We start from the raw sequence: 80,954 nt of genomic DNA on the forward strand, positions 1-80,954 counted from the left end.
CCAGTACGGTCCGAACATCGTGTTCGGCACGTTGTTGTAGCCGAAGCTGTTGATCGAGTTCTGCGATCCAGCCGACCCCGTGCCGATGAACCAGGGACCGCCGGCCGCTCCGCCGGAGACGAGGGCGACGCTCAGAGCAAGCGCGCCGACGACCGCGCAGGCAAATTTCCTTGATGTCATGATTCGACTCCATTCTTTGTGAGATTGGGTTCTTCGACAGATCGGACCGCTGCTCGTTCTGCGGCCGTACGCTCCCAGTGTCGGGGTCAGCCTCCGGCCGCAACCCGCTTCTGTGGTTGTCAAGAGCAATGCTGTGCATTCCACAAATCTGGGATCGAGCTCGCTAACAGTCTTATGTTCGCGAGCGACCCTAGGCTTGATCCGTGCACCCACTGGACTCGGACGATCCTCTCTCCGCCTACCGCGATCGATTCGTCGAGTCCCCCGGCGTGGTGGCCTACCTCGACGGCAACTCGCTCGGGCGGCCGCTTACCGCATCCGCTGACCGTATCGCGCGGTTCGCGACCGACGAGTGGGCGTCACAGCTCATCAGAGGCTGGGATGCCGGCTGGCTTGACCTGCCCCTCACCATCGGTGATGAGCTCGGACAGGTCGCGCTCGGCGCCGCGGCCGGGCAGGCCACCATCGGCGACTCCACCACAGTGCTGGTCTACAAGCTGGTACGCGCTGCTGTGAGCGCGGCGGGAGACCGGCACGAGCTCGTGATCGACCGCGACAACTTCCCCACTGACCGCTACGTGCTCGAGGGCATCGCGGCGGAGTGCGGGCTCACGCTCCGCTGGATCGGGGCGGGGGATGTTTCCCCGGGCCAGGTCGCGGAGATCGTGGGCCCGAAGACAGCGCTCGTGGTGCTGTCGACGGTCTCCTATCGCTCGGGATTCCTCGCCGATGTGCCAGCGATCACGAAGGTCGTGCACGACGCGGGCGCTCTTATCCTCTGGGATCTCTGCCACTCGGCGGGGGTCGTGCCGACCGCGCTAGACGACTGGGATGTCGACCTTGCGGTTGGCTGCAGCTACAAATACCTGAACGGTGGGCCGGGCGCGCCCGCCTTCGCCTATGTGCGCCGTGACCTTCAGTCGACCCTGCGGCAACCGATCCAGGGCTGGCTCGGATCGCGCGCGCCCTTCGAGATGGGGCAGGGCTACGAGCCAGCCGAGGGTATCCGCGGCTTCCTCAGTGGCACGCCGCCCATTATCGGCATGCTGGCCCTTCAGCCGGCGATCGCCCTGATCGATGAGGTGGGACTTCCGGCCATCCGGGCCAAGTCGGTCGCGCTCACCGAGTACGCGATCGCGCTCGCCGACGACAGACTGCCGCACGTCTCTCTCTCGTCGCCGCGGAATGCCGACCGCCGCGGCAGCCACATCACCCTCGACCATCCGCGCTTCGAATCACTCCTGCCCGGGCTGTGGGAGACCGGCGTGATCCCGGACTTCCGACGCCCGACCGGAATCCGACTCGGGCTGTCTCCCCTGTCAACGAGTTTCGCCGAAGTCGAGCTCGGCGTGAACTCGATCGCGGAGGCACTGGCGCGGTGACCGCTCTCGTGCTGGTGTCATGAACTCGGCTCCGAGCATCCGGCTCCGCGCCTCCGGCTGTGCTCCGAGCGGTGCGGTCGCGGGAGTGCGTATGGCGCGTGTGGCACCAACACGCACCGCTACGAGTATCGTCGTCACTCTAGGCCGATCGGCCAGGGGGGCCACCTGATGAACTACTTTCCCGCGTCGACCGCAACTCCCTTGCGGGGCGGGCCGACTCTCCGCTGGGGAGTGCTCGCGCCCGGTCGGATAGCCGCCGATTTCGTTCAGACACTCCACGCAAACTCCGACCAGCGGATGCACGCGGTCGGATCGCGTTCCCTCGATCGTTCCACGGCTTTCGCCGCGCGCTTCGGCATCGAGCGCGCCTACGACAGTTATGAGCGACTGGTGGCAGATCCCGGCGTCGATATCGTCTACGTCGCCGCCCCCCACAGCGAGCATCGGGTCCTTGCGCTCCTCGCGATCGCCGCCGGCAAGCACGTGCTCATCGAGAAGCCGATCGCCCTCACCGCTTCCGAGGCCCGGGAGATCGCGGATGCGGCGCGGGCCGCCGGCGTCTTCGCCATGGAGGCAATGTGGGCGCGTTTCCTGCCCCAAACAACGGTGATCACCGCTCTACTCGCTGACGGCATGCTGGGAGACATCGGCCTCGTTGCCGCCGACTACGGTTCGATCTTCGACTTCGATGCCACCAGTCGCGCCTTCGACCCGGCACTGGGCGGAGGGGCGTTGCTCGATCTCGGCGTCTACCCGATCTGGTTCGCGCACTGTGTGCTGGGCAGACCGAGCCGGATCGTCGCGAGTGGCTCGATAACATCGACCGGGGTGGATGGCCAGGCCGCTCTCCTGTTCAGCACGGCGAGCGGCGCCGAGGCCCAGCTGAGCACGAGCATGATCGTGTCAACGCCGGTGAGGGCCACCGTGAGCGGCTCTCTCGCCAGCCTCGACATCGACGCACCCTTTGTGGCACCGGGAGGTTTCACGGTGTACCGGGATGGCACGGACGAGCCGCTGCGCTGGGATGACCCCACCGAGCTGCGCTGGCGTGACGGCCTGGTCTGGCAGGCAACCGCGGTGGCGCAGCATGTCGCCGACGGGCTGACCGAGTCCCCGCTGCATCCGCTCGACACCTCGGTCGCAGTGCTCGAGACCATTGACGAGGCACGGCGGCAGCTGGGGTTGCCCGCGTAGGTTCGCGAACCGGCGGGTTTGCGCGCCGGCGGGGTGGGGTGTATCGATAGTGAGATGACATCCAAAGAACCAGAGCTGCGGGACAGAGGGTTCTTCGGGCAACCGCGCGCCCTCGCGACCCTCTTCGGAGTTGAGACCTGGGAGCGGTTCTCCTTCTACGGGATGCAGGGAATCCTGCTCATCTACCTGTACTACTCGGCGACGAAGGGTGGTCTCGGACTCAGCCAGACGCTCGCGGCCGGAATCGTCGGCGCGTACGGCGGAGGGGTATACCTGGCGACCGTGCTCGGAGCATGGATCGCCGACCGGATTCTCTCCAGCGAACGGACGCTCTTCATCAGCGCCGCTGTGGTGATGACCGGCCACATCGCGCTCGCCCTGATTCCCGGACTCGTGGGCGTTGGTGTCGGTCTCATCCTCATCGCGGTGGGCAGCGGCGGCCTCAAAGCGACGGCGACCTCCATCGTCGGCACGCTGTACTCCACCGATGACACCCGGCGGGATGCCGGCTTCTCGCTGTATTACCTCGGCGTCAACCTTGGTGCATTTTTCGGGCCGCTCCTGACGGGGCTACTGCAGTCCACGATCGGCTTCCACTTTGGGTTCGGCCTCGCCGCGATCGGCATGGCGGCAGGACTCATCCAATATTCGTCGGGTCGCAAGCGGCTTCCGGATGCGGCTCGCGAAATTCCGAATCCACTGCCAAGGCGGATGTTTCCCCTCGTCGGGGGGATCGCGGTCGCCGGAGTCATCGTCGTCGTGCTGCTCGTGGTCTTCGAGGTGATCACGGCCGCAAATCTCGCGATCATCGTGATCGGGGTGACCGCGCTCGCCGCTGTGGCCTACTTCGTCGTCATCCTGACCAGCCGCTCCATCACGAGCGATGAGCGCAGCCGGGTGGTGGCCTTCATCCCACTATTTATCGCCAGTGCCGCGTTCTGGTCGATCTACCAGCAGCAGTTCACCGTGGTCACGATCTACTCCGACCAGCGTCTCGACCGCAACATTCTCGGCTGGGAGTTCCCGGTCTCCTGGGTCCAGTCGATCAACCCGATTTTCATCATCGTTTTGTCCGGGGTATTCGCGGCCCTGTGGACGCGCCTCGGTCGACGGCAACCGACCACCCCGGTGAAGTTCGGGCTGGGTACGCTTGGCGTTGGCGCCGGTTTCCTCCTCTTCCTGCCCTTCGTGGCCACGGGACGAAATGGCACGCCAGTGCTCGCCCTTGTGCTCATCCTGCTGGTGTTCACCATTGCCGAGTTGTTGCTCTCACCGATCGGCTTGTCCGTTTCGACGAAACTGGCCCCGGCACGCTTCCGCACACAGATGGTCGCGCTGTTTTTCCTCTCCGTGGCGATTGGCTCTGCGGTTTCCGGCCAGCTCGCGGCGCTGTATGACCCGCGGAATGAGGCTCCGTATTTCAGCGTTCTCGGCGGCACTGCGATCGTGATCGGCGTGATCCTCGTGCTCGTTGCAAAACCGGTGCTCGCCCTGATGCGTGGGGTGCGCTGAAGCCCGCGGCACTCCGGTGAGGGTGTCGCGAGCGTGAGCGGAGGTACTGGTCAGCCCGCGATCGGCGACTTACGCGGGCCGGCTTTCGGCGGAGCGGCCTTCGGCGGGGTCTTCGGCGTGACGGACGGCCTGGTTGTGGCCTTGGCGGGCGGCCGCGGGGCGGTCGCGGCGGGGAGGCTCAGTGCCCGGGGTGCGAGGCGTTCGAGTTGGGTGACGTGGGCGGGTGTCAGTTCGGCGAGGGAGGTGACTCCGAGCAGGCGCATGGTGCGGGTGATCTGCTCGCCGAGGATCTCGATCATGCGGTCGACTCCCTCGCGCCCACCGGACATGAGTCCGTAGAGGTACGCGCGTCCCACGAGGGTGAAGTCTGCGCCGAGGGCGATCGCGGCGACGATGTCGGCGCCCGACATGATGCCAGTGTCGAGGTGCACCTCGAGGTCTGTGCCGACTTCGCGGGCGACATCCGGAAGCAGGTGGAACGGGATGGGTGCGCGGTCGAGTTGGCGGCCGCCGTGATTGGAGAGGATGATCCCGTCGACTCCCATCATCGCCAGCCGCCGGGCGTCGTCGAGGCTCTGCACTCCCTTCACCATGACCTTGCCCGGCCACTGGTCCGTGATCCAGGCGAGGTCCTCGAAGGTGACGGTCGGATCGAACATCGTGTCGAGGAGCTCACCGACCGTGCCCGACCAGCGGTCGAGGGAGGCGAAGGCGAGCGGCTCGGTGGTGAGGAAGTTGATCCACCATTCCGGTCGCGGCAGGGCGTTGATGACGGTGCCGAGAGTGAGCTGCGGCGGGATGGAGAATCCGTTGCGTTTGTCGCGCAGCCTTGCGCCGGCTACTGGCACATCCACGGTCACCAGAAGGGTATCGAATCCGGCCTTCGCGGCCCGGTCGACAAGCGCCATCGAGCGGTCGCGATCTTTCCACATGTACAACTGGAACCAGTTGCGCCCGGTCGGGTTCGCGGCCTTCACGTCCTCGATGGCGGTCGTGCCCATGGTGGACAGCGAGAAGGGGATACCGGCCGCCCCGGCCGCCCCGGCCCCGGCGATCTCCCCCTCCGACTGCATCATGCGGGTGAAGCCGGTCGGGGCGATGCCGAACGGCAGTGCGGTCGGGCCGCCGAGCACCGTCGAAGAAGTGTCGACCACCGAGACGTCCCGCAGGATCGCTGGATTGAACTGGATGTCCTCGAAGGCCTGGCGCGCACGGGCCAGCGAGATCTCTGCCTCGGCGGCTCCCTCGGTGTAGTCGAAGGCGGCCTTCGGGGTGCGCTTTTGTGCGATCGCTCGAAGGTCGTGGATCGTCAGCGCCTTTTCGAGCCGACGCTTCTTCGCGTTGAACTCCGGGGTGGCGAAGTGCATGAGGGGCGCGAGATCGCGTACCCGGGGGAAGTGGCGCTGCAGTTTCATGATGATGTCCTTGTGTCGACGACGATATTCAGGGGGGAGAGGCCGCTCTGCAGCCGGGAGATCTGGAGGCGCACGAGTGGATCGATGCGAGAGGCCATGCTCGCGACCTGGCCGCCGAGGTGCGGGGTGATGATCACGCCGGGCAGGGTCCAGAGCGGATGATCGGGTGGGAGCGGTTCGGGCTCCACGACATCCAGGGCGACGCGGATCGCTCCGCTCGCGACGCTCGCCGTGAGTGCCGCCGTGTCGACGATCGCGCCGCGGGACACGTTCACGAGCAGGGCGCCGGCTTTCATCTGGCCGAGGAACGCCGCGTCGACCACGCCGGCGGTCTCGGGAGTGAGGGGGATGCCAAGCACGACGATGTCCGCCTTGCCGAGCAGGGTCGGCAGGTCCCTGAGGGAATGGATGACCCCGCGCCGGTCTTCGCGGGCGGTACGCGCCACCCGGCTGAGGGCGACGCCGAAAGGCTCGAGTCGCGCGGCGATCGCGTCACCGACTCCCCCTACCCCGACGATGAGCACCGAGCGCCCGAGAAGGCCGGGGTACCAGTCGCGCTGCCAGCCGCCGGAGGGCTGCGCGCGGGCAATGACGTCGAGACCGCGTTGGCTCTCGAGAATCAGGGCGACGGCGAGTTCCGCGGTCGGTCCCTCATGAACACCGACCGCATTGCAGTAGGCGAGCCCGGCGGGGAGCAGCTGTTCCACGGCGTCGAACCCGAGCGTCTGGCTCTGGATCACCGAGACCGGGGAGTGCGCGAAGGCGGGGAGTGTGGCGGCGGAGACCGAGTACGGCAGCACGACCAGGTCGACGGGATGGTCGAGGGGCGGGTCATCCGTCGTCCACACCTCGAGTACGACGTCGTGCCCGATAGCAGAGAGGCGGTCGAGCATTGCGGCGTCGGGCACCGCGACGGTGATGGTCATGCGGGTGATGGTCATGCGGGTGATGGTCATACCGGCGGCTCGCTGTCGTATTTCTGCAGGAGCCGGTCGCGGGCGCCCTCGATGTGTGCGCGAGTGAGACGAGCGGCGAGGGGAGCGTCTGCGGCCGCCACGGCGTCGAGGATGCCCTGGTGCTGGTGCGCGACATCCGCCGGACGGAGGAGTTGGTGCGACTGCACCTGGCCAATGCAGAGCTCGATTTCTCCCATCAGCAGGCCGTGCATCCTCGCGAGGCGCTGGCTGTGCTGGGCAAGCACGAGTTGGCGGTGGAAGTCGAGATCGGTGCGCGCGAGGGCGGCACGATCATTGGTGCGCACGTGCTCGAGTAGCTCGCGATGCACGGCGAGAGCGGCGACCGGGACCACGGCGTCGGTCGCGAGGTTCCGCAGTGCGGCCTCTTCGAGAATCACGCGATTGGAGTAGAGATCCTGGATGTCGTCGCGACTGAGCTCCGGAACCTGCGCGGCGTGATGCGCGCGTCGCGACAGCAGCCCCTCACTCACCAGCCGTTCGAGAGCGGCCTTCGCGGTGGGTCGAGCCACGCCGTAGCGCCCGGCCACGGCCGACTCGGTGAGAAGCGCTCCCGGACGATCGACCATGGTGACGATGCTCTCGCGCAGGGCGTCGTAGACAGCCTCGGGGAGAGAGGTTGTCTTGAGCGCGGTGTCCCGGGTCGACCGGGCTGATGGCGACAACATTGTTAGACAAGTATACGAGGCAATGGACCGGTGCCGCCAGGTCACTTTCTGCGGTAGTCCGATGGGGATGATCGCGGCGTCTAACCCCTGTGCTCTGCAGGACTATCGGCCCGGCGGATGCGAGCGCGCGGCCTGTCACACAGCCCAGGAGTCCTGCACTGTAGGACAGACCGCGCGCTCCTCTATTCCGGGTGGCACTCGTTACGAGATCAGCGGAGTTGGCTGGTCACGAAGGAGCCATCGGCAGCCGTGACGGGGCGGGAGTTGCTCACGTAGCGGCCTCGCACCTGCTCGCCGGCGGCAACGCGTGACGTTGTCACGTAGGTTCCGACGACCGGCACAAACGCGGCGTTCGTTGTGACATAGGTTCCGACCGTCTGCGGGGCGAGTGGCTGAATGGCCACATCGTTCTCGCTTGGCAGGGCGAAGATGCTGGAGATGTCGATTTCATGGGTCATGGTCATGATGTATTCCTTTGGTTAGGCATTGGTTGCGCGCTAATTGGTTGCGCGGTGGATGGGTGGACGGCGGGCCCGATCCGTCGACGATAAAGACGACCGGCGGGCCGAGAAACGCAGCTGCTCGGCGCATTGGACGCTGGCTGCTGAGGATGGAGCGCTATTGCTCCGGACTTACTGGTCTGCTGAGCCTTCGAGTACGAGCTGCTTCTGGCAGGGTTCGCAGAGTCCGGTGAATGTGACCTCGGCCGCGTACACCGTGAAGCCCGAGGTGTCAGACGGAGTCAGGCACGGGGCTGCGCCGATCACGCAATCGACGTCTTTCAGGTCTCCGCAGCGAACGCAGAGGATGTGATGGTGATTGTCACCGACTCGGCACTCGAACAGCGCCGGTGAACTCGCCGGATCGATGCGACGCACAAGGCCCGCAAATGTGAACGCGGCCAGAACTCCGTACACGGCTTGAACCGAGGTTCCCGGCAACTCATTCCGCACACCGGCGAAGACTTCTTCGGCGCTGGAGTGTGGGGCATGCTGCAGCATTCCGAGAACCGCGAGCCGCGGAGCGGTCACCTTGAGCCCGGCGGCCCGCACAGAGTCGGCCAAGCCGGCCGATTCGAGGGGATCTAACTGCGTCATAACGACAACAATACCTGTTGTTTTGAATAAGTCAAATCTAGACCGAGGCTTTTTCTGAACGCCCCCCAGATGTCGCTCGACGACCGCCGGCGGTTAGGACGCGGTCACGTGCAGGCGACCACGAAGGAATGGAAGCCACGGAGCAGAGTAGGTGACAGCGGAGGGCCCGGTTCCGTCGAGGGCGATCTCGGCTTCACCGAATCGCCACAGCCGGTTGAACAGGAAGACCCCCACCATCGTTGTGCCCCTAGTGGCGACCATCCACGTGCCGGTGCCCCACTGAGCCGGATTGCCTCTCCCGTCGAACACGACAGTCGGCTTTGGCGTCCAGCCAAACCAGGGCTTTCGCAGCGTCAGCTCAAAGCGGCGGGAATCCGAGCCGGCGTGACCGGCGGTTTTCGACGCGAGCAGCTCATCCATGTCGCCAGCCCTTCATATCGTCAGCATAGGCGGCGCGAAGTGCAGGCTCGCGCGGTGGGGTTAGACAAAGAGCTGACGCTGGCGCCCGAGGCCATCGATCTCGATCTCACACACGTCACCCGCGCGAAGGTAGGGGAACCGGCCAGAAAGAGCGACTCCCTCCGGGGTTCCGGTGAGCACAAGATCTCCCGGTTCGAGGGTGAGAAACTGACTGAGGTGCCAGATGATGTAGTCGACGTCGAAGATCAGGTCGGCCGTGGAGGAATCCTGGCGCGGTTCGCCATTCACCCAGCTGCGCAGCCGAAGCGCGCGGTAGTCGACCTCGTCGGGAGTAACGAGCCAGGGGCCTGTCGGGTTGAATCCCGGAGCGGACTTGCCCTTCGACCACTGACCGCCCGACAGCTCCAGCTGGAATTCGCGCTCGGAGAGATCATTTGCCACGACAAAGCCCGCGATGTGATCGATGCTGTCTGCGGGCGAGTCAAGGTAGGACGCACGCTTCGAGATCACAACCCCGAGCTCGACCTCCCAATCTGTCTTGGTGCTCGCGCGCGGGATCGCGACATCGTCATCCGGGCCGACCACGGTGTTCGGCGTCTTCAGGAACATGATCGGGATTGTGGGCGGAAGCGACCCGCTCTCTGCAGCATGGGCGGCGTAGTTCATGCCGATGCAGATGACGGCGCTCGGGCGCACGATGGGCGACCCGATACGCTCTCCGCCGGTCGTGGTCACCGGCAGACTGCCCGCCGCGAGGGCCTCGCGCACGCGGCCGACACCATCCGACTCAAGGAACTGCCCGGTGATATCGGCGGTGATGCTGCTGATGTCATAACTGGAGTGGCCTACAAGCACGACCGGTCGCTCTTGGCCGACCGCTCCGATCCGGACGAATTTCATAGACAACCTTCTTCGAGAGTCAACACTGGCAGGGCGAACATCCGAACTCTATGTGGTCATTGGCAATCGGACCGGGTGATCACGGGATGCGCGGGTCGAAGCGGCGGGGCGAGAACGACGTTGCAACAAGTACGCGCATTGCCTCGAGTGACCCGCTGGCGAGACCCTGCGCTCGCGCCTGAACCAGCACGTTTCCGATGGCGGTCGCCTCCACCGGTCCGGCAAGCACCGGGAGGCCGCTGCGGTCGGCAGTCAGCTGGCAGAGCAACCCATTCTGGGAACCGCCCCCGACGATGTGGATGACCGAGACCGGTTTGCCGGAAAGTGCGCTGGCTGTTGCCACGGCCTCCGTGAAGGCGACTGCAAGACTCTCGATGATCGCGCGAACGAATTGGGCCGGAGTGCGTGGGGCCGGAAGCCCGCGCTCTGAGTACCAGCCCGCGATCCGACCCGGCATGTCGCCGGGAGCGAGGAACCTCGGGTCTTCGGCATCGAACGGCCCGGCATCGAACGGCCCGGCGGAGAACGGCCCGGCGGAGATGACGGTGGCCGCGGCGATCAGCGCGGGCAGATCAATCGCCTGGCCCTCGTGCTCCCAGGTGCGCACTGACTCGCTGAGCAGCCAGAGGCCCATCACGTTGTGCAGGAAACGCACGCGCCCATCCACTCCGCCCTCGTTGGTGAAGTTGGCGAGCCTGCTCGCATCCGTGAGCACCGGACTCTCCAGCTCGACCCCCACCAGCCCCCAGGTTCCGCAGGAAATGTAGGCGAAGTCATCGCGAGTCGAGGGGACGGCGACGACGGCGGATGCGGTGTCGTGCGATCCCACCGTGAGCACCTGCACCCCACCAAATCTCGTTGCGGATCCCAAGAGTGTTCCCGGCTCGATGAGATCAGGGAGGATGCTCCGCGGCAGGGAGAGTCGCTGGATCAGCGCGTCATCCCACCTGCGTGTGGTGACGCTGAGTAGGCCGGTCGTCGACGCGTTAGTCAGCTCGGCACCCTTCACACCGGTGAGCCAGAAGCCGAGCAGGTCCGGGATGAGCAGGATCCCATCTGCCTCGTCCAGAGTGCCGGCCAGACGGTCAGCGGTGAGTTGGAAGAGAGTGTTAAACGGGAGGTGCTGCAGGCCGTTGGCTCGGTAGAGCTCTGCAGCACCCACGAGTTCGTGCACCGCTGCAACGGCCGGCACGGTGCGCTCGTCGCGGTAGTGGAACGGCTCGGCGAGCATCCGATCGCCGGAAAGGAGGGCGTAATCCACAGCCCAGGAGTCGATGCCGATACTCTGCACGTTCGTCTCTTCGCGGATCGCTGCGTCGAGCCCCGAGAGCACGTGGCGATAGAGCTCGGTGAGATTCCAGCGAAGCCCATCGGCGGTCGCCACCGGGCCGTTGGGAAAGCGCGCAACCGGCCGCAGGCTCAGCTCGTTGTGCCCGACATATCCGAGCATCACCCGACCGCTGGTCGCGCCGAGGTCGACTGCGGCGACAGCCTCGGTCACCGATCGACCTCCGTGCAATTTCGAACGACGCGCGCCTGCACCCGAGTGTTTCCCGTGCGCCGCTGAACACTCTCCGTGCGCCCGCGAATGCTCCCCATGCGCTCCGCAATGCTCCCCATGCGCCCCGCAATGCTCCCCATGCGCCCGCGAGTGACACGCGCGCCCGAACGTTCGGGCGCGAGTGTCACTCGCGGGCGCGGAGGCGAAGAAGTCGTCATCGTAGGAAGGCGGCGGCGACGCCAGCGTCGACGGGGATGTGGAGCCCCGTGGTGTGGCTGAGGTCGCTAGTGCAGAGCACGAACACGGCGCTGGCCACGTTCTCGGGCAGAACCTCGCGCCCCAGCAGGGTTCGCTTGGCGTAATACTTGCCGAGGTCCTCCTCCGGCACGCCGTACACGGCGGCGCGCTTGGCGCCCCACCCGCCGGCGAAGATGCCTGACCCGCGCACTACCCCGTCCGGGTTGATTCCGTTGACCTTCACACCGTATTCGCCGAGCTCGGCCGCAAGCAGCCGCACCTGGTGGGCCTGGTCGGCTTTCGTCGCGGAGTACGCGATGTTGTTGGGGCCAGCGAACACGGAGTTTTTCGACGAGATGTAGATGATATCGCCGCCGAGTTTCTGCTCGATCAGCACCTTCGCCGCCGCCCGGCTCACGAGGAACGAGCCTTTCGCCATGACGTCGTGCTGCAGGTCCCAGTCAGCAACGGTGGTTTCAAGGAGGCTCTTCGAGAGCGAGAGACCGGCGTTGTTGACGACGAGGTCGAGCCCGCCGAACGCGAGCACTGTGGCATCCACTGCGGCCTGCACCTGCAGTTCGTCGGTGACGTTTGCCTGCACGCCGATCGCAACGTCCGTTCCCCCGATTTCGGATGCGGCGGCCTGTGCCTTCTCGAGGTCGAGGTCGGCGATCACAACGCACGCTCCTTCGGCGGCGAGGCGCATGGCGATTGCTTTGCCGATTCCGGATGCCGCGCCGGTGACGAGTGCGACGCGCGTTGCGAGGGGCTTGGGGCGAGGCATCCGCTGCAGCTTCGCCTCCTCGAGTGCCCAGTATTCGATGCGAAACTTCTCGGTCTCATCGATGGGCGCGTAGGTGGAGATCGCCTCTGCGCCTCGCATCACGTTGATCGCATTGATGTAGAACTCGCTTGCGACTCGGGCAGTCTGCTTGTTGGCCCCGTAGCTGAACATGCCGATGCCGGGAATGAGCACGATGAGGGGATCGGCGCCGCGGATCGCTGGCACGCTGGAGCTGTGAGGATCGCGCAGCGATCCTGCGACGCCAGTGCCGAGTGAGCCTGCGAGCTCGGATTCCAGTAGCGGCTTATTGCGGTCGTAATACGCCTGGTAATCGGCGCGATATTCCTCGTGAAGTTCATGCAGTCGCGCGAGCTGGTCCTCGAGGGACGCTGTCGGCGGCAGGTCGAGCAGCATCGGCTTCACCTTGGTGCGCAGGAAGTGGTCAGGGCAGCTGGTGCCGAGGGCGGCGAGACGGGGGTGCTCTGAGGACTGCAGGAAGTCGAGAACGACCTCGGCATCGGTGAAGTGACCCACCTGGGCCCGGTCTGTGGAGACAAGCCCGCGCAGGGTGGGGGCGAGCACGGCGGCCCGGGAAGCCCGGGATTCCGGTGTCAGCGGGCTGTAACCATCCAAGACGGTTCCGAATGGATCGAGGCGTCCGTTGGTTTCGATGAATTTCTCGGCGGTCTCGATGATCCAGAGTGAGTTGGCTTCTGCCGCAGCAGAGGTGTCGCCCCAGGCGGTGATCCCGTGGCCGCCGAGAATGCAGCCGATCGCGGCCGGGTTGGCCTCCTTGATCGCCGCGATATCGAGGCCGAGCTGCCAGCCCGGACGCCGCCACGGCACCCAGACGACCTTCTCACCGAACGCCGTCACCGTGAGGGCTTCCCCATCGACGGACGTCGCGAAAGCGATGCCAGAGTCCGGATGAAGGTGGTCGACGTGGGCGGCATCCACAAGTCCGTGCATCGCGGTGTCGATCGAGGGGGCAGCACCGCCCTTGCCGTGAAGCGTGTAGTCGAAGGCCGCGACCATCTCGTCCTCCCGGTCGACCCCGGGGTAGACATTCTTCAGCGCACGCAGTCGGTCGAGGCGCAGCACCGCGAGACCCGACTCGGTGAGGGAGCCGAGGTCGCCGCCGGAGCCCTTCACCCAGAGCAGCTCGATCGGCCCACCCGTCACCGGGTCGACATCCGTTCCCTTGGCGGAGGTGTTACCCCCCGCGTAGTTCGTGACCCGCGGGTCAGAGCCGAGGCGATTACTCCTGGCGATGAGCTCGGTGGCCGCTGGGTTGGTCATGTGGTGATCCTTCGGTCTGTGGCGACTTGTGGTGACTGTGTCGGTGGCGAATTTGTGGTGGCGGGGGATACGCGCTCTCGCGGAGTCGGTATGTCGTCGCGGCGGGGGGTGTAACTCCCGCCGCGGGGTCGTGTGTCCGCCGCGGGTGAGCGCAGGGCTTAGGCGCCCCAGCCGGCTTGCACTCCGCCGACCCGGTCGGTCGCGATCCGAGCCTGGTAGCCGGATGCCGCGTAGGCGGCCATCGGATCGCCGGGAAGGCCGCGCGTTTCGCGCCAGGCGGCGAGGGCCGGGCGCACGTCGGTGTAGAAGGCGTCCATCAGGATACCGTTCGCCCCGAGCACGTCGCCGGTGTTTTGTGCTGCGTCCAGTGCTGCGGTGTCGACGAGGAGCGCGCGTGCGGTCATTTCTTGCACGTTAAGGACGGAGCGGATTTGGCCGGGGATTTTGTCTTCGACGTTGTGGCATTGGTCGAGCATGAAGGCGACGGGTGAGCCTTCGCCGTATCCGCCGCCGCGGATGACTTCGTGGAGGATGCGGAACAGTTGGAATGGGTCGGCGGCTCCGACGATCAAGTCGTCGTCGGCGTAGAAGCGGGAGTTGAAGTCGAAGGAGCCGAGTTTGCCGAGGCGGAGCAGTTGCATGACGATGAACTCGATGTTGGTGCCGGGGGCGTGGTGTCCGGTGTCTAAACAGACCATCGCCCGCTCGCCGAGGGCGGTCACTTGGGCGTAGGAGGTACCCCAGTCGGGGACATCGGTGTGATAAAACGCAGGCTCGAAGAATTTGTATTCCAGCACCAGGCGTTGGGTATCACCGATGCGGGCGTAAATGTGGGCGAGGGAGTCGGCGAGTCGGTCTTGCCGGGCGCGCAAGTTCTGCTGGCCGGGGTAGTTGGTGCCGTCGGCGAGCCAAATTTTCAGGTCGCGGGAGCCGGTGGCATCCATGATGTCGATGCATTCGTAGTGGTGGTCGATGGCTTTCTGCCGGATCACCGGGTCGGCGTGGGTGAGGGAGCCGAATTTGTAGTCGTCGTCCTGGAAGGTGTTGGAGTTGATGGTGCCGAGGGCCACCCCGTGGTCGTTGGCGAAGACGCCGAGCGCGGCATAGTTGTCGACTTTGTCCCAGGGGATGTGCAGGGCCACGGTGGGGGCGAGGCCGGTGTGTTTGTTCACTTGGGCGGCGTCAGCAATTTTCTCCTCCGGGGTGCGGGGGGTGCCTGGGGTGCTGAAGACTTTGAACCGGGTGCCCGAGTTACCGAACGCCCACGACGGCAGCTCGATCGCCTGCTCAGCAAGCAACGAAGTGATTGAAGCGAAGGTAGTCATGAGGGGATCCCGTTCTGGTTGACGCTGTTGAGCTGGTCGTCGAGGTTGAAGACCTCGTCGAGGTAGAGAAACGCTTGGTCGGCCGGAACATCGAGGTCGACGAAGTGCTCGGCCATCGCTGCCTGCCATCGTGCGTTCACGGGAGCGGCTGCCATGCCGTCAAGGTTGGCCTGCAAGTCTCTGGTCTCGAAGTAACCGATGACGAGGCCATCCGGGCGAAGAAAGATCGAGTAGTTGTGCCATCCGGTGTCATGGAGGGCTGAAAGCATGTCGGCCCACACCGTGGCGTGAGCCTTACGATAGGCGTCAATGTGACCGGGCTTCACCTGCAGCTGGAAGCAGACACGCCTCACGAGCGCCACCTCGGCAGTGACGCCATGTCGACATGCCGATGCTCGATGCCGAGCAGCGAGGCGGCGGCGCGGATGTCTCCGGCCCGATGCCCGACGCAGAGCGCCCAGTGGTGCCCGATCCCGGTCTGCGACCACTCGTCGACCCATTCGCCGGGATCCCCACCGAAGTCAACGCGGGAGGTCGTGTTTCCGATCGCGAGTAACGGCCCGGGTACGACCATTCCCTCACTGGTGATGAAGGTGAAGCTGCCGTCGCGATCCTGTCCGATGCCGAAGGTCGTGACCGGGCCTTGTTTCACGTCGAACTCGACTGAGACGCCGAAGCCGCGCTTTCCGTGATGGACCCCGAGGCCGCGCAGCAGCGGGTCGCGTTCGGAGACGGCGAGGTGGGCCGGTCCGTCGTGGCCCATTTCGACGACGTTGTCGAAGAAGTTGAGGGCCTGGATCTCAGTGAACGATCCACCGGCGCCGATGCTGTGGGCCGCGAGCATCGCGAGCGAGGTACGCAGTTCGTACTCGCCGACGAAGGGGATGCCGCGGGCGGTCAGGAGTGATGCTCCGAGGATCATGCCTGCCCCGAGCCGCTCGTGCTGTTCGCCCTGCAGGCCACGGTGATAGTAGGCGGCGGAGTCGAGGTCGAAGTCCTCGACGAGTCGATCGAGGCCCACCGAGACCTTCGCGCCCCAGGCGAAGTCGTCCTCTTTGACGGAGGGGTCGAGCGTGAACAGCGACTTCGCGAGCTCCATACGATCCCGTACCTGGTCATCCGTCACCTCCGCAACCCGCACGCGAAGGTCGTCGAACTCAAGCACCTCCACATGGGAGCCGAACTGGGTCGAGACGAGGGTGAGGTCAGTGGAGACGTCGAGCATGCCGGGGTAGAGGTGGCCCATCAGGCCGTGGCGGGCGGTGCGCAGGGTCGCGCGAACTCCGGCCGCATGCACCCACTGGTCGATGCGCGCCCAGGCGGACTCCTGCTTCAGGTGACCGGAGACGGACCGGAACGGGATACCGGCGCGGCGGAAGACATTCGCCACCTCTGGCACGGGGCACTGGCCGCAGTAGGCGAGCCACTTGCCGGTGTCGAAGTTGGCGTGGTCCATCGCTTCGGTCGGCTGCAGGTCGATCACGAGCACGGGTGTCCTGGCGCGCTGCGCGATCGGCAACACCATGGACGAGGTGAGATAGGTGGTGAGGAAGATGACGATGAGGTCGCAGTCGGCGACGCGCAGCTTCTCGGCAGCAACGTTGGCCTCCGGGGCATCCGAGATAAAGCCGACATCGATCACCTCGGCGTCGAGGTCGTCGAAGCGGGATGTCACATAGGCCGAGGATTGCTGCAACTGCGGGAGGAGATCCGGAAACTGTGGCCAGTACGCGGCGAGACCGCCGGCGACGAGACCGATCCGGGTCTGGCGGCGCTTCTTCGGGGCGAGAGCGTCAGCGGCGGTGAGGCGGGAAGTCATCAGGTCTCCGCGAGTGTGAAGTGATGCTCTCGCGAGCCGGGCGGCCCGGACCGGCCCGGGAGAGCGGAGGGCTTGACAGTTTTGGTAGACGACATTGTTGGTGTCGAACTCCGTCGGGGCCCGACGATAACGGTTTTGTCAGCTCCGGCTCCCGTCGACGGTGAAGCGGCCAGAGTCCGGCTGGCACGAACTGGCAATGTTTTTGACCAGGGTGGACTTACCGGCGCCGTTCTCTCCGACGAAGGCATGGACCGAGCGCATCTCGACCCGAAGGTCCGCGGACGCCGGGGCCGCCACGACGCCGAAGGACGTGGCGAGGTTGCGCGGCTCGAGGATGGTGTGGGTTTCCCTATTTGGCTCATCCTCATTGCCGGCGGGTCCTCCACGTCGAGGTAAATTGAATCGTTTTAGAATAGCGAACGAATTGCACTCTATGCCGTGTTGTTACCTCTCGTCAAGGCGATTTGTGAATCGTTCTAAGCTGCTACCCGCACCGGCGCGACAATACTGGCATCATGCAATGAGCGGCGCATCGCGCGCAGCTGGAGGAGTGAGGAAATACATGGCGGCCAGTGTGAAGGATGTTGCGGCTCTCGCCGGCGTCTCGGTCGGAACGGTCTCGAACGTGATGAACCGTCCCGAGAAGGTTTCGGCTGCCGTCGCATCCCGCGTCCAGTCCGCAATCGCCGAGCTCGGTTTCGTGCGTAATGATGCGGCTCGTCAGTTGCGCGCCGGCCGCAGCAGCAGCATCGGGCTGGTCGTGCTCGACGTACGCAACCCCTTCTTCACCGACCTCGCGCGGGGAGCGGAAGACCGCGCCGCTGCCGATGGCTTCTCGGTGATCCTCGGCAACAGCGATGAAAAGGCCGATCGCGAGGCTACCTACCTCGACCTGTTCGAGGTGCAGCGGATGCACGGCGTGCTCATCTCGCCGTTTGGTGACATCACTCCGAGGCTCCGACAGCTGCGAGATCGGGGTATACCGGCGATACTCGTAGACCGCACGAGCGCAGACACCTCCTTCAGCTCGGTCTCGGTAGACGACGTCGCGGGTGGCGCGCTCGCCGTCGGCCATCTGCTCGCGAAAGGCCGCTGCCGCATCGCGTTCATCGGCGGACCGCTCGAGATCCAACAGGTGACCGACCGGCTCGCTGGCGCGCGAATCGCAGTAGCGGCGCATCCGGATGCCTCCCTCGAGGTCATCCCGATCGACGGGCTCACCGTCATCGCGGGACGCACCGCCGGCACCGATCTCGTCGGTCGAGCCCCGACGGACCGGCCTGACGCGGTATTCGCCGCGAACGACCTCGTCGCGATGGGCGTGCTCCAGGCGCTCATGATGCAGGGAGCGGATGTGCGCGTGCCAGAGCAGATCGCCCTGATCGGCTACGACGACATCGACTTCGCAAGTGCCGCCGTCGTGCCCCTCTCGTCCATCCGCCAGCCGAGCGCGCTCATCGGCCGGACCGCCGTGGAGATTCTCCTCGAAGAGGCTGCCGACTCCACGCTCGCACCGCGGCAGGTCGTTTTCCAGCCTGAACTGGTGGTGCGAGAGAGTACGTTGTAGGGATCATGGCGCCGCTAATCCCCGTCGATGCTCCCGCGCTCATCGTGCCGGAGTTCGGCCGCGTTGAACTTGGCCGGAGGCCGGTGACCCATCCCGGACCGGGAAAGGTGCTCATCCGCACCGACTTCACCGGAGTGAGTGTCGGCACCGAGATGCTGGCCGCGACCGGCGTGCGGCCATCATGGGGTCCAGTGCCCTTCACCCCCGGCTATCAGGGCGTCGGCCACATCGTCGAGTTCGGCGAGGGAGAGGAGCGCCACGGTCTCATGCTTGGGGAGGCTGTCGCGTGTTTCGCGGACAGGACCCATGGGGCGTACTTCATCGCCGACCTCGAGCTGACCTACCCGATCGAAGAGACCGATTCCTACCACATGGCCGCGCTGTTCGTGCCGGCGGCGGTCGGACTCAACGCGATCGATAAGGCCGGAATCGCCAGCGGCGACACCGTACTCGTGCTCGGCCAGGGACTCATCGGCCAGGCCACGGCGATGCTCGCGCGGGACCGCGGCGCTTACGTGGTGGTCTCTGAGGTCTCCCCCGAACGCCGGGCCATCTCCGGGGCGCACTGCGCCGACCGAGTAATCGATGGTTCGGCTGGATCGCCCTGGTCCCAGCTTCAGCCCGACTTCCCCGACGGGTTCGACATGGTGATCGAATCCACCGGGGTCGCTGCGCTCATCGACAGCGCGCTCGAGTGCCTGCGCTTCGAAGGCACGATGGTCTTCGAAGGCGTGTACCCCGACCAGGTCTCCTTCACCTATGAACTCGCCCACGAACGCCAGATCAACGCGGTGTTCCCATGGTTTATCGGCACCTCTGAGGTGCGACGCACCGTGCTGCGGCGCATCGTCTCCGGCGAGCTCGATTTCGATCCGCTCATCACAAACCAAGTCAACTGGACCGAAGCGGATGCCACCTACCGACGCCTCTTCACCCCGGAGCGCGACCATCTCAACGGAATCGTCATCGACTGGCGGGGAGCGGAGTAGCGATGCCTCTCGAAGGTGAATATGCACCGAGCACGGTGGACTGGGCCCGCACGCAGGCCGAACTGTTTGAAGCGACCGACGGCGCGAAGGGTGCTGATCTGCGAGGTATGCCCATCATTGTGCTGACCTCCGTTGGCGCGAAGTCCGGTCAGTTGCGTAAGACAGCGCTCATGCGGGTCGAATACGAGGGCGAGTACGCGGTGGTTGCCTCGCTCGGCGGGGCGCCCAAGAATCCGGTCTGGTATTTCAATCTCGTGAAGAATCCCGATGTCGAACTGCAGGATGGCGCCGTGAAGGCGGACTATCGCGCTCGTGAAGTCACGGGCGATGAAAAGTACGTGTGGTGGGGGCGAGCCGTCGCGGCTTATCCGCCGTATGCCGACTACCAGGCGGGGACCGACCGTCAGATACCGGTGTTCGTGTTGACCCGAGCGGAAGGCTGAGCTGTCGATGAGTGACACTATCGCGAACCGGCGTCCGCTCCTCATCTGGGACATTGCGGTCTCGATCGCTGTGCTCCTGATCGGCGGTGGATTCCTCGTTGTTGCTGCCGTGATCGACCTGTTCTCGGCTGCTCTCGTGGGCCGCTGCCCGGTGGCCACCTGTTCGGCAGGCGCGGCGGTGGCCTCGCTCGGCATCTCATGGTTTGTAATGTTCCTGTTGCTGATTATGGGGAACGTGCTCACGATCGTCAGCCTCGTGAGGCGCCGCCAGGCGTGGTGGATAGCCCTCATCACTCTCGTGCTGGTCGTCGCGGTCTGGATCACCGGATTCGTGCTCTACTCCCAGGCGGTGAGCCACGACCGCGTGGCGATCGACGGTGTTGTCACGTGGGGAACATCCCTACTGGACTGACCGCGCGGGCTATCGGTCGGGGACGCGACTACACCGACGTCGCGCCGCTTGGCAGTGTCTACGCTGGCTTGTTCACCGCGGTGCTGTTCGTGAAAAGGGAGATCACCCGCGAAAGCTCACCAGTCGCTTGGGTGGCACAATAATGATGAGGCCTGGGGGAGCGCCGTGCTAGCACGTATAAATGCAGTGTCATTGGTAAGCGGCCTTCGCGCACGCACGCGGTTCTCGGTCATCGCCGGCCTTCTAGCGCTCACCTATGTGCTCGGCCTGGCGGCGGTCGTGCTCACACCTCCCGGTTCCCAGACGGCGGCGTGGTGGCCAGCGGCGGGCGCCAGCGTCGTTGCAGCGCTCTGCGCGCGGAAGCGGCGGTGGGGTGTGGCGCTTCTCGTGGGACTGGTCACGGTCGGGTCGAACTATGCTGCCGGCCGACCCCTCCTCGTCTCTATCGGATTCGGGATAGCCAACTTCAGCGAGACCTGGCTCGTCAGCGCGATCCTCTCCCGGGGCATCGGGGGTGCGGGACTTCGGCGGATGTCCGATGTCGCCCGCCTGCTGATTGCTATCCTTACGGGTTCGATGGTAATCGGCCTGCTTGCTGCAGCGGTCGTCGGGATGCTCCAAGGCGGTCGATTCATCGAGACCCTATTCGCGGTGATGGCGTCCCACGCCGCTGCGGTCATCGTGGTGGTACCGCCGGTGCTTGTCGTTTACGGCGGTGATGTATCGCGCAATCGGCTGGAGTTCGTGGCGCAGATCGTCGTCACTTTCGCCGTAGTCGGGTTTGTGTTCTCGCCGACCAATGCCCTGCCCCTGGTCTTCCTCTCGCTCCCGGTACTGTCCTGGGCGGCTTTCAACTTCAGCTACGGCTTTACCATCATCGAGCTGCTCGTGACCGCGGTGCTCACGGTGGAATTGACGGCGGCCGGTGGCGGGCCATTCGCCGCTTCGGAGGTCGCGGGGGTGAGCGTCACAAACCAGATGCTCCAGCTGTTCCTTATCGCCCAGGCCGGAACGATCATCTTCCTCGGCGCCGGGCGCCTCGAACGGGAGCGTCTCGCCGAGCAGGTGCAGTCGCGGAGCCAACTGCTGCGAGGTGGCCTCGTCGGTGCGCAGGTGGGGTTGCTCATCCTTCAGCCGATTCGCTTTCCTGAGGTGCGCGTGCTTCTCGGAAACGATGCCGCCAGCGAGATGCTCGAGTGGCCCGCACTCGCCGGCGAAGTCGAGGATCTTGGCCCAGGGGGCGTCGTGCGGCTCTCTCGCCGTGACCCCGCAGTGCAGATTTTCGACGCCTATTGCCGGAGTGGAGTATCGGAGCAGCGCGGTGAACTAACGACCCGTGCCGGTCGGCGTGTGCAGTATTTCCTCAGTACCCGCAACTCCGAATTCGACCAGGGCGTCATCGCCGCACAGTTTGTGGACATCACGGATCGATACGAGGCACAGGTCGCCAACCAGAAGGCCCTCGAGCACGAGCAGGACCTCGTCGACCAGCTCCGTGATCTCAACCGCCAAAAGGACGACTTCGTCTCGTCGGTGAGCCATGAACTCCGCACTCCGATCACCAGCATCCTGGGCTTCGCGGAGGTGATGGAAGACGCGGTGACGGAGCCGGAGATTCGAGAGTACATCGACGTAATCCAGCGCAACGCTCGCCGATTGGCTGACCTGGTCGAAGACCTGCTCGAGCTCGGAAGCACGAGTGCGAGTTCGCCGACGAAGACCACGAAGGCTGTCGACCTTCACCGGCTCATCCGGGAGTGCGTGCAGGAGCAGTCCACCATGGCAAAGTCGCGCGGGGTGATCGTGTCGATGTCGTTCGACCCGCAATCGCCGTTTGTGACGTCCGTCTCGCACGACCTCACCCGGATCGTCTCAAACATCCTGTCCAATGCGATCAAGTTCTCACTTCCGGAAGGCGAGGTGGACATCATCACCTCCTGCACCGACGATGAGGTGCAACTCGTGATCACCGACACCGGCCCCGGCATCCCCGCTGAAGACGTCGAGAAGGTGTTTGAACGTTTTTACCGGTCTCCCGCGGAGGCCCTTCGAGTGATCCAAGGCACCGGCCTCGGCCTGCCGATCGTCAAGTCTCTTGTCGAGCGGCACGGTGGTCGCATCGCTCTGAAGAGCGATTATCTGGCAGGCGGAACTACCGTCACTGTAACGATGCCGAGAGCGAAGACAGTCTCCTAGGGAGTCGCGCGTCAGCCCTTCTGCGAGATGACCGAATCGGTCACGATCTCCTCGGCCGCGAGCTCGCGCCCGTCGTGGGTCACGCTCAGCCGCCGGTCGATGTAATGCACGCGGAGGTTGTGGTACTTCACCAGCCAGAACAGGCCGACGAGCGCTGCCAAAACTCCGGATGCAGCGCCCACTCCGAGCGCCCAGCGCGGCCCGAATTCATTCGCGACCCAGCCGACGAAGGGTGCCCCGATGGGGGTGCCGCCCATGAAGATCGCCATGTAGATGGCCATCACTCGACCGCGCACCGGAGCGGGGGTGGAGAGCTGCACGGCACCGTTCGCCGTCGTCATCATAGTTTGGGAGGCCAGACCGACCACGGCAAGGGCAATCGCGAATTCCCAGTAGCTCGGCATGACCGCGGCCGTGATGCAGCCAATGCCGAAGACGGCTGATGACACAAAGAGGAACCGAAGCCGCGGCTTCTCGCGTCGGGCCGATAGCAACGCGCCGACGACTGATCCAATGGCCATGACAGAGGAGAGCACGCCGAACGCCGCGGCACCCTGGTGGAAGACGGACGTGGACATTGTCGAGATGAAAATCGGAAAATTGAGACCGAACGTGCCAATGAGGAAGACCATTACCAGAATCACCATGATGTCAGGTCGGGACCGTACGTACCGGAAACCCTCCGCGAGGTTGCCTTTCTTCGGCTTCGCCCGGGCGGAGCGCTGGAGGTCCGCCACCCGAAGGAACGCGAGGGAGACCAGCACCGCGCCGAACGAGCCCGCGTTGATGAGGAACACCCAGCCGGCGCCGACCGCGGCGGTGAGCAGTCCCGCGGCGGCTGGTCCGATCAGCCGTGCCGCACTGAAGGAGGCCGAGTTGAGGGCGACCGCGTTGGAAAGGTTGGCACCACCGACGAGCTGGGAGACAAAGGTCTGGCGAGCCGGCGCGTCGAAGGCGGCGACGCAGCCGAGAAGGGCCGCGAACACGTAGACGTGCCAGAGCTGCACCATGCCAGTGACGGTGAGGATGCCGAGAGCCAGCCCGAGAGTTCCCATCGCGGCCTGCGTGGCCATGAGCACTTTGCGCTGGTCAAGACGGTCGGCGACCAGTCCGCTGAGGGGAAGTAGCAGCAGTTGCGGACCGAACTGCAGAGCCATCACAAACCCGACCGCGGCAGCATCGTGGTGGGTCAACTGGGTGAGCACGATCCAGTCCTGCGCGGTGCGTTGCATCCAGGTGCCGACATTGGAGACCAGCGCTCCGGCCGCCCACACCCGATAGTTGAACCCGCTCAGCGAGCGGAACATCGCGGTCAACTGTCGGCCAGGTCGCGCAGGATCGGAGTGACTTCACGCAGCAGCCGACGCTGCTCGGCAGGCAACGCGTCGAGCCGGGTCGTGAACCACGCGTCTCGCCGACGTTGGGTCTCGCGGGTGAAATCGCAGCCGGCCGGGGAGAGATCGAGGCTCACTTTACGAGCATCATCGGTCGCAGTCTTCCGCGTCACCAGGCCAAGGTCTACCAGCGCGTTGATCGTACGGTTCATGCTCGGAGGTGTCACCCGCTCGTGTTCGCTGAGCGATCCCAGCGTCTGCGGCCCATTCTTCGACAGGGCAAATAGCACGGCGCGCTGACCTTCGGTGACGTCATCATCGGCCTGCATCGAACGGATGCGGCGGGCTAGTCGCTGAATGGCTAACCTGATGTCTTGGTCATCGTGCGGTGATTCATCGCTTGCCATATATCCTTAGCATAGCTTATTAGCGGTGCTAATTATAATTTCTATACGCTACTGCCCCAGCTCGCCCCGGTGCAGCACCCGCGGACTGGCGAAGAGCCGACGCACCTCGTCGGCGTCGTTCTCCTGGCTGAGAAACGTCGTCCAGGTCATGAACCAGGCCCACTGGCGCTGGCTCTCGAGAATCTCCGGGGTGGGCAAAACGCCGACCTCACCCAGGGCGATCGGCCGGCCATCGGCGAGCCCGACGAGCTCGTCGTGGTGCGACTGGCGATAGTCGTTCGCGTAGACGTCCGCGGCCAGGATGTCGACGACATCGTGCCCGGGATAAAAACCCGCGTAGGCGGCGGCATCAGCGCGGGGAGCGTTAGCGTTCCACACCCAGATGAGATTGTCCAAGTGGTGCACCGACACGAACCGCTCATACAACTGCCGGTAGAGCGCCACGTACCCCCGGGCACCCTCTCGACCGCCCCACCAGAACCAACTTCCATTCATCTCGTGATACGGGCGCCACAGCACCGGGATGTCGGCATCGCGCAACTGCGTCAGCAGCGCGGCGATTACATCGACCTGACGAATCCAGCGGGCGTGGATGTCGGTGCCCTCGGTAAGGAGGTCGTCCCACTCCGCCTGCGGAAGCATCCCATTGCAGATACTGTCGAGGAAGGTCACCGGTTCGTCCTCGGTTGGGCGCACCGCATGCCACATGAGCGTGATTTTCGAGCCGGCAGCGTGCTGCTTCATCGCTTCATCGATCACGTCCTGGCGGAAGTTAATCCCATCCATGTCGCCATTTTCAGAGAATCCGAAATCTTGCCCCCAGAGCGCCGGGTAGGAGTCGGTGATCCGCGCTGCCTCATCGCTGTACAACGAGAGTTCCCGTGGCGTGTTGTGTTGGCCGGACAGGATGTGCTCACCCGAGACCGTAGAGACGAGGTCCAGGAGCGCACGCGCTTCGCCCGTTGCGTGTGAATTCACCGCGGGGTACGTGCTCAGGAGAGTGCCTGTCGTCCGCGCGCGAGGCCGGTCGCGGCCGATCCCCAACCGGCGAGACGCGTCGCGATCGCGGGGTGGCGCTCGCCGCGAACCGCCTCGGCATAGGCCTCTTCGAGGAGAGCGTCGATCACAACGCGCTGACCGGTTTCGGCCGAACGGACAGCGCTCGCGACCATGGCCAGACTGAGGATGTTCGAGTGCACTTCGCCGGAGGGGACCTGGCCGGTGCGCAGAGCGGCGATGAACTCGGCCAGGCTTCCGGCGATGGTCTCCCCGGCACTGGATTCTGTGGAGCGTTCATCCCCGTCGAGAATCGGAGCGCCCTCGGCGTTGTCGATCCGTGGCCTCGATTCGCCGTCCCAGAGGGCCGTACCCGTAGAGCCGCTCACCCGCCACGAGCCATTCCATGAGGTCTCGAATCCCGGGCTGCACCAGCTGCCGACGTAGCTGTAGCGAATGCCACCTTCGAACTCGAAGATCGCGGTCGCGGCGGAGTCTCCCCGATACCAACTCCAGCTCGGATTGAAGCTGTCGCAGTAGACGGAGACCGGATCGGCATCCAAAAGGTAGCGCGCGACATCAAAGGCGTGGATTGACATGTCCAGCAGGAGGGGGCTGTCCATCTCGTCACGGAATCCGCCGAACCGCGGAGCCATGGAATACTCCGTCGCCGCCATTCCGATCGTTCCGAGCGACCCGAGTTGCTGCTTCAATTCGGCGAGCACCGGGTAATAGCGGCGGGACTGGCTCGTCATCAATAGCTGGCCGGATGCCTCGGATGCGGCGGCGAGCGAGAGCGCCTGGCTCAGCGTCGGCGCGATCGGCTTCTCGCACAGCACCGGCAGCCCCGCGAACAGCGCTTCGATATTCACCGGATGGTGGGCGGCGGGAACCGTCACGTTGATGACCGCTTCGGCTCCGGTCGAGACGGCGATCTCGTTCAGGCTGGCCGCCACCGCGACATCCGATAGTCCTACTTCCTCCAGGGCGCTGCGTGCGGCTTCGACATCGAGATCGACGAGGCCGACGAGTTGCACGGTGGAGCTGTCGGCGAGCAATTGCAACCAGACCCGACCCATGCCTCCGGCCCCCACCTGGATCACGCGCACCGGGGAGGCGGAATCGGCGAGCAGCGCGAACGCGCTCATCTGGCGACCGTCCCCTTGATCGCATTGCCGCCGGAATCGAACTCGGGGAAGAATTCCCCCAAATAGACCCGGCTCAGCTGCGGCGAAGTGCGCTCCGGCCGACTGGTAACAGCCCACTCGACCGCATTAGCGATCACTCGACGGATTGTGGGCTGGAAATAGACCGGGTACTCCTGGTCTCCCGGGCTGAAGAAGAAGATGCGTCCGTGACCGCGCTTCCAGGTGCACCCGCTGCGAAACACCTCTCCGCCGCCGAACGAGCTGATGAAGACCAGTTCATCGGGTGCCGGGATATCGAAGAATTCGCCGTACATCTCCTGGCTGTCGATGATGAGGGGATGCGGAATTCCCTGGCTGATCGGATGCGTGGGATCGATCGTCCAGATCAGTTCGCGATCGGTCTCACCGCGCCAACGCAGCGAACATGAGGTGCCCATGAGCTTCTTGAAGATCTTGGAGAAGTGCCCGGAATGCAGCACGATCAGACCGAGCCCGGCGAGCACATGCCGGTGCACCCGATCCACCACCTCATCGTCGACCTGTTCGTGCGCGGCATGCCCCCACCAGAGAAGCACATCGGTCGACGCGAGTAACTCCTCGGTCAGCCCGTGCTCCGGGTCATCGAGCGTGACTGTAGAGACGGATGCCCCGGCACCGAGGTACTCCTCGATCCCCTGCTTGATCGCCCCGTGCATGCCATCCGGGTATCGAGCGGCGATACTCGAATCGGTCTGCTCGTGGCGGTTCTCTCCCCAGACGACGACGTTGATGGACTTTCGGACGGCGGTTTGCGGCACGGAATTTCCCTTGTGGCTCGGCGAATCAGTTCAGTGAGGCTGAAGCGGGATGGGCTATCTCACCCGAGCCACGCCGGATCAATCGAGTGGGTATTTCGATTTGCCGTGGCGGCGCGAGGGGGTCGTCCAGGCGTTCCACAACCAGGCGGGCGGCCTGTTTGCCGAGTTCGGCAGGGTCGTAGGCGACGACCGTGATGCCCGCTGCATCAGCGAGTTCAAAATCGTCGAAACCGATGAAGGCGACGGCGTCGAACCGGTTTCCGAGGGCCCGGACCACGCCGGAGCTCGCCCGGTTATTTCCCGCGACGATCGCGGTCGGTGGCTGGGGCAGGGAAAGCAGATCACGAACGGAGTCCTCGGCACTCGGGCCATCGACCTCTTCGAGCCGTTCCCATTGCGCGGCGTCGGTGATTCCTGCCTCGCGCAACGCATGACGGTATCCGCGCAGGCGTTCCTGGTGGGTATACAGCGAGGCCGGACTGCAGACGAAGGCGATGCGGCGATGGCCGGCGCTGATCAACTGCCGCACGGCGTTCGCGGTACCTTCGAAATTGGCCAACACGACGGCATCGGCGATGAGGTTATTCGCGGGCCGGTCGATGCACACCACCGGGGTTCCGAGTTGACGCTCCCCCTCGAGATACCCCTGGTCGCTGGCGATCGGGGTCATCAGCAGGGCTCGAACCCGCTGCTTGAGCAGCGTCTCGACCACCCGTTCCTCGGTCGCGGGATCGTCGTCAGTGGAGGCGAGGATCATCATGAGCCCGTGGCGCGCGAGTTCGCGTTCGATCCCGGCGGCCACCAAAAAATAGAAGGGGTTCTTCAGGTCACCGATGACGAATGCGACAATGTTGGTCACGCTGCCGTGTCGGAGATTGCGGGCGAGGTGATTCGGGCGGAATCGCAGGGAACGGGCCGCGGTGAGTACCCGGTCTCTCGTGTCGTCGGCAACATTGGCGCTGCCGAGAATCACCCGGGAAACCGTCTTTGGGCTGACGCCGGCGAGGCGGCCGACATCGGCGAGAGTGGCACGGGATTGCGGCTGCAGCACGGTCGACGTCGCTGGCCACGCGCTGTCGTTGATCGAATCCGAGCGGTCACCGATGCCCGCTTCTGTGGTCCCCGCCGGCTCGGTCATGCAGCAACAGTAGCACCGTAACGGATCCGTATGGCGTGATGACAGCGTGGACATCGAGGGGGCGCAAGCGTGCCGCTCTGTGAACGTCCAAATACCAAGCTCGACGATAAATACAATGTTTGACTCACTTGTCGTAAAAAAACAAAACAAGATGAGCTCCATAACGATGGGATGTCAGCGCTGACATGCGAGCTTGACCTTTCACCGTTTCTCGCCTAGCGTCAACCGAACAGCGCACGATTCCTAGTCAGCAACTCAGCACTTCGGCGACGGCGCTGCCTCGTCAAGGGCGACATAGATCTGGAGACCAAGAGATGGCAAAGAAGCACATCGCGATCGCAGCAGTGGCGGTATCCGCCCTGTTGCTCGCCGGATGTTCGAGCACAGGCGGGGGATCGACCGGCGGCACTCCGTCCGGCGACATCACCGTTCTCACCAACCGTACCGATTTGATCAAAAACAAGGTCTACGCCGGCTATGTCGCGGCCTTCAATAAGGCCTACCCGAAAGTTACCGTGAAGCTCCAGGGCATCACGGACTACGAGGGCGAAGTCACGACGCGGCTCAGCACCAAGAACTACGGTGACGTGCTCGGGATTCCGGCATCAGTCACCCCCAATCAGCTCCCGCAGTTCTTTGAACCGCTCGGTGACACAGCGAAGTTGAAGGAAACCTACCGTTTTCTCAACGACAAGTCGTTCAAGGGCAAGCAGTACGGCCTCCCCACCTTCGGCAATGCCAATGGCATCGTGTACAACAAGCGCGTCTGGAAAGAAGCCGGAGTCACATCCATTCCCAAGACACCCGCCGAGTTCATTTCCGACCTCAAACTGATCAAGGCCAAGACCGCTGCGATTCCGTACTACACGAACTACAAGGACGGCTGGCCGCTCGGCAGCTGGCAGGGACAGCAGGGCTTCTCGGCGAATACGAATGTCGTCGCGGATCGGGACGGCAACAACGCGCCGTGGACGTCCGGAACCGAGCAGTACACCACTGACGCCCTGCTGTTCGACGTCGTCAAGAACGGGCTAAGCGAGCCCGACCCGCTGACTACCTCGTGGGAGGGGTCGAAGGGCATGCTCGCGACCGGCAAGGTCGCCTCTGCTGTGCTCGGATCCTGGGCGATCGTACAGTTCCAGGATGCGGCGAAGACGGCTGGCGCAGACCCGGCCGACATCGGATTCATGCCGTTCCCCGAGCAGAAGGATGGCAAGTTCCATTCGGCCGTTGGCGGCGACGTGAACATCGGTGTCAACGTCAATTCGAAGAACAAGCTGGCCGCTCGCGCCTGGGTCGACTGGTTCCTCAACAAGTCGACCTTCGCCGCAGATGCCGGTGCGCTTCCCCCGCAGGTCAATGGAAAGAACCCGACGACGCTCCAGGACTTCACCGACAATAAGGTGCAGTACGTCGAGCTCAGTGCCGCGAAGAAGCCGGCTCTTGATTCAGATATCTACAACAAGGCCGAGATCGACCTGTTCGGCAAGGTCTATCGCCAGAAGCTGGTCGACATTGCTCGCGGGGCAGCAGAGGGCGACATGAAGTCGTACTTTGCAGACCTGAACAAGCGCTGGGCCGCTGCCCGCAGCTCCGTTGCATCCTAGGTAGTCCGCAGAACCTGCTCGACCACGAGTAACGCTGTGGGGGGTTCCCCCGGAAAGACAGGCACGATGTCTCAAGTGACCGGTGTAACCGGGGGAATCCTCCCCACCGCCGTCCCGCCCGCGCAGGGGGGAAGGAAAGCAACTCCACGGTCAGGAAAGGTGCGGCAACGAAAAATAACGCCGTACCTCTTCCTGCTCGCGCCCCTCGCCCTCCTCATCACGTTCTCCTACGTTCCGGCTGCGAACCTCATCTGGTACAGCTTCACCAGCTGGGACGGGATCGACCAGACCAAGAAGCTGGTCGGCATCCAGAATTACATCGACATTTTTACCCGGCCGGAGATCTTCCGGGTGTTCTTCGTCAGCCTGTACTACATCGCTGCCTCCTTCCTTCAGATGGCATTCGCGCTGTATTTCGCCACGATTCTCAGTTTCAGTACGAGGTTTCGCAATCTGTTCAAGGGCATCCTGTTCTTCCCGACGCTCATCAACGGGGTGGCGATCGGCCTGATGTTCCTCTACTTCTTCCAGCCGCACGGCACCATGGACAGCCTGATGAAGGCGGTCGGTGCCCAGCAGTTCACGACCCAATGGCTCGGCAATCCGGATGCGGTCAACGTGTCGTTGGCCTCGACTTCGGTCTGGCGATACACCGGTCTCAACTTCGTTCTGTTTCTCGGTGCTATCCAGTCGATTCCGTCCCAGCTCTATGAGGCAGCGGATCTCGACGGTGCGAGCAAGTTCCAGCAGTTCCGCTACATCATCGCTCCCGGGATCAAGCGCATCATCAGCCTGTCGTTCATCCTTGCTCTGTCCGGGAGCCTCGCGGTATTTGAAATTCCTTACATCATGACCGGTGGTGCGAACGGTAGTTCGACCTTCGTCATCGAAACCATCCAGCGAGCATTCACCTTCCGGCAGGTGGGCCTGGCCTCCGCGATGGCGGTGGTGCTGCTGATCATCGTGCTGGTGGTCACATTCATCCAAAGACGGTTAGTTCCCGACGAGGAAGTGACGCTCTCATGACCACAACCATTTCGCGCACAAGCCGATCGGACAGCAGCATCAGCGCACGGGATGGCCAGGGGTCTCACCTGACTAAGCGTCGGTGGGCCGTGTTGGTTAAATACGCCTCGCTGATCGTCGCCTGCGCCGTCACCCTGCTGCCGCTCGTGGTGCTTGTCATCACCGCTTTCAAAACGAAGAAGGAACTGGCGACCACCGGCCCCCTCGATCTCCCGGCGAATTGGCTCAATTTCAGTAACTTTGTCACCGCGTTCACCGATGGCAACATGGCGGTCGGTTTCGCGAACACCACCTTTGTGCTGGTGATCTCGCTCGTCGGAACGATCCTGATCGGATCAATGACCGCCTATGCGATTGATCGCTTCGAGTTTCGCTTCAAGAAGGTCGTCGTGGCGCTCTTTCTGGTCGCCACCCTCGTGCCGGGAGTGACCACGCAGGTGGCCACTTTCCAGATCGTCAGTGGCCTCGGCCTCTACGACAGCCTGTGGGCGCTGATCGCTCTCAATCTCGGCACCGACATCATTTCGATCTACATCTTTGTGCAATTCATGCAGTCGATTCCCAAGGATGTCGACGAGGCCGCGATGCTGGATGGTGCCAATAAGTTCGTCATTTACTGGAGAGTCATCCTGCCTCTGCTCAAACCGGCGATCGCGACGGTAATCATCATCAAGGGAATCGCGATCTACAACGAGTTCTACCAGGCGTTTCTCTACGCTCCGTCTGACGAGAACGCGATGATCTCGACCGCGCTCTTCAGATTTAAGGGACCGTTCGGCTCGCAATGGGAAATCATCTCTGCCGGCGCGCTGATCGTCATCATTCCTACTCTCATCATCTTTCTCATACTCCAGCGTTTCATCTACAACGGATTCACCCAGGGGGCAACCAAATGACCAGTACCACCACCGTGACCATCGCCACATCGAAGTCCACGCGACGCATCCATGACGGCTGGACAGTGCAGGTCGTCGATGGTCCCGCTCCGTCGCAGGTCACTGGCCGTGCCATCGCCGCGAGCGTGCCAGGCAGCATCCATACCGACCTCTTGGCCGCGGGGTTGATTGCCGACCCTTACCTCGACGACAACGAACACCTTCAGGCGTGGATCGGGGCCTGCGACTGGAAGTACAGCACTTCCTTCCGCTGGAGCGATGCCGGATACGACGCCACCGAGCTGGTTTTCGAGGGACTCGACACTGTCGCACGCGTGGAGCTCAACGGTACGGTGATCGCCGAGACCCGTAATATGCACCGCACCTACCGCGCCGATGTGCGGTCGCTGCTTCTCGTCGGTGACAACGAATTGAGCGTCACCTTCGCCTCACCGGTGCGGTACGCAGACCGGGAGAGCCTCGAGCAGGGCTACCGTCCGCACGTCAACCATCATCCGTACAATGCCATTCGAAAGATGGCCTGTAACTTCGGCTGGGACTGGGGACCGGATGTCGCCACTGTCGGTCTCTGGCGGCCGGTCTCCCTTCAGAGCTGGTCGGGGGTTCGGCTGGACTCCGTGCAGCCGACGGTCACGATGGAGGGTGACCGAGGCATCGCGACCGTGCGCATCGAGATCGCCGCCGCCGAATCATCCCCCGGATCATCTGCTGCGACTGCTCGAGTGAGCGTGGGGACCGAGACCGCCACCATCGAGTTCGAGCCGGGACAGACTGTCGCCGAGGCGCGCATCGTTGTCGACAATGCCAAGCGCTGGTGGCCGATCGGGCATGGCGAGCACCCACTCTATGATCTGGATGTGGTGTTGGAAAGCGAGGGACTCCTTCGCGACTCCTGGCGCGGTCGCATTGGCTTCCGCACGGTGCGGGTCGACACCACACCGGACGAATCGGGAACCCCCTTCACGATTTTGGTCAACGAGCGACCGATGTTCATCAAGGGGGCCAACTGGATCCCCGATGACGTCTTCGTGCACCGGGTCGACCGGGCACGCTACGAGGAACGAATCCTCCAGGCCGCAAGCGCGAACATCAACCTGCTCCGGGTCTGGGGCGGCGGCATTTACGAAAGCGATGACTTTTATGACGTCTGCGATGAGCGAGGTATGCTCACCTGGCAGGACTTCCTGTTCGCCTGTGCGGCGTACTCCGAAGATGAGCCGATGCGCTCCGAGGTCGAAGCCGAGGTGCGCGACAACGTCGTGCGGCTACTTCCGCACCCGAGCCTCGTCATCTGGAACGGCAGCAACGAGAACATCTGGGGCCACCAGGAATGGGGCTGGGCGAACCGGCTCGGAGACAGGAACTGGGGGCTCGGTTACTACCTCGACCTCCTGCCTCGCATTCTCGCCGAACTCGATCCGACCCGGCCGTACACGCCGAGCAGCCCGTTCTCCCCGACCGATGAGCACTATCCGAACGATCCGGCCCATGGTTCGGTGCACCTCTGGGATCTCTGGAATCGCCGCGATTATCCGGACTATCGCACCTACTCGCCTCGCTTTGTCGGTGAATTCGGCTGGCAGGGGCCGCCGACCTGGTCCACCATGACCCGGTCCATTTCGGATGCCCCGCTGACCCCCGAATCCCCGGGAATGCTCGTGCATCAGAAAGCCCAGGACGGCAACGTCAAGCTCATCGACGGTCTGATAGCCCACCTGCCGCTGCCCGACGATATCGAAGACTGGCACTGGGCGATGTCGCTGAACCAGGCCATCGCGGTGCAAACGGGTATCGAGCACTTCCGCTCGCTGGCCCCGCACTGCATGGGATCGATCGTCTGGCAGCTCAATGATTGCTGGCCGGTGACCTCGTGGGCCGCGGTGGACGGCGATGGCCGCCCGAAGCCGCTGCTGTACTCGATCGCGCACGCCTACGTCGATCGGCTGGTGACCATCCAACCGCGTGGAGACGGGTATGTCGTCGCCGTCTCCAACGATACGGATGCGGACTGGTCGGGCGACCTCGTGATCAAGCGACTGTCTTTCGCAGGCGACCAACTCGCGGCGACGTCTGTACCCGCTGACATCCGGGCACGCGCGACGGTGACCATCGAGGTTCCGTCCGAGCTCGGCGCCGCAGGCGACACGGCTGCTGAGCTTCTGGTCGCGACACTCGGCGACATTCGCGGTCTGTGGTTCTTCGCTGAATATCGCGACTCACGGCTCGACTCCCCCCGGCTCGAGGTGGCAGCGACCCGCGTGGCAGATGGCTACGCCGTTATGGTCACCGCGTCGAACCTGGTGCGGGATCTCGCCCTTCTCGTCGACAAGCTCGACACCGGCGCACGGGTCGACGATCAACTGGTGACCCTGCTTCCCGGAGAGAGCGTCACGTTCGCGGTGAAATCCGCCGCGGTGATTGACGATGCGGCGTGGGGAGCATCCACTGTGCTTCGCAGCGCGAACCAGCTAGTCGTGGGTCAGTGATCGGCTGGACGGAGGGTGCGCTGAAAGAGGAGCAGTTCTGTGGCATGACCTGGGGGTGGACGGGCGTCCGCGGCACCTGGGCGACCCCGGAGGCCGCGCAGTCCCTGTCGAATCTCGTCGACCTCAACGTCAACTGGGTCGGGATCGCCTTCGGCGCTCTCCAGGCGACGGCGCAGTCAACGGACATCCGGTTCGGTGAGGAGCCGACGGTGACCGACGAAGAGGTGCGCTGGGCCATCCGCCAGTCGAAAGCGCAGGGGTTCAAGGTCTGCCTCAAGCCCGTGGTGAATGTCGCAGACGGCACCTGGCGTGCCTTCATCGGGTTTTTCGATGAGGAAGTGCCTGGCGAGCCGAGCTGGGCCGACTGGTTTGCCTCCTATGCCCGCTTCATCGTGCACTACGCCCGTATCGCTGAGGAAGAAGGGTGCGAGATGCTCTGCGTCGGCTGCGAGATGGTGCAGTCCGATAAAAGAAGTGTCGAATGGCGCGCTCTCATCGCCGAGGTGCGCGCGGTCTACACCGGACTTGTGACCTATAACTGCGACAAGTACCAGGAGGATCGGGTCACCTGGTGGGATGCCGTCGACATCATCTCGTCGAGCGGGTACTACCCGATGGGCCACTGGGATGCCCAGCTCGACCGGATCGAGGACGTGGTGAGACGCGAAAACAAGCCGTTCCTCTTCATGGAGTCGGGCTGTCCGAGCCGCACGGGATCATCCGCCCGCCCGAACGACTGGGCGCTGAAGGGAGCACCCTCCGAGCACGAGCAGGCCGAGTGGTATCGCGATGCGTTCGACACCTGTGCGAAACGCCCCTGGGTTCAGGGGTTCATGCTCTGGGACTGGCCAGCCCGGCTCTACGCGCTCGCTGATGCGGCAAACGACGACGACTATTGCATCTATGGCAAAGCGGCGGAAGGCGTCGTTCGGCAGCACTATGGCGCGCGGCGGCACGACGGGGCACGCTCATAATGATCGGGTTCTCGGTGTGACTGAGCGGCGCACGTTCGGGGCGGATGCCACCCGCCCCGGGCGCACCCTGCTCGGGTGGTTGCGACCCTTTCGGTCCCGCATCCTGCTCTCGATGCTGGTCTTCGGTATCAAAGACAGCCCCCAGTGGGTGCTCCCGGTCATCACCGCATCGGTGATCGACATCGTGGTCTCCCACGGCCAGCCTCAGCAACTCTTCTGGCTTCTTGGGGTGGCCCTGGTCATCCTCCTGCAGAACTTTCCCACCAATATCGTCTTTGTGACGCTATACATGGGCAGCGTTCGGCAGCTCGCGGTCGACATCCGCAACCGCATCACCCACCAGCTGCAGGAGCTCACGATCGGGTACCACTCGCGAGCGAGTTCTTCGATCATCCAGACCAAAATCATCCGGGACGTCGAAAACATCGAACTGATGATGCAACAGTCTGCGCAGACCGGCTTTTCGGCCTTCTTCGTGCTCGCCGGTGCGATCGTGGTGACGGCCCTGCGGGTTCCCGCGTTCGTTCCCGTCTTCTTCATCGCAGTGCCGGTCGCAGCCCTTCTGGTGCGAGGGCTTCGCCGTCGGTCGAATGCTCGCAATGAACAGTTTCGTCATACCGTCGAACACCTGTCAGCGCGGGTGGGAGAGATGTCGACGCTGATGCCCATTACTCGAGCCCATGGACTGGAATCGGATGCGGCCGATCGCGTCGGACGAAGTGCCGAGGGGGTGCGCGAAGCCGGCCTCAAACTTGACCGGCTGAACGGATCCTTCGGTGCCCTGAGCTGGATCTCCTACCAGTCGCTCGGAGTGCTCTGCCTCACCGGGGCGGCGCTCGCTTCCCTCACCGGATTCATTCCGATCACCCCCGGCGAGGTTGTCTTACTGAGCACCTATTTCACGATTCTCACCGGGAGCATCGTGGCGCTGTTGTCGCTTGCGCCGATCATCACCCGAGGCATCGAATCGGTGAAATCGATCTGCGAAGTTCTCGAAGAGCCGGATATCGAAGCGAACAATGGCAAGGCGGTAGTCTCCAGCCTCGACGGCGACCTGCGGCTGGAGAATGTGGGATTTGAGCATGCGGACGGCACGCGTCCCGTGCTCACCGGCATCGACCTGCACATCCGCCGGGGGGAGACGATCGCGTTCGTCGGTCCGTCGGGGTCGGGCAAGTCCACACTTCTGAACCTGGTGCTCGGATTTCTCCGCCCAACGGAAGGCCGCATCCTCTTCGACGGCCGCGACATGGCCGAGCTCGACATGCGCACCCTGCGGGCATTCGTCGCGGTGGTGCCGCAGGAGTCGGTGTTGTTCGAGGGCACCGTGCGCGACAACATCACCCACGGACTGGTGGGAGCCCGCGATGAGGAGGTGCGCCAGGCCCTCTCCGACGCCAACGCGACCGAGATCGTGGCCGATATGGCGCTCGGCTGGGACACGATCGTCGGTGAGCGCGGATCACGACTGTCGGGTGGTCAGCGCCAGCGATTTGCGATCGCCCGTGCGCTGATCCGCGATCCGCGCATCCTGCTCCTGGATGAGGCGACCTCCGCACTCGACGGCGAGTCGGAGCGCCTCGTGCAGCAGGCGCTCCAGCGACTGATCGGGGGCCGGACGACCCTCATCGTCGCGCACCGGCTCTCGACCATCCGGTCGGCGGATCGAATCGTGGTGCTCGATCACGGCAGCATCGCGGAGGTGGGTTCTCACGACGAACTCCTCGCCCTCGATGGCCGGTATCGGCAACTCGTCGAGGCGCAAAGCCCGTGAGCCTGATCGAGTGGGCCGGATCAGGGGGCCGGATCCGTGTGGGCCGGATCCGTGTGGGCCGGATCCCAGTGGGCCGGATCAGTGGGCCGGATCAGGGGAACACTGTGACCGCCATCGACGGTGCCGAGTCCGACACTGCGCAGTGAACCGGTAGCCGATGTCGCCCCTTGCCGGTGTGAGGTCCGTGAGGTGGCCACACGGGGGCGCACTCGTCCGTACCGAGGGGCACTCCCGGCTGCGCTGAGAGGCTCCGGCGTGCCGCGGTCTCCGGCTCGCCGCATTCTCCGGTCCTCCGGCGACCCCATCGCATGCTCCGCGCCCGCGAGTGACACGTGTGCCCGCGGTCTCCGGTCCTCCGGCGACCCGTCGCACGCTCCGCGCCCGCGAGTGACACGTGTGCCCGCATATTCGGGCGCACGTGTCACTCGCGGGCGCGCAGCCGGGAGCGCGTGTCACTTTTTAGCGCGGAGACACTGCGCACACCACCCCACAACACTCGGGGTGTGTCACACCAGCCTGAGAGAGAGGACACGCGTGTCACATCGGGCGCACGTGTCACTCGCGGGCGCGGAGTTGGGCGCACGCGCATGGACCGAGGTGCACGAAGAAACCGCAGGGCTGCGGGCCTGTGCTGGCGCCGGGGTTGCGCCTGACAGTCGCTCCCGCATACTCGGCACCGGCCGCCCCGGCTTTACACTGGAGCACCCGCGAATACGCTCGTCTCCAGGAGGCCCGATGGTCCAGTTCACCGCCGCTCGACAGGAGCGCACCTTCGTCGATTCTGACGGCGTGACGATCCACTTCTTCCACTGGAAAGCCGGCAGGCCGATCGGCGTCGTCCAGATCGCGCACGGCCTCGGTGAGTATGCCGCACGCAACGAAGACCTCGCCCAGCGGCTCGTCACCGCCGGGTACTCGGTCTACGCCGACGACCACCGTGGACACGGCCAGACCGGCCTCGAGCAATGGGGAGGAGACCATTCCCAGCTCGGCAAACTCGGACCGGGCGGCATCCGTTCCACCATTCGTTCGGTGCGGGAGCTGCTGCCGATTATCCGTGATGAGAATGCCGGGCTACCGCTCGCGCTTCTCGGTCACAGCTGGGGCTCGCTCATCGCGCAGTCGATCATCAATCAGCACGCGGATGACTACGAGGCGCTGATCCTCACCGGAACCGCCTATCGCACCCTGCGCCACATGAACGGCGGCGATCTCGCGAAGAAGCACGCGCACCTCGGCTCGACGGGATACGAGTGGCTGAGCCGTGACCAGTCGGTCGGGCAGGCATTCCTCGATGATCCACTCACCTTCAAGGCCAACGGCATGAAGCTGTTTGGTGTCGTGGATAGCCTGCGCCTGCTCGGGCGGCCGGCAAAGGACTTGGCCCACGACATCCCGGTGCTCATCCAGATCGGCAGCGAGGACTCTCTGGGAGGGGTGCACAGCGCCGAGTTATTGGCCCAGGGGTATCTCACCCGGTCGAAGCTCAGCGACGTGAAACTGATTATTTACACGGATGCCCGTCACGAGGTCTTCAATGAGACGAATCGCGAGGAGGTCTTCGCCGACACGATCGCGTGGCTTTCGTCTCGCCTTGCGAGCGATCCGGTGGTCGAGTAGCGGCGCACACCGTGCCCTCGACCACCGGGCAACGCTACTTCGAGAGGAACGCCAGCAGCACGGCGTTGACCTCGGCGTGGTGCGTCCAGAGCATGCCGTGTGGGGCGCCTTCGATCTCCACGTACTCCGCTGACGGGAGCGACTTCGCGAAGACGCGGCCGGTCGAGTCGATTGGCAGGATCCGGTCGGCGGTGCCGTGCACGATCAACGCAGGGACATCGATCTTGGGGATGTCGCCCCGGAAGTCCGTGAGCCAGGTTGGCTGGTCGGCGACCGAGGAGTAGAAGGACGAACCCGCGGCGATCGACTGGCTAACGTCGACGACCTCCTGGCTGACCCGACTGCCGAGGTTCTCATCGAGATTGTAGAAGTTCTGGTAGAAACCGGTGAAGAAGGCGAAACGGTCGGCAGACACGGCCTTCAGAAGCCCATCGAAAACCTCCTGGGGCACACCGGTCGGGTTGTCGTCGGTCTGCAACAGGAATGGCTGGAGCGATCCGAGGAAGACAGCCTTCGCGACGCGAGCGGAGCCGTAATTACCGATGTACCGGGCGACCTCACCGGTGCCCATGGAGAATCCGACCAGGACGGCGTCGGTGAGATCGAGGGTGTCGAGTACGACCTTGAGGTCAGCGGCGAAGGTGTCGTAGTCGTAGCCGACGGTGGGCTGACTGGACTTGCCGGATCCGCGACGATCGTAGGTGATGACCCGGTAGCCGGCCTCGAGGAGCACGCGAGTCTGCTTTTCGAATGACGATCCGTCGAGCGGATAGCCGTGGATCAGCACGACGGGTTGGCCCGATCCATGATCTTCGTAGTACAGCTCGATGGCGGTGCTGTTCTCAGTACCCACGGTGATTGTCGACATGACAAGTTCCTTTCATAGCGAGAGAACGATCGTTCTCATTAGCTCAACCATAGAGAACGAACGTTCTCAAAGCAAGTAGACTGGATGAATGATGGATGAACGGGTGAGAGAGCGGGTGCTCAACGCGGCGGACCGTCTGTATTACGGCCGGGGCATCCAGTCGGTGGGTATGGATGAGTTGCGAAGAGCGTCCGGCGTCTCGCTGAAGGGTCTCTACGGGGTCTTCCCCTCGAAGGCAGCGATCGTGCTCGAAGTGCTCGACCGCCGCCATGCGCTCTGGAACACGGGAGTCACCGAACGCGTCGCGAGAGCGGAGACTCCGCGAGCCAAGCTGCTCGCGATCTACGACTACCTGTCCGACTGGTTCAGCGACGACACCTTCCGTGGATGCGGATTCATCAATGCCTTTGCCGAGCTCGGCTCGATCTCGCCCGAAGTCGCAGAACGCGCCCGGGAGCACAAGGCGGGATTTCAGTCCTTTGTGGCGGGTCTCGTCGCCGACGCCGGAGCCGACCCCGACCTTGCTCCGCAGCTCTCGATTCTCGCCGAGGGCGCCCAGACTACAGCGGCAATCGCAGGCACCGGAGAGGCGGCGGTGCATGCCAGTCATGCCGCCGAGATCCTCATCGATGCGGCGATGCTCTCGGGGGCGACATCCGCATCAGAGTGCCCATCGGCCAAGGCCTAGGCTGAAACCGACCCGACGAAAGGCCCTTCAATGCACGGTGAGTACAAGGTTCCCGGCGGCAAGCTCGTGGTCGTCGACCTAGACGTGATAGACCGTCGCATCGCGAATTTCCGCCTCTCCGGTGATTTTTTCCTCGAGCCGGACACCGCCCTCACCCTCATCGACGAGGCGGTCAACGGATTGTCGGAAAACAGCGATGCCTCCACGATTTCGTTTGCGGTGCAGAGCGCGCTGCCAGAGGACGCCATCCTGCTCGGGTTCTCACCGGATGCCGTCGCAGTGGCCGTGCGCCGCTCGCTCGCCCTGGCCACGACCTGGACCGACTACGACTGGCAGATCATCCACGGAGCCGCCTATCCACCCGTCGTGCAAATGGCACTCGACCAGGTGCTCTCCGAGGAGGTCGGCGCGGGCCGGCGGCAGCCGACCCTTCGTATCTGGGAGTGGAACGAACCGGGAGTCGTCATCGGCAGTTTCCAGTCGGTGAAGAACGAAGTTGACCTCGAGAGCGCCGCGAAATACGGCTTCCAGGTGGTGCGCCGGGTGAGTGGTGGCGGTGCCATGTTCATGGAAGCCGGCTCTGTGATCACCTATTCGATCTACGCGCCCACCGATCTCGTGCACGGCATGACCTTCGCCGATTCCTACGCGTTCCTCGACGAATGGGTGATCACGGCCCTCAAGTCGCTGGGCATCGACGCCTCGTACCAGCCACTCAACGACATCACGAGTCCGAGCGGCAAAATCGGCGGCGCGGCCCAGAAGCGGCTCGGAACCGGGGCAGTGCTGCATCACGTGACCATGAGCTACGACATGGATGGTGACCGCATGGTGGAGGTGCTGCGCATCGGCCGCGAGAAGATGAGCGATAAGGGCACGAAAAGCGCGAACAAGCGAGTGGATCCGCTGCGCAGTCAGACCGGGCTCAGCCGGGCGGCGATCATCGAGCGTATGGAGCAGACCTTCACGCGCCTGTACGGCGCGACTCCCGACGACGTGACCCCTGCCGAGCTCGCCCGGGCGCAGCAACTCGTTGTGGAGAAGTTCGCGACCGAGGAATGGCTCTACCGGGTGCCCTGAGCCCAGCCGATCCCGACCGCCGATCTACGCCGCTGGGATGACCTCATTGTCGGACTCGTCGCGTAGCCTTCAAGGGTGAACTGGTGGATTTTCGGGGGTGTGGTCGTCGGCTGTGCGCTGTTCGGCATCCTCGGGCAGCGTTTCGGTCTCATCGACATCGTCGGAAAGAGCAAGTCCCGCAGCGCCGGTAACGGAGCCGGGCTGATCGGAATCGGAGACGAGGTCTTCGCCCCGGCCCGCCACGAAGCGGCGATGGAACTGGACCGCCAGACGATCCTGCCTGCCCCGGCACCGCTCGCCGGAGATCCTGTCCGTCCCTCACAGGAGACGGGTGTCTACCACGGGCGCGTGACGATCGATCTCGCGAACGGCTCCAAAAAAAGCTGATCAGACTCGCTGTTCGAGTTCCTGGTATTCGGGATGATGCCGCAGCCAGGCCACAACGAAGGGGCACTCCGCCACTACCCGGTAGTCGGTGTCGTCGTGGATTGTATCCAGCACCGCCTGCACCATCTCGGCGCCGAGACCGGTCCCGCGCAGTGCCGGGTCGATCTCAGTGTGGGTGAGGTGGATCTCTCGATCGACGAGTTGATAGTCGGTGAATCCAACCTCGACGCCATCGTTCGTGAAGATGTAGCGGTTCTGGCCGCGGAGGTGCTGCACGACACTTGACATCACACGAGACTACGGTCGGTGACCGGGCAGCGCAAAGGGATTGGCCAGCGGTTGGTTGGGGAAGTACGGCAGATGCCCGCCGCCTGGACGCCCGATTCGCTGATGCCTGGCGATTGCTCGCCGACGACGGCACGCTCTGCCTGCACCTCGACTATCGCGAGGCCTACTACGCCAAGGTGCTACTCGACGCACTGTTCGGTCGCGCGAGTTTCCTCAACGAGATCATCTGGCCTTACGACTACGGTGCGAAGTCGAAGAATCGCTGGCCAACGAACCACGACAGGATCCTGGTCTAGGTGAAAAACCCCAAGTCCTACTACTTCGATTCCACGACCGTCGATCGCGAGCCGTACATGGCCCCGGGCTCGTCACGCCGGAGAAGGTGGCGCGCTCCCGACGGATACCTGGTGGCGCACCATCGTGTCACCGACCGGGCGGGAGAAGACCGGGTACCCCACCCGGAAGCCGGAGGGAATCCTGCGCCGAATCATCCAGGCCTCTGCGCGCGAGGGGGACTGGATGCTCGACGATTTCGCGGGATCCGGGCGCGACTCACGAAGGCGGGCATAGCGTTTGACTAGTGCCGGACCCTCAGTCGATGCTCACCCACACCAGCGGTCGCGGGTCGTCCTGGCCCGCCCACGTGCCTGCGAGTGAGTGCTGAGCGCCCGCAGCCGGCGTGACGGCCGGATCGAGGACACGGGCCACGACGATCCGAAGACTGCCGGACTCGACCTCGGTGGTGCCGATTCCGTGCCGTGGGCTGATCGCTCCGACGACCTCGGGAACGGCGGCCCCGACGTACCCGCTGCCGTGCACGCGAGCCGAGGATTGACGCAGGACCCTCTCGCCGTCCACCTCGAAAAACTCTTCGGCCTGGTCGCCGCCGGTGAATGCCGCCGCGGCCACTGCTGCAAGGTAGACGGGATCTCCGGTGGCGTCGTACACCCAGCGGCGACCGAGCACCGAGTGATCCATCGTGCCGATGAGCGATTCAGCCGCAATGTCGAGGGGCGCTCCACGATAGGTGAGAGGCACCTGTACCAGCGGCCCGGTTCCGACCCTCACGATGATCGTCTCGATTCCGACCTCGCCATCCGGGTCATCGAACCGGAACGACGCGATGTTCGTGAGAGGCGCCGTCGCGTCGCCGACGAACCACGGTTGGGTCGGTGCCCAGGCGGAGATGAGCTCGATCTTGGATGGGCGCAGTTCGGCGCGGTGAAGGAGGGCCATGGTCTCGATTGTAGGCAGCCCGAGCCAATGCCATCGGGTGCGAGGGTCCGGTCATCCTCCGATCGAATCCAGCTCCTCGACCGCGTCGGCCGGCAACTCCAGCGTGGCCCCGGCCACGTTCTCGTACAGGTGCGCAAGCGATGAGGTGCCGGAAATCAGCAGGATGTTGGGCGAACGCTGCAGCAGCCAAGCCAGTGCCACCGCCATCGGGGATGCCTCGAGGCGCAGGGCTACCGCGTCGAGCACGTGCGACTGCAGTGGAGTGAATCCGCCCAGCGGGAAGTAGGGCACGTAGGAGACGCCCTTCGCGGCGAGGGAGTCGATGAGTGCGTCATCCTGGTGATTCGTTATGTGGAGGTTCTGTACGGTGACGACCGGCTCGATGGACTGGGCTTCGGCCAACGGCTCGGCGATGGATCCGGGGGTCGGCCCCTCCACCGCTCCGACGCGGAGGTTGACCACGTCGAGCACATCGAGTCCGAGGCGGGAGAGATTGTCGTGCACTGCCTGCCGCAGCTGGTCCCGCGAACGCGCCTGGGGTCAGTTGCCCTCGGCGTCGCGAAGCGAGCCTGCCTTCGTGACGATGTGAAGTTCGGGTGGGTAAGGAGACAACGCTTCCCGGATGATCTCGTTGGTCACGTAGGGGCCGTAGAAGTCCGAGGTGTCGATGTGGGTGATTCCGAGTTCGACAACGGCACGCAGTACAGCGACGGCCGCGGGGCGATCGGAAGGCGGTCCGAAGACGTGCGGGCCGGCGAGTTGCATCGCCCCGTAGCCCACGCGGGTGAGGTCGTCGGCGAGGGAGAAGGTTCCCCCGGGTCGCGGGCCTTCGCCGCGAGGAGGTCGCGATGCCTGCGGGGGTGAGCGCCGCCTATTACCTTCGCCTCGAGCAGGGGCGCGATCGGCATCCCTCACTTCAACTGCTCGAGGTGCTGGAGCATCCCGCCTTCGTGAATTCTTCCTGGATGACCGCGAGAAGCAGGGCGAATTCAGGCGGTCGTTGCAACATTGGGTTCTTCTGGGTCGAATTGCAGTCGTTGCCTGGCCAGCGATCCGTTCCGACGCTTATGGGCGCGCCACGACATCCATGTGCGGGCGGGAGGTGAGGCGGTCGTCCGCCATCCGGAGCTCGGGGAACTCAGCCTGCGCCGGGAGAAGTTGACGATCGGGGGGTACCCATGGCCAACTCCTCGCCAGCTATCACGCCGAGCGCGGCTCCGAGAAGGCGGGTCTGCTCGCGCTGACTTTCGCGATCCCGGCCGGGTCGCGAGTGTCTCCGCGGGGGCCGTGGGCGGGTCAGTGGTGCACGGGCAACCCTGCAGCCTCTCCCATGCTCGCACCCCACTCGCGTGCCCGGGCGAGTTCGCCATCTTCGAGCACGGTCTCTTTCGTGACCAGGAAGCTCGCGGCGGGCAGCACCGCCCGCGAACCTCGCTTCGTCAGCTCGTGCTCGATGTGGCCGGAGGCGGCACCGGAGAGGATCCGCGCGATGTCCATGCGGGTGTCGAACGCGGCGCACAGGGCCGGCATCGCGCCGAGTCCGTCGATCCACTCGCGGACCCCGGTTCCCGGAGCAGTCGGTTCAAGAGTCACAGTCTTCGCGGGGTCGTTCACCCAGTTACGAGCCTCCTCGCGCGAGGCCGGCCGGCTCATTCCATGCACGTGAGTGGGACCACCGACGACGAGCAGGTCCGCGGACTCCGCGGCGTCCTTCGCGCCCGCATCGTTGACGGTGAAGCTGGCCACGGTGCCAGAGGGCGCGAGCCCCTCGGCGATGGCGGCCGTGACCTGGCGAGTATGGCCGAACATGGACTCGAAGACGACGACGATGTTCATGATGATTCCTTCTGTTCGATGAGGGTCTGGTTCTTCAACTCTCACCATTTCGCCCCACTGATCACGGGTCGAAAGTCCCCACGACACCGGCGTCGCGCAGGAGGAGAATCGACACTGACCAAGGAGGGGTTCCGCCATGAACGAGCAGCCCGACCCCGATGTGCTGGTCATCGGTGCCGGCCCGACCGGTTTACTCCTCGCCATCGTGCTTTCGAGGCTCGGAGTTCGAGTCCAAATCGTGGACCGCAAGGCCCACCCGACCCGGGAGTCACGAGCAGTCGTGCTGCAGGCGCGCACACTCGAGATCTACGACCAACTCGGGCTGGCGGAGCGGATGACCGCGGCCAGCACCGCGGCCCGGCTGGTGGCGCCAGGTTATGGTCGCCGACGGTTCGGCGTGCTGCCGATCGGAGAGCTGGGCAGCGGCATCACGCCATTCCCTCGCCTCACGGTGCTTGAGCAGAGCAAGACCGAATCGATTCTCGGCGAATATCTCGCCGAGCTCTCTGTGCCCGTGCAGTGGAACACCGAGGTCGAACCGGCGCACGACGTCGCCGACTCCGGCTCGGTCACCGTCCGGTCACCGGAGGGGAGCCGGGTCATCCGGGCGCGCTATGTTGTGGGCGCCGACGGAAGCAACTCCCTTGTGCGGCGTTCCCTCGGCATTTCTTTCGATGGGTCAACCAATGCCCACAGCTTCTTCGTATGCGATACCGACAACACGCGTGGACTGACCGCGAATGCCGTCAACGTGCGACTGGGGGATGTGGAGTTCCTACTGTCCTTCCCGCTCGGCGGCGACGATTCGGGAGGGCACCACCGCATCATCGGCCTGTTGCCTTCGGGAGGCTCTGAGATCGACGAAGAGGCGACGCGCGCAACCGTCGAGGAGGTCTTCGGGGTGAGTTGGAGCGAGTCGCACTGGTTCTCCACCTATCGGGTGCAGCACCGGGTGGCATCCACTTTCCGCCGTGGTCGTGTCTTCTTCGCCGGGGATGCCGCCCACGTGCACTCTCCGGTGGGAGCACAGGGCATGAATACCGGGTTGCAGGATGCCCACAACCTGGCCATCAAGATCGCCGAGGTGATCTCGGGCACCGCCCCGGACGAGTACCTCAATCGCTACGAAGCGGAACGCCGGCCGGTCGCGGTGCGTCTCATCGCCACGACGGATCGGGTGTTCGGGCTCGCGACCTCGAGCACGCGGCGTGCCCGGCTGGTGCGCCGGAGGCTGGCGCCGCTGCTCGCGCCCCTCGTCATCCGGGTGATCCCGCGCGTGAGGGGCACCTCCCGGTTCTTCGGCTACCTGTCGCAGACGCGCATCCACTACTGGATGGATGCCGGCGAGAAGCAGCGATCCCGCGGCCGCCGCGACCCAGTGGTCGGTCGCCGCCTGCCTTGGGTCGCCGGTGCGAACGGTGGCAACTACGCGGTGCTTCGCGCGTTCGAGTGGCAGGTTCACGGTTACGGGGGAGCGGATGTCGCCCCGATCGGTGCCGCGCTGGGGATCGCGTCTCACCGATTCCCGTCGCCGGGCACGACCGGGCTCGGCTCCTCGTTGGTCTACCTGGTGCGCCCGGATGGATTCGTCGCCGCGGCCGCGCCGCACGCCGGAGCGGCCCGGGTCTTCGCGGCCGCGATGCCGACCCCGCGCTGAGCTCAGTCGCGCGAGTCGTAGGCGGCCCGCGCCGGTTCGAGCAGGTTTCGTCCGAGAGCGGTGAGGGTCTATTCGACACGAGGAGGCACCCCGGCGAAGACGTAACCCGTGAATGCCCTGCTGCTGTTGCTGGCGCTCGCCGGAGTGATCCTGGGGTTCGCCCCAATGACGCCGAGCGGGATCGGCCGTCCCCCGGCCCGCACGGTCCCCGTTCAGAAATCCATGCTCGCCTGGGAAAGGTACGGCGTTTCGACGTCGCAGCCCGGTGTGTTGCCGAGCGTGCATGGAGTTTTCGAAGGGAGAGCTTGTCTGGAGCGGCCAGCCTGGCGGCCACCTGGGGTCGGACGTGCTGGGCCCGGAGGCTGCGCGAGCGACCACTACGCGCTATCGCGCTCCACAATGTGCGTTTCCATGATGCACTGGTGCTCCACGGGTTCGCCCCGCAGCAGGCTCAGCATCATCTGCGCCATCTTGGCGCCCATGGCCTCGGAAGGCTGGTGGACGGTGGTCAGCTGGATGTCGCCACTCGAGGCCGCCGGGGAGTCGTCGAACCCCACCACCGCGACATCCCCCGGTACGCTGCGGCCGCGCTCGCGCAGCACGGAGACGGCGCCGGTGGCCATGAGGTCGCTCGCCACGAACACCGAATCGAGATCGGGGAAGCGGTCGAGGAGTTCGCGCATGGCGCGAGCTCCGCTCACCTGCGAGAAGTCACCGTATGCCACACGTTCGATGCTGCGACCCGCCGTCGAGAGCGCGCGGAGGGATCCCTCGGCCCGGTCGGTACCCGCGGGCATGTCGGGCGGCCCGGCGATGATGCCGATGCGTTCCCGGCCGCGATCGATGAGGTATTGCGTGCCGCGGGCGGCGGCGGCGGCGTTGTCGACATCCACGAAGTAGGCCGATTGAGTGGGTGCTCGCACAGTGTCGAAACGCATCGGCCGACCGTTGTACACCACCGGCATGGTCTCCTGAAGCGTCTCGAGAAACGCGTTGTCGGAGTGGTGGGACACCACGAGCGCGCCATCGACGTTGCCGCCGGTGAGATAGCGGATGGTCTTCTCGCTCGGCCGGGACTGCGCCAGCTGCAGGGTGAGCACATAGTCGCTGTTGTCGAGCTCACGGGTGATGCCCTGCACGATCGCCGCGAAGTACGGGTCGCCGAAGAACCGGCTTGCCTCCTCCGGGATCACTAGCGCGATCACGAGAGTGCGATTATTGGCGAGGGACCGCGCGGCTCGGTTGGGACTGTAGTTGAGGGCGCGGATCGCGCCTTGCACGGCCGCGAGCACCTCGGGACTCACCTGGCTCGATCCGTTGACCACCCGGGAGACGGTAGAACGGGACACGCCAGCGGCCGCCGCAACGGCCTCGAGGGTCGGAGCGACGCGTCGTGCCGACGGCGTGATTGTCATCTGCCCGAAGTCTAGCCAGTAGCCGAAGTGTTGCCAGTGCTGCCGGGTGGTCCGAATGCGCCTAGAGGGCGCGTTCGCCGATGATGCGACGGTACTCGATGGCACTGGCCTTCGGGGTGCGCGCCTGGGTCTCGTAGTCCACCCGTACGATGCCGAATCTCTTGTCATAGCCCCAGGCCCACTCGAAGTTGTCGAGCAGCGACCAGTAGAAGTACCCCTTCACTGGCACTCCGCCATCGACGGCATCCAGAATGGCGTCGAGGTGAGCGGTGAGGAAGTCCCGGCGGTCGACATCGTCGACCGAACCATCCGCGTTGGCCACATCGTCATAGGCCGCACCGTTTTCGGTCACCGAGAGGGCGACTCCAAGTGGGCCGCTGTATTCGTCGTATACCCGGCGCAGGAGGCGGGTGAGTCCCTCCGGCTGCACCTCCCAGTCCATCGCGGTGAGCGGCAGTCCGCGTGAGCGCCAGTGCACACCGTCCGCAGCGGGGAACGGCGAGCGCTTGGGTCGTTCGGATGGCGCGGCGGTGGATGTCTCGTCCGCGCCGGGCCGCATGCTCACGAAGTCACCGTGGTAGTAGTTGACGCCGAGGGCATCGATCGGAGTCGAAATGATCCCGAGGTCTCCGGGGTGCACGACGGCCTCGAATCCGTTGCCTGCAACATCCTGGAGCACATCGTGCGGGTACTCGCCCCGGAAGATCGGATCGAGAAAGAACCGGTTGAACTGGCCGTCGATACGTCGTGCGGCATCACGGTCCCCGGCATCGGACGGATCGACCGGGTCGGCCACCGTGAGGTTGAGCGTGATACCCAGTTGCAGGCTGGGGTCGCGTTTGCGGAGCTCCTGTACGACGAGTCCGTGACCGAGCAGCAGGTGATGCGCGGCGGCGAGCCCGGCGGGCACGTCCTGGCGACCCGGCGCATGTTCTCCGCCGATATAGCTGAGAAAGGATGCACACCACGGCTCATTGAGAGTGGTCCAGGACTCCACGCGGTCACCGAGCACATCGTGCACGGTCGCGGCGTATTCAGCGAAACGGTAGGCGGTGTCCCGGTTGGCCCAGCCGCCCTTCTCCTCGAGCGCTTGCGGGAGGTCCCAGTGATAGAGCGTGAGCCACGGTGTGATGTTCTTTTCGAGCAGCTGATCCACCAGCTTCGAGTAGAAGGAGAGACCCTGCTTGTTGACGTGCCCACCGTCCGGACGCACCCGCGACCAGGAGGTGGAAAACCTGTAGGCCTGCAACCCGAGGTCGGCCATTAGCGCCACATCATCCGCAAAGCGGTGGTAGTGGTCGCAGGCGACCTCGCCGTTGTCGCCGCGCACGACCGCGCCGGGAACGCGGCAGAAGACATCCCAGATCGAATCGGTGCGGCCGTCTTCGTGGGCCGCTCCCTCGATCTGGTAGGCGGCCGTCGCGGCTCCGAAGAGGAAGTCCGGCGGAAACGCGCGGGCGCTTCTGGTTGTCGTGGCCAGTGCTGCGGTGTCGATGGTCATGAGGGCCATCCCTTCAGTGCTTGTGATCCGAGTGCTTGTCATCCGAGTGCTTGTCATCCTTTTACGGCTCCCTGCATTATCCCTGCCACCAGCTGCCGTCCCGCGAGCACGAACAGCGCGATGAGCGGGAGGGTGGCGAGCAGCACTCCCGCAAGAACGATGGAGTAGTCGATGAAATAGTTGGCCTGCAGCGTCGCGAGCGACACCGGCAGGGTGGGGTTGCTCGCATTCAGCACGATGAACGGCCAGAAGAAGTTGGTCCAGATGGTGATGAAGGTGAACAGTGCAAGCATCGCCGCCGCCGGCCGGGCGGACGGCAGCCCGATGTACCAGAAGGTCTGGAACATGTTGGCGCCGTCGATACGGCCGGCCTCCACCAGCTCGTCGGGCAGCGCCTGGCTGATGTACTGGGTCATCCAGAAGACCCCGAAGGCGCTCACGAGCGCTGGCACGATTACCGCGCCGAGCGTGCCGGTCCAGCCGAACGCCGACATCGCGATGAAGAGGGGCACAACTCCGAGCTGTGTTGGTACGGCGGTGGTGGCGATAACGAACACCAGCAGGCCCCTTTTGGCACGAAAGCGCAACTTGGCGAATGCGTAGCCGGCGAGGGTGGAGAAGAAGACGACCGATGCGGAGACGACGGTAGAGACGATGACGCTGTTGCCGAGCGACTTCCAAAAGTTGACACTCTCGTTGTTGATGACGGATGCCGCGTTGGCGATGAAGTTACCTCCCGGCCACCACGACATGTTCGGGTCGTTGATCGTCGAGGAGTCCCCGCTGCCGATGAGAAACGACCAGTAAAGCGGAAACACCGACGCGAACATCACGACCGCGAGGAATGCGTAGACGATCGGGCTCGGTCGGCCGATCGTGAGGAAGCGCCCGCGTGGTCGAAGAGGGGAGGAGACGGTCATGACTTTCGTCCTTCGTTGCTGGCGATCCGGCGGGTGATGCCGAGATTCACGAGTCCGATCAGCACGATCACCAGGAACAGGAGCCAGGCGACCGCGGCGGCACGGCCGAAGTTGAGCTGGCCCCAGCCGAGGTTGTAGAGGTAGATGGTGAGAGTGAGCCACTGGCTGTTAGCGCCGCCGGTGCCGTACTGGTCGAACAGGCGTGGTTCGTCGAAGATCTGGAGGCCGCCGATCGTGGCGGTGATGATCACGAAGATGAGCGTTGGCCGTAACTGCGGCACGGTGATCGAGAAGAAGCGACGCAGCGCTCCAGCCCCATCGATGGTCGCCGCTTCGTAATAGTCCCGAGGGATGGCCTGCATGCCTGCCAGAAGAATAAGAGCGTTGTATCCGGTCCACCGAAAGTTGACCATGGTGGCGATGGCGAACTGGCTCGCAAGAGGATTCGAGTGCCACTGGATGCCCGGAATTCCGACGTACCCGAGCAGCGTGTTGACGAGGCCGTACTTGTCGCCGTACATGTTGCTGAAGATGAGGGAGACCGCCACGGGCATCACGATGTACGGCAGCAGTACTCCCATGCGCCAGAACGTCTTGCCTCGCAGGTTGGTGTCGAGCACCGCCGCAATCACGAGGGCGATGATGATCTGCGGCACCGATGAGAGCAGGAAGATGCTGAAGGTGTTGCGAAGGGCAATCCAGAATTTCTGCTGCTGAAGAACCCAGAAGAAGTTGTCACCGCCGATGAAGGCGCCCTGGCCGCCGATGAGGTCCCAGGCGTGGAGTGATACCCAGCCGGTGTAGAGCAGCGGGAACAGGCCGACGACGGCGAAGAGCAGGAAGAACGGCGAGATGTAGAGATAGGGCGAGAAGCGGATGTCCCAGCGACCAAGCTTCTGGCTGAAGGCGATCCTGCGAGGTGTGCGTTGCGCCACCCGGAGCGTGGAGGTTGTCATGGTGCGAGTCCTAGAGGTACGAAATACTGCTGCCTACGAGGGCCGGGTCGCCCGCGGAATCGGGCGACCCGGGTGGTGCTCGACGACCTAGCCGAGCGCCTTGATGTCGGTGACTACCTGGGTCCAGGAGTCCGAGACGGACTGCGTTCCGGTCTCCACTCGCGTGAGACCGTTCTGCACGGCAGTCATGATGGATCCGTACTGGGTGCCTTTGAAGGGGGTCACCTTCACCGCATTGGCGCGATCGATGTAGATCTTTCCGATCGCCGCATTGTTGAAGAAGGCGTTCGTCGCGCCCGTGAGGGTGGGGTCGGTGTATGCCGCGACCTGGCTCGGGAAAGTGCCAGCGACCTTGAACGCCTTGATCTGCTGGGCCGGCGCAGTGATCCAGTCGACGAGAGCCTTGGCTTCAGCGGTGTGCTTGCCCTGGGTGGGAACGAGCAAGAATGAGCCTCCCCAGTTCCCTCCGCCGTTCGGGAACACGTTGGCGATCTTCCAGTCGGTCGCCTTGGGGGTATCGCCCTGGATCACTCCGAGCATCCATGCCGGGCACAGCATCGTCGCATAGGCACCGTTGGCCATGCCGGCCGACCAGTCGTTGCTCCACTGGGTGAGGTGCGAGGACTGGGTCGAGCTCGCCTTCAAGACGGACTCAAACGCCGCCTTCACATCGGGGTTGGTTGCAGCGACGACCGTGCCGTCACTCTTCTCGAAGAAGTTCTTGTATTGGTTGGCGAGCCCCTGGAAGGTGGCTCCGGCCGAGTCGAACCAGGCGGCACCGGTCTTCGCATCGGCGAAGGTCTTGCCGGCGGCGTAGTAGGTGTTCCAGTCGCCGGTGAGGAGCTTGGAGACGGCGTCGGGGTCGGTCGGCAAACCTGCCTTCGCGAAGAGGTCTGAGCGGTAGCAGATGGCCTCCGGGCCAATGTCGGTTCCGAGGCCGATCTGCTTTCCGTCCGCGGTGCCGCCAGCGGTCTTCCAGCTGGAGTAGCGGCCCTTGTTGTCGGCGGAGGCGAGGTCGACGAACTTATTCCCGTACTTGCGTACCTTGGGCATCCAGTCGCCGTCGACGGCCTCGACATCGCCGAGACCCGAACCGGCCGCGAGTTTGGTGAAGAGATTCATCTGCGCCGCATCCGAGGTCGCTGCCTTGTTCTGCACGACAGTGATGTTGGGGTGGAGCTTGTGGTACTCGGCAAGCAGAGCGTCGTCATAGCCGAAGTTATTGAAGGTGGCGAGGGTCAGCGTGATCGGCTTGGTGGTCTCGGCCGCCGAGGTGCCACCACCGGCCGAGCATCCGGTGGCGATGAGGGCAAACGCTGCTGCACCGGCAATGGCGGCAACGGCGGTCGTGCGTCGTGAAAGTTTCACGGTCACTCCTTTGTGTGCGTGGGAAGGGAAATGCGGGAGACTCATGGGAGCGCTCCCATCTTCGAGCATGGGAGCGCTCCCATACAGTCGCGCTAACCATACGCATTCGTGATGCACTCTGTCAACAAGAAAAAAGACGGTCCACCAGAAATACTGGTGAACCGTCTTTTGAGCGAGGTAAGGTGCGTTAGGGCTTCGGCGAAGCGCCGACTCGATTGTCGGCGGATCCGTCTCCGGGCCGCACACTGTCGGTGTCACGCTCACTCGTATCGGGCTCGAGTGGTGCGCCCATCATTTCGGCCGCCTGCGTGGCCAGGATCGCGGCGTCCTGGTCGGCGACCTCCTGAATGGCCGACTTCTGGCGAAGCGGAGTGGCCTTGAGGAAGAAGCTCAGAATGAAGGCGACGAGCACGACGATCAGGCTCACCCAGAAGCCGCGTACCATCGCGTCGGAGAAGCCGTTGAGGAACGGCGCAGCGAGTGCATGGTTGGCATTGTTGAGGAACGAGGTGTTGCCATCGAGCGACGTGGTGGCGCCGCCTCCACCAGTGCTGCCGGGAGTAATCCTGGCGAGCACACTGTCGACGACCTGGCGGCGTGCTCCTGCGTTTGACAGGTCTACCTGGGCCGGAAGGTTCTGCTTGATCGGGTCCACGATGGCGTTGTAAATTTTCGTCATGATGCCCCGGTTGTTGGGGGCACTCGCAACGGCCGGGTTGAGGGCGGCGTCGAGCGCGGCGCGCAGGGTGCCCCTGTTGCTGAAGTTGGACTTGATGTTGCCGCCGACCACGCTGAAGACCACGGAGAAGATCACGGCGACCCCGAGCGTTCCACCGACCTGTCGGAAGAATGTTGACGACGAGGTCGCAACACCGATATCGCGCGGCCCGACCGAATTCTGGCTCGCGATGGTGAGGGTCTGCATGAGCTGGCCGAGCCCGAGGCCGACCAGAAGCATCGCGCTGGCGAGTACGAGGTAGTTGGAGTCTGCTGTGATCGTGGTGAAGATCAGGAAGCCGGCCACCATGAATCCGGTACCGAGAATCGGGAAGATCTTGTAGCGACCGGTGCGGGAGATCAGCTGGCCACTCACGATCGAGGAGATCATGAGTCCAAGGATCATCGGGAGCAACTGGAATCCGCTCTCGGTCGGGGTGGAGCCCTTCACCAATTGCAAGTAGAGCGGCACGGTGGAAATGGCGCCGAACATACCGAACCCGACAAGAACGCCGAGGATGGTCGCGACCGAGAAGGTGGGCGATTTAAACAGTTTGAGTGGGATCAGTGCGTCATCACCCATGAGCCGTTCGGAGACGATGAAGGCGATGATTCCCAGCACTCCGACGATGTAGCAGGCGACGGATCCCGCAGAATCCCAGCCCCAGTCGCGACCCTGCTCGGCGACGAGCAGGAGGGGCGCAACCGCCATGATGACGGTGGTCGCCCCCCACCAGTCGATACGCACCCTGCGATTGATACTGCGCTTCGGCAGGTGCAGGAATCGCAACACCATTGCGAGAGCGATGATGCCGATCGGGATGTTGATCAGGAAGACCCAGCGCCAGCCGTTGATGAACAGGATGTAGGGAGCGCCGGCGAACAGCCCGCCGATGAGCGGACCGATGACGCTCGAGATGCCGAAGACGGCGAGAAAGTAGCCCTGGTATTTGGCTCGTTCGCGCGGTGCGAGCATGTCTCCCATGATCGCGAGGGGGAGGGCCATGAGGCCACCGGCACCGATGCCCTGGATCGCGCGGAATCCGGCGAGTTCGAGGATCGAGGTGGAGAAGCCCGACGCGACGGAGCCGATGATGAATATCGAGATCGCGAAAATGAACAGCGGTCGGCGGCCGAAGATGTCGGAGAGCTTGCCGTAGATCGGTGTCGCGATGGTGGAGACGATCAGGTAGGCGGTGGTGACCCAGGCCTGCTGGCTGAGGCCGTTCAAGTCATCCGCAATGGTGCGGATGGAGGTGCCGACCACGGTCTGGTCAAGGGCGGAGAGGAACATGCCGGCCATCAGGCCGTAGAGCACAAAGAGAATCTGGCGGTGGGTCATGATCCCCCCGGACTCGTGGACCTCTTTGGCCCGGGTTGCTGCGTCGACGCGTGACATGGATCCTCGATTTGTGTGGCGAAGGGTGACTTAACTGAAATCACCACTGAAGAACGAGCGTTCTTCAGTGGCGCAAAATCTTGCGTGCTGTGCAAAGTTACACGCAGGGCAAGCATTTCGCAAGTCGGTTTCGGCGCAAATTCGACGAAATCCTATGGAGAAGGCAAACTGTCAGCTTGACAAGCGGGCTGCATCAGCTCCGGACGGTGACGAGGGTGCTGACCGGTGCCCAGTCGAAAATAGTGGCGATCACGGCAACTGGTACGTGGACGCAGCCGTGGGAGCCCTGGGTCGTGTAGAGCGGACTACCGTAGGGGAAGGTCTGCCATGACGAGTCGTGGAATCCGATACCGCCGTCGAAGGGCATCCAATATTCGACCGGATCGTTCCATGGGCCGTTGACGTCCTTGCCAGCGAGCACGGTGTTGCGCTTCTTGCCGGTGATGTGCGAGGTGCCGAGGGGGGTCGTGTACCGCGCGTTCGTTATCGCTGATGCGCCGGTCGTGATGGCACTGTCGATGAGCAGTGCGTCACCGGTGCACGCCCACAGGTGCTGCTCACCGATACTCACATAAATGTGTTTGACTCCGGCTGGCGTTCCGGCGCAGGGCGACGCGATCGGAGTCGCGGGCTGCGCGGGCGCGGCAACGGTTTTCGCGACCGGAGCCGGTGCGGCTGCCACTGGCGCCGCGCTGGAGGTTGCAGCGGGGGTTGCAGAGGGAGTCGCGGTGGGCTTCGGTGCGGATGTCACGGTGAGCGCCGAAGCGTCGCGCATACCGGCGCTGCATCCCGCAAGTACGACAAGAAGCGCCGTCGCTCCGGCGATTGCAACGGCCCGTCGCAAATTGGCTATACGTTCCATCGGTCGTCCCCACACTCAATCAAATCTCTTAGCAGACCATAACCTTAGATGTCCGAGCCAGGCGGCACCGCATCCGCCGAGTCTTTTCGTGCGACTTGCCAGCCGGGCTCCCTGCTCGCACCCCCGGGGGAAGATCAGTCAACCTCCGAGCGCCGCGTCCACGATGGCCTTGGCTTCGTGCTGCACCTGTACGAGGTGCTCTGGGCCGAGGAAGGACTCCGCGTAGATCTTGTACACGTCTTCGGTGCCGCTCGGCCGGGCCGCAAACCACGCATGCTCGGTGACCACCTTCACTCCGCCGACGGCGGCACCGTTACCCGGGGCCTCACTCAGTTTCGCAAGTATCGGTTCTCCTGCGAGGGTGGTGGCGGTGATCGAGGAACCGGTGAGAGTTCCGAGTGCTGCCTTCTGCGCCTTCGAAGCTGCGGCATCCACCCGCTCGTACACCGGCGAGCCGAACTTCGCGGTGAGCTCGGCATAGAGCTGGCTGGGGGACTTGCCGGTGACCGCGATGATCTCGCTCGCGAGCAGGGCGAGCAGGATGCCGTCCTTGTCGGTGGTCCATACTGTCCCGTCCTTACGGAGGAAACTCGCCCCCGCAGATTCCTCGCCGCCGAACGCGACGGAGCCGTCGACGAGCCCGGGCACGAACCACTTGAAGCCCACCGGAACCTCCCAGAGGCGGCGGCCGATCGATTCGGCAACGAGGTCGATCATGGAACTCGAGACGAGCGTCTTGCCGATCGCGGCATCCGCGCTCCACTGCGGGCGATGGCTATAGAGGTACTGGATGGCGACAGCCAGGTAGTGGTTCGGGTTCATGAGCCCGCCATCCGAGGTAACGATGCCGTGCCGGTCGGCGTCGGCGTCATTGCCGGTCACCACGTCGTAGTCGTCCTTATGCACCAGCACGCTGGCCATGACGGATGCCGATGACGGGTCCATGCGGATCTTGCCGTCCCAGTCGAGCGTCATGAATCCCCACTGCGGATCCACCCCGGGATTGACCACGGTGAGGTCGAGTCCATAGCGCTCGGCAATCGCGCTCCAGTAGTGAACACTCGCGCCGCCGAGGGGATCGGCGCCGATGTGGACGCCCGCCTTTTTGATGGCCTCCACGTCGATGATGTTCTCGAGGTCATTCACGTAGTTACCGCGGAAGTCGTAGGTGCCGACGCCCGAGGGCTCGGCCCGCTTCACGGCATGGCTACCCTCGGCGATGATCTCGTTCGCTCGGTTCGCGATCCAGTTGGTGGCGTCGCTGTCGGCCGGTCCACCGTGTGGCGGGTTGTATTTGAAGCCGCCATCGCGAGGCGGGTTGTGGCTCGGGGTCACGACGATTCCGTCGGCCTGCGGCTCGCCGGGGGCGATCGAAGCGTTGTACCTGATGATTGCGTGGCTGATTGCCGGTGTGGGCACGAAGTCGCCAAACTCGTCGACCAGGGCCTCCACCCCGTTGGCGATCAGTACCTCGAGTGCGGTGGTCTCGGCCGGACGGCTCAGGGCATGGGTGTCGCCGCCGATGAAGAGTGGACCGGTGATGCCCTTCCCCGCGCGGTACTCCACAATGGCCTGTGTAATTGCCGCGATGTGGGTCTCATTGAAGGCACTGTCCAGGCTGGAACCGCGGTGGCCGGAGGTGCCGAACACCACTTTCTGCTCGGCGATACTCACGTCGGGCACACGCTCGTAGTAGGCAGCGAGCAGCGCGTGCACGTCGACGAGATCAGAGGTCTGGGCTGGCTGTCCTGCGCGAGCGTTCATACACCAAGTCTTGCACCCGCGGGACGTCGGCCTGCAGGAGTTAGACGTCGTTCCTTCCCCGCGGCGAGCCAATAAACTCGGCGCTATGCCGAATCTGACTCACGCCGAAGATACTTATTCTTACCTTGGTCCGGCCGGCACCTTCACGGAGGCCGCGCTCGCCCAGGTGACGGATGCCGTCGGCAAGACCTGGCAGCCGGTCAACAACATCGGACAGGCCCTCGACGATGTCGTGTCGGGGCGCAGTATCGCGGCCATGATCGCGATCGAGAACTCGATCGAGGGCGGCGTTACTGCGAGCCAGGATGCGCTCGCCAACATCCCGAACCTCCGCATCATCGGCGAGTACCTCGTGCCGGTGAACTTCGTGCTCGTGGCACGGCCGGGCACCCGGCTATCGGATGTGCGGGTCGTCAACGCGCATCCGGTTGCCTACGCGCAGTGTCACCTCTGGCTCGACGCGACCCTGCCCGCGCATGGCCACCTGCCGGCCACCTCCAACGTTGCGGCGGCGGCATCGCTGCTGGCTGACGACACGGCGGATGCCGCAATCGCGCCCCCCGGAATCACCGGCCACTATCCGCTCGAGGTGCTTAGCGTTGAGATCGGCGACAATCCGAATGCGGTCACCCGCTTCGTGCTCGTCAGCCGCACGACTCGCCTGCCCGCGCCGACCGGGTCGGACAAGACCAGCGTGATCGTGGAGCTTCCGGATGACACGGCCGGCCGCCTGCTTGAGATGCTTGAGCAGTTCGCCACCCGCGGGGTCAACATGAGCCTGCTCGCCTCCCGTCCGATCGGAGACGCCCTCGGCCGCTACCGTTTCGTTATCGATCTCGACGGCCACCTTCACGACGAGCGGGTCGCTGAGGCCCTCCTCGGTCTCAAGCGTTTTAGCCCCAAGGTGATCTTCCTCGGGTCGTATCCCCGCGCCGACAAGCTCGCCATCACGGTGAGCCCGCGGTACGACAACGCGGCCTTCACCGATGCCCGAGGCTGGCTCGACGGGCTGATCGGTCCCGGCTTGGTGTAGTGACTATCGCTCGAGAATCGACGAGGATGTCGGTATGGAGAGCGAATCGCCGTCGATCGACCCACGCTATCGGCCGGAGTTCCAGCGTGGGTACCGCGGGGTTGCCGGGCCGATGCCGCTCACGCAGACGAGCCGCGCGGGTGCGCCGATCCGAGTAGGGCTGCCTCCGGTCGGCGTACCGGTAGCCGATGTACCGGTAGCCGATGTACTGCCAGTAGAGGACGAGCCTGTTCGTCGGCGACGCAATCCCTACATCGTCATCATCGTCATCACGGGCATCATGTTCATCGGTCTCGGTACCTGGCTCACCGTCCGGTACACCCTGATCGGTATGTCTTCCGAGGGGTTAATGCCCGATTCCGTGTCCTTCCGGTTCGCCCAGGCACTCACCTTTACCTTCGCCGCTCCGCTCGTCACCATCGGCTTCCTGGCCCTTGTCGGCGTCGGCTTTTTCCTCGCGGCGCGGAGGCGCTAATGAAGGGTGTGGAGCGCGCACTCATCGTCACGACCGCGGTGCTCCTCGGAGCCGCGATCGTGATGTGTTGGAACACGTCGACAACTGTCCAGAGCTTCACGGACGTCGAACACGCCACGCCCTGGCCATTGGTGCTCGCGCAGACCATGTCGTGGATTGCTGACATTCTCGCCCTCGTAGGCCTCGCCTCTGGGGTCGGCCTGCTCTTCCTTCGCGCGGCCCGCTGGCCAGGGACGCCAGCGGAAGACGAGGAACTTACGCCGCAACCTTCACCGTAAGTGCGCCGGGGTCCACCCAGGCGTGAACGGATTTGGCCTCGCCGAACTCGTCGCCGTCGAGCTGGAACTCCTGCGGATGCTCCACCGTCATCCGCAGGTCGGTGCCGGTGGAGTAGAGCACGTCTTTCACATCGGTGGTGAGGTCGATGATCGACCGGCCCAGCGCGCTTTTACGCAGTACACCGTTCTCCCAGGTCACCTTGTTCCACACCTTGAGCCAGCCAAAAGGTCCGCTGGGTTTGAGCGCGGCGATGTCCAGCACGCCATCGTCCGGTTTCGCATCGGGGAGGAGCAGGATGCCACCGGGCAGGGAGCCGCAGTTGCCGACGATGATCGTGTGCACGCTCGTCGTTCGCTCGGGCGCTCCATCGATGCTGAAGCGCAGCTTTATCGGCTTGAGGTTGGGGATGGCGCGCACTCCGGCATCGATGTAGGCGAGCCATCCGACCGCTTTCTTCAGCTTTGGATTGGTGAGGGCGATCATCTTTGCGTCGAGGCCGAGGCCGGCCATCACCACGAAGGTGTGCTGTTCTCTGCTGCCATCGGCGCGCTCGATTTCGGCGATGCCGAGGTCGATCCGGCGATCGGAGCCGGTGAAGGCCGTGCGAATGGAACCGAGCGGGTCGGTGAGAGGGAGTTCGAGATTGCGCGCGAGCAGGTTGCCCGTGCCGGACGGGATCAGTGCGATCGGCACACCTGACTCGCGCAGCGCCTCCGCCACGGCGCGGACGGTGCCGTCGCCGCCGGCCGCGATCACGACAGCCGCTCCCTGCTCGACCGCGGTCCTCGTGACGCTCTGCCCGGCGTCCTCTAGCGAGGTGGAGTGCCATTGGGTCGCCCCCCATCCGGCCGCGGTCTCCGCCTCGGCGACCCGGGCTTCGAGTCGGGGTAGGTCGACCTTGATGGGGTTGTACACGACGGCGGCGTGGCGGTCCGTGGGCGGTGGCGAGGCTGACACGTGACCAACGGTACGGTATTGCTCAATAGACTGGAGGGGTGATTGATTCGCAGCTGCTCCGTGACAATCCCGAAGTTTTCAAGGCATCGCAGCGCGCGCGAGGTGAGTCCGACGGGCTCGTCGACGTGGCGGTCGACGCCGATCTGAAACGCCGCTCAGCGATCTCCGAGTCGGAGACCCTGCGGGCGACGCAGAAGGCGCTCGGTAAACAGGTCGCGCAGTCCACGGGGGAAGCGAAGGTCAGCCTGCTCGGTGAGGCCCAGGGTCTCGCCGCGCGCGTGAAAGACCTCGCCCAGGTTGCGGCCGATGCCGAGGCGGAATTCACCCGCTCGGCGCGAAGTATCGCTAACCCCATCATCGACGGCGTTCCGGCCGGCGGCGAAGAGAACTTCGTCACGCTTCGGGAGGTCGGCGATAAGCCCGTCTTCGAATTCGAACCGCGCGATCATCTCGAGCTCGGTGAGAAGCTGCGCGCCATCGACATGACCCGCGGCGCAAAAGTCTCGGGTAGCCGGTTCTACTTCCTGCGCGGAATCGGCGCCCGGCTCGAGATCGCACTCATGAACATGGCCCTCGACAAGGCGCTCTCCGAGGGCTTCGAACCCCTCATCACACCGACGCTTGTGCGCCCCGAGATCATGGACGGCACCGGATACCTCGGCGCCCACGCCGACGAGATTTACTATCTGCCCGCCGACGACCTCTATCTCACCGGCACGAGCGAAGTGGCGCTCGCCGGGTTCCACTCCGACGAGATCCTCGACCTCTCGGCTGGCCCGCTGCGCTACGCCGGGTGGTCTACCTGCTATCGCCGAGAGGCTGGATCCGGCGGAAAAGACACCCGCGGCATCCTGCGTGTGCACCAGTTCAACAAGCTCGAGATGTTCAGTTATGTTCTGCCGGAGGATGCCGAGGCCGAGCACGACAGGCTCGTCGCCTTCCAGGAATCGATGCTGCAGGCCTGTGGCCTCAGCTATCGCGTGATCGATGTCGCCGCCGGGGATCTCGGATCGAGCGCGGCGCGCAAGTTCGACATCGAGGCGTGGGTGCCCACCCAGGGCGAATACCGCGAGCTCACATCGACGAGCAACTGCACGACCTATCAGGCTCGGCGACTCGACATCCGCTACCGCCTCGAATCGGGCAAAACGACACCGGTCGCGACCCTCAACGGCACGCTTGCGACGACGCGCTGGTTGGTCGCGATTCTCGAAACGCACCAGCAGGCGGATGGCTCGGTGCGGGTGCCGTCGGAGTTGCAGCCATACCTCGGTGGGCTGGAAGTAATGGAGCCGGTCGCGTGATCGATCCCTGGTTGGTCGCGCTCGACATCGACGGAACGTTGATGCACGAAGACGGGGTCGTCTCGCCGCGGGTGATCGCCGAGGTTCAGCGGGTGCGGGATGCCGGTCACGAGGTCATGCTCGCCACCGGTCGTTCCGTGTCGATGACCCTTCCGGTACTCGAGCGATTCCAGCTCACACCGCGCTATGTCGTCTGCTCCAACGGTGCCATCACCCTCGGACGCGACGAGGACGCGCTGACCGGCTACTCGCGCGTCGCCGTCGATTCGTTCGACCCGTCGGGGGTACTCGCAACCATTCGAGAGAGCCTCCGCGACGCCAGCTACGCCGTCGAAGACGAGGAGGGTTTTTTTCGTTACACGGGCTTCTTTCCCGATTCGGCCCTCGGCGCGCTGAGCGAGAAAGTGCCATTCGAGCAGTTGGGCGAGCATCAGGCCACCCGCGTCGTCGTGATCTCCCCCGAGCATGCGATCGAGGAGTTCCTGTCGATCGTAGAAAAGATGGGCCTGCACAAGGTCACCTACAACGTGGGCTGGACGGCCTGGCTCGACATTGCCCCGGATGGAGTGAACAAGGCGACGGCGCTCGAACGGGTGCGCGACTGGCTTGACATTCCCCGATCGCGAGTGATCGCCGTTGGCGACGGACGCAATGACATCGACATGCTCCGGTGGGCCTCCGAGAGTGGGCGAGGGGTCGCCATGGGACAGGCTCCGGATGAGGTGCTCGCCGTTGCCAACGAGGTCACCCTCACCGACCTCGAGGACGGTGTCGCGGAGCTGTTCCGTACGTTCTGAGCACGTGCTGGTCGACCCGGCCGAGATCCCGCTTCCCTCAATCGACTTGGTAGTTGTTGTGACTTGCGGGCTTCCAAAGTCGCAACAACTACCAAGTCGATTGCTTGAGGGACGGAGTTTCGACTTCGGGGGCTTCGGCTAAGCTCGGCTTGTATTCTGGAGGGCTGTCCGAGCGGCCGATGGAGCCAGTCTTGAAAACTGGTGGGCAGAAATGTCTCGTGGGTTCGAATCCCACGCCCTCCGCCATCGTTTCAGTGGCGCCACTCGCTATTCGCCGACGAAAACGCGCTGCCCCGTTGGATGCGAATCGCGCTGGCCGTGTCTCCCCCGCGAGGAGGTCTCCCTTGCCGAACGTGACGGGCTTGCTGGACGCCACACGAAGCGCCGTGGCGTTCGTGTGATGCATGTCCAAGAGCCGACCTCTCGCTGGGGGGAAGGTCGAGCACGGCTCGTCGCACGGCTTGATGCCGCGGCGCAGCGAATCTGTGGGTAAGCACGCCAGATCCTGACACTTCCTTCCCGTCAGGCCCGCGGATATCAGGCGCCGGGCCGACGTTAGGTATTCGTTAGGTTTTCGCGCCTGGCCGTAAGGACTTCGTGAGCAAACCGATACGGGGTGAGGGGAGGGTGTCTACTCATGTGCTGTGCCTCTCTGGCATTGGGCCCAATCCAGGGCTCTGCGAACGAAATCGAATGGAGCTATCCGTGCTCGACATTGTGTACGTCCTCGTCACGATCGCCGTTTTTGCGGTGGTCGGCGTCGTCGCCCGGGGGGTAGAGAAGCTGTGATCGTTTTCACCCTTGTCGCGGCGATTCTTGCCGTCGCATCGCTCGTCTACCTCGTGTTCGCCCTCGTGAAACCGGAGCGATTCTGATGGTCGTACTCTTTGGGATCCTCCAGATCCTGACTCTCGTGGTCCTTCTCGCGCTTGTCTATCGTCCTCTTGGCGACTACATGGCGAGAATGTTCACCACATCGAAAGACCTCAGGGTCGAACGCGGTTTCTACCGCGTCATCGGTGTGGATTCGGATTCCGAGCAGTCCTGGCGTCTCTACCTGCGCAGCGTTCTGATCTTCTCGCTCGTGGGTGTGCTGCTGCTCTACGCGATGCAGCGTCTCCAGGCCGTGCTTCCCTACTCGCTTGGCTTTCCGGCAATCCCCGAAGGGCTCTCCTTCAATACGGCGGCGTCCTTCGTCGCCAACACCAACTGGCAGTCGTACTCGCCGGACGTGACGATGGGATACGCGGTCCAGCTGGGCGGACTGGTCGTGCAGAACTTCCTCTCCGTCGCTGTCGGTATCGCGGTCGCGATCGCGCTGATCCGCGGACTCGCCTATCGCAAGTCCGGAACCGTCGGTAACTTCTGGGTGGACCTCACCCGCTCGTCGCTTCGACTGCTGTTGCCGCTCTCGTTCATCGCCGCGATCATCCTGATCGCCGGCGGGGTCATCCAGAACTTCAACGGGTTCGACTCCGTCGCCACCATCACCGGCGGTTCACAGTCGATTCCCGGTGGCCCGGTTGCTTCGCAAGAAGCGATCAAGATGCTTGGCAACAACGGCGGTGGGTTCTACAACGCGAATTCGTCGCATCCATTTGAGAATCCCACCGCCTGGACGAACCTGTTCGAGATCTTCCTCATGCTCGCGATTCCGTTCGCACTCACCCGCACCTTCGGCCAGATGGTCGGAGACAAGCGCCAGGGCACCGCGATCCTCGCGGTGATGGCCTCGATCTTCGCCGTCTCGCTCACCGCCATGACGCTCTTCGAGACGCTCACCGGCGGCGCAGCCACCCGGCTTGCCGGCGGCGCGATGGAAGGCAAGGAGCAACGGTTCGGGATCTGGGGATCCACGCTATTCGCGTCGACATCCACTCTCACATCCACCGGAGCGGTGAACTCCATGCACGATTCGTTCACTTCGCTCGGCGGCTTCATGGCCATGTTCAACATGATGCTGGGTGAGGTCGCGCCCGGTGGGGGCGGATCGGGTCTCTACGGAATGCTGATCCTCGCGATCATCGCCGTCTTCATCGCGGGCCTGCTGGTCGGACGTACCCCGGAATACCTGGGAAAGAAGATCGGCCCGCGAGAGATCAAGCTCGCGAGCATCTACATTCTGATCACTCCGACACTTGCCTTGGCAGGCACGGCGCTCAGCTTTGCGATACCGGCGGTACGGGCGGATGTACTGAAGACCTCCATCTTCAATCCCGGACTGCACGGACTGTCAGAAGTGTTGTACGCGTTCACGTCCGCCGCGAACAACAACGGTTCCGCCTTCGCCGGACTCACCGCAAACACGCCCTGGTTCAACACCGCACTTGGCGTCGCGATGCTCCTCGGCAGGTTCCTGCCGATCGTGTTCGTACTGGCTCTTGCCGGCTCGCTCGCCGCACAGGACAAAATACCGGCGACCGCGGGAACCCTGCCCACCCACAGGCCTCAGTTCGTTGGCCTGCTCATCGGAGTGTCTGTTCTCGTGACGGCTCTCACCTACTTCCCCGTATTGGCGCTAGGACCGCTTGCTGAAGGGCTGCACTAAAAATGTCTACTGTCATTGAAACTCCCGCTCCCGAGCGGAAACACGGCAATACGGGTGAGCAGGTTACCAAGTCGAGCGCGTTCACGCCGCGCCAGCTCGTGGCCGCCCTGCCTGGCGCCCTGCGCAAGCTCGACCCGCGCCAAATGTGGCGAAACCCGGTGATGTTCATCGTCGAGATTGGTGCGGCGTACACGACCCTGATCGCGATCGCCGAGCCGTTCCTCGGTGGTCCCTCGAAGTCTGGCGGAGCGCTCGTTCCCGCCTCATTCACCTGGGGCATCGCCATCTGGCTGTGGCTCACCGTCGTCTTCGCCAACCTGGCCGAGGCCGTCGCGGAGGGTCGCGGCAAGGCGCAGGCGGAAAGCCTTCGCCAGACGCGCACCAGCACCATGGCCAATCGGGTCGTATCGTACGACGAGCGAAACGATGCCGGCGCTGACGCGGCGGCTACCTCGCCTGTCTCATCGGCTGACCTGACCCTCGGTGATGTCGTGGTCATCGTTGCCGGTGAGTTGGTACCCGGCGACGGTGACATCATCTGGGGCATCGCCTCGGTCGACGAGTCTGCCATCACGGGAGAGTCGGCTCCCGTCATCCGCGAATCGGGCGGAGACAGGAGTGCGGTAACCGGTGGCACCCGCATCCTCTCCGACCGGGTCGTTGTGCGAATCACCAGCAAGCCGGGCGAAACCTTCGTCGACCGGATGATCAAGCTGGTCGAGGGCGCATCGCGTCAGAAAACGCCGAACGAGATCGCGCTGAACATCCTGCTCGCGAGCTTGACGATCGTCTTTGTCATCGTGACGCTGACGCTGAACCCGGTGGCCGCCTATGTCGGCTCCGAGGTGAGCGTTCCCGTGCTCATCGCCCTGCTGGTCTGTCTCATCCCGACCACCATCGGTGCCCTGCTCTCTGCAATCGGAATCGCCGGAATGGACCGGCTCGTTCAGCGCAACGTGCTCGCCATGTCCGGCCGCGCGGTGGAAGCCGCGGGAGACGTGACGACCCTGCTCCTCGACAAGACCGGGACGATCACCTACGGCAACCGCCAGGCAGCCGAGTTCACGGCACTGAGCGGTGTTGAGCGCACGGACTTGATCACTGCTGCCGCTCTCTCCTCGCTGAGTGACCCGACCCCGGAGGGGAAGTCGATCGTCGACCTTGCGGAAACGACCGGATTCAGCACGGGCACGAAGGCAGCGGGCGAGATTGTGCCGTTTACGGCCCAGACGAGAATGAGCGGCCTCGACCTGTCTGACGGATCCCAGATTCGAAAGGGTGCAGGTTCCGCGGTCATCGCCTGGGTCGAAGAGTCCACGAGGGCGGCCGGCAGTGAGCTTTCCGAGCTCGCAGAACATGTCGACCGCATCGCCAATGCCGGTGGTACACCGCTGGTCGTTGCGACGAAATCGGCGACGGGTGAGGCGCGAATTCTGGGTGTCGTGTACCTGAAGGACATCGTCAAGGCTGGCCTTTCCGAAAGGTTCGCGGAGTTGCGCCTGATGGGAATTCGCACGGTGATGATCACCGGCGACAACCCGCTCACCGCCAAGGCGATAGCCGCTGAAGCAGGGGTTGACGACTATCTTGCCGAGGCGACACCGGAAGACAAGCTCGCCCTGATCCGCAGGGAGCAGGAGGGTGGCAACCTCGTTGCGATGACCGGTGACGGTACCAATGATGCTCCCGCGCTTGCGCAGGCGGATGTCGGCGTGGCAATGAATACGGGGACCTCGGCCGCAAAAGAGGCGGGCAACATGGTCGACCTCGACTCCGATCCGACGAAACTCATCGACATCGTGAGAATCGGCAAGCAGCTGCTGATCACGCGCGGATCACTGACGACCTTCTCGATCGCGAACGATGTGGCCAAGTACTTCGCGATCATCCCGGCCATGTTTGCTGGAGTATTCCCGGGGCTCGCAGTGCTCAACATCATGCAGCTGCATTCTCCGGCTTCGGCGATTCTGTCCGCGGTGATCTTCAACGCGATCATCATCGTGATCCTGATCCCCCTGGCGCTGCGAGGGGTGAGCTACCGGGCGACATCCGCGTCCCGCATCCTCAGCCGTAACCTGCTGGTCTATGGCGTCGGTGGCATTGTCGCGCCGTTCATCGGCATCAAGCTGATCGACCTGCTCGTCACCCTCATCCCCGGCTTCTGACACACCCCGATCTGGAAAGTAGATAACAATCATGAGTTCACCAAGAACGGCGGTCCGCCAATACTGGGTGGCCATCCGTGCGATGTTGATATTCACTGTCGTGCTCGGTGTCGGCTACACAGCCGTTATCACCGGCATCGGCCAACTCGCCCTGCCCTACCAAGCCAACGGATCCGTGATCACGGTCGGGGATGCCACAGTCGGCTCGGCGCTCATCGGCCAGGGGTTCACCGACAAGAAGGGCAAGGCGTTGCCGCAATGGTTCCAGTCCCGCCCATCAGCGGCAGGGAGCGGATACGACGCCTCGGCTTCGAGCGGGAGTAACTACGGCCCCGAAAATTCCGACCTCATCACGGCCGTGAAAGAACGGAAGGCGGCCATTGCGCAGCTCGACGGCGTAACGAGCTCGAGCATTCCCGCCGACGCGCTCACGGCATCCAGCTCGGGGCTCGACCCGCACATTTCTCCGGAATACGCCCTGCTGCAGGTGGAACGAATCGCCCGGGTGCGCACCCTGTCCGTCGCGTCGGTTACGAAGCTCGTCGAGGATCAGATCCAGGCACCTGACCTCGGATACCTCGGCCAGTCGAGAGTCAATGTGCTCGAGCTGAATGTGGCCCTCGCGAAGATGAAGGGCTGATACCCATGAAGAGAGGGCGGCTCCGAGTGCTGCTCGGCGCCGCTCCCGGCGTCGGTAAGACCTACACGATGCTGGAAGAAGGAGCACGTCTTCGCGACGAGGGACGTGACGTGGTCGTCGCCGTGGTGGAAACCCACGAGCGCAAAGCGACCGCTGCGGTGCTCAAGGATCTAGAGATCATTCCGCGTAAAGAGACCGAGCATCGCGGTATCTCTCTCGCCGAGATGGATCTGGACGCGGTGATCGCTAGGCGACCCGATGTGGCCCTGGTGGATGAGTTGGCACACACGAATGCCCCTGGCTCGCAGAATGACAAGCGCTGGCAGGATGTGGAAGCCCTTCTTGACGCGGGTATCAACGTCATGTCCACCGTCAATGTTCAACACATCGAATCGTTGAGCGACGTCGTCGAGCAGATCACGGGGGCGCCGCAGCGAGAAACCGTGCCCGACACGATACTGCGTGCTGCGGATCAGATCGAAGTAGTGGACCTCGCCCCCCAGGCGCTTCGCGACAGACTCGCCGAGGGCAACGTTTATCCGGCCGTGCGCATTGATGCGGCCCTCTCCAACTATTTCCGACTCGGTAATCTCACCGCGCTGCGAGAGTTGACACTCCTCTGGTTGGCCGATGAGGTCGATAGTGCCCTCAAGAGCTATCGCAACGAGCACGGTATCGATAGCAAGTGGGAGGCGCGAGAGCGTGTGGTGGTAGCGCTCACCGGCGGCCCGGAAGGGGAGACCCTGATCAAACGCGGAGCGCGCATCGCGGCCCGTTCGACAGGGGGAGATCTCATCGCCGTGCACGTCACGAGCCAGGACGGTCTTGCCGACACCCACCCCGGTGCCCTCTCCGCGCAGCGTGCGCTGGCCGAAAAACTCGGTGGCACCTACCATCAGGTCATCGGCAACGACATCCCACGGTCACTCGTCGAGTTCGCGAAGGCATCGAACGCCACCCAGCTCGTCATCGGGGTCAGCCGCCGCAGCCGCCTTGTCGCAGCGCTGACCGGGCCGGGCATCGGTGCGACGGTTGTGCGGGAGTCTGGCCCCATCGATGTGCACATCGTCACCCATGCCGCCGCGGGCGGCAGATTTGCCCTTCCCCGAATTTCCGGCGCCCTCACTCTCAGACGGCGGATCATCGGGTTCATCGTGGCGCTGGCCGCCGGTCCACTCATCACCTGGCTGTTGGTGTCATTCCGCACGAACGACACGATCACGAGCGACGTTCTCGCTTTCCAGTTGCTGGTGGTGGTGGTTGCGTTGATCGGCGGTATTTGGCCCGCCCTGTTCGCAGCATTACTCTCCGGGCTAACCCTCGATTTTTTCTTCGTTGAGCCTGTCTATACGGTGACAATTGCGAAGCCGGCCCACATCCTCGCACTGGCGCTGTACATCCTGAACGCCGTGCTCGTCAGTTATGTCGTAGACCAAGCGGCCCGACGATCCCGGGTCGCGGTGCGGGCAGCCGCCGAATCGGAATTGCTTGCAACGATCGCAGGCAGCGTGCTCCGTGGCCAGGATGCCCTCGAGGCACTCATTACCCGCACAAGAGAATCCTTCAAATTAAACAGTGTTCGAGTCGTCGGAGCGGACGACGTTCTCTTCGAGTCAGGAATAGTCAAGGACGACGATCGCCTCACCGTGCTTCCGGTGGGAGAGCGCGGCACCCTGGAATTGCGCGGCCCTAATTTGCCCGCATCCGAGCGACGGCTCCTTTCTGTAATCGCTGCTCAAATTGATGCAGCGCTCGAACACAACGCACTGGTGAAGACCGCTGGCGAAATAGAGCCCCTTGCCCAAGCCGACCGCATGCGCAGCGCCCTGCTCGCCGCGGTGGGGCACGACCTGCGAAGACCCCTCACCGCAGCTACTGCAGCAGTCACCGGCCTGAGGAGCACCGATGTCACGTGGTCGGTGTCTGATCGCGATGAGTTGCTCGCAACCGCCCAGGAGAGTTTGGAGACCCTCGCCGACCTGGTGACCAATCTTCTCGACGTCAGCAGGGTTCAGGCTGGTGCTCTGGCGGTGACAACTGCACCCCTCCTCGTCGAGGATGTGATTCTGGAAGCCATCGACGAACTCGGTCTTGGCCCCGCGGATGTGGAGTTGGGGATAGCGGAGGATCTGCCCGAAGTGCTCGCGGACCACGGGCTACTACAGCGCGTGCTGGTTAACCTGCTGGAGAATGCTCGCAGATATTCAGAGCCGGGCGAGCCGGTTCGAATTTCGGCCAGTACCTTCGCAGGTTCGGTGGAAGTGCGGGTGACCGACACCGGGCCCGGTGTGCCGCAAGACAGACGCGAAGATATCTTCGTGCCGTTCCAGCGGCTGGGTGACACCGACAATTCCACAGGGCTCGGCCTTGGCCTGGCGCTATCGAAGGGATTCGTGGAGGGGATGGGGGGAACGCTGCAGGCGGACGACACCCCCGGTGGGGGGCTGACGATGGTCATTTCTCTGCCCGTGATTAAAGACAGGGTCTTGACATGAAAATCCTCATCGCTGATGACGACCCACAAATAATCCGTGCCCTCAGAGTGACGCTCGGCGCGCGCGGGTATGACATCGTGACAGCCAGCAACGGCGTGGAGGCACTAAACCAGGCAATCAGCCATCATCCCGACCTCGTGATGCTCGATCTCGGCATGCCCGCGTTGAACGGGATAGAGGTCATCGAGGGCCTGCGCGGATGGACTCAGGTTCCCATACTGGTCGTGTCGGGACGGACGGATGCGGCCGACAAAGTCGCCGCCCTTGACGCCGGAGCCGACGACTATGTGACTAAGCCGTTTTCCGCAGAGGAGCTGCTCGCGAGGGTCAGGGCGCTCACCCGGCGTGTGCCGGCGGGCGACGACGAGCCTGTCACGATCTTCGGCGATGTCAGGGTGGACTTCTCGGCCAAGCAGGTCACCCGAGGCGACGCTAAGCATCCCGAGTCGATCCGGCTCACTCCGACGGAGTGGCGCATCCTCGAGCTGCTGGTGCAGAACCCGGAAAAGCTCATCACGCGGGAAAGCATCCTCACCCAGGTATGGGGGCCGCACCACACCAGAGACACCGGATATCTGAGATTGTATTTCGCGCAACTTCGCAAGAAACTCGAGCCGGTGCCGTCTCGCCCGCGATACTTCGTGACCGTGCTCGGCATGGGATATCGGTTTGTTCCGGACGAACCATCCGACTAATTCACTCGCTGGCTCTGCAAAAAGCCCAGGGACCGGTGCGTCTCCCGGGGGAAACCCGTGAGCACCCCGCGGATCTCGCGGCCGGTGACCAGTTGTCACCGCAGTGTGCGAGCAAGTCGTTAGGGTCCGCGTCGTGGCCGTGTGGATTTCGTAAGCAAGCTCCGTTGGCCACGACATTCGGAGTAGACCAAGGTTGTGAAACATGCAGATGTCGTCTCAACTGAGCCAGCCGTGCGATTGTTCGATCGCCTTCCCGAGCCGTTTAAGCGAAAGCTCGAGGGTGAGAATGCGTGGGGCTACTTCGAGGTAGCCCCGCTAGGCCGGGGATTATGGATGCGCGAGCGTTTGACGGTATTTCCTCCCGGTACGACCGCGGCGGAGTGTCGCGCGGTGGTCCTCCATCGCAACTGGCCTGTAGTCGGCGCGGTCGTGGCGCTTTTCGCAATGATCGGATTCGGTCTTGTGCTGCCCGCATTCGCGGCGTTCCTGGTGGCTTTCGCGCTCTACGGTGTCGGCATCCTGCTGAGCGCCAGAGCAACACATCGGGTGCGGAGAGAGTCCGTGAGATTGGTCGTCATTACGGTTGCGGTCAGTGGAGGAGCATCCTCCTACGGCAACGTCCAGAGCATGAGCATGGCACGCTCGGCGTTTGAATCGCTCGACATCCGCGCTCGGGATGAGGACCTGACGCCTGCGCAGTACGAGCGGGAGTGGGCATCCATCCTCTAGGCATTGAAGACCCGAGGCGCGGCGTTGAGCGACGAACTGGAGAGAGGAATTGGCCAGTCCTCGAGTTGGCCTGGCGCGCTGACGAGCCCCGCGACGACAGGTGCCGCCCGCCCGTCAGATCGCGCGCAAATCGCGCCCGTGTAAACTCCTTCCGGCTCGCTTCGCCCGACCCGCCTGCCGAAAGGATTTGCAATGAGTGACCTGCGTCCTCGTTCTCGCTCGATCGCTGGTATCGCTCGGCACGGCCAACTGCGTGCATCTTCCCCCGTCACCACCGTCCTCAAATTCGTGGCGGCAGCGCTCGCCGTTGCACTCGTGAGCGGGGTATCCATCGCGGGAATCGCAGTCAGCCAGATCACTAACAACATCAAGACCGTCGCCCTGCCCGGCGAAAAACAGGGTCCACCTCCCGGCCTCGGATCGTTTGAGGGTGGCTTCAACGTGCTCATCGTCGGTAGCGACACGCGTGCCAACCAGGGGGCCCAGTTCGGTAAGGACGACGGAGTTCTCAACGACGTTACGATGCTCGTGCACGTATCGAAAGACCAGTCCAACGCGGTGGCAGTGAGCATCCCGCGCGACATGGTCGTGCCGATCCCCGCCTGCCCCAAGGAGGACGGCAAAGGCAACTACAACGCGATGTCGGCCCAGCCCATCAACAACACGCTCGCCTACGGTGGGCTCGCCTGCACCGTGCTCACGGTTGAGGCTCTCACCGGGCTCAAGATACCGTTCGCGGCGCTCATCACCTTCCAGGGCGTCATCCAGATGTCGACCGCTGTCGGCGGGGTTCCGGTGTGCATTAACGGCCCCTTGGTCGATAGGTACAGCGGCATCGACCTCCCGGCGGCCGGCACTTACACTCTGGCGGGAGCGGATGCTCTTGCCTTCCTTCGCAGTCGACACGGTGTCGGCGATGGCAGCGACCTCGGCCGCATTAGTTCGCAACAGGTATTCCTCTCTTCGCTCGTGCGCACGGTGAAAAGCAATGACACTCTCACCAACTTCACGAAGCTCTACGGGATCGCCACCGCGGCGAGCCAGAACATGACCCTCTCCAACAGCCTGAAGAACATCAACACGATGGCGTCTCTCGCGCTCGTGCTGAAGGGTATTCCCCTGAACCGCATCAGTTTTGTGCAATACCCGGGCACAACGGGGGCCGGCGGAGTGTACGCGGGCAAGGTGGCACCCCTCACAAGCGTTGCGAACGCGCTCTTCGCAAAAATCAAGGCAGATGAGCCGTTCACTCTCGACTCCGGCACAGGGCGCGGCTCCGTAGCCAACCCGACCGCGCCGGTATCACCCGCGCCCTCGGCATCCGCTGCTCCGGCGCCGTCCGGCTCAGCAGCTGCCGCAACCACTCCGCCTGCCGGTGCGGTCACCGGAGTGCTCGGGCAGACTGCGGCCGACTACACCTGCTCCAAAGTGAACAGGTAGCCGACTATTTCGGACCGCGATTGATGTACAGCAAGAAGAGCACGGCGACTATGAGCAGCACGACGCCGAGAGTGACGATCAGGAAGCCGATGGCCGGGCCGGCTGCGGCGATAGATGAGGGAAACAGGATGATCCCCCTCGGAAGCTCGGAGCGCGGTTCGACAGTGACAGGGGATGCTCGCAATCTAGTGACCCTGGCCGATGTGCTGGACTTCACTCTAAATCGGCAGTCAGGCACCGTTCGAGCAATTCGGCTCCCCAGTCCGGGGGTGGGGCCTTCCCCAATACAGGGGGGGTGAATGGGCGCTCGCGATGAGTGCCGCTATGATTACAGACGACAACTTGGAGCTGTCGCATAGTTCGGCCTAGTGCACCACCCTGCTAAGGTGGAGAGGGCGTAAGCCCTCCGTGGGTTCAAATCCCACCGGCTCCGCAAAAGAGCTCCTCTAGGAACTCCTCTAAGTACTACCTCAAAAATTTACGCCCTCCCGGTTGGGAGGGCGTTTTTTGACGTTTGGGCCAGATGGATGCGGTGCGGATGAGCGATTTCGGGGGATGAAACTTAAAAAGCACTCCAGCGGACAATGTGGCGCGAATCTGGGCGCGTTGAATTGTCCGGGAGTGCTGTGATCGGTGACTGATGAAGGTGTCGCGACGTTTACGTCGTGTCGAGTGAGTTGGGTCCGGGGTCGTCGAGCGACTGCAAGTACACCTTGCGACGCTCCTCGCGCTCTATTCTTCGCTTGTCGACGTAAGGGCGGTAGGCGATGCTGAAGTTTCGTTTTTTCTTCGGGGTGCCCCATGCGAGCTTTTTCATGAACGACGAGATTGTTCGGATGTTGAACGCGACGAGGAGGAGTGTGACGAAGACTTGTGCGGCGGCATAGCCGCGGACTTTTCGCCGGGAGGCCGAGCTGAGTCCTTCGAACCCGTTGTCTTTGAGTTGACCGAAGGTTCCTTCGGCGGAGTTGCGTGCGGATGTGAGCAGCTCCTCGTGCTCGACGGTTCCGTAGTCTTTGTCCTGCTCGAATTTGATGTAGGCGTGCGCCGGGAACTTGACTGAGGTCTTGGAGCAGATCTCTAGCTTCTCGGACGGCCTGTACTTTGGCTGCACCGCGACCTTTGCCTTCTTAGACGACTTGTTGTGCACGTCGCGGAAGATGCACGTGATCGTCGCGCCGGGCCCGAATGCGGGACACATTTTCTTCACGCTGTTGTCCGCTGCTGGTCGCTCCTTGTTGCGAAGTGCGTACTGTTTGCGCTGGCTGATCCTCAACCTGTAGGTTTCTTCGGTTTCCGTGCCGGCGTTGAAGTCGAGGGTTGCGTTGATGAGGTTTGTTGGCATGCCTGGGCAGTAGTGATTGCCTTCGACCTGCTTTGCTCCGGCGTAGCCGCCTTTGTGGCCGAGTGTGTCGACTCGATAGCGCGTGAGGGGTCTGAAGCCGGTATCAATCGATTGCAGGTGCAACTTTTCGATGTCGGCGTGGGCCCAGTAGTCGTTGTCGGCGGCAGCGTATCCGGGTTCATGTCCGCGCCCCACGATGGACTTCATGAGCGAGACGGCTTCGGCGGATACGTCGCGCCCGGGAAGGCTGAAGGTGAGGGCCATGATCAGCAGCGGGAAGGGGGTCTTCTCATTCGAATTGTTTGTTACGCGGATTGCGACGTTGGCGGCCCATCCCCATTTCATCTCTCCCGACTTGGCGCCAGGAGCTTCATCCCGTTTGTCCGGGCGCATGATGTAGAGGCCGGCGAAGACCTCGCCCACCAGTCGGTCTTTGAGTTTTTTGTTGCGGGACTTGCGTTCGTCACGAGTTGTGGGGCGCTCGAGGAGGTCGAGTTCTGTGGCGAGTTGAAGGGTTTCTTCGTCTCGGGCTTTCGTGAAGGAGTTGACGCTCACCGGGGCGATGAAGGTTTGGTCGAAGGAGATGTTGACTTTGCGGTCGGCTCGTCGGATTTCGCGGCTTTGCATCATGAATGACATCTGAAGAAAGGCGTTTGAGAACCAGTCGAGGCGAGCTTTGCAGCGGCGGGCCCGGTTCTTGTCGTGTTCTTCGAGCAGGCAGCGGCGTTGATCAAACCCTTGCAGAAAGCGAGGTTGGACGTAAGGGTCCATTGGTTCGAGTAGGCGCTGGAAGGCGTTGCGGCAGGCGTTGTAGAGGTTGTGCATGGCAGCTTCGTCGAGGTAGTCGATCCCGTCGCGGGTGAGTCCGAGGTACTCTCGTGCGTCGGGACCGAGGCGGTACGCGAAGATGTTGGTGACGTTGGTCATCCACATTGGCCGCTTCTCTGTGGCGAGAAGGAGGAGCGCAATCAGCGTCAGGCGGTCGTCGATGCGGGCGGGTTGGCCGCCTGGGCCTTTGGGGCCGCCGTCTTCCAGCCGCCATGCGGGCAGTAAACCCAGAACACCTGTTGCGCTTACGCGTTGGTCGGCTACTCGGACCTGCGCCAAAGTGATTGCGGGTTCGTCGTTGCCGCCGGAGCGAAGCTCTTCTCCGGTGAGTCCGAGGAACTCGTCGGCGATGTCGTCTTGGATTTCTCCGTAGGGATCCCAGTCAACGTCCGCTGCGCTGTCGCTGGTGTAGTTGCTTGCTCCTCCGTTGCTGATTCCACTCATCGGGAAAGCTCCGGCCCGGTGATAGCGGCCAGGTGCTGGTCGATTGGGTGAGGCTGCATGGCACGAACAAAGCTGTCGAGTGAGACAACGGTTGCGAGGCCGGACAGGTTGAGGATGAGGTCGAGGGGAAGACCTTGGTTGAGGAGTCCGACGATCCAGGTGGCGCGCAGTCGTGTGACTGACGGGGTCGGGATGGTGGGGGTGTCGATACCGAACTGGTGGATCACGCGTGCGGGGTATTCAGGCAGGCGATATCCGGTGAATGCCCATTCGTCCGCCGTCCGGTCGCCGAGACCGGTGATGAGCGAGGGGACCCATCGATTTCTGACGGGGATCACGCGCGGGTGCTTGCCGCTCACGGTGACGGTGGCGTGGGATTCGTGGACCCGGACGTCTCCGACCCGCAGGAGTGCGACCTCCTCTGGTCGAAGCCCGGCGCCGGCGCCCAGTCCGAGAACCAGATGTGCGTTGGCGCGACGAGACTCGGTCGTATGGGCCAGAGCGCTGCCGCGGTGGTGCATCAGCTGGGTTTCTGTGTAGGTCGGTGCGATGTGCGATGTTCGCTTCTGTCGGATTGGGTCGACACCGGAGGTGTGAGCGACGAGGCGGGACAACCGTTGCGCGGTGCCGGCACGGTACGTGTCGCTGTGGTTGCGCATCTTCTGTTCGTTGAACATGGCGACGAGATCGAGGCGGAAGACCTCCTCAGCGTCGAGGGCGACGCCGTGGCTTTGCCAGGCCCAGAAAGTGAACCTCGCCGCAGTGCAGAGGTAGTGGCTGGTCACACCAACGGTTCGCAGGTCAAGTGAGGTAACGGTGTCGCGAACAAATTGGGCGATGGAGGGCCAGGACTCGCCAGCTTCTGGGAGGCGGTAGTTGTCGATGCGTCGCTGCACGGCGAGGATGGGCGCGCTCAACGGGCGCCTCCTGCGGTGAGAGGGGTGAGGGTAGTTGTTGATTCGTAGGGGTTGGTCACGTAATAGGGACATGCGGCACTGGCACACCGCTAGGGCGAGATAAGACCTTTTTTGTCTTACCGGCCAGTAAGCTTCGAACCTGTGACGGATCCTAGCTACAGGCCACGGGACTATTGCCGCCCGGCGGCAGGTTTCGGTCGTGATGCTGCAGTCTCGTTCAGTGGCACGGCGAAAGTTGTGGGGAGCGAGCTGGATCTGCGCCAGGCCGCGAGACTGCACCATGATCATGCTCTTCGGATTCGCACGACTCTCGCCGTACAGGGCTGCCCGTTGACGGAGTACGCGAGGCTGTCCGGTATGAACTACCGGCGACTCACTCGCCTTCTCGGTGGGTACATCGTCATGCAACTTGCCGACATTGCGAACGCTAATCGAACCCTCACCGCGATCGCTCAGACCAAACGAATCGAGGCAGAGGTGACGTCTAACCCCCCGGGATGATCGCATTCCGCAATACCAGACGGTCGGTTGACGGGGTGACCGGAACGAAGCGGAGGAATCGGTCGAGGGCTTCGGGTGAGCTGAGTCCGGCGGCGCGAAGGAGCGGGACAAGTGGTGTGCCGGCTTCGAGATGATTGACGATCCAGGTCGCGTGCATGCGCCGGGTGGTCAGCGGCAGGCGCGCCGGATCGCGGGAGACGAAATCGGTGATGAGGTTGTGGTTGAGGCTCGAGCGGTTTTGTCGGAAAACGTACCCGTCGGCGATCCGGTCGAGGTGGTCGATCAACTGATCCTCCCATCGGGCGAGGACCGGAATATCCCGTGCTCGATCGCCCGACACACGGATCACAACCCCGGCATCGTCGACGTCGATGTCTGCCGCAGTGAGGGCAAGTATCTCCCTTCCCGCAAGTCCCGCTCCGAGACCGAGAGCAAGGAGCGCCTCCGCGTTCGATCGGCGCCCCACGGTCTGCTGGTTGACTGCCCACCCTCGGAGGAGGGTGACCTGGCTGGGGGAGTAGGGCTGAGATGGGTCGCTGCCGCCAAGCGGTCGTAACTCAGGAGGTTCGGCGTCGGGCAGGACGGTTTCGGAGACCCTCAGCAGTCGGGAGCGCAGCGTATTGCGTCCAGCGTTGCTGCGGTAATGATGAAGGCCCATCCCGACGAACGACTCGATTGCTTCGACAGTGAAAATAACGTCTCGCTCCAGCGGCCATCCTTGCGATTGCCATGCCCAGAGAACGAGAGGAGTGACTGCGGCGAACAGATCCCGTTCGTTGTAAACACTCTCGGCTGCGGCTTCGCGGACGGCATCCGTCACGAACTCCCCGATCGTTGACCAGTACGGGCCGGCGACCCGGGGGAAGAAGGTGGGAACGACTTGCTCGCTCATCAGCCGTTCACCGCTTCGATGCCGGCGAGCAAACGGAAGGACTTGAGCTCGGCCGCCAAGCCGCACCAGAGCACCCGTCCGGTGTCATCGACCCTGATGAGATCGCTCTCGTTAGCGACCGTTTGGTACCAAGCCGATCCAACAGTCGTCGTCCCGTGAGCGCCGAGCCTCTCCTGCCTGGTTTGTCGGCGTTCGTGATCACGGACGAGCCGTCCAAACCGGAAACACGGGTTGGTAACCGGCGCCTCCGAGAAGTAGCGAGAGATTCCCTCGGGCGCGACCGGAAAGCAATCGTCACGAATTCCGGTGCTCATATCTCGTCCTTCAAATTGGCGACACGCGCCGGGATAATCATGCGCGCGGGAGCGGCCCGTACCACGACATTTCCAGCAACGCAGTAGCGCCGTTCCCGCGCACGCGCACACCCGATCGATGAGCCGGGCAACTGCCGCGCATGAGTCACCTGGACCCGCCCGCACTGGGTGGGCCGGGAAGGCCTCATGGACGGATCGACCGAATACCAGAAACTGCTCGACGATTACGTTGACCTCGCAAAACGTCCTGCTCGCATGCGCAACCTCGACGAGTCGGCAAGCGTCACATACTTCTACGCGGAACTCGCCTACATCGGGGGCGCCCGCGACCCGAACGACAAGTCACTCGTCTCGAAGTGGACGCGCAATCTGCACGCGTTGGAGGACTACACGAAGGCGAACGGTTTTCCTCGAGATAACAGGCGGAAGTCCGAGTCATTCATGCCCGAGTACCGCCGGCTGCTCGTTTTCGTGAACACCGAGCTCCGCGCTACAACGATGGGTTACCGGTGCACTTATCAGCGACGTCGACTCGAGGGAATCGACGGTTACATCGAGACTTCCAGGATCGATACGTGGGGGACGCAGTTGGAGGCCTACCGAACCTTCGTGATCAGCCGCGGCGTGCAGCCTCGACGTCGCAGCGACGACCCGGTCGAACGAAGAATAGCCAACTGGGGAGACCGGCAGCGCGCCGCTTATCGACGCGGAGCCCTATCCGAGGAGCAAGTCACTGCAGTCGAGGCCGCGGTTCTCTAGTCTCGGAGACTCTCCTCGTAGCTCGAGTTCCCCTAATCGTTCACTTGGCTTGTAGCTCTGCAACTAGCCGCATGAGGCCTTCTTCGCTGACAATGGAGATCCCATAGTCGCGCGCTTTAGCGGCTTTGCCGGAAAGTGAATCCGGATCCGCTGCGGCGAGGACTCGTACCTTCTTGTTGACGTAGTTGATCCAAACTAGACCGAGGGACTCGAGTTCCTCTGCCCAGTCGTCTCGCTGACGGATCATTTCCCCGGTGAGAACGACGAGATCGCCCGCATGGAGTTTGAACTCCGCGAGCTCGACAGTGGAGACCTCCAGCAACGCCGCTGGATTGACATGCCAAGCGGCCGGCGGTTCCAGCGATTTTTGGACAGCATCATCAGGGATGAGGAGGAGCTTCGAGACCGTGGCAAGGTCGGATCGTTCCATGTCTGTGAGCACTCGGTCAGACCAGGCAATGGTCGCCAGGGCTTGATAGTAATCCAGATGAAGCTGTTCGCAGGCCGCACGTCCGAGTTCGAGCTCATCGGCCAGTTTCACGAGGTCGTCGGCTTCATGAGCGGAAATGTGATGATCGATCAGGGCCCGATCGAGTAACGCCAAATAGCTCTGCTCGGCCTCAGACCCCGCATGCTCGGGAAGGCGGACGGCAATACGTTCGATGAAGTGCGGCTCGAGATGGTCGTCAGCGGGCCGCGGCTTCCACTGCACCCATTCGCCAGCAATGGGTCTCCACGCTGCGCGGGCGCTCGCGATTGAATCCGCCCAAAGCTGCTCGTTCGGTGTCGCTCGGATGTACTCGCCGAGCAGAAGAGCGGTCGCGTACGCATCAGCGGCTGCTCGGTGTGCGCCGTTGATGTTGATGTCGAAATGATCGCAGCAGTCAGCTAATGATCTGCCGGCGCCCGGGATGATGTCGGCGGCGAGCAGCATCGTGCAGAGAACCGCTAGCGGGACGCCAGGTCCATAGCCGATCCGGGTGAATTCCTCGTCCAGAAATCCAATGTCAAAGCGGGCATTATGCGCGACGAGTACCCGGCCGGAGAGCCGTTCGACGAGTTGCGGCGCAACTTGTCCGAAGGTCGGGGCGTCGAGGATGTCACTCGCTTTGACGCGGTGGATGGACTGCTTGCCGAGATCGCGATGCGGGTTCACCAGAGTGTCCCATTCACCTTCGATGACGCCGTTCACGTCGACATGAATGACGGCGACCTCGATGACGCGATCTCGGCCTCCAGGGAAAAGGCCGGTGGTCTCAAAGTCAATGACCGCGAAGCCGCCGGACGCAGAAGTACTCGAACTTCCCTCCACTGCCCGGTCGCGTCCACGCAGCCGACCCAGGATGTTGTGCATACGCGGATAGTACCGTTGCATCCCCCTCGCGGCGGACTCGGGAGGAGGAGTGGTCCTGACCTGCCTATTGCTGGGAGCAGGATGGTCCTATGACCAATGCCACTGAAGTTGAGATCGTGAGCGACCGAGCGCACCGGGAGGTCGATTTGAAGTTTTCGCCGCAAAGCAGCGATAGCGAAGATATAGACGAGTTGCAGGACGTAGTGTTGCCGTCCATCGACGGCGCATCAATGAAGTCGAACATTCGGGACTCATTAGTAACAGTGAGGGCTCGGGACTTCGACGAGGTCGTCGAGCGCATTGCCGCGGCATACCGGGCCCGTGGTCTAAACGTCAGCAGGAAGACCGTTACGCCGCGCGACTAGTGATCCCTAGGGTCGGGGCCGCTGTCCTGAATGCGCTGGGGAAGCCTCGATGGCAACTACATGCGACGTCTACGAGGTTGGGGATAGCCGGTGATAACTGAAGCGGCGACAGGCGACCTCGAGCCTTAGCCTGAATCCACCGTTTCGGTTTGTTGAGGGTGTCTTTTCGATTTCTTTCGGATGCTGTCGTGGGTGGGCGTGACGATGGGCCCGGCCTTG

At 63.7% G+C, this 80,954-nt stretch carries 75 protein-coding genes, 2 tRNA genes and 3 pseudogenes (1 of these 80 running past the window's edge); 40 read left to right on the forward strand and 40 right to left on the reverse strand.

Annotated elements, in window-relative coordinates:
• Positions 1-180, reverse strand: partial view of a hypothetical protein gene (locus RCH11_RS13525; RefSeq protein WP_327057543.1) — the 5' portion only. It extends 174 nt beyond the left edge of the window; only the first 180 of its 354 coding nucleotides appear in the window; the start codon lies at positions 178-180; the stop codon falls past the left edge of the window.
• Between the two features lie 203 nt (positions 181-383).
• Here RCH11_RS13525 and RCH11_RS13530 point away from each other — a divergent pair, with 203 nt between their 5' ends.
• The 3 genes from RCH11_RS13530 (at position 384) to RCH11_RS13540 (ending at position 4,268) form a co-directional block, all read left to right on the forward strand.
• Positions 384-1,562: a kynureninase gene (locus tag RCH11_RS13530; RefSeq protein ID WP_327057544.1), complete on the forward strand. Its 1,179-nt coding sequence runs from the start codon at positions 384-386 to the stop codon at positions 1,560-1,562.
• Positions 1,563-1,730: 168 nt separating this feature from the next.
• Positions 1,731-2,756: a Gfo/Idh/MocA family protein gene (locus RCH11_RS13535; RefSeq protein ID WP_327057545.1), complete on the forward strand. Its 1,026-nt coding sequence runs from the start codon at positions 1,731-1,733 to the stop codon at positions 2,754-2,756.
• A gap of 54 nt (positions 2,757-2,810) precedes the next feature.
• Positions 2,811-4,268, forward strand: coding sequence for a peptide MFS transporter (locus tag RCH11_RS13540; protein ID WP_327057546.1), 1,458 nt, complete (start codon positions 2,811-2,813; stop codon positions 4,266-4,268).
• 50 nt (positions 4,269-4,318) lie between these two features.
• Here RCH11_RS13540 and RCH11_RS13545 read toward each other — a convergent pair whose 3' ends face one another.
• The 13 genes from RCH11_RS13545 to RCH11_RS13605 all read right to left on the reverse strand — a co-directional run bounded on the left by RCH11_RS13545 (position 4,319) and on the right by RCH11_RS13605 (position 17,004).
• On the reverse strand, positions 4,319-5,683 hold the full coding sequence (locus RCH11_RS13545; RefSeq protein WP_327057547.1) for an alpha-hydroxy acid oxidase: 1,365 nt from the start codon (positions 5,681-5,683) through the stop codon (positions 4,319-4,321).
• Positions 5,680-6,624 (reverse strand): NAD(P)-dependent oxidoreductase, encoded by a 945-nt coding sequence (locus tag RCH11_RS13550; RefSeq protein ID WP_327057548.1) that lies wholly within the window; start codon positions 6,622-6,624, stop codon positions 5,680-5,682. The genes RCH11_RS13545 and RCH11_RS13550 overlap by 4 nt, the downstream gene beginning before the upstream one ends.
• Before the next feature lie 11 nt (positions 6,625-6,635).
• The gene (locus tag RCH11_RS13555) at positions 6,636-7,325 is read right to left on the reverse strand and encodes a GntR family transcriptional regulator (protein WP_327057549.1); all 690 of its coding nucleotides are present in this window, start codon (positions 7,323-7,325) and stop codon (positions 6,636-6,638) included.
• A 209-nt stretch (positions 7,326-7,534) separates the two neighbouring features.
• On the reverse strand, positions 7,535-7,789 hold the full coding sequence (locus RCH11_RS13560; RefSeq protein WP_327057550.1) for a hypothetical protein: 255 nt from the start codon (positions 7,787-7,789) through the stop codon (positions 7,535-7,537).
• A 168-nt stretch (positions 7,790-7,957) separates the two neighbouring features.
• A complete protein-coding gene (locus RCH11_RS13565; protein WP_327057551.1) occupies positions 7,958-8,422 on the reverse strand; it encodes a Fur family transcriptional regulator in 465 nt (154 codons plus the stop codon).
• A 93-nt stretch (positions 8,423-8,515) separates the two neighbouring features.
• Positions 8,516-8,842 carry a hypothetical protein gene (locus RCH11_RS13570; protein WP_327057552.1) on the reverse strand — a complete coding sequence of 109 codons (327 nt, stop codon included), beginning with the start codon at positions 8,840-8,842 and terminating at the stop codon, positions 8,516-8,518.
• A 60-nt stretch (positions 8,843-8,902) separates the two neighbouring features.
• Positions 8,903-9,742: a fumarylacetoacetate hydrolase family protein gene (locus RCH11_RS13575; RefSeq protein ID WP_327057553.1), complete on the reverse strand. Its 840-nt coding sequence runs from the start codon at positions 9,740-9,742 to the stop codon at positions 8,903-8,905.
• Positions 9,743-9,821: 79 nt separating this feature from the next.
• Entirely contained in the window at positions 9,822-11,243 is a 1,422-nt protein-coding gene (locus RCH11_RS13580; RefSeq protein WP_327057554.1) for a rhamnulokinase, read from the reverse strand.
• A 214-nt stretch (positions 11,244-11,457) separates the two neighbouring features.
• A complete protein-coding gene (locus RCH11_RS13585; RefSeq protein WP_327057555.1) occupies positions 11,458-13,563 on the reverse strand; it encodes a bifunctional aldolase/short-chain dehydrogenase in 2,106 nt (701 codons plus the stop codon).
• Positions 13,564-13,721: 158 nt separating this feature from the next.
• Positions 13,722-14,888, reverse strand: coding sequence for an L-rhamnose isomerase (gene rhaI, locus RCH11_RS13590; protein WP_327057556.1), 1,167 nt, complete (start codon positions 14,886-14,888; stop codon positions 13,722-13,724).
• Complete coding sequence (locus RCH11_RS13595; protein WP_327057557.1) at positions 14,885-15,241, reverse strand: L-rhamnose mutarotase; 357 nt, start codon at positions 15,239-15,241, stop codon at positions 14,885-14,887. Before RCH11_RS13595 ends, rhaI begins: the two co-directional genes overlap by 4 nt.
• On the reverse strand, positions 15,238-16,707 hold the full coding sequence (locus tag RCH11_RS13600) for an L-fucose/L-arabinose isomerase family protein (protein ID WP_327057558.1): 1,470 nt from the start codon (positions 16,705-16,707) through the stop codon (positions 15,238-15,240). Before RCH11_RS13600 ends, RCH11_RS13595 begins: the two co-directional genes overlap by 4 nt.
• A 138-nt stretch (positions 16,708-16,845) precedes the next feature.
• Complete coding sequence (locus tag RCH11_RS13605) at positions 16,846-17,004, reverse strand: ATP-binding cassette domain-containing protein (protein ID WP_327057559.1); 159 nt, start codon at positions 17,002-17,004, stop codon at positions 16,846-16,848.
• 265 nt (positions 17,005-17,269) lie between these two features.
• Between RCH11_RS13605 and RCH11_RS13610 the strand changes: the two genes are divergently transcribed.
• The 5 genes from RCH11_RS13610 to RCH11_RS13630 all read left to right on the forward strand — a co-directional run bounded on the left by RCH11_RS13610 (position 17,270) and on the right by RCH11_RS13630 (position 22,314).
• Entirely contained in the window at positions 17,270-18,274 is a 1,005-nt protein-coding gene (locus RCH11_RS13610) for a LacI family DNA-binding transcriptional regulator (protein WP_327057560.1), read from the forward strand.
• 5 nt (positions 18,275-18,279) lie between these two features.
• Positions 18,280-19,263 (forward strand): zinc-binding alcohol dehydrogenase, encoded by a 984-nt coding sequence (locus RCH11_RS13615; RefSeq protein ID WP_327057561.1) that lies wholly within the window; start codon positions 18,280-18,282, stop codon positions 19,261-19,263.
• 2 nt (positions 19,264-19,265) lie between these two features.
• A complete protein-coding gene (locus RCH11_RS13620; protein ID WP_327057562.1) occupies positions 19,266-19,706 on the forward strand; it encodes a nitroreductase family deazaflavin-dependent oxidoreductase in 441 nt (146 codons plus the stop codon).
• A gap of 7 nt (positions 19,707-19,713) precedes the next feature.
• The gene (locus tag RCH11_RS13625) at positions 19,714-20,118 is read left to right on the forward strand and encodes a hypothetical protein (RefSeq protein ID WP_327057563.1); all 405 of its coding nucleotides are present in this window, start codon (positions 19,714-19,716) and stop codon (positions 20,116-20,118) included.
• A gap of 186 nt (positions 20,119-20,304) precedes the next feature.
• Positions 20,305-22,314: a sensor histidine kinase gene (locus RCH11_RS13630; protein ID WP_327057564.1), complete on the forward strand. Its 2,010-nt coding sequence runs from the start codon at positions 20,305-20,307 to the stop codon at positions 22,312-22,314.
• Between the two features lie 11 nt (positions 22,315-22,325).
• Here the strand turns inward: RCH11_RS13630 and RCH11_RS13635 are convergent, their stop codons facing one another.
• From RCH11_RS13635 to RCH11_RS13660, 6 genes are read right to left on the reverse strand one after another with little or no spacing between them, the layout of a single operon-like run.
• Positions 22,326-23,621 (reverse strand): MFS transporter, encoded by a 1,296-nt coding sequence (locus tag RCH11_RS13635; protein ID WP_327057565.1) that lies wholly within the window; start codon positions 23,619-23,621, stop codon positions 22,326-22,328.
• A 5-nt stretch (positions 23,622-23,626) separates the two neighbouring features.
• The gene (locus RCH11_RS13640) at positions 23,627-24,055 is read right to left on the reverse strand and encodes a MarR family winged helix-turn-helix transcriptional regulator (RefSeq protein ID WP_327057566.1); all 429 of its coding nucleotides are present in this window, start codon (positions 24,053-24,055) and stop codon (positions 23,627-23,629) included.
• 48 nt (positions 24,056-24,103) lie between these two features.
• Positions 24,104-25,033 carry a glycosyl hydrolase gene (locus RCH11_RS13645; RefSeq protein ID WP_327057567.1) on the reverse strand — a complete coding sequence of 310 codons (930 nt, stop codon included), beginning with the start codon at positions 25,031-25,033 and terminating at the stop codon, positions 24,104-24,106.
• 14 nt (positions 25,034-25,047) lie between these two features.
• A complete protein-coding gene (locus RCH11_RS13650) occupies positions 25,048-26,199 on the reverse strand; it encodes a Gfo/Idh/MocA family protein (RefSeq protein ID WP_327057568.1) in 1,152 nt (383 codons plus the stop codon).
• Positions 26,196-26,996, reverse strand: a complete 801-nt coding sequence (locus tag RCH11_RS13655; protein ID WP_327057569.1) for a ThuA domain-containing protein — start codon at positions 26,994-26,996, stop codon at positions 26,196-26,198. Before RCH11_RS13655 ends, RCH11_RS13650 begins: the two co-directional genes overlap by 4 nt.
• Before the next feature lie 25 nt (positions 26,997-27,021).
• Positions 27,022-28,134, reverse strand: coding sequence for a LacI family DNA-binding transcriptional regulator (locus RCH11_RS13660; RefSeq protein WP_327057570.1), 1,113 nt, complete (start codon positions 28,132-28,134; stop codon positions 27,022-27,024).
• 314 nt (positions 28,135-28,448) lie between these two features.
• Between RCH11_RS13660 and RCH11_RS13665 the strand changes: the two genes are divergently transcribed.
• The 7 genes from RCH11_RS13665 to RCH11_RS13695 all read left to right on the forward strand — a co-directional run bounded on the left by RCH11_RS13665 (position 28,449) and on the right by RCH11_RS13695 (position 38,517).
• Positions 28,449-29,741, forward strand: coding sequence for an ABC transporter substrate-binding protein (locus tag RCH11_RS13665; RefSeq protein ID WP_327057571.1), 1,293 nt, complete (start codon positions 28,449-28,451; stop codon positions 29,739-29,741).
• Positions 29,742-29,807: 66 nt separating this feature from the next.
• A complete protein-coding gene (locus RCH11_RS13670) occupies positions 29,808-30,767 on the forward strand; it encodes a carbohydrate ABC transporter permease (protein ID WP_442789050.1) in 960 nt (319 codons plus the stop codon).
• Positions 30,764-31,663 carry a carbohydrate ABC transporter permease gene (locus tag RCH11_RS13675; RefSeq protein ID WP_327057573.1) on the forward strand — a complete coding sequence of 300 codons (900 nt, stop codon included), beginning with the start codon at positions 30,764-30,766 and terminating at the stop codon, positions 31,661-31,663. The genes RCH11_RS13670 and RCH11_RS13675 overlap by 4 nt, the downstream gene beginning before the upstream one ends.
• A complete protein-coding gene (locus tag RCH11_RS13680) occupies positions 31,660-34,149 on the forward strand; it encodes a glycoside hydrolase family 2 protein (RefSeq protein ID WP_327057574.1) in 2,490 nt (829 codons plus the stop codon). The genes RCH11_RS13675 and RCH11_RS13680 overlap by 4 nt, the downstream gene beginning before the upstream one ends.
• Positions 34,146-35,123, forward strand: coding sequence for a glycoside hydrolase family 113 (locus RCH11_RS13685; protein WP_327057575.1), 978 nt, complete (start codon positions 34,146-34,148; stop codon positions 35,121-35,123). Before RCH11_RS13680 ends, RCH11_RS13685 begins: the two co-directional genes overlap by 4 nt.
• A complete protein-coding gene (locus tag RCH11_RS13690; RefSeq protein WP_327057576.1) occupies positions 35,053-36,897 on the forward strand; it encodes an ABC transporter ATP-binding protein in 1,845 nt (614 codons plus the stop codon). Before RCH11_RS13685 ends, RCH11_RS13690 begins: the two co-directional genes overlap by 71 nt.
• 735 nt (positions 36,898-37,632) lie before the next feature.
• Positions 37,633-38,517, forward strand: a complete 885-nt coding sequence (locus RCH11_RS13695) for an alpha/beta hydrolase (RefSeq protein WP_327057577.1) — start codon at positions 37,633-37,635, stop codon at positions 38,515-38,517.
• Positions 38,518-38,551: 34 nt separating this feature from the next.
• Here RCH11_RS13695 and RCH11_RS13700 read toward each other — a convergent pair whose 3' ends face one another.
• A complete protein-coding gene (locus RCH11_RS13700) occupies positions 38,552-39,385 on the reverse strand; it encodes an alpha/beta fold hydrolase (RefSeq protein WP_327057578.1) in 834 nt (277 codons plus the stop codon).
• An 88-nt stretch (positions 39,386-39,473) separates the two neighbouring features.
• Here RCH11_RS13700 and RCH11_RS13705 point away from each other — a divergent pair, with 88 nt between their 5' ends.
• From RCH11_RS13705 to RCH11_RS13715, 3 genes are all read left to right on the forward strand, one after another.
• Entirely contained in the window at positions 39,474-40,073 is a 600-nt protein-coding gene (locus tag RCH11_RS13705) for a TetR/AcrR family transcriptional regulator (protein WP_327057579.1), read from the forward strand.
• 30 nt (positions 40,074-40,103) lie between these two features.
• Positions 40,104-41,153: a lipoate--protein ligase family protein gene (locus tag RCH11_RS13710; protein WP_327057580.1), complete on the forward strand. Its 1,050-nt coding sequence runs from the start codon at positions 40,104-40,106 to the stop codon at positions 41,151-41,153.
• Between the two features lie 75 nt (positions 41,154-41,228).
• On the forward strand, positions 41,229-41,540 hold the full coding sequence (locus RCH11_RS13715; protein ID WP_327057581.1) for a hypothetical protein: 312 nt from the start codon (positions 41,229-41,231) through the stop codon (positions 41,538-41,540).
• Here the strand turns inward: RCH11_RS13715 and RCH11_RS13720 are convergent, their stop codons facing one another.
• Positions 41,541-41,828, reverse strand: a complete 288-nt coding sequence (locus RCH11_RS13720; RefSeq protein WP_327057582.1) for a GNAT family N-acetyltransferase — start codon at positions 41,826-41,828, stop codon at positions 41,541-41,543.
• Positions 41,829-41,926: 98 nt separating this feature from the next.
• On the opposite strand from RCH11_RS13720, the pseudogene RCH11_RS13725 reads away from it, so the two are divergent.
• Positions 41,927-42,374, forward strand: a pseudogene (locus RCH11_RS13725) (DNA-methyltransferase); the annotation flags it as partial.
• Positions 42,375-42,419: 45 nt separating this feature from the next.
• Here RCH11_RS13725 and RCH11_RS13730 read toward each other — a convergent pair.
• Both RCH11_RS13730 and RCH11_RS13735 read right to left on the reverse strand, forming a co-directional pair.
• Positions 42,420-43,064 (reverse strand): CG0192-related protein, encoded by a 645-nt coding sequence (locus tag RCH11_RS13730; protein WP_327057583.1) that lies wholly within the window; start codon positions 43,062-43,064, stop codon positions 42,420-42,422.
• A 51-nt stretch (positions 43,065-43,115) separates the two neighbouring features.
• Positions 43,116-43,844: pseudogene (locus tag RCH11_RS13735) on the reverse strand (aldo/keto reductase).
• A gap of 68 nt (positions 43,845-43,912) precedes the next feature.
• Between RCH11_RS13735 and RCH11_RS18205 the strand changes: the two are divergent.
• Entirely contained in the window at positions 43,913-44,170 is a 258-nt protein-coding gene (locus RCH11_RS18205; protein WP_442789051.1) for a hypothetical protein, read from the forward strand.
• Positions 44,121-44,222, forward strand: a pseudogene (locus RCH11_RS18210) (MmyB family transcriptional regulator); the annotation flags it as partial. The gene RCH11_RS18205 and the pseudogene RCH11_RS18210, both read left to right, overlap by 50 nt.
• A 138-nt stretch (positions 44,223-44,360) precedes the next feature.
• On the opposite strand, the gene RCH11_RS13745 reads toward RCH11_RS18210, so the two are convergent.
• Positions 44,361-44,900, reverse strand: a complete 540-nt coding sequence (locus tag RCH11_RS13745) for a hypothetical protein (RefSeq protein ID WP_327057584.1) — start codon at positions 44,898-44,900, stop codon at positions 44,361-44,363.
• Positions 44,901-45,036: 136 nt separating this feature from the next.
• Here RCH11_RS13745 and RCH11_RS13750 point away from each other — a divergent pair, with 136 nt between their 5' ends.
• The gene (locus RCH11_RS13750; protein WP_327057585.1) at positions 45,037-46,557 is read left to right on the forward strand and encodes an FAD-dependent monooxygenase; all 1,521 of its coding nucleotides are present in this window, start codon (positions 45,037-45,039) and stop codon (positions 46,555-46,557) included.
• Positions 46,558-46,934: 377 nt separating this feature from the next.
• Here RCH11_RS13750 and RCH11_RS13755 read toward each other — a convergent pair whose 3' ends face one another.
• The 8 genes from RCH11_RS13755 to pgm all read right to left on the reverse strand — a co-directional run bounded on the left by RCH11_RS13755 (position 46,935) and on the right by pgm (position 57,459).
• Positions 46,935-47,972 carry a LacI family DNA-binding transcriptional regulator gene (locus tag RCH11_RS13755; RefSeq protein ID WP_327057586.1) on the reverse strand — a complete coding sequence of 346 codons (1,038 nt, stop codon included), beginning with the start codon at positions 47,970-47,972 and terminating at the stop codon, positions 46,935-46,937.
• Positions 47,973-48,033: 61 nt separating this feature from the next.
• On the reverse strand, positions 48,034-49,482 hold the full coding sequence (locus RCH11_RS13760) for a GH1 family beta-glucosidase (protein WP_327057618.1): 1,449 nt from the start codon (positions 49,480-49,482) through the stop codon (positions 48,034-48,036).
• 44 nt (positions 49,483-49,526) lie between these two features.
• Positions 49,527-50,393 carry a carbohydrate ABC transporter permease gene (locus tag RCH11_RS13765; RefSeq protein ID WP_327057587.1) on the reverse strand — a complete coding sequence of 289 codons (867 nt, stop codon included), beginning with the start codon at positions 50,391-50,393 and terminating at the stop codon, positions 49,527-49,529.
• A complete protein-coding gene (locus RCH11_RS13770; protein ID WP_327057588.1) occupies positions 50,390-51,349 on the reverse strand; it encodes a carbohydrate ABC transporter permease in 960 nt (319 codons plus the stop codon). Before RCH11_RS13770 ends, RCH11_RS13765 begins: the two co-directional genes overlap by 4 nt.
• Positions 51,350-51,436: 87 nt before the next feature.
• Positions 51,437-52,717 carry an ABC transporter substrate-binding protein gene (locus tag RCH11_RS13775; protein ID WP_327057589.1) on the reverse strand — a complete coding sequence of 427 codons (1,281 nt, stop codon included), beginning with the start codon at positions 52,715-52,717 and terminating at the stop codon, positions 51,437-51,439.
• Between the two features lie 187 nt (positions 52,718-52,904).
• Complete coding sequence (locus RCH11_RS13780; RefSeq protein ID WP_327057590.1) at positions 52,905-54,833, reverse strand: MDR family MFS transporter; 1,929 nt, start codon at positions 54,831-54,833, stop codon at positions 52,905-52,907.
• Between the two features lie 193 nt (positions 54,834-55,026).
• Positions 55,027-55,695, reverse strand: coding sequence for a L,D-transpeptidase (locus RCH11_RS13785; protein ID WP_327057591.1), 669 nt, complete (start codon positions 55,693-55,695; stop codon positions 55,027-55,029).
• A 138-nt stretch (positions 55,696-55,833) separates the two neighbouring features.
• Positions 55,834-57,459: a phosphoglucomutase (alpha-D-glucose-1,6-bisphosphate-dependent) gene (gene pgm, locus RCH11_RS13790; RefSeq protein WP_327057592.1), complete on the reverse strand. Its 1,626-nt coding sequence runs from the start codon at positions 57,457-57,459 to the stop codon at positions 55,834-55,836.
• A gap of 85 nt (positions 57,460-57,544) precedes the next feature.
• Between pgm and pheA the strand changes: the two genes are divergently transcribed.
• From pheA to RCH11_RS13805, 3 genes are read left to right on the forward strand one after another with little or no spacing between them, the layout of a single operon-like run.
• Positions 57,545-58,492, forward strand: a complete 948-nt coding sequence (gene pheA / locus RCH11_RS13795; RefSeq protein WP_327057593.1) for a prephenate dehydratase — start codon at positions 57,545-57,547, stop codon at positions 58,490-58,492.
• 34 nt (positions 58,493-58,526) lie between these two features.
• On the forward strand, positions 58,527-58,967 hold the full coding sequence (locus RCH11_RS13800; RefSeq protein ID WP_327057594.1) for a hypothetical protein: 441 nt from the start codon (positions 58,527-58,529) through the stop codon (positions 58,965-58,967).
• Complete coding sequence (locus tag RCH11_RS13805) at positions 58,967-59,245, forward strand: hypothetical protein (RefSeq protein ID WP_327057595.1); 279 nt, start codon at positions 58,967-58,969, stop codon at positions 59,243-59,245. Before RCH11_RS13800 ends, RCH11_RS13805 begins: the two co-directional genes overlap by 1 nt.
• Here RCH11_RS13805 and RCH11_RS13810 read toward each other — a convergent pair.
• Positions 59,223-60,203 carry a diacylglycerol/lipid kinase family protein gene (locus RCH11_RS13810; protein WP_327057596.1) on the reverse strand — a complete coding sequence of 327 codons (981 nt, stop codon included), beginning with the start codon at positions 60,201-60,203 and terminating at the stop codon, positions 59,223-59,225. The two genes, RCH11_RS13805 and RCH11_RS13810, sit on opposite strands and share 23 nt — an antisense overlap.
• Before the next feature lie 38 nt (positions 60,204-60,241).
• Between RCH11_RS13810 and serS the strand changes: the two genes are divergently transcribed.
• The 11 genes from serS (at position 60,242) to RCH11_RS13865 (ending at position 73,016) form a co-directional block, all read left to right on the forward strand.
• The gene (serS, locus tag RCH11_RS13815; protein WP_327057597.1) at positions 60,242-61,507 is read left to right on the forward strand and encodes a serine--tRNA ligase; all 1,266 of its coding nucleotides are present in this window, start codon (positions 60,242-60,244) and stop codon (positions 61,505-61,507) included.
• Positions 61,504-62,304, forward strand: a complete 801-nt coding sequence (locus RCH11_RS13820; protein WP_327057598.1) for an HAD family hydrolase — start codon at positions 61,504-61,506, stop codon at positions 62,302-62,304. The genes serS and RCH11_RS13820 overlap by 4 nt, the downstream gene beginning before the upstream one ends.
• A gap of 158 nt (positions 62,305-62,462) precedes the next feature.
• Positions 62,463-62,550 (forward strand) — tRNA-Ser (locus RCH11_RS13825).
• 539 nt (positions 62,551-63,089) lie between these two features.
• Positions 63,090-63,179 (forward strand): potassium-transporting ATPase subunit F, encoded by a 90-nt coding sequence (locus tag RCH11_RS13830; RefSeq protein ID WP_327057599.1) that lies wholly within the window; start codon positions 63,090-63,092, stop codon positions 63,177-63,179.
• Positions 63,179-64,852, forward strand: coding sequence for a potassium-transporting ATPase subunit KdpA (gene kdpA / locus RCH11_RS13835; protein WP_327057600.1), 1,674 nt, complete (start codon positions 63,179-63,181; stop codon positions 64,850-64,852). Before RCH11_RS13830 ends, kdpA begins: the two co-directional genes overlap by 1 nt.
• A 2-nt stretch (positions 64,853-64,854) precedes the next feature.
• Positions 64,855-67,017, forward strand: coding sequence for a potassium-transporting ATPase subunit KdpB (gene kdpB / locus RCH11_RS13840; protein ID WP_327057601.1), 2,163 nt, complete (start codon positions 64,855-64,857; stop codon positions 67,015-67,017).
• Positions 67,018-67,048: 31 nt separating this feature from the next.
• Positions 67,049-67,657: a potassium-transporting ATPase subunit KdpC gene (gene kdpC / locus RCH11_RS13845; protein ID WP_327057602.1), complete on the forward strand. Its 609-nt coding sequence runs from the start codon at positions 67,049-67,051 to the stop codon at positions 67,655-67,657.
• 5 nt (positions 67,658-67,662) lie between these two features.
• Positions 67,663-70,152: an ATP-binding protein gene (locus RCH11_RS13850; RefSeq protein ID WP_327057603.1), complete on the forward strand. Its 2,490-nt coding sequence runs from the start codon at positions 67,663-67,665 to the stop codon at positions 70,150-70,152.
• On the forward strand, positions 70,149-70,847 hold the full coding sequence (locus tag RCH11_RS13855) for a response regulator transcription factor (protein ID WP_327057604.1): 699 nt from the start codon (positions 70,149-70,151) through the stop codon (positions 70,845-70,847). Before RCH11_RS13850 ends, RCH11_RS13855 begins: the two co-directional genes overlap by 4 nt.
• A 195-nt stretch (positions 70,848-71,042) precedes the next feature.
• Positions 71,043-71,576 carry a DUF6611 family protein gene (locus RCH11_RS13860; protein WP_327057605.1) on the forward strand — a complete coding sequence of 178 codons (534 nt, stop codon included), beginning with the start codon at positions 71,043-71,045 and terminating at the stop codon, positions 71,574-71,576.
• 192 nt (positions 71,577-71,768) lie between these two features.
• On the forward strand, positions 71,769-73,016 hold the full coding sequence (locus RCH11_RS13865; protein WP_327057606.1) for an LCP family protein: 1,248 nt from the start codon (positions 71,769-71,771) through the stop codon (positions 73,014-73,016).
• A 4-nt stretch (positions 73,017-73,020) separates the two neighbouring features.
• Here the strand turns inward: RCH11_RS13865 and RCH11_RS13870 are convergent, their stop codons facing one another.
• Positions 73,021-73,200 carry a hypothetical protein gene (locus RCH11_RS13870; RefSeq protein WP_327057607.1) on the reverse strand — a complete coding sequence of 60 codons (180 nt, stop codon included), beginning with the start codon at positions 73,198-73,200 and terminating at the stop codon, positions 73,021-73,023.
• 160 nt (positions 73,201-73,360) lie between these two features.
• Here RCH11_RS13870 and RCH11_RS13875 point away from each other — a divergent pair.
• Positions 73,361-73,449: transfer RNA gene (locus RCH11_RS13875), tRNA-Ser, on the forward strand.
• A gap of 225 nt (positions 73,450-73,674) precedes the next feature.
• Here RCH11_RS13875 and RCH11_RS13880 read toward each other — a convergent pair.
• Complete coding sequence (locus RCH11_RS13880) at positions 73,675-75,633, reverse strand: hypothetical protein (RefSeq protein ID WP_327057608.1); 1,959 nt, start codon at positions 75,631-75,633, stop codon at positions 73,675-73,677.
• Positions 75,630-76,550 carry a hypothetical protein gene (locus tag RCH11_RS13885; protein WP_327057609.1) on the reverse strand — a complete coding sequence of 307 codons (921 nt, stop codon included), beginning with the start codon at positions 76,548-76,550 and terminating at the stop codon, positions 75,630-75,632. Before RCH11_RS13885 ends, RCH11_RS13880 begins: the two co-directional genes overlap by 4 nt.
• A gap of 141 nt (positions 76,551-76,691) precedes the next feature.
• On the opposite strand from RCH11_RS13885, the gene RCH11_RS13890 reads away from it, so the two are divergent.
• Positions 76,692-77,051 (forward strand): hypothetical protein, encoded by a 360-nt coding sequence (locus RCH11_RS13890; RefSeq protein ID WP_327057610.1) that lies wholly within the window; start codon positions 76,692-76,694, stop codon positions 77,049-77,051.
• Here the strand turns inward: RCH11_RS13890 and RCH11_RS13895 are convergent.
• Positions 77,035-77,943: a hypothetical protein gene (locus RCH11_RS13895; protein WP_327057611.1), complete on the reverse strand. Its 909-nt coding sequence runs from the start codon at positions 77,941-77,943 to the stop codon at positions 77,035-77,037. The two genes, RCH11_RS13890 and RCH11_RS13895, sit on opposite strands and share 17 nt — an antisense overlap.
• Positions 77,943-78,257: a hypothetical protein gene (locus RCH11_RS13900; protein ID WP_327057612.1), complete on the reverse strand. Its 315-nt coding sequence runs from the start codon at positions 78,255-78,257 to the stop codon at positions 77,943-77,945. Before RCH11_RS13900 ends, RCH11_RS13895 begins: the two co-directional genes overlap by 1 nt.
• 186 nt (positions 78,258-78,443) lie before the next feature.
• Here RCH11_RS13900 and RCH11_RS13905 point away from each other — a divergent pair, with 186 nt between their 5' ends.
• Positions 78,444-79,016, forward strand: a complete 573-nt coding sequence (locus RCH11_RS13905; RefSeq protein WP_327057613.1) for a helicase associated domain-containing protein — start codon at positions 78,444-78,446, stop codon at positions 79,014-79,016.
• A gap of 40 nt (positions 79,017-79,056) precedes the next feature.
• Here RCH11_RS13905 and RCH11_RS13910 read toward each other — a convergent pair whose 3' ends face one another.
• Positions 79,057-80,370, reverse strand: coding sequence for an exonuclease domain-containing protein (locus RCH11_RS13910; RefSeq protein WP_327057614.1), 1,314 nt, complete (start codon positions 80,368-80,370; stop codon positions 79,057-79,059).
• 89 nt (positions 80,371-80,459) lie between these two features.
• Here RCH11_RS13910 and RCH11_RS13915 point away from each other — a divergent pair, with 89 nt between their 5' ends.
• Positions 80,460-80,735, forward strand: a complete 276-nt coding sequence (locus RCH11_RS13915; RefSeq protein WP_327057615.1) for a hypothetical protein — start codon at positions 80,460-80,462, stop codon at positions 80,733-80,735.
• Positions 80,736-80,954: the final 219 nt, after the last annotated feature.

It is taken from the genome of Glaciihabitans sp. GrIS 2.15 (assembly GCF_035984695.1).
GTDB lineage: Bacteria > Actinomycetota > Actinomycetes > Actinomycetales > Microbacteriaceae > Lacisediminihabitans.

Coding starts and splice junctions, on each gene's coding strand:
- RCH11_RS13535 (WP_327057545.1), top strand. CDS start 1,731: ATGAACTACTTTCCCGCGTCGACCGCAACTCCCTTGCGGGGCGGGCCG.
- RCH11_RS13540 (WP_327057546.1), top strand. CDS start 2,811: ATGACATCCAAAGAACCAGAGCTGCGGGACAGAGGGTTCTTCGGGCAA.
- RCH11_RS13545 (WP_327057547.1), bottom strand. CDS start 5,683: ATGAAACTGCAGCGCCACTTCCCCCGGGTACGCGATCTCGCGCCCCTC.
- RCH11_RS13550 (WP_327057548.1), bottom strand. CDS start 6,624: ATGACCATCACCCGCATGACCATCACCGTCGCGGTGCCCGACGCCGCA.
- RCH11_RS13555 (WP_327057549.1), bottom strand. CDS start 7,325: ATGTTGTCGCCATCAGCCCGGTCGACCCGGGACACCGCGCTCAAGACA.
- RCH11_RS13560 (WP_327057550.1), bottom strand. CDS start 7,789: ATGACCATGACCCATGAAATCGACATCTCCAGCATCTTCGCCCTGCCA.
- RCH11_RS13565 (WP_327057551.1), bottom strand. CDS start 8,422: ATGACGCAGTTAGATCCCCTCGAATCGGCCGGCTTGGCCGACTCTGTG.
- RCH11_RS13570 (WP_327057552.1), bottom strand. CDS start 8,842: ATGGATGAGCTGCTCGCGTCGAAAACCGCCGGTCACGCCGGCTCGGAT.
- RCH11_RS13575 (WP_327057553.1), bottom strand. CDS start 9,742: ATGAAATTCGTCCGGATCGGAGCGGTCGGCCAAGAGCGACCGGTCGTG.
- RCH11_RS13585 (WP_327057555.1), bottom strand. CDS start 13,563: ATGACCAACCCAGCGGCCACCGAGCTCATCGCCAGGAGTAATCGCCTC.
- rhaI (WP_327057556.1), bottom strand. CDS start 14,888: ATGACTACCTTCGCTTCAATCACTTCGTTGCTTGCTGAGCAGGCGATC.
- RCH11_RS13600 (WP_327057558.1), bottom strand. CDS start 16,707: ATGACTTCCCGCCTCACCGCCGCTGACGCTCTCGCCCCGAAGAAGCGC.
- RCH11_RS13610 (WP_327057560.1), top strand. CDS start 17,270: ATGGCGGCCAGTGTGAAGGATGTTGCGGCTCTCGCCGGCGTCTCGGTC.
- RCH11_RS13615 (WP_327057561.1), top strand. CDS start 18,280: ATGGCGCCGCTAATCCCCGTCGATGCTCCCGCGCTCATCGTGCCGGAG.
- RCH11_RS13620 (WP_327057562.1), top strand. CDS start 19,266: ATGCCTCTCGAAGGTGAATATGCACCGAGCACGGTGGACTGGGCCCGC.
- RCH11_RS13625 (WP_327057563.1), top strand. CDS start 19,714: ATGAGTGACACTATCGCGAACCGGCGTCCGCTCCTCATCTGGGACATT.
- RCH11_RS13635 (WP_327057565.1), bottom strand. CDS start 23,621: ATGTTCCGCTCGCTGAGCGGGTTCAACTATCGGGTGTGGGCGGCCGGA.
- RCH11_RS13640 (WP_327057566.1), bottom strand. CDS start 24,055: ATGGCAAGCGATGAATCACCGCACGATGACCAAGACATCAGGTTAGCC.
- RCH11_RS13650 (WP_327057568.1), bottom strand. CDS start 26,199: ATGAGCGCGTTCGCGCTGCTCGCCGATTCCGCCTCCCCGGTGCGCGTG.
- RCH11_RS13660 (WP_327057570.1), bottom strand. CDS start 28,134: ATGACCGAGCCGGCGGGGACCACAGAAGCGGGCATCGGTGACCGCTCG.
- RCH11_RS13665 (WP_327057571.1), top strand. CDS start 28,449: ATGGCAAAGAAGCACATCGCGATCGCAGCAGTGGCGGTATCCGCCCTG.
- RCH11_RS13670 (WP_442789050.1), top strand. CDS start 29,808: ATGTCTCAAGTGACCGGTGTAACCGGGGGAATCCTCCCCACCGCCGTC.
- RCH11_RS13675 (WP_327057573.1), top strand. CDS start 30,764: ATGACCACAACCATTTCGCGCACAAGCCGATCGGACAGCAGCATCAGC.
- RCH11_RS13680 (WP_327057574.1), top strand. CDS start 31,660: ATGACCAGTACCACCACCGTGACCATCGCCACATCGAAGTCCACGCGA.
- RCH11_RS13690 (WP_327057576.1), top strand. CDS start 35,053: ATGGCAAAGCGGCGGAAGGCGTCGTTCGGCAGCACTATGGCGCGCGGC.
- RCH11_RS13695 (WP_327057577.1), top strand. CDS start 37,633: ATGGTCCAGTTCACCGCCGCTCGACAGGAGCGCACCTTCGTCGATTCT.
- RCH11_RS13700 (WP_327057578.1), bottom strand. CDS start 39,385: ATGTCGACAATCACCGTGGGTACTGAGAACAGCACCGCCATCGAGCTG.
- RCH11_RS13705 (WP_327057579.1), top strand. CDS start 39,474: ATGATGGATGAACGGGTGAGAGAGCGGGTGCTCAACGCGGCGGACCGT.
- RCH11_RS13710 (WP_327057580.1), top strand. CDS start 40,104: ATGCACGGTGAGTACAAGGTTCCCGGCGGCAAGCTCGTGGTCGTCGAC.
- RCH11_RS13720 (WP_327057582.1), bottom strand. CDS start 41,828: ATGTCAAGTGTCGTGCAGCACCTCCGCGGCCAGAACCGCTACATCTTC.
- RCH11_RS13730 (WP_327057583.1), bottom strand. CDS start 43,064: ATGGCCCTCCTTCACCGCGCCGAACTGCGCCCATCCAAGATCGAGCTC.
- RCH11_RS18205 (WP_442789051.1), top strand. CDS start 43,913: ATGCCTGCGGGGGTGAGCGCCGCCTATTACCTTCGCCTCGAGCAGGGG.
- RCH11_RS13745 (WP_327057584.1), bottom strand. CDS start 44,900: ATGAACATCGTCGTCGTCTTCGAGTCCATGTTCGGCCATACTCGCCAG.
- RCH11_RS13750 (WP_327057585.1), top strand. CDS start 45,037: ATGAACGAGCAGCCCGACCCCGATGTGCTGGTCATCGGTGCCGGCCCG.
- RCH11_RS13755 (WP_327057586.1), bottom strand. CDS start 47,972: ATGACAATCACGCCGTCGGCACGACGCGTCGCTCCGACCCTCGAGGCC.
- RCH11_RS13760 (WP_327057618.1), bottom strand. CDS start 49,482: ATGGCCCTCATGACCATCGACACCGCAGCACTGGCCACGACAACCAGA.
- RCH11_RS13765 (WP_327057587.1), bottom strand. CDS start 50,393: ATGACCGTCTCCTCCCCTCTTCGACCACGCGGGCGCTTCCTCACGATC.
- RCH11_RS13770 (WP_327057588.1), bottom strand. CDS start 51,349: ATGACAACCTCCACGCTCCGGGTGGCGCAACGCACACCTCGCAGGATC.
- RCH11_RS13780 (WP_327057590.1), bottom strand. CDS start 54,833: ATGTCACGCGTCGACGCAGCAACCCGGGCCAAAGAGGTCCACGAGTCC.
- RCH11_RS13785 (WP_327057591.1), bottom strand. CDS start 55,695: ATGGAACGTATAGCCAATTTGCGACGGGCCGTTGCAATCGCCGGAGCG.
- pgm (WP_327057592.1), bottom strand. CDS start 57,459: ATGAACGCTCGCGCAGGACAGCCAGCCCAGACCTCTGATCTCGTCGAC.
- pheA (WP_327057593.1), top strand. CDS start 57,545: ATGCCGAATCTGACTCACGCCGAAGATACTTATTCTTACCTTGGTCCG.
- RCH11_RS13800 (WP_327057594.1), top strand. CDS start 58,527: ATGGAGAGCGAATCGCCGTCGATCGACCCACGCTATCGGCCGGAGTTC.
- RCH11_RS13805 (WP_327057595.1), top strand. CDS start 58,967: ATGAAGGGTGTGGAGCGCGCACTCATCGTCACGACCGCGGTGCTCCTC.
- kdpA (WP_327057600.1), top strand. CDS start 63,179: ATGGTCGTACTCTTTGGGATCCTCCAGATCCTGACTCTCGTGGTCCTT.
- kdpB (WP_327057601.1), top strand. CDS start 64,855: ATGTCTACTGTCATTGAAACTCCCGCTCCCGAGCGGAAACACGGCAAT.
- kdpC (WP_327057602.1), top strand. CDS start 67,049: ATGAGTTCACCAAGAACGGCGGTCCGCCAATACTGGGTGGCCATCCGT.
- RCH11_RS13850 (WP_327057603.1), top strand. CDS start 67,663: ATGAAGAGAGGGCGGCTCCGAGTGCTGCTCGGCGCCGCTCCCGGCGTC.
- RCH11_RS13855 (WP_327057604.1), top strand. CDS start 70,149: ATGAAAATCCTCATCGCTGATGACGACCCACAAATAATCCGTGCCCTC.
- RCH11_RS13865 (WP_327057606.1), top strand. CDS start 71,769: ATGAGTGACCTGCGTCCTCGTTCTCGCTCGATCGCTGGTATCGCTCGG.
- RCH11_RS13880 (WP_327057608.1), bottom strand. CDS start 75,633: ATGAGTGGAATCAGCAACGGAGGAGCAAGCAACTACACCAGCGACAGC.
- RCH11_RS13895 (WP_327057611.1), bottom strand. CDS start 77,943: ATGAGCGAGCAAGTCGTTCCCACCTTCTTCCCCCGGGTCGCCGGCCCG.
- RCH11_RS13900 (WP_327057612.1), bottom strand. CDS start 78,257: ATGAGCACCGGAATTCGTGACGATTGCTTTCCGGTCGCGCCCGAGGGA.
- RCH11_RS13905 (WP_327057613.1), top strand. CDS start 78,444: ATGGACGGATCGACCGAATACCAGAAACTGCTCGACGATTACGTTGAC.
- RCH11_RS13910 (WP_327057614.1), bottom strand. CDS start 80,370: ATGCACAACATCCTGGGTCGGCTGCGTGGACGCGACCGGGCAGTGGAG.
- RCH11_RS13915 (WP_327057615.1), top strand. CDS start 80,460: ATGACCAATGCCACTGAAGTTGAGATCGTGAGCGACCGAGCGCACCGG.